The organism is Microbacterium sp. PM5 (assembly GCF_003293595.1).
GTDB lineage: Bacteria > Actinomycetota > Actinomycetes > Actinomycetales > Microbacteriaceae > Microbacterium.
Map to the genome: position 1 here is coordinate 1,639,380 of NZ_CP022162.1, position 115,343 is coordinate 1,754,722.

The window sequence follows — 115,343 nt, forward strand, 5'->3', positions numbered from 1 at the left end:
CGGTGCGCCAGGACTTCGGAACCGCCGGCTCGCTGGCCGTCTCTCTCGTCGTCGACCAGATCGAGGGCCGCCCGGTCGCGGGCGGCGTGCACCATGTGTCGACGGCGCTCGTGACGCGCGCCTCCACCGCACCGCACCCCCGCTGCCCGACGAAGGACGACCGCTCGTGACCTCTGCCTCCACCGCCGTCCCCCCTCATGCCCACCTTCGCGCCGGCGGCACGAGCGTCGTGCTGGATCTCGTGTCGGCCGACCAGCCGATCATCGTGCACTGGGGGCCCGATCTCGGCGAGCTCGCGGCATCCGATCTCGCCGACCTCGCCCGGGCCGCCGTCCCGCAGCGTGTCTCGGGCGGCCTGGACACGACGGCGAGACTGACCCTGCTGCCCCAGCAGTCCGGAGGATGGCTGACGGCCCCCGGGCTGAGCGGCGATCGCGCGGGCGCGGATTTCTCGACGCGTCTCACCCTCGTCGACGCCGACGTGACCCCGGACGCCGCGACCTTCACGCTCCGCGACGGTGCCGCCGCACTCGAGGTGCGGATCGCTCTCGCCGTCGGCGTGAGCGGCCTTCTGCACCAGCGCCTGCGGGTGACCAACCTCGGCGCCGCGCCCTACCGCGTGGATGCGCTCACCGCCGGATTCCCCCTGCCCCCCGGCGCCGCCGAGCTGTTGAGCACGACCGGTCACCACCTGCGCGAGCGCGCGCCGCAGCGTCAGCCGTTCACGATCGGCGGATTCGTCCGCGAGAGCCGTCGCGGCCGCCCGGGTGCGGACGCGACCCTGCTGCTCGCGGCGGGGGTCCCCGGCTTCGGCTTCGAGCGCGGACTCGTGCACGGGGTGCACGTGGCGTGGTCGGGCGATCACCGCCTTCTCGCGGAGCGCACGCCCACCGGAGACGCGGTGCTGCGCGCCGGCGAGCTCCTGCAGCCCGGCGAGGTTCTCCTCGCCACGGGCGAGAGCTACGAGACTCCCGAGGCGATCGGCTCGTGGGGCGATGGCCTCGATGAGCTCGCGGCCCGCTTCCACGACGAGCTGCGGGCACGCGAGGCGCATCCGAGACGGCCAAGACCGGTCACCCTCAACACGTGGGAGGCGGTGTACTTCCGCCAGGACCTCGACACCCTCCGCGCCCTCGCCGACCGCGGTGCGCGTGTCGGCGTGGAACGCTTCGTCCTGGACGACGGATGGTTCCACGGACGCCGGGACGACACGGCCGCACTCGGGGACTGGTGGGTGGATGCCGAGGTCTGGCCCGACGGGCTGGGCCCGCTGATCGAGCACGTGCGCGGGCTGGGGATGGAATTCGGGCTCTGGGTCGAGCCGGAGATGATCAGCCCCGACAGCGAGCTCGCGCGGCGGCATCCCGACTGGATCCTGCGCGCGCGAGATGAGCTGCCCCCGCCGGGACGTCAGCAGCAGGTGCTCGATCTGTCCCACCCCGAGGCCTACGCCTACATCGCGCACCGGTTGCACGCCCTCCTGGACGAGTACCCGATCGCCTATCTGAAATGGGATCACAACCGGGATCTCGCCGAGGCGGGATCGGGTGCGCACGGCACCCCCCGGACGCACGAGAACGTCCTCGCGCTGTACCGTCTGCTGGACGAGCTGCTCGAGCGGCACCCCGGGCTCGAGATCGAGTCGTGCGCGTCGGGCGGGGCGCGGGTGGACCTCGGCATCCTGCGGCGCACCCATCGCATCTGGACCAGCGACTGCCTCGATCCCGTCGAGCGCCTCGACACCCAGCGTTACACCGGCCTGATCGTCCCGCCCGAGATGATGGGCGCCCACCTGACGAGCCCGGTCGTGCACTCGACGGGACGGAGCGTCTCGCTGCCGTTCAGCGCGCTGACCGCGCTGTTCGGTCACCTCGGAATCGAGTGGAACCTCACCGCCGAGGACGAGACGACCCTCGCGCAGATCGCCGCGTGGGTGGAGCTCTACCGCGAGCACCGCGACCTGATCGCCACCGGCCGACGCGTGCACGCCGACCTCGCCGACCCCGCCCTCGACCTGCGCGGCACCGTGGCCCGCGACCGCTCGCGCGCCGTCTACGTCCACACACAGGTGCGGACGAGCGCACTGCATCCGCCGGCGCCGATCACCCTGCCGGGGCTCGACCCCGACCGCCGGTACCGGGTGTCGATCGCCATCCCGGACGGGGCCGGTGGCTACCTCGGGCAGTCACCCTTGGCCTGGGAGGCCGCGCCGGTCACGATGACGGGCCGCGCGGCGGCATCGGTAGGGCTCCGGCCGCCGGTGCTGCAGCCGCAGGCCGCGGCGCTGATCGACGCCGTCGCCGTCGACTGACCTCGCGAACGTCGTCCCGCGATCAGACCGGCGCGGGGCCCGTGCTGTCGCGCACGATGAGGGGAGCCGGCATGACGGCGCGGGTCGCCCCGGTCGCCGACGTGGACTCGAGGTCGTCGCCCTCGTCGAGAAGAGCGGCGACGGCCTGCGCACCGAGCCGGTCGAAGAGCTGGCGCACGGTCGTGAGCGGGGGCCGGTAGTTCGCCGCGTCGTCGACGTCGTCGAAGCCGACGACGCTGACGTCTTCGGGCACCCGGGCACCGTGCTCGGCGAGGGCGCGCAGCGCCCCGAGGGCCATCTGGTCGTTGGCGACGAACAGGGCGGTGCCGACGGCGCCGTCGTCGATGAGTGTCTGGGCTGCCTCGTAGCCGGATGCCGAGGTCCAGGAACCGCGCACGAGCGCGCCGACCGGCCGCCCCGCTGCCTCGAGGGTGTCGCGCCAGCCCCGCTCGCGCTCGGCCGCCGCGTAGGAGGTCGCCGGGCCGGCGATGTGCGCGACCGACGCGTGGCCGAGCGCGAGCAGATGCGCGGTCGCCTCGGCGGCTCCCCCGGCATGATCGGTCTCCACACCGGCGAACCGGTCGTCGGGCGCCGAGTCGACGACGACCAGTCGAAGAGCGGTCGGCAGATCGGCAGAGCGGACGAGCGCGGAGGCCTCGTTGATGACGACCACACCGTCCACGCCCTGCTCGTTGAGTCGCTGGAGCGCTTCGGCCGCGTCTCCGGAACCCAGAGTGACGACGGCCACGTCGTGCTCGCGTTCGGCGGCGGCATCGGTCACGGCTTCGAGCATGAGCGAGTTGCCGACGGTCGCGAGCGTCGAGACGACGACGCCGATCGTGCCGGATCTCCCGGTCCGCAGCGCCCGGGCGGCGCGGTGGATGCGGTAGCCGCTGCGGGCCATCGCCTCCTCGACGCGGGCGCGGGTGGCGGGATCGACCCGGGGACTGGCGTTCACGACCCGGGAGACGGTCTGCGCCGACACCCCCGCGATTCGTGCGACATCCGCCATCGACGCGCGCTTGTGTGCCATCCCGACCTCCGTGTTGACGATAGCACGCACATAGCCCTATCGTGTTATCGTGAACATGCCGGAGCCGCCTCCTCACCTCGCTGCCGCGACCCCTCAGCCGCTGCCCCTGCCCGCGGTGTCCCTGGGCGCGGGCGTGGTGAAGCGCCCCACACGGCTGGCCGACGGGCGCGACCTCATCTACTTCGACGACCCCGACACGGCGCTCGGAGCCGACCGAGCCGTCGATGCGCGCAGCCTCGACCCTCGTCCGGCGACGGCGACGATGCGTCAGGACATCCTCACCGGAGACTGGATCTCCGTCGCCGCAGCTCGGCAGAACCGCGCCTTCCTGCCCCCGGCGGAACTCGACCCGCTCGCGCCGCAGACGCCGACCAACCCCTCCGAGATCCCCTCTCAGTACGACGTCGCCGTCTTCGAGAACCGCTCCCCCTCCTTCGGCCCGGCTCTGGCGGAGGCCACCGGAGACGCCCCCGCGGCATCCGACCCTCCGCGCGGACTCGACGACCTCGCACACCTGGGCCTCGGGCGCACCCGCACGAGCGTCGGCCGCTGCGAAGTCGTCTGCTTCTCACCGGAGCGCAGCGGCTCGTTCGGCACGCAGACACCGACACGCGCACGCACGGTGATCGAGGCCTGGGCCGACCGCACGGCGGCGCTGTCGGCGCTGCCCGGCGTGCAGCAGGTGTTCCCGTTCGAGAACCGAGGCGAGGCGATCGGCGTCACGCTGCAGCACCCACACGGTCAGATCTACTCGTATCCGTACATCACCCCGCGCACGACCCGACTCCTCGACGCGATCGACCGGACGGCACCGGACCTCTTCGCTCGTATCCTCGCGTTCGAGCAGGCAGGCCCCCGCGTGCTGCTGCGGGGCGAGCACTGGACCGCGTTCGTGCCGTTCGCCGCCCGCTGGCCGCTCGAGGTGCACCTGCTTCCCCACCGCCACGTGCCCGACTTCGCCGCCCTCGACGACGCCGAACGCGACGAGCTCGCGCCGATCTATCTGCGCCTGCTGCGCGGCATCGATGCCCTCTACGGCGACCCCACGCCCTACATCGCCGCGTGGCATCAGGCCCCGGTGCACGTGGGCCGCGACACGGTGCGCCTGAACCTGCAGATCACGAGCCCGCGCCGCGCGGCCGACAAGCTCAAGTTCCTCGCCGGATCCGAAGCCGCCATGGGCGCCTGGATCGGCGACGTCCCCCCCGAGACCGCGGCCGACCGGCTGCGATCCGCCATCGAAGGAGTCCAGCTGTGACGACCACGGCCACACCGCGCACCGATGCGCACGACCTGTTCGGCGAGCTCACCGGCGCAGCGCCCGTGGGCTACTGGTCGGCTCCGGGACGGGTGAACCTCATCGGGGAGCACACCGATTACAACGACGGCTTCGTGTTCCCCTTCGCGATCGACGGCCGCACGATCGCGGCGCTGGGTACCCGCGACGACGGCCGCATCCGCGTCGTATCGACCTTCGATCCGGTGCCGGTTGAGGTCGCGCTGGCCGACCTCGACGCCCTCTTCCCCGACCGACGCGATGAGATCGTCGAGTGGGCGCGCTACCCGCTCGGGGTGGCGTGGGCGCTGCGGGATGCCGCACGCGCCGCCGGCCGCGACGCCGACGCGCTGACGGGCGTCGACATCGCTCTGGCCTCCGACGTGCCCGTCGGCGCGGGGCTGTCGTCGTCGGCGGCGATCGAAGGTGCCACGGCATCGGCCCTCAACGACGTGTGGCAGCTCTCCCTCTCGCCGGTGGATCTCGCTCAGGCCGGTCGCCGCGCCGAGAACCTGGCCGTGGGCGCGCCCACCGGGATCATGGACCAGATGGCCTCGATGCTCGGACGCGCCGATGCCGGCATCTTCCTCGACTGCCGCTCGCTGGAAGTCGATGTCGTGCCGCTCGGATTCGCCGACGCAGGGCTGGAGGTGCTCGTCATCGACACCCGCGTGAGCCACGCGCACTCCACCGGTGGCTACGGCGAGCGGCGCGAAGCCTGTGAACGCGGCGCGCAGATCATGGGGGTCGCCGCCCTGCGCGATCTCGTGCCGGCCGACCTCGACCGCGCTCGCGCGCTGATGGATGACGTCACCTTCCGGCGTGTGCGCCACGTCGTCACGGAGGACCAGCGGGTCCTCGACGCCGTGCGTCTGCTGCGCGCGGAGGGACCTCGGGCCATCGGCGCGCTGCTCGACGCGTCGCACGTGTCGATGCGCGACGACTTCGAGATCTCGACACCCGAACTCGATCTCGCCGTGGAGACCGCACGGGCGGCAGGAGCCGTCGGCGCCCGCATGACCGGCGGCGGCTTCGGCGGCGCCGCGATCGCACTCATCGATCGTGATCTCGTCGAGGAGGCGACCGCCCGCGTCGTCGCGGCATTCGAAGCCGCGGACTTCGGCGCTCCGCACGTGTTCACCGTGCACCCCTCGGACGGCGCACGCCGCGACGGGTAGCGTCGAGGGCGGGAGGTCGATCCGCGGCATCCCGGAAGGAGCAGTCGTGGCCTACATCACCGTCGGGACCGAGAACTCGACCGACATCGACATCTTCTACACCGATCACGGTCCGTCCGAGGCTCAGCCGGTCGTGCTGATCCACGGCTTCCCGCTGAACGGCGAGTCATGGGACCTGCAGCAGCGCGCCCTGCGCGATGCCGGATACCGCGTGATCTCCTACGACCGCCGAGGCTTCGGACTCTCGAGCAAGACGGCCTCGGGCTCCGACTACGACACCTTCGCCGCCGACCTGCACGCGCTCATCGAAGACCTCGATCTCGATGACGTCGTCCTCGTGGGCTTCTCGATGGGAACCGGCGAGATCGCCCGCTACCTCTCCCGCTACGGCACGGAGCGCGTCGCGAAGGCGGCGTTCCTGGGGTCGCTCGAGCCGTTCCTCCTGATCACGAACGACAATCCCGATGGCGCCGGCGACCAGGCCTTCTTCGACGACACCGCGGCGGCGGTCGCCGCCGATCGCGCCGCGTTCCTCACGGGCTTCTTCCGCGACTTCTACAACCTCGACGACCTGCTCGGCCGGCGGATCTCGCAGGAGGCCGTCGATGCCTCCGTCCAGGTCGCGAACCAGGCCGGCAACGCCGCGATCGCCGCCGCTCCCCTGACATGGCCGACGGACTTCCGGGGCGATATCCCCGCGATCACCGTCCCCACGCTGATCCTGCACGGCACCGCAGACAACATCCTCCCGATCGACAAGACGGCGCGGCGCTTCAAGGATCTGATCCCGGAGGGCACGGATCTCACCTACGTCGAGATCGACGGCGCGCCGCACGGCCTGCTGCGCACCCACGGCGCCGAGGTGAACGAGGCGCTGCTCGCCTTCCTCCGCGTGTGAGGCTCCTCGGGTGGATGCCGTGGGTCGCCGCGGCGGGTGGGGCGATCATCGCGTTCGGTGAGGTGCAGGCGTGGCGTACCTCGCGCGCGGACTACCCCGCGGCCCCCACCGCCGGCCCCGCCGGCGGGCGCGACGTCGTGCTCGTGCTCGGCTTCCGCTCGCGGGCGGACGGTCGACTGAACGCCCTGCAGGCATGGCGGACGCGCATCGCGGTGCGCTCGGCACCGCCCGACGCACTCTTCGTCTTCTCCGGCGGCACCGTACGCGGAACCGAACCGGAGGCGGTGGTGATGGCGCGTCACGCGACTGTTCGTCTGGGCGTGCCGTCGGATGCCGTCGCCATCGAGTCGGCGGCCGAGAGCACACGGGAGAACCTGTCGTTCAGCCTGCCGTGGCTGCGGGAGGCCCGCACCATCCGCATCGCCTCGAACACGGCGCACGCCCACCGCGCCCGCGGCTACCTGCACGAGCTCGATCCGCACCTGTGGGCGCGTCTTCGCCGCACCCGCGACTTCCGCCCGCTCGAGCTCGGCCCCCTGCGACTCGCGCTCACCTTCTACGATTTCGTCGCGGCGCGCTCGGCCGGACGCGCCGCCGCCATGGCCGCCGCGAACCGAGCGGTCATCGGCGTGCGCGCCGGGGAGGACGCCGTCTCGGGTGCTCAGCGCAGCGGCGCCACCGAGGCGTAGGCGCCGACCCGCTCCGAGACCGGTACGTCGTAGATCCGCGCCGCCTGCGCCGCACTCCACCGGGTCCATCCGGGATCGCCGCCGGCGACGAACGCGACCGCGTCGGCGTGCACCGCGTCGGCGAGCTGCGGGGGCGGCGCATCGCCCGCCAGCGGCGCGATGCCCTCGGCATCCAGACAGTCGAAGAAGAAGGGCACGTCGAGGCAGTGCTCCGCGAATCCGAAGCGCCCCGACGGCCACGAGAATCGGTACATCCAGGTGGGCGCCGCACCGCGCGCATCCGCGAGCTGCACGTTCTTCTCTCGGAACATGCGGTCGGTGAGATAGCGACCGGCGACGCGGGCCGTCCCGTGCGCGGCGACGTCGCGGTTGGCCGCGAGGTAGGCGCGGCGCCGTCGTCGTTCCAGCCCGAGACGACCGAGGACGATGCTTCTGGGCACCCAGCGCATCGCCCGGGCCGCGCGCGCGAAGATCATCGTGAACTCGTCGTCGGTCGTGCCCAGCACGAGCGGCTTGTCCGCTCCCACGCCGGCCGCGAACGACGCGCCGGTCGCGCGCGGCAGCAGCTCGCCGTCGATCTCGGGACCGAGGGCGAGCCCGGCAGCGAGCATCTGCGCCGCCGCCTTCGGATCGATCGCGGTCGCCTGCTTCTGCAGCGCGAGCAGGCGTTCCTCGGGGATCGACGCGAACCCGTCGCGGTCGGCGGAGACCCCGGCTGCGGCGGCGATCGCGGCGGTGAGAGCCCGAGCGCGCTCGGGCTCCACGTCGCCGAGAGCGGCAGACAGCGACCACACCCGGTGGAACAGGTGTTGTGCCGACGGCATCCCGAGGAGGGTCAGCACCGCACCGCCTCCGGCCGACTGGCCGGCGATCGTCACGCGGGCCGGATCGCCCCCGAAGGCGGCGATGTTCTCCTGTACCCACTCCAGCGCCGCGAGCCAGTCGCGGACGCCGCGGTTGGACGGCGCGCCGTCGATGTGGCCGAAACCGTCCACGCCGAGCCGGTACGAGACGGTGACGGTCACCGCACCGTCACGCGCGAAGGCACGGCCGTCGTACCAGGGGCTGGCGGGCGAGCCGGAGAAGAAGCCTCCCCCGTGGATCCACACGAGCACCGGAAGCCCGGCGGCTCCCGGGTCGGGGGTGAAGACGTTGACGTTCAGCGTGCCGTCCCCGGGAATGCTGGGCTCGGGGATGAGGGTGATCCCGGGGTCACCGCGTTGCGCCGTGGCGCCGAACGCGCCCGCGTCCCGCGTGCCCTCCCACGCCGCGACGCGCACCGGCGCGCCGAAGCGCCGCTCTCCCACCGGCGGCTCCGCGAACGGGATGCCGAGGAACGCGGCCGAACGGCTCCCGTCCGCCGCCGTCCGCCAGCGACCGCGCACACGTCCGGCGGTGATCAGGATCTCGGGATCGCTCTGCACGGTCCGATCATGGCACGGCCCGATCGGGGCCGGGTCGATCACGGCACGGGCGGTCGCGGCTCGGCCGTCACGATGCGCGCATGCGGCATGCGCCGGCGCATCACCGCGATGGCCTCGGGGTTGTCGTCGACGAGCACGGCGTCGCGCCCCAGTGTGCTGCACACCGCCCCCGTGGTGCCGCTGCCGGCGAACAGATCGAGCACGCGATCGCCGGGTCGGCTGGACGCCTGGACGATCCGACGAAGGATGCCTTCGGGCTTCTGCGTGGGGTAGCCCGTCTTCTCGCGGCCGCTGGTCGGCACGATCGTGTGCCACCACACGTCGGTCGGGAGTTTGCCCCGGGCCGCCTTCTCGGCCGTGACGAGCCCGGGGGCCATGTAAGGCTCTCGGTCGACGGCATCCGAGTCGAACCAGTACCCGCGTGGGTCCTTCACGTAGACCAGTATCGTGTCGTGCTTCGTGGGCCACCGGCGGCGGCTCTTGGCGCCGTAGTCGTAGGCCCAGATCAGCTCGTTGAGGAAGCACTCCCGCCCGAAGAGCGCGTCCAGCAGCACCTTCGCATAATGGGCTTCGCGATAGTCGAGATGCACGTAGAGCGTGCCGTCGTCGGCGAGCAGTCGCCACGCCTCGCGCAGGCGCGGTTCGAGGAACTCCCAATAGTCGTCGAAGCGGTCGTCGTAGCGGCGGAGATCACCACGCAGGCGTGCATAGCTCGTGCCCCGAAAGCCGGTCTTGACCTCGCCGCGCACGCCGCTGCGGTCCGCGGACTCGATCGCCTTGCCTTGCAGCCGCCCCGTGTTGAACGGTGGGTCGAGATAGATCAGGGTGAACGCGGCATCCGGCAGCGCATGCGCGATCGCGAGGTTGTCGCCGTGATGGATTTCGACGGCGCCGGAGGGATCGACGGCGCCGGATGCCGATGCGTCCGTCACGGAACGCGGTGCAGCCACGCGTCGGTGGAGAACTTCTCCTCGACGAGGGTCGCGGCCTCGGCGTATTCCTCCTCGGTGATATGACCGGGTTCGGCACCATAGAGCGTGGAGAACGTCTGCACGAATCGTTCGATGATCGCCTCGCGGGGCAGTCCCGTCTGACTCCGCAGCGGGTCGACGCGTTTGGCCGCAGACACGGTGCCCTTGTCGCTCAGCTTCTCGCGCCCGATGCGCAGCACCTCGGTCATCACCTGACCGTCCATGTCGTAGGAGAGCGTCGCGTGATGCAGCACACCGCCGTTGGCGAGCCGCTTCTGCGCGGCACCGCCGATCTTGCCGGTCGGCGAGGCGATGTCGTTGAGCGGCTGGTACACGGCATCCACTCCGAGCGAGCGCAGGGCCTGCAGGGCCCAGTCGTCGAGGAACGCATAGGAGTCGGCGAAGGTGAGACCGGCGACGAGCGATGCGGGCACATAGAGCGAGTAGGTGACGATCGAACCGGCGGCCATCAGCATGGCGCCGCCGCCCGAGATGCGCCGGACGACGTCGAACCCGTGCCGCGCCGCGCCCTCGGGGTCGACCTCGTTGCGGTACGACTGGAACGAGCCGATGACGACCGCCGACTCGTTCCACTCCCAGATGCGCAGGGTCGGCTTGCGACGCCCGTCGCCCACGCGCGTCGTGAGCACTTCGTCCAGCGCGAGGTTCATGGCGGGCGAGACCGCCTTCTCGTGCACGACTTCCCACTCGAAGTCGCGCCATCCGGGCGCCGTGACCAGCGCACGACGGACGGCCGTGCCCACGGATTCGGGCGTGAACCCGAGAAGCTGAGCGCCGTCGGGCAGCGCCCCGCGGACGGCGGCCGCGATCCCCGCGGCATCCGTCTCCACGGGAAGCCCGGTGACGGCGGCGTCGATGTCGGCCAGCGCGTCGTCGGGCTCGAGGAAGAAGTCCCCTGCGAGGTGGAAATCGGCGATGCGTCCGTTGTCGACCTCGAGGTCGACGACCACGAGCTTGCCGCCCGGAACCTTGTACTCCCCGTGCATGACTCCAGCGTACGAGGTCGGGACAGCCCTCCGGCGCACGCCGGAATCACTCCGTCCACCCATATACGCGCCGCACGCTCCACCCGATGATGACGGGGTGCCCCCTCTCTCGGTCCGCCCCGCCCTCTCTCCCGTCACGCACCCGACCCGGCGCGCCGTCGCGCCGCTCGCCGTCGTGAGCGCGGCCCTGTTCTCGATGGGTGTGGCCGCGACCCTCGGCGGGGCCCCGGCGGCGGCGAGCTCGTCCGCGGTGCACGTCGTCGCGTCCGTGAGCGGCGCCGCGGGAGGGGTGACGGCGATGACGCTGTCGACATCGGGCGGCGTGGCGTTCGTCGTCGACGGGTCGGATGCCGTCGGCCTGATCGACACCGCGACCAACGCGATGACGGGAGCGACCTCGTCGCCGCCGGCATGGCTCGGCGTGCCGACGGATCTCGCCACAGCTCCCAACGACACCGGCGCCTACGTGGTCACCGACGACGGTTGGGTTTCGCTCGTTCACGGCGACGGCAGCGTCGACGCGGTCAGCGCACTTCCCGGCACCGGTTTCGGGGCGCTGGCGGCGGTTGCGAACGGGCCGAGCATCGTGGTCGTGCCGAGCGCGGTGAGCCCGAGCGTGATCTACCGCGTCAACGTCGGGGCGGGCACCATCAGCCCGATCCCCCTCGGGACCGCGACGCCATCGACGCTCGGCCGCGTCGCCGTCGGAGCGGGAAACGGCAACGACAACCCGATCCTGCTCGCAGGCACGGCCGGCGCAGTGGGCGTTCTGTACCTGTTCGACGGCCCGTTCGCCCTCACCGGGCCGACGACGGCGATCACCCTGCCGTCAAGCTCCGGCGCGTACGACGTCGCGCTGTCTCCTGACGGCGCGCAGGCCGCGGTCACCTCCCCCATCGACGGGCTGGTCTTCCTCGTGGACGTCGATCCCACCTCGCCCGGCTTCGGCAGCGTCAGCGCAACGGTGTCCGCCGTGCCCGCGACGCGGGTCGCGTACAGCCCCGACGGATCCGCGCTCTACGTGGTCGGCGCGAACACCGTCACCGTCGTCGACCCGGTCACCGGCACCGCAGAGACGTCGTTCGCCATCGACGAGACGAGCGCAGCGGCGATCGCCGTCTCGCCGTCCGGCGCGCGCGTGTGGGTCGCCGACGCGCACGTGCCGGGAGGCATCGCCATGCTCGCGGACCCCGCGGTGACGGCTCCCGCGGCGAATGCGACCGTCGGCGCGATGTTCTCCGCGATGCTCACGGCATCCGGGTTCGACCTGCCGGTGACCTACGCCGCGACGCCGGCCCTGCCGGCCGGTCTGACGCTCGATCCGGCAACCGGCTCGGTCTCGGGCACACCGAGCCTCGAGAGCCCCGCGACGGCCTACACGATCACGGCGTCATCGTCCGACGGGGCGGCGGCGACGACCACGTGGACCATCGCCGTCGGCGCCGCACCGGCCGCGGCCGCGCCCGCGCCCGCGAACGGTGAGAGCGACTCACACCGGCTCGCCGACAGCGGCGGTGCGGTGAACGGCCCCGTCCTCGGCGTCGGAGTGATGCTGCTCGCCGGAGGCGGCGTCCTTCTCACGCGACGCCGCCTCGTGCGGCACACGCGCCGCGACGGCGGCGCGTGAGGTCACATCCAGACGGTCCAGCACGGCGGACACGTGCTTCTCGACGGTACGCTCGCTGAGCCCGAGCCGGCTGGCGATCTCGGCATTGCGCAATCCGGCCGCGATCAGCCGTGCGACCTGCGCCTGGCGCGGGCTGAGATGCGCCGCGGCATCCTCGTCGCCGACCGGCGCGAGCAGGGCGGCGAGGTGGACCCGCGAGCGCAACCCCAGGACGGCCAGCACCTCGGCGGCGTGGGACTTCACGGTGCCCAGCGACAGAAATCGCAACCTCGCGATCGCGGGGTTGCTGTGCCCTTCCGCCATCAGCGCCGCGATCTCGCGCTCCCGTGAGCTGAGAACGCTGATGTCCCCGACGATCGAGGGATCGTTCGCCGACAGGCGCCGCCAGTCGCGGGCCGCGAGCGCCCTCACCGACTCGATCCCCAACCGATCGGCCTCGGACGCGATGCGGCGCAAGGCTGCGGCAGCGCGGCGGGTGTCGGGATCGAGACTCGCGTGCAGGTGCCGCCCGCGCAGAGCCTCGATGTCGGAACCCACCGCTTCGTCGAGATGGACCGACGCGATGGCGTGAGCTCTCGCCTCCTCGAGCCGTCCGCGCATCGCCGCGATCGCTCCGCGCGCACGGATGACCGCGGAGGCTGCGACGAGGTGCGAACTGAGGGCTGTCGCCTCGGCGAGCAACTCCTCTGCGCGCAAGAGATCACCGCGCTGAGCAGCGGCGGTGATGATGATCTCGGACGCGAAGGCACGATCCCACAGCTTGCAGCGCGCGAGGCCGGGACCGCCGATCGCGGTGAGCAGCGCGGCGGAGGCCTGGAGCTGGCCGAGCGTGCGCATGCCCCAACCGACGTAGAGGCAGGAGCCGACGCTCAGATAGTTCGCGTCGTCGCGCGCACGGGCGAGCACCTCCGCGGCGGCGCGCTCGAAAGCGCGCCGATCGCCGGCCTGGGCGTGACCGTACGCGGCAATCGCGTCGATTACCAGGAAGGCGCGCTCCGGTACCGCGACGCCCGCCGCGGCGAAACCCTCGCCGATGACCCGAGCCTGGGCAGCGCGCCCCCGGAACGCGCTGAGCCGCGCTCGCAGAAGCTGGAGGGTCAGCGCGGCGCCGTCGATGCGCGCCGGCGGCGCGCCCGCCGCATCGGGTTCGCCGTCGCCTGTAGGGGCGCTCACCTGCCCCGGCGCGAGCCCGGCACCCTCGATCAGCTGCTCGGCGACGTCGAATTCGGCGACGCTGAGCGCGGCTTCGGCGAGGAGATAACGCGTCAGCAGGTCATCGCGGCGGGCACGCACGCTCGTGCGGCGCGGACCGGAGTCGCCGGGAAGGAGTGCGGGCAGCGTGATCCCCCGTCGAGACGCATTCGCCGTCCCCGCCATCGCGTCGGTCATCAGCACGACGGCGCCCACCATGCGCGTCAGCTCCGCCGACAGGCCGACGGCCGCATCGGCCGCGCGCGCGGCATAGTCCGCGGCGACATCGAACCGACAGGCGATGACCGCGGCCATCGCGGCAGCGACGGCGAGCCGGGTTCGCGACTCGGCCGCATCGGGGTCGGCGCCCACGGTGTCGAGCATGCCCTGCAGGCGGGACAGATGATCCGCGGCGTCGCCGGAGAAGACGCTCACGAGCGTCGCATCCAGAGCGACCCGAGCCTGCTCACGGTCGCGGTCCGTGCTCCTCGCCATCGCGCGCATTCCTCCGCACTGACCGGCGCTCACGCCGGATTCTGCCGGAATCTTGACACGGGAGCGCGCGCCGCGAAACGGGGAGACCCCACGCGATGCGGAAATCATCCGTTTCCCCCACGCGTCGCCGCGCACGAAGATCGCTGCGCGGCGTTATCCCGAGGGCGGGAGGTGCCGGTCGATCCATGCGATCAGGTCGGCGATCACCTCGTCGCGTGTCACGTCGTTGAACACCTCGTGCCGGATGTCGGGGTAGATGAGCGTCGTGACGTCGGTGAGGCCGGAGCGCCGCCGGTACGCCGCGGCGAGACGGTGGATGCTGCGAGGACCGCCGACGGTGTCGTCGCGGCCGATGATCAGCAGCACGGGAACGTCGCGGGGAAGGTTCTTCGCGGGCTTGCCGATCAGCCGCAGCGTGTCCAGCGGCCCGAAAAGCTTCGACAGCGGTTCCGAGGTGGTCAGCGGGTCGTCGAGGAATGCGCGGCCGACCGAGAGGTCGGAGGACAGCCACTCCGATCCCATCGCTTCGGGCCCCGCCCACGGCGCGTTGAGGTCACCCGAGTTCAGGGATCCCGGCCAGCGCAGCGCCGAGCCGGTGAGGACAAGCGCGTCGTAGTCCCGCGGATGCCGGTCGAGCAGCATCTGCGCGAGGAACGAGCCCCACGAATGCCCGATGAGGATGAGGGGCAGCTCGGGGTGGTCGGCGCGGATGATGCCGCTCAGCTGTGCGCAGGCCGCGACGGCAGCCCTCAGCCCACCGGGGCCGAGTCGACCGAGCCGGCTCGCATCACCGCCGTGCTGCTCCAGGCCGGTGCGCCCGTGTCCGCGGTGATCGTCGGCGTAGACGAGGAATCCGGCGGCTGTGAGGGCCTCGGCGACGTGCGTGTAGCGGCCGGCGTGCTCCCCGACGCCGTGGAGGATCTGCACGGCGCCGCGCACGGGCGGGGCGTCGCCGTCGGGCTCGTAGAGGTCGTAGACGATGCGGATGCCGTGAGGATCGATGAAGGAACGTTCCTCGCGCCGCGCTGCTGCCATGGCCCGAGTCTAGGACCGGTGGTTGGCATTCTGGATATTGCTAGATAAGCTAGCCATTCATGAAGGACGTCACGTCACGCCGCTGGATCGGTCTGGTCTTCATCAGCCTCGCGGTCGCGCTCATCATCGTCGACTCGACCATCGTCAACGTCGCGATTCCGGCGATCGTGGACGACCTGGGCATCACCTCCACCCAGGTGCAGTGGGTGCAGGAGGCATACACCCTCGTCTTCGCCTCCCTGCTGCTGCTGTTCGGGTCGTTGGCCGACCGCATCGGACGGCGACGGCTGCTGCTGATCGGCGTCGCCCTGTTCGCGGGCGCATCGGTGCTGGCCTCGTTCGCGCCGACGGGCGACCTGCTGATCCTCGCGCGTCTCATCCAGGGCGTGGGCGGTGCCATGATGCTGCCGAGCACGCTGTCGCTGCTGAACGCGACCTTCCAGGGTCGCGAGCGCGGCATCGCCTTCGCCGTCTGGGGATCGACGATCGGCGGCATGGCGGCCGTCGGCCCCCTGCTCGGCGGCTGGCTGACCACTTCGTTCTCGTGGCGCTGGGCTTTCGGCATCAACATCCCGCTCGGTGTCATCATCGCGATCGGAGTGCTGTGGGCGGTGGGCGAGTCGCGCGCCAAGAACGCTCCCACGATCGACGCGATCGGCGCCGTCCTGTCTGTCATCCTCTTCGGCGCCCTCGTCTTCGGCCTGATCGAAGGCCGCACCCTCGGATGGTGGGAGGTCAACGACCCCTTCACCATCGGCGGCTGGAGCTGGCCGTTCTCCGTCTCGCCCGTGCCGGTGGCCTTTGCGATGGCGCTGCTCGCGGCCGTGGGCTTCGTGACGTGGTCGCGGCGCCAGGCACATCGAGGACGTCCGACCCTGCTCGATCCCCGCCTCTTCTCCATCGCGACCTTCCGCAGCGGCAACATCGCCGCCCTCGTCGTCGCACTCGGCGAATTCGGAATCATCCTGTCCCTGCCGCTCTGGCTGCAGTTCGTGCTCGGCTTCGACGCCCTGCAGACCGGCCTCATCCTCATCGCGCTGGCCGCGGGCTCGTTCGTGGCCAGCGGGTTCGCGGGCGCATCCAGCGGCAAGATCAGCGCCGTGCTCATCGTCCGCGCCGGCCTCGTCGCCGAGATCGTGGGCGTGGTCGCAGCGGGGCTGGTCGTCGGCTGGGATGCCGGGACGCAGTCGGCCTGGCTCTGGCTGCTGCCCGCCCTGTTCGTCTACGGCTTCGGCGTGGGCCTCGCGACGGCGCAGCTGACGGGGGTCATCCTGCAGGACGTGCCGGTCGAGCTGTCCGGACAGGGGTCGGGGACGCAGTCGACGGCCCGTCAGGTCGGATCGGCGCTGGGCATCGCGATCCTCGGAACCGTGCTGTTCACCGGCACCGCCGGCATCCTGTCGTCGTCCCTCGACGATCGCGGACTGCCGGCACAGGAGCGCGATCAGATCGTGTCGGCGGTGGTCGACAGCTCGGGCGGGGCCATCGCCGGCCTCGCTGCGAACCCGGCGACCGCGCCGATCGCCGCCGACGCGAAGGCGGCGTTCTCCGACGCGACACGGCTGTCGGCGTTCACCGCCGGAGGCTTCCTCGTGGTGGGACTGCTCGCGACGATTCCGCTGGGCCGCGAGCGGCGGCGCGACGAGACCGACGCGGCGCAGCCGTCCGTGCAGAGCTGAGGACCGGCGGCGACAGCCGCATCCCCGATACTTAGCATGACTAATGAGCTATGCTAAGTATCAGCATGAGCACCGAGACGCCCGCGCCCGCCGCACCCGACCTGTCCACACCCGCCGCCGAACTGCGCATGGCGACCTTTCGCCTGGCACGACGACTTCGCTCCCAGCGGGCCGTCGACACCATGAGCGACGCACAGTTCGCGGTGCTCGCCGCGCTGTCGGTGCACGGGCAGCACACCCTCGGCGAACTCGCCGACCGGGAGCGCGTGTCGGCGCCGTCGATGAACCGTACGGTGAACTGCCTCGAAGAGTCCGGGTATCTCACCCGCACGACCGACACCGACGACCGCCGCAAGGTCAACATCGCGCTGACGGACTCGGGCCGCGCGGTGGTCGACGAGACCGTCCGCCGGCGCGACTCCTGGCTCGAAGACGCCCTGGCCGCATTGACGCCGGCGCAGCGCGAGCTGCTGCGCTCGGCGGCTGAGCTGATGCGGGAGGTGGCCGCCCGATGAGCTCGCCCGCCCGCGCGTCGAATGCGATGTTCCGCTCGTTCTCCGTCTTCAACTACCGCGTCTGGTTCATCGGCGCCCTGGTGTCCAACATCGGCGCGTGGATGCAGGCCACGGCTCTCAGCTGGGTCGTCCTCACGCAGCTCACGCACAACGACGCGGGTGCGATGGGCGTCACCATGGCGTTGCAGTTCGCTCCTCCCCTGCTGCTGGTGAGCGTGACCGGCTGGGTCGCCGACAAGTTCGAGCGGCGACGGCTGCTGATGGTGACCCAGAGCTCGCTGCTGGTGCTCGGCGCTACCATCGGCATCCTGATCCTCACCGGCGTCATGACGCTTCCCCTCATGTACGTCTTCGCCTTCGCGCTGGGTCTCGTGGCGGCGTTCGACAACCCGACGCGCCAGGCGTTCGTGTCCGACCTCGTCGACCGCGAGAACGCCTCGAACGCGGTGGCGCTGAACGCGGCATCCTTCAACGGCGCTCGGATGATCGGGCCCGCCGCCGCCGGCGTCGTGATCGTCGCGGTCGGCACCGGCTGGGTGTTCCTGGTCAACGCGGTGACGTTCCTCGCGATGATCGTGGCTCTGCGGCTGATCCGCTCCGAGGAACTCGTGCCGCGCATCACGGCGCCCGGAGCATCGCGTCTGGCCGACGGCTTCCGCTATGTCGGCAGTCGCCCCGACCTCATGGTGACGTTCGTGATGGTGTTCCTGCTCGGCGCGTTCGGCATGAACTTCCCGATCTTCGCCTCCACGATGGCCCTGGAGTTCGGACGGGATGCCGACGGCTACGGGCTGCTGAGCTCGATCCTCGCCATCGGCTCGCTCGCCGGGGCCCTGCTCGCCGCTCGGCGCGATCGCGCACGGATGCGTCTCGTGATCGTGGGCACCGGCATGTTCGCGGTCGTCGGAACGGTCTCGGCATTCATGCCGGACTACTGGTTGTACGCCATCACCCTGATGTTCACCGGATTCTCGGTCGTCACGACGCTCACGACGGCGAACGGCTACGTGCAGACGACGACCGATCCCGCGCTGCGCGGGCGCGTGCTCGCCCTGTACATGGCGATCCTCATGGGCGGAACGCCGATCGGCGCGCCCATCGTGGGCTGGGTGGCCGCGGAGTACGGTGCCCGCGCCGCCATTCTGCTCGGAGCCGCCGCGGCGTTCGTCGCCTTCGCCGTCGGCTTCGGATGGCTGCTGTGGTCAGGCCGGCTGCATCGCCACGAGTCGCGCCGCTTCGCGCTGTCGCTGGACGAGACACGGCCCCTGTCCATCGTGACGCCGGAGGAGTTCAGCGACGAGGTGGCGGGAACCACGCCCATCTCCCTCCCGGACCCGACGCGGCGGTAGCACGGCGGCTCGTTGCGGCAGCGCTGTCAGGACGTCCGAGCAGCCGGCGCTTGCGCAACGACCCGCACCGCGGCGGGGCTGTACCCCGGCGCATCGACGGTGACGATGATCTCCCCGCCGCCGGTGGCACGCACCACGGCGAGCGCACGCCCGTCGTGGGTCAGACGCGAGGGTCCCGCGAACGACTCGGTCGTCCGGCCTCGGCTCGAACCGAGCGCGGCGAGTTCGCCGGCGCCGGCCACCGTGACCGTGACCTCCGTGTCGCCATCGCACGCGACGATGCCGTCCGCGTCCGCCAGCTCGATGACGACGTGCGCAAGGCCCCCGTCGGCCGCGATGGTGAGGTCTTCGGCGCGGACACGCAGCGCCGGCGAGCCCGCGCTCGCCAGCTCGGCCCGCCCGATCTCCGCCCCGCCCCGGCGTGCGATCGCGAGAAGCCGGCCCGGCCGATACCGCGTTTCGAATCGGGCGATGAGCGGCCGCGGGTGGCCCACCGGCGCGCGACCGACCACGACCTCGCCGGTCGCGTCGATGAGGCGCAGCTCGACCTCCTCGGCATCCGCGTACACGTCCACCGTCACCGGCGAGCCCGGCTCGACACCCCACGACCACGACGAGACCACGTCGTCCCACGACCACGGCGTCTTCTCGACCGGCCGCCCGTGATGTGCGGGGCGATGCACGGCGATCGCCGGATCGCTGCGAAGACCGAACGCGATCTGACGGTAGTACGAGGCGGGCGTTCGCCGACCCGTGAGGTCGATGTCGCCGCACCGCGCCAGCAACCACGGGAAGGGGCCTGCGGTCCCGGTCGATCGGTAGTCGTCGACGTCCGTGTACTCGACGCGACCGATGCCGGCCTCGCCGACGTAGTCCCATCCCGTCCAGGTGAAGTCCCCGATGACGTGCGGAAGCCTGCGCACCTGATCCCACAGGTCGGCGATCCGATCGGGGAACGTCTCCGACCCCACGATGACCCGCCCCGGGAACAGCTCCGCATCCATCTCGTATCGGGCATCGCCGTAGTTGAAGCCCACCACGTCGAGCACCGCCGCCGACTCCTCCGTCGAACGCGTGATGAGCTCCGACGCGTTCGCGGCGGCCATCTGGGCGCCGAGCCCGGCCATCATCGTGTTCGGGTCGGTCGCTGCGATCTCGCCGAGGATCTCGGGCAGTCGCTGCATGTTGGCGATGACCCCGTTGATGCCGTTCGTGATGTAGCGCGTCGGGTCGAGCCGCCGGAACTCCTCCGCGGTGCGCCGGCTCCAGGTGGCCCCGTGCGGCGTCGCCAGCTCGAGGATCTCGTTGCCGATCGAGTACAAGATCACGCTCGGACGGTTGCGGTCCTTCGCCACGAGGGCCGCCACTGCTGCCTGCCAGCGCGACGCGAACCCGACGGACGCGTCGAACCCGGTCTTGGCATGAGTCCACACGTCGCTGAGCTCATCCATGACGAGCATCCCGTGTCGATCGCACGCGTCGAGCAGGGCGCGCGAGGCCGGGTTGTGTGCACTGCGGATCGCATTGAATCCGGCGTCCTTCAGCAGCCGCACCCGCCGATCCTCGGCATCGGGATGGGTGATCGCACCGAGAGCGCCGTTGTCGTGGTGCACGCACGCTCCGCGCAGATCCACCCCCACACCGTTGATGCGAAGCCCGTGGCGCGCGTCCACCTGCAGGCGGCGGATGCCGAATCTCACCGCATCCGTGTCGACGACCGTGCCGTCGGCGTCTTCCAGGCTGATGCGCACCTCGTGCTGGGCGGGATGATCGGGCGACCACAGCTCGGGACGCGCGACGAACAGGCGCGCCCGTGCCACCGCCTGCTCACGGGGCAGCACGGTCACCGGCGCGTTCGCCTGCACGATGACGGCTCCCGACGGATCGGCGAGATGCCAGTGCACCCGCAGCGTGCGCGTGTGACGCGTGAGGTTCTCCACGATGGTCGTGACCTCGACCATCGTTCGTTCGTCGTCGATGTCGGGGGTCGTCACCGTCGTGCCGTCGAGAGCCAGGTGCACCGGATCGGCCACGATGAGATGCACGGGCCGGTAGATGCCGGCGCCCGTGTACCACCGGCTGTCGCGGTGGGCGCGCGCCTCGACGGTGACCGTGTTGGTCTCGCCGAAGCGCAGGAACGCGTCCGCGGCGACGACGAAGGCCGCGTAGCCGTCGGGCTGATGCGCGGCGAAGTCTCCGTTGATGAACACGACGGCGTCGCGGTACACGCCCTCGAACTCGATCAGCACACTCCGCTCGCGCCAGTCGTCCGGCACCTCGAAGGAGCGTTCGTAGACGAAGACCCCACCCGGGATGTAGCCGGAATGCACACCGCCGTCGTTGTCGGCGGAACGCGGCAGGTCGCGCAGCGCGTCGTGCGGGATGGTGACCGGCACGGCAGCAGCGACGCCCTCACGACTCTCGAAGGCGCCGAGCTTCGGTCCGACCGTCCAGCCGACGTGGAAGGGAACCCGCTTCACGACGTGGGCACCGAGCCGGCGCCCTCGCCGCTCGGGAATGATCCGGCGGCGCGCGCGTCGAGCAACTGCTCGAGTGCGTCGAGGTCGTACCCGCGCACGTAGCCCCGGAAGAACTCTGCCAGGGCATCGGCCATGTCGGTGGAGGTCGGATCCAGCAGCCACTGCACCTGGAGACCGTCCATCATCGCCGTGGTCGCGACGGCCGCGCGATACGGATCGATCTCGCGGATCAGTCGCCCCTCTGCCGCGATCCTCCGGAACGCCGCCGTGATGCTCTCGCGCACGTACTCGTAACGGCGCAGGAAGTACTCGTGCGCCGGGTGGGACGGCGACGTCGCCTCGGCCGACAGCGTGCAGAACAGCTCGATGACACCCGGGATCGACGCGTTGTAGCGCGCGAGCTTCACGAGCGCGCGCAACGTCTCGACGCCGTCGGCGTCGTCGAAGTTCACGATCTGACGCGACTGCTCGTCGCGGTGGTCGAGCACGGCCAGCAGCAGGGTGCTCTTGCTCTTGAAGTGATGCAGCAGTCCCGCTTCGCTCATCCCGACGCGCTGAGCGATCTCTCGCAGCGATCCGGCGCGGTACCCGCCTTGAGCGAAGACCTCCAGCGCGGCGTCGAGAATCGCTCCGCGCGTCACCTCGCTCTTCGCGTACTCGCCGCGCTGGCTGCGCCGCGGTGTGTTCGTGTCGGTCATCGTGACCATCGTGCCCTATCCCGGTCGCCGCGAGTCGGCGCCGATGCCCCCAGTGTGCACGCTCTCATAACAAAAACCTAGCGATCACTCGATATTTGATCCAAAAACCTAGTGCGCACTCGGATTTCCTGCTAGCGTCCCCCGACAGAGCGATCCGCAGGGGTATCGCCCACCCGAGAAAGGGACCAAAGATGTTCCGTTGGAAGGCCACAGCAGCCCTCGCGGTCGTCGCGGCACTCGCACTCACCGGCTGCGCCGGTGGCGGCGAGTCCGGAGGCGAGAGCGGCTCAGGCGGCGCACACGCAGACCGCCTCACACTCATCTCCATCGCCGCACCCACGAGCTACGACATCGGCGCGGGCGCCGAGTGGGGCAACCGCAGCGAGTACTTCGAGGCAGTGTTCGACACCCTCCTGCGACAGGACTCCAAGGGTGAGCTCCAGCCCAACCTGGCGACCGAGTGGTCGTACAACGACGACAAGACCGTCCTCACCCTGACGCTGCGCACCGACGCGAAGTTCACCGACGGCACCCCCGTCGACGCGAAGGCCGTCGTCGCCAGCATGGAGCGCTTCCGCGACGGCACGTCACCGCAGGCGGGCACGATGAAGGGCAACCAGTACGCGGCCACCGACGACCACACCGTCACCATCACGCTGCCGGCGCCGAACCCGGCTCTGCTCAACTCGCTCTCGCTCGCCCAGGGCCTCGTCGCCGCGCCGTCGTCGTTCTCCGACTCCGACGTCGCCACGCGCCCCGTCGGCTCCGGCCCGTACATCCTGGACACCTCGGCGACCGTGACCGGCACGACCTACGTGTACAAGGCGAACCCCGACTACTGGAACAAGGATGCCGTCAAGTACGACAACCTGACCGTCAACGTCATCGACGACACGACCGCCATCCTCAACGCCATCAAGGCCGGCGAGGCGAACGGCGCGAAGATCGCGGACAACACCACGATCAGCGAGGTCGAGGGCTCGGGCTGGTCGATCGCGTCCAACGAACTCGACTTCCAGGGCCTGCTGCTGCTCGACCGCGCCGGCACGATGAACCCGGCGCTCGGCGACGTTCGCGTCCGCCAGGCGATCAACATGGCCTTCGACCGCGAGGCGCTGCTGAAGTCCCTCCAGAGCGGATTCGGCACCGTCACCGAGCAGGTCTTCCCGAAGTCCTCGGTCGCCTACGACCCGGCCCTGGACAGCACCTACGCGTACGACCCGGCCGGCGCCAAGAAGCTCCTCGCCGACGCGGGCTACGCGAGCGGCCTGACCATCAACATGCCGTCGGTGCCCGCCTTCCAGACGTCGTTCGACCTGATCAAGCAGCAGCTGCAGGACATCGGCATCACGGTGCAGTACACGGAAAGCGGCACGGGCAACTTCATCAGCGACATGCTGACCCCGAAGTTCCCCGCCACCTGGATGGCGCTGCAGCAGGACCCCGACTGGCAGCTGATCAACTTCATGATCGCTCCGGGCGCGACCTTCAACCCGTTCAAGGCCGAAGACCCCAAGATCGACGCCTTCATCAAGACGATCCAGTTCGGCAGCACGGACGAGGCCACCCAGGCGCTCAAGGACCTGAACAAGTACCTGGTCGACCAGGCCTGGTTCGCTCCGTTCTTCCGCGTTCAGGGCTCGTTCGCCACCGACGCCAACACGACCGTCGACTTCTGGCCGACGAACGCCTACCCGTCGATCTTCAGCTTCGCGCCGAAGAACTGACCCGCTGCGCTGTCCGCCTGCGCACCCGCAGGCGGACAGCGCCGCTCGAACCCGGAGAGAGCCATGCTCAGCTTCATCCTCAGGCGGATCGCCTCGGGCGTCGTCCTCGTCGCCGTCATCTCCTTCCTCGCCTACGTGCTGCTCTACGCCGCCGGCGGCGACATCGCCCGCCGTATCCTGGGCGAGACCGCGACCGCCGAGACGGTCGCCAAGAAGACCGAGGAGCTCGGGCTGAACCGCCCGCTCCTCGTGCAGTACTGGGACTGGCTGACATCGGCGCTGACGGGAAACCTCGGCCGCAGCTGGTTCAGCGGAGAGCTCGTCAGCGTCAGCGTCTCCGGACGCGTCGGAGTGACCCTCTCGATCGTGATCGGCGCGACGCTGGTCTCGGCCATCCTGTCGGTCGTCCTGGGCGTGCTGGCCGCGCGCCGCGGGGGCTGGATCGACGGACTCGTGCAGTTCCTCTCTCTCATCGGCTTCGCCATTCCCGGCTTCCTCATCGCCCTGGGCCTCGTGCTCGTGTTCGCGATCGAACTGCACTGGTTCAAGGCCACCGGCTTCGTGCCGCTCACGACCTCGTTCGGCGGGTGGGTCGCCTCGGTGACCCTGCCGATCGTCGCGCTCTCCCTCGGCGCGATCGCCACGGTCGCCCAGCAGGTGCGAGGCTCCGTCATCGACGCGATGTCGCGCGACTACGTCCGCACGCTCCGCTCGCGCGGCCTGTCCAGTGCCTCCGTCGTCTACAAGCACGTGCTGCGAAACGCCGGCGGCCCGGCACTGGCCGTGCTCGCCGTGCAGTTCATCGGCCTGCTGGGCGGCGCCGTCATCGTCGAGCAGGTCTTCGCCATCCCCGGCATGGGTCAGCTCACCGTCAAGGCGACGACGCAGGGCGACATCCCCGCTGTCATGGGCCTGGTGATCGTCTTCGCGATCATCGTGGTCATCGTCAACCTCCTGATCGATCTGGCTCAGGCCGCTCTCAACCCGAAGGTGCGTCTGTCATGACCGCTGTCGACGTTCCCAACTCCGTCCCCGTCGCGCCGGTGCGCGTCTCGCTGATGCGCCGGCTCGTGCGCCACCCCCTCGGCCTGGTCTCGCTGGGCTTTCTCGCGCTGGTCATCCTGATCGCGATCATCGGCCCCTTCATCGCTCCGCAGGATCCGAACTACGCCGACATCCGCGCGATCCTCGCCCCTCCCGGCGCCGACCACCTGCTGGGCACCGACAGCGCCGGGCGCGACGTCTTCTCGCGTCTGCTGCTGGCCACCCAGACGAGCATCGCCGCCGCTCTCGTGGCGCTGGTGACCGCGCTGGTGCTCGGCGTCGTGTCGGGTCTGATCGCCGGCTACTACCAGGGCTGGTTCAACACGGTCGCCACGTGGGTGACAGAGCTGAACATGGCCCTGCCGGCGATGGTGGTGCTGCTCGCGGCACGTGCCGCCCTGGGTCCGTCCGTCTGGCTGTCGATGTTCATCTTCGGCATCCTGCTCTCCCCCGGCTCCTTCCGGCTCGTCTTCGCCTCGGTCACCGCCGTACGCGCGGAACTCTACGTGGATGCCGCGCGGGTCTCGGGCCTCAGCGACGCCCGCATCATCGGTCGGCACGTGCTGTCGGTCGTGCGCGCGCCCATCATCATCCAGTCGGCGATCATCGCCGGCATCGCGATCGCGATCCAGTCGGGCCTCGAGTTCCTGGGTCTCGGCGACTCGTCGGTGCCCACGTGGGGCGCCATGCTCAACGACGGTTTCAAGAGCATCTACAAGCAGCCGATGCTCATGCTGTGGCCCTCGCTGGCCATCGCACTCACCTGCATCGCCCTGACCCTGCTCGCCAACGTCATGCGCGACGAACTGGAGCGCACCGTCACCGTGCGCCGCAAGCGCCGGCGCGCGGTGACGACCGCGACCGGATCGATCGCGGCGGTCACCACATCGGTGCGCACCGGCGGCGGCGACCTGGTCGACCTCGACGAGCCGCCCGTGATCGAGAACATCGAGGTGATCGTCCACCCCGAAGACACGCGCAGCAAGGCGAGCGACGCCATCCTGCAGGTGCGCGACCTGCACGTGGGCTACGACCAGCCCGACGGCTCGCACATCGAGGTCGTCCACGGCGTCTCGCTCGACATCCGCCGCGGCGAGGTGCACGGCCTGATCGGAGAGTCGGGTTCGGGCAAGACCCAGACCGCCTTCGCCGTGCTCGGGCTGCTCCCGCGCGGCGGCAGCGTCACCTCCGGCTCGATCGTCTACGAAGGCACCGAGCTGGCCGATGCGTCGGAGCGCGTCTACGCGGGTGTCCGCGGCAAGCGCATCGGCTACATCCCTCAGGAGCCGATGAGCAACCTCGATCCGTCCTTCACGATCGGCAGCCAGCTGGTCGAGCCCCTGCGCAAGAACCTGGGCCTGTCCAAGGCGGAGGCGCGTGAGCGCGCGCTCGGGCTGCTCGAGCGCGTGGGCATCCCGCAGCCGAAGCGCACGTTCGACGCGTACCCGTTCGAGGTCTCCGGTGGCATGGCGCAGCGGGTGCTCATCGCCGGCGCCGTCTCGACCGACCCCGACCTGATCATCGCGGACGAGCCGACCACGGCTCTGGACGTGACGGTGCAGGCCGAGGTGCTGGATCTGCTGCGCGATCTGCAGGCGGAACGCAACATGGCGATGCTGCTCGTGACGCACAACTTCGGCGTCGTCGCCGACCTGTGCGACCGCGTGACGGTCATGCAGAACGGGCTCTTCGTCGAGCAGGGCCCCGTGCGCGCCATCTTCAACGATGCGCGACACCCCTACACGAAGACGCTGCTCGACGCGATCCTCGACGAGGGTCCGGCCCGCGGGCCCCTCACCCCTGCCACGAACGGAGCCGGAGCATGAGCGCGTCACTGCTGGAGGTCACCGACCTCGTCGTCGAGTATCCGGGCAAGGGGTTCCGGGCCGAGCCCTTCCGCGCACTGAAGGGCGTCTCACTCGACATCAAGCCGGGCGAGACGGTGGGCCTGGTCGGCGAGTCCGGCTCGGGAAAGACGACACTCGGGCGCGCCGCACTGGGCCTGGCTCCCGTCACCGCCGGAACGATCCGCTTCGACGGCCAGGACATCTCGCACCTGAGCCGGCGCGAGCGCCGTGCGCTCAGCTCGCAGATCCAGGTGGTGTTCCAGGACCCGTACTCGTCGCTGAACCCGTCGATGACCGTCGAGCAGATCCTCACCGAGCCCCTCACCGTCGCCGGTGTCGGATCTGCCGAGGCGAAGACGCGCGTACGCGATCTGCTCGACCAGGTGGGCCTTCCCGCCGATGCGCGCAGTCGCCTTCCCCGCGAGTTCTCCGGCGGCCAGCGCCAGCGCGTCGCCATCGCCCGCGCCCTCGCGCTGAGCCCGCGGCTGATCGTGTGCGATGAGCCGGTCTCCGCACTGGACCTGTCCACGCAGGCGCGCGTCCTGGATCTGTTCATCGAGATCCAGGAGCGGACGGGCGTCGCCTACCTGTTCGTGACGCACGACCTGGCCGTGGTCCGCCACGTCAGCCACCGGGTGGCCGTCATGTACCGCGGCGAGATCGTGGAGTCCGGCGACGGCGACCAGGTCACCTCGCGTCCGCAGCATCCGTACACGCAGCGTCTGTTCATGGCCGCGCCCGTCCCCGATCCCGACAAGCAGGAGGAGCGCCGCGCCGCCCGCCGCGCGATCCTCACCGCGGAGGCTGCCGCACGATGAGTCGCCCGAACATCGTCTTCGTGATGTCGGACGACCACGCCGCCCATGCGATCTCGGCCTACGGCAGCACGGTCAACGCGACGCCGCACCTGGACCGACTGGCACAGGAGGGGGTGCGCATGGATGCCGTGTACTGCACGAACTCCATCTGCAGCCCGTCGCGGGCCACGATCCTGACCGGGACCTACAGCCACATCAACGGCGTCTCCTCGATCTGGACCGAGATGGACTACCGGGTGCCGACGTTCATCGATGTGCTCCACGGCGCCGGATACCGCACCGCGATGTTCGGCAAGTGGCATCTCGGCGAGCACGGCAACGCGCTGCCACGCGGGTTCGACGCATGGAAGATCTTCCCCGGCCAGGGCGACTACGTCGACCCGGAGATGATCGACGAGAACGGCAGCGGGCCGGTCCCCGGCTACGCGACGGACATCGTCACGGACCTCGCGATCGACTGGATCGACGAGGTCACCACGAGTGGTGATGAACCGTTCTGCATGATGGTCCACCACAAGGCGCCGCACCGGCCGTGGGTTCCGGACGAGAAGCACCGCCACCTCTACGCGGACGGCACGATCCCCGAGCCCGACACGTTCTTCGACGACCACGCGACGCGCAGCAAGGCCGTGCAGGGCGTGCGTATGACGATCGCCGACGACATGGGGGCGGACGACCTGAAGGAAGAGGTGCCGGCGCACCTTCGCGGCCCCGAGAACCGCGAAGCGCGCATGCGCTGGAAGTACCAGATCTACATGCGCGATTATCTGCAGTGCGTGCAGTCCATCGACGACAACGTGGGCAGGCTGCTCGACCACCTCGCCGAGCGCGGGCTCGCCGAGAACACGATGGTCGTCTACACGTCCGACCAGGGGTTCTTCCTCGGCGATCACGGCTGGTTCGACAAGCGCCTCATGTTCGACGAGTCGCTGCAGATGCCCATGCTCATCCGCTGGCCGGCCGAGATCCCGGCCGCGAGCCGCTGCGCGGGCATCGTCACCAACGTCGATTTCGCCGCGACCTTCCTGGACGTGTGCGGGATCGACGCGGCATCCGCTCTGCCCACCTCGCAGGGTCGCAGCTTCCGCCCGCTGCTGCGCGGCGAAGAGGTGGAGGACTGGCCGGAGGCCGCCTACTACCGCTATTGGGAGCACGACGACCCCATCCACGCCGCTCCCGCGCACTACGGCATCCGCACCGCGACGCACAAGCTCATCCACTACTACGGGGTCGGCATGGGCGTGCCCGGTGCCTCGGAGGCCGAGTTCGAGCCCGAATGGGAGCTGTACGACCTCGTCGCCGATCCGGCCGAGCTGCGCAACGTGGCCGACGATCCCGCGTACGCGGAGGTGCGCGCCCAGCTCGAGCAGACCCTTCGCGAGTACCAGGACCACTATCGCGACCTGCCCTACACCGGCCCCGACACCCCCCGACCGGACTGGGGGCCGTACGACCACGAGCTGCTGGCGCGCGTCGAGCAGTACGTCACCCAGATCCGCGCATCCTCCTGATGACCGCGACCACCCCCACCCCCGGAAGGACCTCCATGACCGCCGCCGCCGACCACCTGCGCCCCCTGCTCGAGAAGCTGACGCTCGAGCAGAAGGCCGCTCTCGTCCAGGGCGCCGACTTCTGGACGACGGTGCCGCTGCCGGAGATCGGTCTGCGCGCGATGACGCTCTCGGATGGGCCCGCCGGCGTGCGCGGTCCCCGCTGGGATGAGCGCGAGCCGTCGCTGAACCTCCCGTCCGGCTCGGCGCTGGCCGCCTCGTGGGATGCCGGACTGGCGTACCGTTACGGCGCCGCGGCGGCCGCCGAAGCACGGGCCAAGAACGTCGACGTCGTGCTCGGTCCGACCATCAACCTGCACCGCAGCCCCCTCGGCGGACGCCACTTCGAGTGCTTCAGCGAAGATCCCCAGCTGTCGGGCGAGCTGGCTGCGGCGTACGTCGCGGGCATGCAGGAGCGCGGCGTCGCGGCGTGCCCCAAGCACTACGTCGCGAACGATTCCGAGACCGACCGCTTCACGGTGGATGTCCGCGTCGACGACCGCGCGCTGCGCGAGCTGTATCTCGCGCCGTTCGAGCGGGCCGTCACCGACGCGCACGCGTGGACCATCATGAGCTCGTACAACTCCGTCGACGGCGTGACCATGACCGAGAACGACCTGCTCGAGACGCCCCTGAACACCGACTGGGGCTTCGACGGCGTCGTGATCAGCGACTGGACCGCCGTGCGTTCGCTCGACGCGGTCGCCGCCGCGCAGGACCTCGCCATGCCCGGCCCGGCTCCCGCCTGGGCCGAACTCACCGAGGCCGTCCGCGACGGGCGTGTCCAGGAGGCCGACCTCGACCGCAAGGTGCTGCGTCTGCTGCTGCTGGCCGAGCGCGTCGGCGCCCTGGGCGACAGCGCTCCGGCGGCGACCGATGAGATCGACGGCCCGGCCTTCGCACGCGAGGCGGCCGTGGCGGGGACCGTGCTGCTGCGCAACGACGGCACCCTGCCGCTGAACCCGGCGTCCCTCCGGTCGGTGGCCGTCATCGGCCAGAATGCCCGTGATGCCCGCACACAGGGAGGCGGCAGCGCGACCGTCGTCCCCGCGCACGTCGTCTCGCCGCTGGACGGGCTGCGCGCCGCCCTGCCCGGCGTGGAGGTCTCCTACGAGCTCGGCGCGCTCGTGCAGGAAGGCGTCGCCGAGATTCCTCTCGCCCAGCTGCAGAACCCCGTCACCGGAGAGCCGGGACTGCGGGTGCGCTTCTTGGATGCCGAGGGCACCGAGCTCTTCGCCGAAGATCGCCGGTCGACGGCGCTCGTCTGGTTCGGCGGGGACGCCCCCATCGAGGCGAGCCGCACCGTCATCTTCGAGACGCGGTTCACGCCCGACGAATCCGGCACGATCGAGCTGGGCTTCGCCGGTGCCAACCACGGGCGCCTCTACGTCGACGACGAGCTGGTGCTCGACGACAGCCCCGTCATCGAGGGCACCGACCTCGGCGCCGCGTTCCTGAACCCGCCGTCGCTGACGACCGCTGTCGCCGTGGAGGCGAGCGTGGCGCGCACGGTCCGCGTCGAGTTCTCGCGCGAAGCGGCGGGCGCCCTCGCCGGTGCGCTCAGCGCCACGGTCGGCATCGCCCCCGAGCGCACGCCCGATGCCGAGTTGATCGCCCGGGCGGCGCATGCCGCGGCATCCGCCGATGTCGCCGTCGTGGTCGTCGGGACGAACTCTCGCGTCGAGTCCGAGGGCTACGACCGCACGAGCCTGGACCTCCCCGGCGCGCAGGACGAGCTCGTGCGGGCCGTCGCGGCGACCGGCACCCCGACCGTCGTCGTGGTCAACGCGGGCTCGCCCGTCGTCCTGCCCTGGGCCGACGAGGTCGCCGCCGTCGTGCAGGGCTACTTCGGCGGCCAGGAGTTCGGCCACGCGATCGCCGACATCCTCACGGGCGCCCAGGAGCCCGGGGGGCGCCTGCCCACCACCTGGCCGGCCGCACTGGCCGACGTCCCCGTCACGGATGTGACCCCGCAGGACGGAGTGCTGCGCTACACCGAGGGCATCCACATCGGCTACCGCGCGTGGTTGAAGGACGACGCGACTCCCGCCTTCCCGTTCGGCCACGGACTCGGCTACACGACGTGGTCGTGGGACGATGCGCGCCGCGAGGGCGGCGAGGTCGCGGTGACGGTCACCAACACCGGCGCGCGCTCCGGCAAGCAGGTGGTGCAGGTGTACGCCGAACGGCCGGGCTCGGCGATCGAGCGCCCCGAGCGCTGGCTCGTCGGATTCGCGACCGTCCGCGTAGACGCCGGCGCATCCGCGACCGTCTCGATCGGCCTTCCCGAGCGACGCCTGGCCCACTGGAGCGGTGAGCACTGGAGCGTCGAGGCCGGCACGTATGCGCTGCGCATCGGCTCCTCCGTCGCAGAGCTGCCGCTCTCGCTCGCCTGGGAGGTGTCGGAGTGATGACGACGATGTCGCCGGTGAACGCGATCCACCTGCAGGGCGCGGCCGACGCGCGCCTGGCCGCGGTGGTCGACCGTCTCGACGGATTCCTGCGCGAAGACGACGACCTCTCCTTCCAGGTCGCGGCCTTCCACCGCGGCGTGCCGGTGCTCGACGCGTGGGGCGGCCCGCACCTGACGGGCACGTCCGTGCTGATCCCGTTCTCGGTCACCAAGAACACGATCGGACTGTCGGTGGGCCTGCTCCTGGAACGCGGTCTCATCGATCTCGATGAGCGCGTCGCGCACTACTGGCCCGAATTCGCCGCGAAGGGGAAGGATGCCGTCACGGTGCGCCAGCTGCTCTCGCACCAGGCGGGGCTTCCGCAGGCGACCACAGCGCTGACGTGGGACGAGCTCTGGGACCACCACGCGGCGGCCGCGCGCCTCGCCGACACCCGGCCGTACTGGTACCCGGGCAGCGCGTTCGGCTACCACGCGATCACGATCGGCAGCCTGGGCGACGAGCTGGTGTACCGCGTGACGGGGCGAACCCTGCACGAGTTCTACGAGGATGAGATCCGCGCCCCGCACGACGTCGACTTCTACCTCGGTCTGCCGGAGGACCAGGAGCACCGGTTCGCGCCGCTGCGCCCGATGATCCGTCCCGTATCGGCGACGGGCACTCCGCAGTTCTCGGCGCTGGGCCCGGTGGTCTTCGGCGCCCTCAGCCGCGACATCGACCACACCAACTCGCCCCGCAACTACCGGTACGGCCATGCCGCCACCGCGGGCACGGGCACCGCGCGGGGGCTCGCACGCCTCTTCGCCGCCGCGGTCACGGGCGTCGACGGTCGCGCCCCGTTCCTGTCGGCCGACACCGTCGAGCAGATCGGCCAGCAGCAGATCCGTGGCTACGACGAGGTGCTCCACCAGCACGACCGGGCCCACGCGATCGTCTTCCAGAAGCCGTCGCAGCAACTCTCCTTCGGCGGTCCCCGCGCGTTCGGTCACGACGGCGCGGCCGGTGCGCTCGCCTGCGCCGACCCCGACACCGGGATCACTTTCGCCTGGACGATCGTCCGCGGACCGTGGCCCGGCGGGGCCGACCCGCGCGCCGTCGCCCTGGCGCGCGAGCTCGGCGTGCTTCTGGAAGCGACAGCATGACCGCGGTCATCACGAGCCTGCGCGCGGAGCTGCGCCACGACAGCGCCGTGGTCGCCACGGCGACCCCTCGCCTGAGCTGGGTGGTCGGCGGCGACATCACCGGCTGGCACCAGGCGAGCGCGGAGCTCAGCGACGGGGAGATCACGCTCACCCTGGACGACGGCGAGAGTGCCCTCGCTCCCTGGCCGTTTCGCCCTCTGGCACCCGGTGAGAGCCGATCGGTGCGGGTGCGAGCGCACAGCACCGATGGACGATCGACGAGGTGGAGCGATGCGCTCGTCGTCGAGGCGGGCTTCCTCGCCGACGACGAGTGGGTCGCCCTCCCGGTCGGCCTGGCCGACCCGTCGCGCGCAGCGCAGCCCGCCGCGGTGCGCACCCGTTTCATGATCGAGCGCGAAGTCACGCGCGCCGTCCTCTTCTGGACCGCGCTGGGCGTGGCCGAACCGACCGTCAACGGCGCCCCGGTGAGCGACGATGTGCTCTCGCCCGGATGGACCGCCTACCGCGACCGGCTCGTGCACGAGAGCGTCGACGTCACCGCCCTCCTGCGTGACGGCGAGAACGAGCTCGCGGCGACGATCGCGGGCGCCTGGTACACGGAGAAGTACGGCTTCTTCACCTTCACCGACCGCGTCTACGGTGATCAGCCCTCGTGGCTGGCCCAGCTGCGCGTGACGTACGCAGACGGCACGAGCGCGACCCTCGCGGCCACCGGCCCCGGCTGGGAGGCGACGGGCGACGGGCCCGTCGTCGACAGCGGCATCTACGCGGGCGAACACCAAGACCTGCGCCGGAGCCTCGACGACGCGGTGTGGACGTCGGCGCGCGTCGGCGCGGCGGCGCGGCCCGGCTACGAGAACGTCCCCGTCCCCGAGGCGCGGATCGCTCCGCCCGTACGCCGCATCGAGACGCTGCCGGTCGCGGAGGTTCTCGCCTCGCCCTCCGGCGCCACGATCCTCGACTTCGGCCAGAATCTGGTCGGGCGCCTGCGCATCCGCGCGCGAGGAGCGGCCGGCACCCGCATCGTCATCCGTCATGCCGAAGTGCTCGATGCGGGTGAGCTGGCTCTTCGCCCCCTGCGCAACGCCGCGGCGACGGCGACGTTCGATCTCTCGGGCGGCGACGACGTGCTGGAGTCGCGTTTCAGCTTCTACGGCTTCCGCTACGCGCAGATCACCGGACTCGACGTCGACCCCGCGGACATCGAGGCCGTGGTGCTGCACTCCGACCTCGCCCGGACCGGATGGTTCTCGGCATCCGACCCGCTCGTGGAGAAGCTGCACGAGAACGTGCGCTGGGGCATGCGCGGCAACTTCCTGTCGATTCCCACCGACTGTCCGCAGCGCGACGAGCGCCTGGGCTGGACGGGCGACATCCAGGTGTTCGCGCCGACCGCGACGTTCCTCTACGACTGCGACGGTTTCCTGACCTCGTGGCTGCGCGACCTGGCGCACGAGCAGAACCGCGACGGCGGGATCGTTCCGGTCGTCGTCCCCGCAGCGCTGCCGTCGTTCGCGGGCGGCGGACCGGTCGCCGCGTGGGGTGACGCCGCAACGGTCGTGCCGAGCGTGCTGTGGGAGCGCTTCGGCGACCGTGACGTGCTCGCCGCGCAGTATCCGAGCATGCGTGCGTGGGTAGAGGCGGTGCGCCGCGATGCGGGCGACTCAGGCCTGTGGGCCGGCCGTATGCAGCTCGGCGACTGGCTCGACCCCGCCGCCCCGCCGGACAAGCCCGGCAAGGCGAAGGTCGACGCCGACATCGTCGCCAGCGCCTACTTCGCCCGGTCGCTGCGCCAGGTCGCTGATGCCGCAGCGCTGCTCGGACACGACGAGGATGCCGAGACCTACGGAACCCTCGCCGAGGCCGCGCGCCGCGCGTTCACCGCGGAGTACGTCACCCCGGCAGGACGCATGATGAGCGATGCTCCGACCGCCTACGCCCTCGCGCTGCAGTTCGACCTCGTCGTCGACGCCGACACCCGCGCCGCCCTCGGTCGCCGCCTGGCGGCACTGGTCCGCGAGGGCGGATACCGCATCGGCACCGGCTTCGTCGGCACACCGCTGGTCGCCGACGCACTGACCGCCACCGGTCACGTGGATGCCGCCGAGCGCCTGCTGCTGCAGACGCAGTGCCCGTCGTGGCTGTATCCGATCACGCAGGGCGCGACGACGGTGTGGGAGCGGTGGGACTCGCTGCTGCCGGACGGGTCGGTCAATCCCGGCGAGATGACCTCGTTCAACCACTACGCGCTCGGCGCGGTCGCCGACTGGCTGCACCGCTCGGTCGCAGGGCTCGCGCCGGCCGCGCCCGGCTATCGACGCCTGCGCATCGCGCCGCGCCCCCTCTCGGCGCTCACGCGCGCGTCGGCGCGGCACCTGACCCCCTACGGCGAGGCTGCCGTCTCCTGGCGCCGCGACGGCGACAGCATCGTCGTGACCGCGACCGTACCGGCGAACACCACTGCCGACGTGGATCTGCCCGGCATCGCCGCGACCGTCGGGCCCGGTTCGCACGAGTGGCGCGTCGCTGCGGCGGCCGGTGCGCAGCGACCCGAACTGCCCGGACTCGACGCCGATCTCGCCGCCGTCATCGACGATCCGCGCGCCTACCGCGCGCTGCTCGACACGCTGGCCGACGTCGCGCCCGAGCGCGTCGACGCTGTCCGCGAGGAGACGACGTGGGCGGCGGGTCGTCCGCTCGTGTCCGCCCTGATGTTCACGCCGCCGCCGGTGCTCGCCGCCGTCGACCACGCGATCCGTGCGGCGACGACCGCCTGATACCGAGGAGTTCTATGTTCGACCGCGCCAGTACGTTCGGCGAGACGCTCGACAGCCCCGCCGGCCGGGCGGTGCTCGAGAAGCACTTGCCCGGCATCGCCGCCTCTCCCATGGCGCAGCAATTCCGCAGCGCCCGCCTCGGCCAGCTCGTCGCGCTCGTTCCGGAGTTGGAGGAGCCGGCCGCCCGCGACGCGCTCTGGGCTGCGCTCGCCCAGGTCGGTGACGGCACCGCCCGCGCCCCCTACCCCACGGCGATCGCTCCCGACCCGGCTTACGAGGCCGACGAGGTCGCCCCCGCCTCGGCGACGTTCGCCCCCGCCCCGACGGCGCGGCAGTGGGACCCCCTCGAGGTGCGCCTCGTCGGCCCGTCGCACGGCAACCCCTTCGTCGACGTGGAACTGGACGCCCTGTTCACCCGACCGGACGGCAGCGTCGTGCGCGTCGGCGGGTTCTACGACGGCGACGGTGTGTACGTCGTCCGGGCTCTCGCGGATGCCGAGGGCACCTGGCGCTTCCGCACCCGCTCCACGGCCCGGTCGCTCGACGGCATCGCCGGCACCGTGGACGTCGCTCCCGCTCCCGTCGACGCGCACGGCCCGGTGCGCGTCGACGGGTTCCACTTCCGCCATGCGGACGGCACCCGCCATCGGCCGCTGGGAACGACCGCGTACGCGTGGACGCACCAGAGCGAGGCGCGTCAGCAGCAGACTCTCGCCACCCTCGCCGCGTCGCCGTTCACCAAGCTGCGGATGTGCGTGTTCCCCAAGTCGTACCTCTACAACGCGAACGAACCGATCGACTTCCCCTTCGTCGGCTCGCTGGAGACCGGTTTCGACCTCACCCGGTTCGACCCCGCGCACTTCCGCCGTCTCGAGCAGCGCATCCGCGATCTGGCGGAGCTCGGCATCCAAGCCGATCTCATCCTCTTCCACGCCTACGACCGGTGGGGCTTCTCGGACCTCGGCCCCGCGGTCGACGAACGCTACCTGCGTTACGTCGTGCGCCGCCTGTCCGGCTACGCGAACGTCTGGTGGTCGATGGCGAACGAGTACGACCTCATGTGGTCGAAGGATCTCGACGACTGGGAGCGCCTCGCGGCGATCGTCGGCGAGGAGGATCCGTTCGGACACCTCAACTCCATCCACAACTGTCGTCCGTTCTACGACTACGACCGCCCGTGGATCACGCACGTCTCGATCCAGCGAGTGGACGTCTACCGCACGGCCGAGAACACCGATCAGTGGCGGGAGCGCTGGGGCAAGCCGGTCGTCATCGACGAGTGCGCCTACGAGGGCGACATCGACCAGGGTTGGGGCAACATCACCGGCGAGGAGATGACCCGACGCTTCTGGGAGGGCGCCGTGCGCGGCGGCTACGTCGGACACGGCGAGACCTACTATCCGCCTGCTCTGGACGCCCCCGGGGATGCCGACGACGACGAGGTCCTGTGGTGGTCGAAGGGCGGCGCGCTGCACGGCACCTCGCCCGCCCGGATCGCCTTCCTCGAGCGGCTGCTCGCCGAGGCGCCCGACGGCGTCTGGGACCCGCTGCCCGGCGACTGGGACGTTCCGTGGGGCGGAACCGGCGACGTACGGGTGGCCTACTTCGGCTTCAACCGTCCGCGCTTTCGCAACGTCCTCCTGGGCGACGGCCGCTGGCGCGTCGAGGTGATCGACACGTGGAACATGACCGTCGAAGAGGTGTCCGGAACGCACACGGGGCAGGTGCGCGTCGATCTTCCGGGCCGCCAGTACATGGCCGTGCGTCTGACGAGGGTCGCGGCATGAGCGCACCGCGCTGGATCGTCAGCACCGCGGATGCCGTGTGGCAGACGCGGGAGGCGGCGGCGCTGACGGGCCCGTCGGCCATGCCTGACGTGGTCGTCGCCGTGGACGATCCGCAGCAGGAGATCGAGGGCTTCGGCGCCTGCTTCAACGAGCTGGGCTGGCAGGCTCTCGACCTGCTCACCGAGACCGAACGCACCGGCATCCTCCGCGAGCTGTTCGCCCCCGGCGTGGGCGCCTCGTTCGGCATCTGCCGCATGCCGATCGGCGCGAACGACTTCTCCCGCGACTGGTACTCCTACGACGAGACCCCGGGCGACCTGGGTCTCGCCCACTTCGATCTGTCGCACGACGACGACACCCTCGTGCCGTTCATCCGCGCCGCGCGCACGCATCGCCCCGACCTCGTCCTGTGGGCCTCTCCGTGGAGTCCGCCCACGTGGATGAAGCGCAACGGGCACTACGCCGGGGCCCTTCCGCACCCCTTCTTCGGCGACGTCGACAACGGGCTGCGACCCGACCAGGTCGGCGCCGAGGGCACGGACATGTTCCGCGTCGACGAGGAGCACCTCGCGGCCTACGCGGCATACTTCGGCAGGTTCGTCGACGGCTACGCCGAGCGCGGCATCCGGGTGTCGATGGTCATGCCGCAGAACGAGTTCAACTCGGCACAGGTCTTTCCGAGCTGCACGTGGACGCCGTCAGGGCTGTCGGCGTTCCTGCGTCACCTCGGCCCAGAGATGGCCGCGCGCGGCGTCGAGGTCTTCCTGGGAACGCTCGAGCGCGCGGACGACCGACTCATCGAGGGCGTCCTCGCCGACCCGGAGGCCGCCGCCGTCGTGTCCGGTGTCGGCCTGCAGTGGGCGGGCAAAGGGGCGGTCGCCGCCGTGCACCGCCTGCACCCGGAGCTGCGGATCTATCAGAGCGAGCAGGAGTGCGGCGACGGACGCAACGACTGGCGTCACGCGCGCTACGCGTGGCGGCTCATGAAGCACTTCCTCGGCAACGGCACCAACGCCTACCAGTACTGGAACATCGCCCTGCAGGAGGGCGGCCGCAGTCGCTGGGGCTGGACGCAGAACTCGCTCGTCGTGGTCGATCCCGACACCCGCACCTTCCGCTACACGCCCGACTACCTGGTGCTCAAGCACGTCAGCGCCTTCGTCGCCCCCGGCGCCCGTGTGCTGCCGACCTGGTGCGTCGCCGGTCACGACAATCAGCTGGTGTTCCGAAACCCCGACGGCTCGCTCGTCGTCGTGCTGCACAACGAGCTCGACGAGGTCATGCCGATCAGCCTGCTGCTCGGTGCTGAGGTGCTGTCGCTGGAGCTTCCGGCGGCGTCGTTCAGCACCGTCGTCATCGCGCCCTGAGGCGACCGGAGTCCTCCGACAGCCGGCGCGACGCCGTGGCCATGTGCGCCGCCATCGCCGAGGCGGCGAGGTCGGCGTCACCGGCGTCGACGGCGGCACGCACCGCCGCATGCTCCTCGATCGCGAGTTCCGCCGCGGCGGCATCGTGCACCGCACGATCCGCGTAGACCTGCAGCAGCGAGCGGACGACGTGCAGCAGATCGACGAGCGTGTCGTTGCCGGCGGCCGCGGCGAGCGTCTCGTGGAACTCGGCATCAGCCCGGGCGAAGGCCGTCAGCTCGGCGGTGGTCTCGCGCATGCGAGCGACGGATGCCGCGAGCGCCGCGCGCTGGTCGGCACTCGCGCGACCGGCGGCCAGGCGCGCGACATAGATCTCGAGCCCCGAGCGCAGCTCGAGCATCTCATCGGTGTTCTTCTGCCCGATCAGCAGTCCCCACCGGAGCGTCTGCGGCAGCAGGTCGCTCGCGGTGCCGCGAAGGTACGTGCCGGAGCCGGCGCGCACGTCCACGATGCCGAGGATCTCGAGCGCGGCGAGCGCTTCGCGAACCGCGGAGCGCCCGACATTCAGCGTCGTCGCCAGCTGACGCTCCGGAGGAAGCCGTGTGCCGGGCTCGAGCGAGCCGCCGGTGAAGAGATCCATCAGACGACGGGCGACCTGCGACACCGGCGAGCCGGTGGGCAGCACCTCCAACGCCGCCGCGATCTCGGCGGAGCGGTCGTCGGGGTAAGCGGGCACGGGTCCAACATACGGCAGCACCGCCGTCCCCTCCCACGATTGGTCAACCGGTTCTTGCAATTGGTCAACCGGTTTGTCAGAATGTCCGAGTGCCGGTGCGCTCTCTCCGGCTCTGATCTTCAGGAGAACCCCGCGATGACGCGCCTCTGGAACGACCCGGCAGACTTCGCCGAGGAGATGATCGACGGCTTCGTGGCCGCCCATGCCGCCTACGTGCAACGCGTGGCCGGGGGCGTCGTCCGCCGGGAGGGCGCGCGACCGGGTCAGGTCGCCGTCGTCATCGGCGGCGGCTCGGGCCACTACCCCGCCTTCGGCGGCCTCGTCGGTCGGGGGCTCGCCCACGGTGCGGCGATGGGCAACCTCTTCGCCTCGCCGTCGACGCAGCAGGTGCACGCCGTGGCGAGCGCCGCACACCGCGGCGGCGGGGTGTTCTTCTCGTACGGCAACTACGCGGGCGACGTCCTGAACTTCGACGCGGCCCAGGAGCGCCTGCGGGCGGACGGCATCGCCTGCGCGACCGTGACCGTCACCGACGACATCTCGAGCGCCGGGCCCGACGAGCGTCACCGCCGTCGCGGGATCGCGGGCGATCTGACCGTCTTCCGCATCGCCGGGGCCGCCGCCGAGGCCGGCTACGACCTCGACGGCGTGACCCGGATCGCCACGCACGCGAACGAGCGCACCCGCTCCTTCGGCGTCGCGTTCTCGGGCTGCACGCTCCCCGGCGCCCCGGCACCCCTGTTCTCGGTGCCGATCGGTCGCATGGCGGTGGGACTCGGCATCCACGGCGAGCCCGGCATCGGCGAGACCGACGTGCCGACCGCCGACGAGCTGGCCGACCTCCTCGTGGATCACCTGCTGGCCGAGGTGCCCGATGGCGTCGAGGTGAGCGGATGCCGGGTCGTTCCCATCCTCAACGGACTCGGCTCGCTCGCCGCGGAGGAGCTCTTCGTGCTCTACCGCCGCGTCGCCGCGCGGCTCACCGAGGCCGGCGCGGTCATCGTCGATCCGCACGTGGGCGACTACTGCACGAGCTTCGACATGGCGGGAACCTCGCTGACGCTGTTCTGGCTCGATGACGAGCTGGCGACGCTCTGGGACACCCCCGTCGACACGCCCGCCTACCGCCGTGCACCGCAGGAGGTCGACCGGGCCCGCGTCGGCGGAGGCCGCCCCGCCACCGACGAGGCGCTCGACGCATCGACGCCCCCAACGCCCGCCGCGCCCGTGACCTCCGGCGACGACCAGTCGCGCCGCTGCGCGACCACGGTGCTGCATCTTCTCGACACCTCCGCGACCACCATCGACAGGAACGCCGACGAGCTCGGGCGCATGGACGCCGTCGCCGGCGACGGGGACCACGGCATCGGCATGCAGCGCGGGGCACGCGCTGCCCGCGCGGCCGCCGCGGAGGCGGTCGCGGCCGGCGCCGGAGCCGAGAGCGTCCTGCGCCGCGCCGCCGACGCATGGTCGGATCGGGCCGGCGGAACCTCGGGGGCGCTGTGGGGTCTGATCCTCACCGCGATCGCCGCGCACCTGGGCGATGCGGGCACCCCCGCGCCCGCTCAGGTCGCGGCGGGCGTCGCGGACGCGGCCCGCACCGTGCAGGCTCACGGGGGCGCCGCCGTCGGCGACAAGACCCTCGTCGACGCCCTCGTGCCCTTCAGCGACGCGCTCTCCCGAGCGGTCGCGGCGGGCACCCCTCTGGCCGAAGCCTGGACCGCGGCGGCATCCGCCGCGCGAACGGCGGCGGCCTCCACCGCCGACCTGCTCCCCCGGCGCGGGCGCGCCCGCACGCACGGGACCGCCAGCGTCGGCACCCCCGACCCCGGCGCGCACTCGCTCGCTCTCATCGCCGACGCCACCGCCGGCGCACTCGCCGACTCCGAGAGGACTCACGCATGACCACGCCCCTCCGCCTCGTGATCGGCAGTGACGACGCCGGATTCGACTACAAGGAGATCCTGAAGCAGGATCTGCTCGCCCACCCCGGCGTCATCGACGTCGTCGACGTGGGAGTCGATGCCGACGGGCACACCGCGTACCCCCGCGTGGCCATCGAAGCCGCCGAGCGTGTGGCGCGGGGCGAGGCCGATCGGGCCCTGCTCATCTGCGGCACGGGGCTCGGCGTCGCGATCGCGGCCAACAAGGTTCCCGGCATCCGGGCCGTCACCGCCCATGACTCGTTCTCCGTCGAGCGCGGCGTGCTTTCGAACAACGCCCAGGTGCTCACGATGGGCCAGCGCGTCGTGGGAGTGGAGCTGGCGCGCCGACTCGTCCGGGAGTGGCTCACCTACCGTTTCGACGACGCGTCCGCATCGGCGGAGAAAGTCGCCGTCATCGCACAGTACGAGAGCACCGGTTCCTGCTGATGGCGGCGCTCACCGTCGGAGTGAGCCTGAAGGCGTACTTCGGTCGCCAGCAGGCGCGCGAGTGGTTCGAGGAGGTCGCGTTCCGCGTCGGCACCCTGCCCGCCGTCCGCTCCGGAGCCGTGGAGGTGTTCATCGTGCCCACCTATCTCCAGATCGCGGATGCCGTGGCCACCTGCGCCCCCACGCGCATACGCGTCGGGGCCCAGGACGTCTCCGCCTTTCCCCCGGGCGCCTTCACCGGCGAGACCACCGCCTCCGAACTGTCCGCTTCCGGAGTCACGCTCGTCGAGATCGGGCACGCCGAGCGCCGGCGGCTGCGGGGCGAGACCGACGCGGACGTGGCGGCGAAAGCGTCCTCGGCACTCAGCGAGGGCCTCACTCCCCTTCTCTGCGTGGGTGAGACGAGCCGGCAAGACCCGGATGCCGCGGCATCCGCGACGCTCGCACAGCTGCGCACGGCCCTCGCCGATGCTCCGACGGCGCCCGTGATGGTCGCCTACGAGCCCGTTTGGGCGATCGGCGCTCCCGAGCCGGCACCGACCGATCACATCCGCGTCGTCACCCGCGCCCTGCGCGCTGCGCTCGACGCCGATCCCGCCCGCGGAGGCTCCCGTGTCATCTACGGCGGCTCCGCCGGTCCCGGCCTGCTCACGCGACTGGACGGCGACGTCGACGGCGTGTTCCTCGGCCGCTTCGCGCACGACCCCGCGGCGCTCGCCGCCGTGGTCGACGAGGCGGCGGCCCTCACACGGACGTCGACACCGTGATCGGGCTCGGCACCTACGCGTTCTTCTGGCAGCACTCCGATCGCGCCCCGAAGCCACTCAGCCTCATCGACGCCTTCCACGCGACGCGCGCGCTCGATGTGGGACTGTTCCAGATCTGCGACTACGCGCCGTTGGAGGCCATGACGGATGCCGAGCTGCGCACCGCGGCCGGCGTCGCCCGCGAGCTGGGCCTGCGGATCCAGCTCGGAACCAAGGGCATCTCCCCCGCACACCTCGAGCACTACCTCCGCCTCGCCGCGGTCTTCGACGCGGACCTCGTGCGCACCATGGTCGGCGCACCCCACCCGCAGCCGTCGCCGTCCGAGGCTCGGGCGTGGCTGACGGCGACCGCGTCCTCGTACGAACAGGCGGGGGTCACGTTGGCGCTCGAGACGTACGAGCAGGTCGCGACCGACGATCTGGTGCGCCTCGTCGACGATGTCGGCAGCGCGCACCTCGGCATCTGCCTCGATCCCGCCAACGTGGTCGCCCGGCTCGAGGATCCCCGCGCCTGCGTGGAGGCCGCGGCATCCGCCACGCGCAATGTGCACGTCAAGGACTTCGCGTTCAGCCGGCGCGACGGATGGGTGGGCTTCACCTACGCCGGCGCCCCGATGGGGACAGGACTGCACGACTACGCGCACCTGCGCGCCACCGTCCGCCCGGTCGAGCGCGGCATCGACGAGATCGTCGAGCATTGGCTGCCGTGGCAGGGCGACGCCGAGACCACCATCCGCACCGAGCGGGACTGGACCCGCACCACCCTGGAATACCTGAGGAGAACCCCGTGAGCCACACCATCGCCGTCTTCGGCGCCGGCGGCAAGATGGGCACGCGCGTGTCCGACAACCTCGTGCGCACCGCCCACACGGTCCACTACGTCGAGACCTCGCCGGCCGGTCGCGAGCGCGTCCTCGCCGCGGGTCGCACGCTGTCCGACGCCGCCACTGCCGTCGTCGACGCCGACATCGTCGTGCTCGCCGTGCCCGATCTCGCTCTGGCGCCGGTGACCGCGGAGCTCGTGCCCCAGCTGCGACCGGGCACGATCGTCCTGACCCTCGACCCCGCCGCCGCCTATGCCGGGCTCCTGACGACGCGCGACGACATCGTGCAGGCGGTCGCGCACCCCTGTCATCCGTCGGTGTTCCTCCAGCGGCAGAGCGCCGAGGAATGGGCCGACACCTTCGGCGGCGTCGCCGCACCGCAGGACGCGATCGCCGCGATCGAGAGCGACGACCCGCAGAAGAGGGCGATCGTCGAGGACACGGTGCGGGCGATCTACGCACCCGTCGTGGACGTGCACTGGGTGAGCGTCAAGCAGCTCGCCCAGCTCGAGCCGACGCTTGTCGAGACGGTCGCCTGCATGATCGGCGCGCTCCTGAACGAGGCCCTGCACGAGGCGATCCACACGATGGGAGTTCCCGAGGCGGCGGCGCGCAGCATCCTGTACGGGCACACGCAGGTGGCGCTGGCCAATGGGCTCCGCGGCGACAACCCCTTCAGCGACGCCTGCCTCATCGCGATGGACTACGGTCGCGAGAGCATCATCAAAGATGACTGGAAGAAGATCTTCCGCGATGACGAGCTCGACAAGAACCTCGCGCGGATGCTCCACCTCGACCGCATCGAGCGCCCGCTCGCGCCGAAGAACTGAGGACCCCATGGGACAGCTGAACGACAAGACGGCCCTCATCACGGGTGGCGCGTTGGGTATCGGCCTGGCGGTCGCCACACGGTTCGCCCGGGAGGGAGCCCGCGTCATCCTCGCCGATCGCAACGGCGACGGGGCCGCCGAGGCAGCCGCGCGCATCGGCGCAGCTGCGCGAGCGCTGACGATGGACATCTCCGACGAGGCGTCGGTGGCCGCGGGGTTCGCGGAGGTGCACGCGGCCGGCTGGGCGCCCGATGTGGTCGTCGCCAACGCCGGCGTGCAACTCTTCGGCCACGACGCGCCCATCGCGGACCTCGACCTCGACGTCTGGCGCCGCACGATCGACGTCAACCTCACCGGCACCTTCCTGACGGTCAAGTACGCGGTCCGCTCGCTCCTGGCCCGCGGCGGCGGTTCGATCATCCTCACCGGCAGCCCGACGGCGGTCAACGGAGAGGGGAAGGACTTCACCGCGTACAGCGCGTCGAAGGCCGGCGTGCACGGCCTCGCGCGCACGGTGGCTGCGGCGTACGCCGGCACCGGCATCCGTGTGAACACCGTGCAGCCTGCGTACACCGAGACGCCGCTGGTGGCGGCCATCACCGACGATCCCGAGGCACGGGCCGCGATCGTCGAGCGCATCCCGATCGGACGGGCGGGCACCCCCGACGACGTCGCCGGCATCATGGTCTACCTCGCGTCCGACGATGGCGCTTTCGCGACGGGTGCGACGTTCCAGGTCGACGGGGGCATGACGTCGCTGTGACGGAGCAGTGGTGGGGTGAGGATCCGCGGCGCTGGAGCGCGGGGCGCTGGTCGCTCGACCTGCGCGGCGACGAGCTCGCCGCCATCTCGGTCGACGGCGTGCCGGTCCTCCGGTCGGTGCGCGCCGTGGTCCGCGACCGCGACTGGAACACCGTTGCACTGGTCGTCGAACGCGTCCAGGAGCACGACGCGTCGCTCACGCTGCACGTGCGCTCGCGCGGTCACGGGTCCTCCTTCGTCGGCACGGTCCGCGTGCACGCGGCGGATTCCACGCTGACCGTCGCGTGCGATCTCCAGACGACGCGGCCCTTCGAGACGAATCGCACCGGACTCGTGGTCCTCCACCCGCCGACAGTGGCGGGTACCACGCTGTCGGTGACCCACACCGACGGCAGCGAGCAGTCGACGACGTTCCCCCGCGCGATCAGCCCCCACCAACCCGTTCTCGACATCGGCGCGCTGCGATGGACGCACGCCGGCCTCGCGGTCGAGGTCGTGTTCTCTGGCGACGTCTTCGAGATGGAAGACCAGCGCAACTGGACCGACGCCTCGTTCAAGACCTACAGCCGGCCGCTCGCTCTCCCGTTCCCGGTGCAGCTGGCCGCCGGCGCACGGATCACGCAGGCGGTGAGGGTGACGGCCCGGCGGGCGACGCCTGCACCCGCCGCGGAGGGCCCCGCCCCACAGACGGACGCGGTCGCTCTGATCACCGCCGGCCGCTTTCCGGAGATCGCCGTCGGGGCGGCCACGGGAGCCGATCCTGCACCCGAGCCACGCGCGGATGACGCGGTCGGATCACTCCCCGTGCTCGTCGAGCTCGATCTCGGATGGGCCGGCTGGCCGGCCGCGCTCGAGCGCGCGGCACGGTCGGGCGGACGCCTGGATGTGCGGCTGCTGCTGCCGTCCGCCTCGAAAGCGCGAGAAGCGACCGTGGACGCGCTGGATCGCGCCGTCGCCGCGCTCGCACACCACGATGTCTCCCGCCTCGGCGCCTTCTGGCTCGACGGCGATGCTGCCCAGCTCGCGGATCGGGAGGCGACGGCGCTGCTGCGCGCCGCACTCGCGCACCGCGGTCACCACGTCGCGGCGGCGACGGTGATCGGGGGCGTGCGGACGCACTTCACCCAGCTCAATCGCGAGCACCATCGCCTGGACGACACGGTCGACGGTCTCGCCTTCAGCCTCACACCCCTCTTCCACAGCACCGGAACCGCCCAGCTGATCGAGTCGCTCGGCATCCAGCGCCTCGTCGCCTCACAAGCCGTCGTTCTGGCGGCCGGAGTGCCCGTGCACATCGGCCCGGTCACGTTGCATCCGCGGGTGAACGACGTCGCGACGACGCCCGCGCCGTCTCCGGCGACGAGCGAGCTCACCCGCGGGTACGGAGCGGCTCTGGTCGCGCCGGACGACGCGCGCCAGCGCAGCGCGCCGATGGCCGCGTGGACGATCGCCTCCGCTGCGGCGCTGGCGGTGCCCGGTGTCGCAAGCCTGGCCTTCTTCGAGGAGTGGGGTCCGCGCGGCATCCGCGACGAGCGCGGCATCCCCTATCCCGTCGCCGCCGCCGTGCGCGCGCTCTCGGAGCTGTCCGGGCAGAGGCTGCTGTACGGCGGCAGTCGCGACGGGCTGCTGTGGGTGGTGGGAGCGGTCGACGACAGGGGTGCGGCCACGCTGCTTGCTGCGAATCTCGGCGACACCGACCGCACGATCACGGTGCTCGGCGCGCGAGAGCGCACCCTGGCGGTGCCGGCGCAGAGGTGGGTGCGCAGCGTCGAGTGAGTCGCGCCCGCGCTCACGAGCCGGTCGAGGCCCGCACCACCAACTCCGGACGGAAGCGGACGGCGCGCGTCGCCGCGGGATCGTCGAGCGTCTCGAGCAGCAGCTCCACTGCGGTCGCCCCGATGCTCCGCGCGGGTTGGCGGATGGAGGAGAGGGGCACGACGGCCGTCGCCGCGAAATCGATGTCGTCGTAGCCGATGAGGGCGAGCTGCTCGGGGACGCGGATGCCGCCGAGGATCGCTGCCCCCTGCAGCAGCCCCACGGCGAGCAGATCGTTGGCGCAGAACACGGCCTCGGGCCGATCCGCGGGCGCTCGGGCGGCGAGCGCGTCGCCGACACGGCGTCCGGCGAGCACCGTGAGCGCGTCGACGTCGACGACCTCGAGCGTCGCATCCGAGACGGCGTCGAGCGCACGGCGTGCGCCGGCGAGTCGGTCGGCGACCTGCCGCACGTGGGCGGGCCCGCCGACGAAGGCCAGTCGACGCCGGCCGAGGGCCAGCAGATGTGCCGCGGCGAGGAATCCGCCCTCGACGTCGTCGACGGCGACGGAAGGCACCCGTCGTTCGTGGTCTTCCGCATCGACGAGCACCACGGGGATTCCCGCGGCGCGCAGCCGCTCGATCGGCCACGCATCACGCGCGGTCGGCGTGAGGAGCACACCGTTGACGCGCTGCTCCCGGAACAGGTCGAGGTAGGCGTCCTCGCGGTCACGCAGATGATCACTGTTGCCCAACAGCACCGCGAGATCCTCGGCCGCGGCGCGCTCCTCGGCCCCGCGGGCGACCTCGGCGAAGAAGGGGTTCGCGGTGTCGAGCACGACGAGCCCGATCGCGCGGCTGCGCCCCACGCGCAGCTGGCGCGCCGCGTCGTTGCGCACGAATCCGAGACGCTCGATGGCGCTCTGCACCCGGGTGACGGTCTCGGCGGCGACCTTCTCGGGTCGGTTGAGCACGTTGGAGACTGTGCCCACCGAGACGCCCGCGGCGGCAGCGACGTCCTTCACACTGACGCCCATCTCCGCCCCTTGTCGATCTTGACGAATCGTTTCAACGACACTACCGTTTGAAACGATTCAATGCGCGTTCGAGAATCAGACGCCTGTCGAGAGAAGCCCGAGAATGACGACGCTGTCACCAGAGAACCTGTCCACCCTCGCCGCCCAGGCGATCGAGCTGCCCTCGTGGGCTTTCGGCAACTCGGGAACCCGCTTCCGGGTCTTCCCCACCCTCGGCACGCCCCGCGATCCGTTCGAGAAGATCGCGGATGCCGCGCAGGTGCACCGTCACACGGCGCTCGCACCGAGCGTCGCGCTGCACATCCCCTGGGACGCGGTCGAGGACTACGCTGCCCTGCGCCGCCACGCCGAAGACCACGGCGTGCGCCTGGGCACCGTCAACTCGAACACCTTCCAGGACGAGGACTACAAGTTCGGCGCGCTGACGCACCACGACGAACGCATCCGCCGCAAGGCGATCGACCATCACCTCGCGTGCATCGACATCATGGATGCCACGGGCTCGCGCGACCTGAAGATCTGGCTGGCCGAAGGATCCAACTACCCCGGCCAGAACGACATGCGGGACCGACAGGATCGCCTCCACGACTCGCTGCAGCAGATCTACGCACGCCTGGGCGACGAGCAGCGCCTCGTGTTGGAGTACAAGTTCTTCGAGCCGGCGTTCTACCACACCGACGTTCCCGACTGGGGCACCTCCTACGTGCAGGTGGCGGCCCTGGGCGAGAGGGCGATGGTCTGCCTCGACACCGGCCACCATGCCCCCGGCACCAACATCGAGTTCATCGTCATGCAGTTGCTGCGACTCGGACGACTCGGCTCCTTCGACTTCAACAGCCGCTTCTACGCAGACGACGACCTCATCGTCGGGGCAGCCGACCCTTTCCAGCTGTTCCGCATCCTCGTGGAGGTCATCCGCGGCGGCGGTCTGAACAATCCGGATGTCGCGTTCATGCTCGATCAGTGTCACAACATCGAGGACAAGATCCCGGGCCAGATCCGCTCGGTGCTCAACGTGCAGGAGATGACGGCGCGCGCACTCCTGCTCGACCGCGAGGCGCTGAGCGCCGCTCAGCAGAGCAACGACGTGCTCGCTGCGAACGCGATCCTCATGGACGCGTTCCAGACGGATGTCCGGCCTCAGCTGGCCGCCTGGCGCGTGGAGCGGGGACTTCCCGCCGACCCGATGGCCGCCTATGCGGCATCCGGCTACGCGGAACGCAGTGCGGCCGAGCGCGTCGGCGGCGTGCAGGCAGGATGGGGTGCCTGAGATGACGAACCCCACCGTCGCCGAACTCCTCGCCCGGAGCAACCGTCTGGGCGCCGACCCCGCGAACACGAACTACGCCGGCGGCAACACGTCCGCCAAGGGCACGGACATCGACCCGGTCACCGGAGCCCCCGTCGAGCTGCTCTGGGTCAAGGGCTCCGGCGGCGACCTGGGCACGCTCACCGAGCCGGGACTGGCCGTGCTCCGCCTCGACCGCGTGCGCGCGCTCGTCGACGTGTACCCCGGCGTCGACCGCGAGGACGAGATGGTCGCCGCGTTCGACTACTGCCTCCACGGCAAGGGCGGCGCCGCTCCCTCGATCGACACCGCGATGCACGCGCTCGTGGATGCCGCCCACGTCGACCACCTGCACCCCGATGCGGGCATCGCGATCGCCACCGCCGCCGACGGCCCCGCGCTCACCCGCGCGATCTTCGGCGACACGGTCGTCTGGGTGCCCTGGCGCCGTCCGGGCTTCCAGCTCGGGCTGGACATCGCGGCGATCAGGGCCGAGAACCCCCGGGCGATCGGCACGATCCTCGGCGGCCACGGCATCACCGCATGGGGCGAGACCAGCGCCGAGGCCGAGCGAAACTCCTCCACTATCATCGCGATGGCCGCCGCCTACCTCGCCGAACACGGCGATCCGGCTCCGTTCGGAGGAGTTCGGGACGGCTACCAGGCCCTTCCCCTCGCGCAGCGGCGTGCCCGCGCGGCGGCGCTCGCGCCCACCATCCGCGGCCTCGTCTCCAGCGATCGTCCGATGCTCGGTCACTTCACCGACAGCGACACCGTGCTGGAATTCCTCGCGTCCGAGGCGTCGCCGCGCCTCGCGGCGTTGGGCACGAGCTGCCCCGACCACTTCCTGCGCACCAAGGTGAAGCCGCTGCTGCTGGACCTGCCCGCGACGGCCTCCCTCGACGACCAGCTCGGCCGCCTGCACGAGCTGGTCGAGGACTACCGTGTCGACTACCGGGCGTACTACGACGCGCACGCCGACGCCGACAGTCCCGCGATGCGCGGCGCCGACCCGCTCATCGTGCTCGTGCCGGGGGTGGGGATGTTCTCCTACGGCGCGACGAAGCAGACGGCGCGAGTGGCGGGCGAGTTCTACGTCAACGCCATCAACGTCATGCGCGGCGCCGAGGCGGTCTCCACGTACACCCCGATCTCGGACGCCGAGAAGTTCCGCATCGAATACTGGGCCCTGGAGGAGGCCAAGCTCCAGCGGATGCCGAAGCCGAAGAGCCACCAGGGGCGCATCGCGTTCGTCACGGGCGCGGCCTCCGGCATCGGCAAAGCGATCGCCGCACGCCTGGCCGCCGAGGGTGCGTGCGTCGTGGTCGCCGACCTCGACCTCGAGAAGGCCCGGGCCGCCGCCGCGGAGCTGGGCGGGCCGGACGTGGCGATCGGCGTCGCGGCGAACGTGGCGGATGCCGAGGCCGTCCAGGCCGCGATCGACGAGACGATCCTCGCCTTCGGCGGCGTCGACCTCGTCGTCAACAATGCCGGTCTCTCGCTGTCGAAGCCGCTGCTGGAGACGACGGAGAAGGACTGGGACCTGCAGCACGACGTCATGGCCAAGGGCTCGTTCCTGGTGTCGAAGGCCGCCGCAGCGGCGCTCATCGCGCAGAGGATGGGCGGCGACGTCATCTACATCTCCTCGAAGAACTCCGTCTTCGCCGGACCGAACAACATCGCCTACTCGGCGACGAAAGCCGACCAGGCGCACCAGGTGCGTCTGCTCGCGGTCGAGCTGGGTGAACACGGGGTGCGGGTGAACGGCGTCAACCCCGACGGCGTGGTGCGCGGCTCCGGGATCTTCGCCGCGGGCTGGGGCGCGAACCGCGCGGCGACCTACGGGGTCAAGGAGGAGGATCTCGGCCAGTTCTACGCCAACCGCACGATCCTCAAGCGCGAGGTGGTGCCCGAGAACGTCGCCGACGCGGTCTTCGTGCTCACCGGACCCGAGCTGTCGCGCACCACGGGCCTGCACGTCCCGGTGGACTCCGGCGTCGCGGCCGCGTTCCTGCGATGATCCACACGCCACGCGCGGTCGCCGCGATCGATCTGGGCGCGACCAGCGGGCGCGTCGTGCTCGGGCGGGTCGGGCGCGGCATCCTCGACACCGAGACGGTGGCGCGATTTCCCAACGATCCGATCCGCCTGGGCACGGGCCTGCACTGGGATGCCGCAGGGCTCTATGCCGCATCCGTGCACGGCCTGCGGGACGCCTTCCGCCGCGAACCGCAGATCGCGAGCATCGGCGTGGACTCGTGGGCCGTCGACTACGCGCTGCTGCGCGACGGGCGGCTGCTCGGCATCCCGTTCCACTATCGCGACGAGCGCACCGCCCGCGGCGTCGCGGCGGTGGAGACCGCCATCGCACGCGACGACCTGTTCGCGCGCAACGGCCTGCAGTTCCTGCCGTTCACCACGGCGTACCAACTGGCCGCCGAGCCGCCCGAGCTGATGGCGACCGCCGACACGCTGCTGCTGATCCCCGACCTCATCGCCTTCTGGCTCACCGGCGCTCGCCGCGCCGAGCTCACCAACGCATCGACGACGGGGCTGCTCGACGCGCGCAGGCGAACATGGGACGACGAGCTCGTGTCCGCTCTCAGACTGCCGCGCACCGTGCTCCCGCCGCTCATCGCTCCGGGCGAGCGGATCGGAGAGCTCCTCCCCCACGTCCATGCGAGTGTGGGCGGCACCGCGCCGGTCATCGCCGTGGGCTCGCACGACACGGCATCCGCCGTCGTCGCCGTGCCCATGCGGGCCGAGGCCGCCGCCTACATCTCGTGCGGGACCTGGGGGCTGGTCGGCGTCGAGGTCGCCCATCCGGTGCTGACTCCCGCGGTGCGCGCCGCGAACGTCACCAACGAGGGCGGCGTCGACGGGCGCGTGCGCCTGCTGCACAACGTCATGGGGCTGTGGATCCTCAGCGAGGCCGTCCGCGGCTGGTCGCGCGATGGCGGGGACGTCGAGCTGGCGACGCTGCTGGCCGCGGCGGCGCAGGTGCCGGCATCCGCCGCGCCCGTGTTCGACGTCGACGACCCCCGCTTCCTCGCCCCCGGCGACATGCCCGCGCGCATCGACGCGTGGTGCGACGAGAACGGTGTCGCCCCGCCGCGGACGCGCGCCGCGTACGTCCGCGCGATCGTCGAGTCGCTCTCGCAGGCCTTCGCGGATGCCGTCGCCACCACGTCCCGGCTGGGCGGCGTGGACGTGCGCACCGTCCACCTCGTCGGCGGCGGTGCACTCAATGAACTGCTGTGTCAGCGCACGGCCGACCGGTGCGGCGTTCCCGTCGTGGCGGGACCGGTCGAGGCGACCGCGCTCGGCAACGTCCTGATCCAGGCACGCGCGGCGGGCGTGATCGACGGAGAGCTCGAACAGCTGCGAGACCTCGTCGCGCGCACACAGGAGCTGCGCCGGTACGAGCCGCGGGCGTGATCAGTGCAGGGACGCGTCGGCGTCGGTGTGCAGCCACTCGGTGAACACGACCTCGAGGCCGGCGCGCGTCGGCGCGCACACCATCGGTCCCGCCTGCGCGTCGAGATCGCCGCGGAACGGCGCGACCCGCACCAGACGCAACGGCTCGCCGTCGACGCCGGCGCGCACGGTGAGGGCATCCTCGCCGCGGCTCACGCGCACGCGCAACGGCCGCCCGGCCCACTCCGGCACCGCCCCGACCGACCAGTCCGACATGATGTCGGTGACGACGGCGCCGACGCCGAGCACACCGTCGGCGTTCTCGACTCCGGCCTTCATCCAGCGCTCATCGTCGGCGCGCACGAACAGTCCCGCCTGATCGAACTGCGCTGTGAAGTCGGCCTCGAAGACGACCTCCATGGCCGTCCCGACCGGCAGCGGTGCGATCAGCGCGTGCTCGGTGTCGTGGACGAAGCCGTACGCCGTGCGGCGCCATGCGTCACTGCCTTCGACGGCGGTGACCACCAGCGCGCCGTCCCGCTCACTCACCGCGGCCGGCGGACTCGTCCACGTTCCGGCATCCCAGGCGACACGTTCTCTCATGAGCCCATCCTGCCGTGCGCAGCCGCGACGGCCGCCTCGTCGGACGCACCGACGGGAAGAGTCAGCACCTCCACGCCGCGCGGGGCGACGCGCAGACCGTCTCCGGCGTCGACGACGACCTCCTCGTCGGTGCGGTTGACGAGGAACACATACCGGTTCGTCGCGTCCTCGCGGACGATCACCTCGAGCCGACCTCCGGCCGCGAGCGGGTCGGCCGCGAGTGCGTCGATGTCACCGGCGAGACGCTCGAGCAGGGCGCGGGCGCCCTCCCGACCGAGGTCGGCGGAGACGTAGGTCGCCGACCCGTCGCCGGCCCGGCGACGGGTGACGGCGGGCATCCCGGCGAGGTCGCCGGCCGCATAGGTGTCCAGCACCTCGACGTCGGCGCCGACGCGGGCGATCCGCTCGCTCCAGTGCGGCGCCCGTGCCCCGGAGGCGAGCACGGCCTCCTCCTCGGGCAGAAGCGGCACGAACTCTTCGACCGTCACGCCGAGCACCTCGCGAAGCGCGCCGGGGTAGCCGCCCAGCCAGACCCGGTCGTGCTCGTCGACGATTCCGGAGAAGTACGTCGTCACGAGATGGCGGCCGCTGCGCACGACGGTCTCCAGCCGGGTGCGCAACGCGTCGGGCACGACGTGCAGCATCGGCGCGATGACGACCTCGTAGTCGTCGAGGGATGCCGAGACGGGAACGACGTCGGTGCGCACGCCGAGGTCCAGCAGCGCGCGATACCAGGCCAGCGTCTCGTCGTCGTAGCGGATCGCGTCGGTGGGGTGCGAGTCGCGCCCGCTGACCCACCAGGACTCGTAGTCGAAGACGACCGCGACGCGTGCACGCTCCCGGTGCGAGCCGGTGACCTCCGACAGTTCCTGCAGCCGTGCACCGAGCGCCACGATGTCACGGAACACACGGCTGTGCTCGCCGGCGTGCGGCACCATGCCCGAGTGGTACCGCTCGCCGCCGGCGCGGGACTGGCGCCACTGGAAGAAGCACACCGCATCCGCCCCGTGCCCGACGTGGGTCAGCGCGTCGCGCAGCAGCACGCCCGGCCGCTTGGGCGGGTTCACCTCGCGCCAGTTGATCGCACTCGGCGCGTGCTCCATCAGGAACCAGGGCCGCCCCTCGGCGATGTTGCCGGTGAGATTCGCCCAGAAGGAGAGGTCATCACGGCCGACCTCGCCAGGCCGCAGGTAGTGGTCGTTGGAGACGAAGTCGACATCCCCGGCCCACGAGGGGTAGTCGATGTCCCGAACGTTCTGCGCGACCATGAAGTTCGTCGTGAACGGGATGTCGGGCGTCACCTCGGCGAGCACGGCGGCCTCGGCGCGCAGGTGATCGCGCACCGCGTCCGACGAGAACCGCTCGAAGTCGAGCCGCTGGCCGGGGTTGCGGTGCGTGGGCGCGGTGCGCGGCGGCAGGATCTGATCCCACTCGGTGTAGTGCTGCGACCAGAAGGCCGTTCCCCAGGCATCGTTGAGCGCGTCGAGCGTGCCGTAACGCTGCCGCAGCCACGCACGGAAGGCCCGGGCGGCGTCGTCGGAGTAGTCGTAGATGTTGTGGCAGCCCAGTTCGTTCGAGATGTGCCAGGCGATGATCGCAGGGTGATCGCCGTAGCGCTCTGCGAGGGCGCGCACCAGTCGCAGCGCGTGCTCGCGGAACACGGGCGAGGTGGGCCGCCAGTGCTGACGCGCACCCGGCCACAGCACGGTGCCGTCCTCGGTCTGCGGGAGGATCTCGGGATGCCGCTGCGACAGCCAGGCAGGAGGCGACGCCGTCGCCGTGGCAAGGTCGACGTCGATGCCGTTCTCGTGCAGCAGATCGATGACCTCGTCGAGCCAGGCGAAGTCGTACTCGCCCGGACGCGGCTCCAGGAGCGCCCACGAGAAGATCGCGAGTGACACGACGTTCACTCCGGCCTCGCGCATCAGACGCATGTCCTCTGCCCAGACGTCGCGCGACCACTGCTCGGGGTTGTAGTCGGCGCCGTAGCGTATGCGCCGCGCCCCCGTCGCGCCGTCTCGGACCCAGCGATACTCCCGTGCCTGCGTTGCCATGACGGCATCCTATATCGAATATCGTGCACATGCACGGTTTTTTCGGCGCGCGCCACGGTACGCTGTCATGCCATGACGACCCCGACTCCGGCTCGCCGCGGTCCGTACGCGAAGTCGGCCGAACGGCGCGCGGAGATCATCGCGTCGGCGACGGCGATCTTCAGCGCCCACGGCTACCGCGGAGGTTCCCTGCGTCAGATCGCCGCTGAACTGGGGCTCGGCCTGACGACGGTCATGCATCACTTCCCGACGAAGGTGTCGCTGCTGGCAGCGGTCTTGGAGCAGGAGGATGCCGCAGATGCCGACTTCCTCGGACGCACCCGTCGCGACGGACTCATCCCGACCGTGCTGGGCATCGTCGAACGCAATCTCGACCGTCGCGAGCTGGTGCGCATGTTCTCCATCGTCTCGGCGGAGGCCACCTACCCCGGACACGAGGCGCACGACTGGCTGCGCCAGCGGTACGCGCGCGTCATCGCCGACTACGCCGGCGCGATCGCCGCCGATCGCGCCGCCGGAAGGATCGACCCGCCCGTCGGCGACGACACCGCTCTGGCCGCCCTGGTCATCACGGGGTGGGAGGGCGTTCAGATCCGCTGGCTCGCCGATGATTCGGACCCCGTGGCGGCCATGTCCCTGCTTCTGTCGAGTGCACTGCGACCACGGGCGGCATAATGGGTTTGTGCCTTCCGGCACGCTGAAGCCGAGAATCGAGGCCCCATGCCCTATCGCAACCAGGAAACGGTCGCCTCATGGGTGCGCGATTACCTCGAGGACCGCAACGTCGAGGCCTCCTCCGTATCGGTTCTCGAGAAGGACTTCACTCCGGGACCGGACTCCGGCCTCGTCGTCGTCGCCTTGAGCAACGCGTCCACGGTCACCTACATCCAGCCGGTCATCGCCGACGGCCACCCGCGGTGGATGGTGACGTTCGAGCCCCGGACCGAGAGTTTCGACCTCGATGCCACGGGCGTTGCGCGACTGTCAGCAGATCTGTCCGACCTCGCCGAGCTGTGCGGCTACCTGCAGGGACGCACCGAGCAGGCCATCGCCGAGGCAACCGCCGCCGGAGTCTGAGCATCGCGAGGCCCCTGGGATCTCGCGGTCTAGATCACGCGGTCTAGATCAGAGGAGTCGTGAGGACGGCGGTCGCCAAGGCTCCCAGCGCGACGACACCGCTCACCGTTGCCGCTGTCTGCCACAGCACCTGCGCCCGCGGCGAGGACTCGACACCGGATTCGGGCCGCACCGCGTGCGCGGTGAACACAGCGCGCTGGGCCTCCGCAAGGCTCACGTAGCGGCCCACCGGGGTCGATCGCGAGTCGAAGCCGACGAAGTGACCGTCGGGCGTGGCCTCCACACAGCCCACGTAGTCGCCGGCACGCGAGGCGACGAAGAAGCCCTCGCTGACGCGAGCCCAGGTGACGCGCCCCGGCGACGCGGGAGCGATGATGCTCATGCGACGGCCGCCAGCTCCGCGCGCGACGGCGCGGTGGTCAGCGCACGCTCCATCACCACTCCAGCCGCCGAAGCCGCCGCCTGGGCGATCTCGTTCACCCGCGCGGGGTCGAGGCGAATCGGCTCCGCGTCGTCGAACTCGAAGCGCAGGGGAATCGCACTGTGCACCCACAGGGCGGTCCGTCCGTAGGCGGGCGAGGAGAACGTCAGGCTGAAGCCCTCCGACCGGCGCAGCTTCGTCATCGTCACCATCCGAAGGTGGGCGAGGTCGACATCGTCGATCTCGATGGCGTCGGCGCTGTTGCCGTAGTACATGCGTCCCATCGTGACTCCCTCCGTGTGGCGCGGTACGCCAGGTCTGTTACGAGAAAGGTTATTCCGTGGATAAGTAGTTAGTCAAGCGAGATAATTCATGAGCTATATTGGTGACACCGGACTTTTTCGGCGACGACTTCTTCTGGGAGGTGAGTGAGGTGACGACCGCACACACATCCGACACGGCCCCCGTGCTGGAAGCGCTCGCACGCTTTCGAGCGGCCGACGCGCAGATGCATCAGCGCGTGCGCACCCATGCCGCCCTGGGTGAGAACGAACTCCGCATTCTCCAGTACGTGCTGGCCTGCGACCGCGCGGGCACCGATGTCAAGCCGAGCGAGATCTCGCGCCACCTGGGCATCAGCTCGGCATCGACGACGGCGCTGCTCGATCGCTTGGAGCGGCTCGGCAGCGTTCAGCGCGTGAGCCACCCCACCGACCGTCGCAGCATCCTCATCGCACCGACCGAGCGCGCGGCAGCCGAGGTCGCCGCCCTCGTCGACGCGTTCGAGGACCGTGTCGCGCGCGCCATCGATCAGCTCTCCGACGACGGTCGCGCAGCGGTGCTGGCCTTCCTGGATGCGGCGACCGGGGCCGCCGACGATATCGCCGACCCCGCGGGCGCTCGCGACTACGCGTCGATGTGATCGACCGCGACGCGCATCGCGTCGAGGAAGTGGATGACGGTGTCGCGCTGGTCCTGATCCATCTCCCGCACGACCGCCATCATGCGCTCGTGCATGGCCGACAGGGTGTGACGCACCTCGTCGTCGGACTTCTCGCTCGATCGGATGAGGACGCTGCGCCGGTCGTCCGGATTGGGCGTGCGCGTGATGTGGCCCGATTTCTCGAGCCGATCCAGCAGCGCGGTCGTCGACGCTGACGTGATCCCGAGATAGCGGCTCAGGGTGACGGGCGTCACGTTCTCGCCGCGCATATGCGCGCGTGCGAGAAAGCGCAGCACGAGGAGCTCGTTCTCCCCCATGTCCATCGACTGCTGGGTCCTCCGCCGCATCGCGACCTCGGCAGCCCGGTAGGAGCGCATGGCCTCCATGACCGATGTCGAGCGCGCATCCTCGTCCACGTACCAGTAGGACGGCGGCTGCTCGGCGGACGTGCTCATCGCAATATTGTGCCGCACCATCGTGCTCCAGCCCCAGATCGATGATGACGGTGGACAATCCTCGCCTCAGGCGCTATGTTCCTGATTGGGTTACTGATTGATAACCGAAATGAGGATGCCGTGTCGACGACGACGAACGGGTACCGCGAGCTCGTGGCGACGCTGCGCGAGGTGCGCGAGGAGGCCGCGCGGGGCGGCCCCGACAGCGCGCGCCAGCGGCACACCGCCCGCGGCAAACTCCTGGCTCGCGACAGGATCGACCTGCTGCTGGACCGCGGAAGCCCGTTCCTCGAACTCGCCCCCCTCGCCGCGCACGGTCTCTACGGCGGCGACGCTCCCGTCGCCGGCGTCATCGCCGGCATCGGCCTCGTCCACGGGCGGCACGTGATGGTCGTCGCCAACGACGCCACCGTCAAAGGCGGCACGTACTATCCGATGACGGTGAAGAAGCACCTGCGCGCGCAGGAGGTCGCGGCCGAGAATCGCCTCCCGTGCATCTACCTCGTCGACTCCGGCGGCGCGTTCCTGCCCCTCCAGGACGAGGTGTTCCCCGATCGCGAGCACTTCGGCCGCATCTTCTACAACCAGGCGCGGATGTCGCGCGACGGCATCGCGCAGATCTCCGCGGTGATGGGCTCCTCGACCGCCGGCGGCGCCTACGTCCCGGCGATGAGCGACGAGACCGTGATCGTGCGCGACCAGGGCACGATCTTCCTCGGCGGTCCGCCTCTGGTCAAGGCCGCGACCGGCGAGGTCGTCACGGCGGAGGAACTCGGGGGCGGGGTGACGCACTCGCGCATCTCGGGTGTCACCGATCATCTCGCCGAGAACGATCATCACGCCCTTCAGATCGTTCGCGACATCGTCGCGACGCTGCCGCGCTGGGCCGCGCTGCCGTACGAGCTCGGGCCGGCCGATCCGCCCGCGCACGACGCCGACACCCTCTACGACGTCGTCCCGGTCGAGCTGACGACTCCCTACGACGCGCGCGAGATCATCACACGGCTCGTCGACGGCAGCCGGTTCGCGGAGTTCAAGCAGGAGTACGGCGAGACCCTCGTCACCGGCTTCGCACACATCCACGGCCACCCGGTCGGCATCGTCGCCAACAACGGCGTCCTGTTCGCCGAGTCGGCGATGAAGGGGGCGCACTTCATCGAACTGTGCGACCAACGCGGCATCCCGCTGCTGTTCCTCCAGAACATCACCGGTTTCATGGTGGGGCGCGAATACGAGCACGGCGGCATCGCCAAGCACGGCGCGAAGATGGTCAACGCCGTCGCCTGCGCCCGCGTACCCAAGCTCACGGTCGTCGTCGGCGGGTCGTTCGGTGCCGGGACCTACTCCATGTGCGGTCGCGCCTACTCGCCGCGCTTCCTCTGGTTGTGGCCGGGAGCACGGGTGTCGGTCATGGGCGGCGCACAGGCGGCATCCGTGCTGTCCACCGTGCGGGGCGAGCAGCTCAGCGCCGCCGGCAACGCCTGGACCGAGGAGGAGAAGGCGGCGTTCGAAGCGCCCATCCGCGACCAGTACGAACGCCAGGGCAGCCCCTACTACTCCACCGCGCGGCTCTGGGACGACGGCGTGATCGAGCCCGCGCAGACCCGCGACGTGCTCGGACTCGCCCTCGACGTCGTCTCCCGTGTCCCGATGACCGACGCCGGGTACGGCGTCTTCCGGATGTGATCGCATGACCACCATCACGAAGGTGCTCGTCGCCAACCGCGGCGAGATCGCCGTGCGCATCATCCGTACGCTCCGGAGCCTCGGCATCCGCTCGGTCGCCGTCTTCAGCGACGCCGACGCGGATGCCGTGCACGTCCGCCTCGCCGACGAGGCGGTGCGCCTCGGGCCCGCCCCCGCCGCCCAGAGCTACCTGTCCATCGAGCGCGTGCTGGATGCCGCGCGGCAGACGGGCGCGCAGGCCGTCCACCCCGGTTTCGGCTTCCTTGCGGAGAACGCCGCCTTCGCGAGCGCCTGCGCCGAGGCCGGCGTCATCTTCATCGGCCCGAGCCCCGAGGCGATCGAGATCATGGGCGACAAGATCTCGGCCAAGCGGACGGTGGAAGCCCGGGGTGTGCCCACCGTTCCGGGGCTTGCGCGCGCCGGCCTCACCGACGCGGAACTGATCGACGGCGCTGGGGGAGTCGGCTTCCCCGTCCTCATCAAGCCCTCCGCGGGCGGAGGCGGCAAAGGGATGCACGTCGTCGAGGAGGAGGCGCAGCTTCCGGCCGCCGTCGCCGCCGCTCGGCGCGAGGCGGCGGCGTCCTTCGGTGACGACACCCTGTTTCTGGAGCGCTACGTCACGACGCCACGGCACATCGAAGTGCAGGTGATCGCCGACTCCCACGGCAACGTCGTGCACCTCGGCGAACGCGAGTGCTCGCTGCAGCGACGGCATCAGAAGGTCGTCGAGGAGGCTCCCTCTCCCCTGCTGGATGCCGCGACGCGTGCCCGCATCGGGGCCGCCGCATGCGAGACGGCGCGCAGCGTCGGGTACGTGGGCGCCGGCACCGTGGAGTTCATCGTCCCCGGGGACCGTCCGGACGAGTTCTTCTTCATGGAGATGAACACGCGCCTGCAGGTGGAACATCCCGTCACCGAACTCGTCACCAGCCTCGACCTGGTGGAGTTGCAGCTGCGTATCGCGGCGGGCGAGGCGCTGCCGTTCCGGCAACAGGACGTGCGCCTGAACGGCCACGCCATCGAGGTGCGCGTCTACGCCGAGGATCCGCAAGCGGGGTTCCTGCCCACCGGCGGCCGGGTCGAACGGGTCGTGCACCCGTCGGGACCCGGCATCCGCGTGGACACCTCGCTCGAGGACGGCCTCGACGTTTCCACCGACTACGACCCGATGCTCGCGAAGCTCATCGCGTGGGCTCCGAACCGCGAAGAGGCGCGGCGTCGTCTTGTGGATGCCATCGCCGAGACCGCGATCTTCGGGTTCGAGACCAACCTCACCTTCCTGAAGCTGTTGCTCGAGCGGCCCGAAGTCATCGCCGGTGAGCTCGACACCGGGCTCATCGCCCGCGTCTTCGAGCACCTGCCCTTTCCGGAGACCTCGGAGCGCACCTTCGCGGAAGCCGCGCTCGTCATGCACGCACAGCCGACCGGCACCACCGCGACGGGTCCGACAGGACCCTGGGCGCGCGCCGACGGATGGCGCCTGGGCGCGGCGGCGGCGACCGTCTTCGATCTGGAGACACCGGCGCGCCGCGCTCGCGTCCGCGTGTGGGCGTCGCCGCTGCGCGTCGCGGTCGACGACGGCGACCCGCAAGCGGCCACCGTCGCTCTCGACGACGGCCGGGCGAGCGTCGGCATCGGCGGTCACGGGCGTTCCTTCCCGTTCGCGGCGGGATCGGGCGGGGTCTGGCTCCGTACTGACGCAGACGCGGTTCTCGTGCGCGAGCACCGCGCGACATATGGAGCGGACCGCACCGCCGACGCCTCCCCCACACTCACCTCCCCTCTCCCGGGCACGGTCGTCATGGTGGCGGTCGACGAGGGCGCCCATGTCGAGGTGGGCGACGCGATCGTCGCGGTGGAGGCGATGAAGATGGAGCATGTGCTGCGCGCAACGGTGGGCGGCACCGTGCGGCTGACCGTCGCCGCCGGCGATCAGGTCGCCCGCGGCGGCGTCGTGGCCACGATCGAGAAGGAAGACGCATGAGCGACGGCATCGCCGCGGCACGGATCGAGCAGCGGGGGCTCTATTTCGAGGAGTTCATCGAGGGGGCGCTCTACGTGCATGCCCCCGGGCGTACCGTCACGGAAGCCGACAACGTGCTGTTCACGACGCTCACCATGAACACGCAGTCGCTCCACCTCGACGCGGCGTGGGCTGCGGGCACCGAGTTCGGGGAGCGCCTCGTCAACAGCATGTTCACCCTGTCGACGCTGGTCGGCCTGTCGGTCGCCCAGCTCACGCAGGGAACGATCGTGGCGAACCTGGGCTTCGGCCAGGTGACGTTCCCGGCGCCGGTACGCGTCGGCGACACCCTCTACGCCGAGACGGTCGTCGTCGGCACCCGCCTCTCGTCGTCCCGACCGGGGCAGGGCATCGTGGAGTTCGCGCACACGATGCGCAACCAGCGCAGCGAAGTGGTGGCCACCGCAACGCGCACCACCCTCATGCGATGCCTGCCCGCCGCGGCGACGGGTGCGTGATCACCCCTCGACCAGAGCCCGGCGCGCCATCGCGGCGAGGATGCCGGCGGCCTCCTCGCCACCGGCGGGCGCGCTGTGGGGCGTGGAGTTGAGCAGCCCGAAGACCCCGAGCAGCCGCGTCTCGCGTTCGGGCGCGCTCAGGCCGGGAACGGCGGATGCGAGCACGGTGTCCCAGTCCTGCACGTATTCGCGCTGCAGCCGCCGTACGCGCTGGTTCGTCTCGGCATCGAGTCCGGCGAGCTCCCGGTCTTGGATGCGGATGATGTCGGGGGCGGCGGTCGCGAAGCCGATGTGGAACGCGATCAGCTCGTCCAGCGCGGCACGCGCCGCGGCGGCATCCGTCACCGGGCCGGCACCGAGGATCTCCCGAGCGCCCTGGAGCAGACGCTCGCTCGCGTCGAGAAGCAGCTCCGCCAGCAGCGCATCCTTGCTCCGGAAGTGCTTGTACAGGGCCGGGCCGCTCATCCCGACGGCTTCCCCGATCTCGACGGTGGTCACCGCCGCGAATCCGCGCCGGGCGAAGAGCGCGGCGGCCTCCGTGAGCAGGCGTGCTCGACGATCAGCCTTCTGCGAGCTGCGCCACGTCGTCACCGGTTCAGCCTACCGAGCCGCTGCGCAGTCCCCGCGGAGGCGTCACGCTTCCCGGGTGATGGTGACCTTCACGTGCAGGTTGCTCTTGAACGGGCCGGCGTAGACGCCCCGCAGCGGCGGGATGTCGTTGTAGTCACGGCCGCGGCCGACCAGCACATGCCGGTCACCGATCTCGGCGTTGTTCGTCGGGTCGAAGCCCTGCCAGCCGCCCGAGAACCACTCCACCCAGGCGTGCGACTCACCCGTCACGGGCACGCCGACCTCGGCATCCGGCTGCGGATGCAGGTACCCCGACACATAGCGCGCGGGGATGCCGACTTCGCGCAGCGCCCCGAGGGTGATGTGGGTGATGTCCTGGCAGACCCCCTTGCGCTCCGCCCACGCCTCCGCACCGGTCGAATGCACCCCGGTGATGCCGTGCATGTACTCCATCGCGTCGCCCACGGCGGTCGCGATCTCCAGCGCCGCGCGGGCCGGTTCGTCGTGGCGGCCGGCGATGGTGCGCGCGAGCTCGGCGACCTCGGGGTGCGGACTGGTGCGGGTCGACTGCCCCAGCATCTCGACCGTGCCGATCGAGCGCACGCTCTCGGCAGCGAGCCGTTCCCAGCTCAGTTCGGGGAATTCGAGCGGACGCGGGCGCACCTCGACGAGAGAGCGTGCCGTGATCTCCAGCGCCCGGTGGCCGGCGAGCACGTCGAACGCGGCGACCCGGGTGCCGAAGTAGTCGAGGTAGTAGTTGACGCTCGTCGAGGGGTCGATGTCCAACTGCGAGCTCAGCACGAACTGACTGTCGGTCGAGATCGGCAGCATCCGCGCCTCGTTGTACGACGCCCCTACGTCTCCTTGATAGGCGAAGCCGGTGGTGTGCTCGATCCGCAGCCGCATCATGATGTCTCTCCGATCCAGCTCGGCTCGGCGTGCGTGGGGAAGAAGCGCCCGCGGATGGCTTCCGAGGCCTCCCGCGTGACCTTCTGCACACGCTCCATGTGATCGGGCAGCTCGCTGAGGATCTCGCCGATCGGCCGGTACTCGAGGTCGTTGCGGATGCGTCCCAGCGCCCGCAGCACGGTGTTGGAATGGCCGACGCGGTCGGCGACCGGATCGATCTCCCGCATGCACGCTTCGGCCTGGGCGATCGAGTAGATGATCGAGCGCGGGAACAGCCGGTCCAGCAGCAGGAACTCAGCTGCGTTGGACGCGCTCGGCATCCCGCGGTAGGTGCGTAGATACGCCTCGTAGGCGCCGCAGGAGCGCAGGATCGTCGTCCACGACGGACCGGATGCCTCGGTCAGCGCGCGCGTCGCGAGAAGCCGTGCGGTCATGTCGGTGCGTTCGATCGCCCGCCCCAGCGTCAGGAACTGCCACGCCTCGTCCCGGCTCGTGGAGGAGTCGGTGATGCCGACGGCGAGCGCGGAGCGCTCCCGCACCCACTGGAAGAACTCGTGCACCTTCTCGTTGTGCAGGCGGCGCGGCATCCGAGAATTGGTCGTGTTCAGGGTCTCCCACAGCTCCGTCGAGACGATCTCGCGCGCCCGGCGGGCGTTCTCTCGCGACGCCTGCACGGCGTAGGCGATGCTCGACGGATTGGCGCGGTCGACGGCGAGGCTGGTCAGCACGTCGGAGCGGGTGACCTCGACCGTCGGCGGTGGCGGCACCGAGCCCATGACACCCATGAGCGAGCGGCACGCCGTGTCCTCATCGATCCACGGGTCCTCCAGCAGCAGCTGGAGGTGCACGTCGAGGATGCGCGCGGTGCCGTCGCTGCGCTCGATGTAGCGCCCGATCCAGAACAGGCTCTCGGCGATGCGGCTCAGCATGGCGTCACCTCCACATCCGCACCCGCGGCACGCACCGCACCCGCAGCATCCGCGCGTCCCCCTTGCAGCCCACCGTGTCCCACTTGTTGCACACCGTGTCCCACTTCTGGTCGCCCCAGACCCTTGCAGACGACAGATTCTGGGACATGCTGGCGGGTGGATGCCGTGGCATCCCGCACCGGCGGCTGTCGCCGCACCGGCGACTGTCGCCGCACCGCCGGCTGTCGCTTCACCTCCTGGGTGTCGCGGCCCTGCTGCTGCTGCTCCTGCTGCTCCTGCGTGCTCAGAGGACGATCCTGCGGGGAATGCGACTGCTCCCCCTGCGCGTCGTAGATGATCGGGATCGCCTCGGTGACCGAGGCCTGATCGGCGACCAGACCCGCCAGGCCGCCCGCGGTCTGCACGACGCGGTCACCGCGGTGGGGGGCGTCGCCGCCGACGATCCAGGTGTCCTTCGAGCCGCCACCCTGTGAGGAGTTGACGACGAGCTGCCCCTCCGGCAGGGCCACGCGCGTCAGGCCCCCGGGCAGCACCCAGACCTCGTCGCCGTTGTTGACCGCGAACGGACGGAGGTCCGCATGGCGCGGGCGCATCCCGTCCTCGACGAGGGTCGGGATGGTCGAGAGCATCACGACCGGTTGAGCGATCCACCCACGCGGGTCGCGGATGAGCTTCTTGCGCAGCTTCTCGAGCTCGGCGGGCGACGCGTCGGGGCCCACCACGAGGCCCTTTCCGCCCGAGCCGTCGACCGGCTTCACGACGAGCTCGTCCAGCCGGTCGAGCACCTCTTCGAGGGCGGCCGGCTCCTCCAGCCGCCACGTGTCCACGTTCTTGAGGATCGGCTCCTCCGCGAGGTAGTAGCGGATGAGGTCGGGCACGTACGTGTAGAGCAGCTTGTCGTCGGCCACCCCATTGCCCACGGCATTGGCGATCGTCACGTTGCCCAGCCGCGCGGCGAGCATGAGGCCGGGCGCTCCCAGCATCGAATCGGCGCGGAACTGCAGCGGGTCGAGGAAGTCGTCGTCCACACGGCGGTAGATGACGTCGACGCGGCGCGGCCCGCGAGTGGTGCGCATGAAGACCTTGCCTCCGACGCACTGCAGGTCGCGCCCTTCGACCAGCTCGACGCCCATGAGGCGTGCGAGCAGCGTGTGCTCGAAGTAGGCCGAGTTGTACACACCCGGCGTCAGCACGACGACGTTCGGGTCGTCGATGCCGGGCGGGGCCGAGGCGCGAAGGGCCTGCAGCAGCTTGTTGGGGTAGTCGCCGACCGGGCGCACCCGCATCGAGACGAACAATTCGGGCAGCGTCTGGGCCATGACCCGGCGGTTGGAGATGACGTAGCTGACGCCGGACGGCACCCGCACGTTGTCTTCGAGAACCCGCATCTCGCCGTTCTCGTCGCGGATGAGGTCGATGCCGGCCACCTGGATGCGCACCCCGTTGGCCGAGTGGATGCCGGCGGCCTGGCGGTAGAAGTACTGGCTGGAGGCGATCAGCGCGGCCGGCAGCACGCCGTCGCGCACGCAGTGCTGGTGGCCGTAGGCGTCGTCGAGGAACGCCTCGAGGGCGCGCACGCGCTGCTGCACGCCCTTCTCGATGTTCGACCACTCGTCGTACTGGATCACACGGGGCACGGCGTCCAGCGGAAACGGACGCTCCTCTCCGGCGAAGTCGAAGGTCACGCCCTGCGCGAGGTACGAGCTGGCGAGCGACTCGGTGCGTCCGCGCAGCTCCTCCTGAGTCATCTTGGCGAGCGCCTGATACAACTCTCGGTAGGCCGGACGAGAGGTCGCCGCGGCGCCGGCGGAGGCGGGCGCGGCGAACATCTCGTCGAAGGCCGGAACGCCGGAGACGGTCTTGCGCGGAGCCAGCGTCGAGCCGTATCCGTCGAACAGGTCACCCATGCCATGAGCCTAGTCCGGGCCGTGTTTCCTGAGTGTGACGACGGATGCCGCGGCATCCGCCCGCGCGCCGTCCGCGGCGACTTAGGATCAGCGCATGCGTACGCGAGCACGGGCAGCCGCCGCCGGCGCGGCCTCCGCCGCCTTCGGTGCCGGGCTCGGCGAGCTTGCCGGCGCCCTCGTGGGGGCGAGTCCCATCGCCGCCGTCGGCGGGGCACTGATCGACCTCGCCCCGCCGTGGGGAAAGGACCTCGCGATCGCCTTGTTCGGCACCGGCGACAAGGCGGCGCTCGTCACCGCGGTCGCCATCGCGCTGCTGCTGATCGGAGCCGGCGCCGGTCTGCTCGCCCGCCGCTCGATGGGCGCCGCGCAGGCTCTCGTCGTCGTGCTGGGGCTGGTGGGCGCGGTGGCCGCCGTGTCACGGGCCGATGCCGCCGCGCTGGCCGTCGTGGCCCCCGCCGTGGGCGCCGGCGCCACGCTCCTCGCCCTGAGCCTGCTCGCGCCGCCCGCCGTGACCGCGCCCTCCGCCGACGATGCCGCGGGCACCTCCCGCCGCACCTTTCTCCTGTGGACCGCCGGCGCGGCGGCGACGGGCGCTCTGGCCGCCCTCGGCGGGTGGGCGCTGCAGACGGGGGCCCGTGCCGCGACCGCGGTTCGCGCGGCGATCACGCTTCCGCGCGCCACGAAGACGGTGAGCGTGCCGGCCGGCGCCGACCTCGGCATCCCGCAGCTCGCGCCGGTCATCACGCCCACGGGCGATTTCTACCGGATCGACACGGCGCTCGCGGTGCCGCAGATCGACCCGGCGACCTGGCGACTGCGTATCCACGGCAAGGTCGACACCGAGGTGGAGATCGGCTGGGACGAGTTGCTCGCCCTTCCCCTGGAAGAGAGCGTGACCACCCTCACGTGCGTCTCGAACGAGGTGGGCGGCGATCTGATCGGCACTGCGCGCTGGCTCGGCTACCCGATCCGACACCTGCTGTCGCGGGCCGGCGTGCAGGCGGATGCCGACATGGTGCTCTCGACGTCGATCGACGGCTTCACGGCCGGCACCCCGCTGGAGGCGCTCACCGACGAGCGCAATGCGATCCTCGCCGTCGGGATGAACGGTGAGCCGCTTCCGCTCGCCCACGGCTTCCCCGTGCGGATGGTCGTGCCGGGCTTGTACGGCTATGTGTCGGCGACGAAGTGGGTGACCGACCTGGAGGTCACCCGTTTCTCCGATGCGCAGGGGTACTGGACGCCGCGCGGGTGGTCGGAGCGGGGCCCGATCAAGCTCGCCAGCCGCATCGACGTGCCCCGGCGCGGCGACACGGTCGCGGCCGGCGACACGGTGATCGCCGGCGTCGCCTGGCAGCAGCACGTGGGCGTTCGCGGTGTGCAGGTGCAGATCGACGGCGGCGAGTGGCAGGACGCGACGCTCGCGACCGCCATCTCGGCCGACACCTGGGTGCAGTGGTCGCTCCCGTGGCGGGCGACGGCGGGACAGCACACGATCGTGGCCCGCGCGATCGGCATCGACGGGCAGCCGCAGACGCAGACGGTCGCCCCACCGGCGCCGGACGGCGCGACCGGGTGGCCGCGGGTCTCGGTCTCCGTGACCTGAGGCCGGGCGGGGCTCAGCCCTCCAGGACGAGCCGTAGCTGCTCGATCGCCCAGTCCAGCTCGGTGGCCCGGACCACGAGCGGCGGAGCGATGCGGATCGTCTGGCCGTGCGTGTCTTTCACGAGAACCCCCCGCGCGAGCAGCCGCGCGGCGATCTCGCGTCCCGTCCCCCGTGTCGGATCGATGTCGACGCCCGCCCAGAGCCCCGCGACGCGGATCGCGGTGACGCCATTGCCGACAAGGGGCTCGAGGGTGGCCTCCAGGTGCGCACCGAGCGCGGTGGCGCGCGCCTGGAACTCGCCCGATGCCAGCATCTGCACCACCTGAGCACCGATGGCCGCCGCGAGCGGGTTGCCCCCGAACGTGGACCCGTGCTCGCCGGGACGGATGACCCCGAGGACGTCGCGGTCGGCGACCACCGCCGACAGAGGCACGATCCCGCCGCCGAGCGCCTTGCCCAGCAGGTACACGTCGGGCACGACCTGTTCGCGGTCGCACGCGAACGTCGTGCCGACCCGCGCGAGCCCGGACTGGATCTCGTCCGCGATGAAGAGCACGCCCTCCCGGTCGCACAGCGCGCGGATGGCGCGCAGATACCCGTCGGGCGGAATGACGACACCGGCCTCGCCCTGGATCGGCTCCACGAGCACAGCGGCGGTGTTCTCGTCGATCGCGGCGGCGATGGCGTCGGCATCCCCGTAGGGCACGCGGACGAATCCGGGCGTGAAGGGGCCGAAGCCGGCGCGAGCCTGCTCGTCGTCGCTGAAGCCGACGATCGTCGTGGTGCGCCCGTGGAAGTTGCCGTCGGCGACGATGATGGTCGCGGCATCCGCGGCCACCCCCTTCGTGCGGTACGCCCATGCGCGGGCGACCTTGATACCCGTCTCGACGGCTTCCGCACCGGTGTTCATCGGCAGCACGAGGTCCTTGCCGGACAGCTCCGCGAGCGCCGCGGCGAAGGTGCCGAGCTGATCGTTGTGGAACGCTCGACTCGTCAGCGTGACCCGGCCCAGCTGCGCGGTGGCCGCGGCCACCAGGGCGGGGTGGCGGTGACCGAAGTTGAGGGCGGAGTAGGCGGCCAGCAGATCGAGGTAGCGCTTGCCCTCGACGTCGGTCACCCAGGCCCCCTCACCGCGGGCGATGACGACCGGCAGCGGGTGGTAGTTGTGCGCGACGTGCTCGTCCTCGGCCGCGATGAGGGCGGCGGAGGATTCGTCGATGGAGATGGCGGAGCTCATTTCATTCCTCGCAGTTCGAGCGTGCAGCATTTGATGCCCCCGCCGCCGAGCAGCAGCTCTGACAGGTCGACGGGAACGGGAACGTAGCCCCGATCGCGCAGCTGGGCATCGAACCCGGTGGCGCGCGGGGAGAGGAAGACGTGACGGCCATCGGATGCCGCGTTCAGGCCGAACACGGCGCCGTCCTCGTCCGACACGAGGATCGCGTCGGGGTAACGCTCTTCCAGCAGCCGCAGCGACGCCTCGTCGAACGCCGAGGGCAGGTAGGCGATGTTCGCGGCATCCACCCCGCCCTCACCTTCGACCGGGTCGAGCACGCAGATCGCGGTGTCGAGGTGGTAGAACCGAGGATCGATCAGGCGGAGGGAGACGACCTCGCGGCCGAAGACATCGGCGACCTCGCGATGACTGTCACCGGTGGAGCGGAATCCGGTGCCGGCGAGGATCGTGTCGCCGACGAGAAGGAAGTCCCCCTCGCCCTCCTGCACCTCGACCGGTTCGATCACCTCGAAGCCGGCGGCGGCGAACCAGTCCATGAACGCACGCTCTTCCCCTCGCCGTTCCGGAACACGAAAGCGGACTCCGAGCGCTCGGCCGTCGACGACGAAACCGCCGTTGGCCGTGTAGACCATGTCGGGAAGTCCCGGCAGCGGGTCGATCAGTTCGACCTCGTGCCCGAGGGCGAGATACGTGTCGTACAGCGTCTGCCACTGACGCACGGCCTTGGCCGTGTCGGTCGGTCGCGCCGGCTCCATCCACGGATTGATCGAATAGCGCACCGTGAAGTACTCCGGTCGGCACATCAGGTAGCGGCGGTGGTGGGCGATACGGTCGGGCATTCGAGATCCTCGTTCCTCGCCATCCCCATTCTGCCAGAGCACCCTCGGCATCCGCCGCGACTGTCAAGACCGTTGCGGGTTTCATTCCCCTGAGTAGATTCGTCCCATGGCCCGCCGCACGGGAGAGGAAACGCGCGCACTGTTGTTGCGCGTCGGCATGCAGATGCTGCTGGAGCGCGGCGTGGCGGCCGGTGTGCAGCACATCCGTCTGCAGGAAGTACTGCGACGGGCGGGGCTGACCACCGGCGCGGCGTATCGGTTGTGGGCCGATCAGAGCGACTATCAGCGTGACCTCGCAGTGGCGATGGTGCGGCTGCGCATCCGCAGCGACCCCGCCGAGTACCCGCGCGCCGCGATCGAGGATCTCGTCGCGGCGGGTGCCGACGGTGACGAGGTGATCCGCACGGCGACTGCCGCGCATGTGCAGAGCATCACACTCGACACCGACGATCCGACCCACGATCTGGACGCGCAGCAGTTCCTCGTGACTCTGGCCCTGCGGGCGACAGCCGAGACCTGGCCCGAGCTGCAGGAGGCGACCCGAGAGCGCCATCAGGGATCCATCGCGGCGTTCGCGCAGTTCTACGTCTACCTCATGGAGGCGTACGGGCTGCGTCTGCGCTCTCCGCTCACCATCGAAGACTTCACCGAGCTGCTGGCCGCGATGTCGGAGGGGTTCGCGTTGCGGGCGATCGAGGGCATTGCCCACCCGATCGTCGCGGCGAGCGCATCGGACGAATTCCCCGAAGGCGCATGGACCCTTCTCGGTCTCGGAGTGCGCGCACTGGTGTATGGGCTGATGGTTCCGGTCGAGACGGACGAGCGCGACTGCGAATCGGGCGGGAGCTCTGGGGTCGAGTGAATCCCCCGGCCCCAGAGCGACACTCCCCCCGGCGTGTCACAAGACGGTCCGATCGGACGCGCAACCGCGCGTGAGCCGATCCCCGTCTGGCGCTCCCCAGATGCGCCAGAATCATGCTCGCTCGCGCGACCTTCCATCGCCAGAAAGATAAGTTGTTTCTCTCGCTGGGGCGTCGGCGACGGTTGCGTTCCACACCTTCACGAGGCGCTCGTCGGTCTCGGTCGCCGTGCGCGCCAGGCCCTCGGCATCCACATAGTCATAGGTGACCGTGGACATCTCACCCGTTGCGACGTAGCCCAGGCGCTCGTACAGGCGCCGCGCAGCGGGGTTGTCCACGGCGACGCCCAGGCTCAACCGGGTATGGCCGTGTGCACACATCCACGCTTCGGCGGCGACGACGAGCGCCGTGCCGACGCCCTGACCCCGGCGGTCCGGCCGGACGTTCAGGTTCTTCAGCTCGATCGGCGCCGCGCCGAGATCGAGCTGTCCCGACCCGACCGGGACGTCGCCGACCCACGCGACCAGCAGCATGCTGCGGCCGAGCACCTGAAGCCGCCACATCTCGCGGACGAAGCCCTTGCCGGCTGGCTCATCCGCCTCGATCCGATCGACGTCGGATGCCGCGAGTTCGCGGATCCGGACAAGGGGCTCCCCCGTCATATGACGTCTGCGCTCCAGTCGTCGGGGTTGCCGAAGCGGTGCGCGGTGATCGACACGGCCTGCTCGCGCAGGAATGGCAGCAGTTCGATGCGGCCGGCGGTGGTGACCTCTCCGGCGTAGACGGCGATGTCGACGTCACCGTCGGTCGCACTGACGAGGGCGTCGTGGATGCGGGCGACGGATGCCGCCGGCCCGACCAGCCGCACGCGCGGTGCGTCACCGTCTTCGCGTGCCGCCTGCAGGCGCTCGATCCACTGCTCGTCGGTCTCGACGAACACCGCGATGTCGAGATCACCGAGTGCGCGACGCACGCCGGCCGGAAGCCCCACCGGTGCACTGATCGTCATCCCGCCACCCGCGCGAACGCCTGCCACCACGACGCGCAGCAGGGCCTGCCACGCGGCATCCTTCGTCGCGCGCACCGCCACCTCGACGGGCCGATACCGGAAGAGGTTCCGCTCCACACCGAGCCGTGACACGTCCTTGACGCGGCCGAACTCCCGATCCCAGGCGACCGCGTCCGACAGCGCACCCCGGCGCAGCCATTCGAAGGCCTCGTAGTCCAGCGAGGGCTGGGCCGACTCGATGAGCGTGGTGATGCGCCCGTCGAGCCCGCGCAGGTGCAGCGTCGACGAGGGCGCGCCCCCGGCGGATGCGCGCCACGAGCCGAGTCCGACGAGATAGTTGGGGCCGCCGGCTTTCGTCCCCGCCCCCACCGACGAGCGCTTCCAGCCGCCGAACGGCTGGCGCTGCACGATCGCACCGGTGATGCCGCGGTTGACGTAGAGGTTGCCCGCCTCGACCTGATCGAGCCACAGCTCGAGGTCGGCCGGGTCCTGCGTGTACAGCCCCGCCGTCAGGCCGTACGCGACGGCGTTCTGCAGCTCGACCGCCTCCGACAGCGAGGAGGCGTGCATGATGCCGAGCATCGGGCCGAAGAACTCCTCGAGGTGCGTGCGCGAGCCCGGCCGCACCCCGACGCGGATGCCGGGCCGCCACAGGCGCCCGGCCAGAGCAGCATCGGCGTCGGCCGAACCCTCGATGAGTTCGGGAGCGACCAGCCAGCTCTCACCTTCCTCGAGGGTCGTGAGGGCCCACTCGAGCTTGCCGCGCGGCGTCTCGATCACCGGCCCGACCTCGCTCAACGGGTCGGAGGGCGCTCCCACGCGCAGTGAGCGGACGGCATCGACGAGCTGGCGCGCGAACCGCTCCGAGCGCGCCACCGGTCCCACCAGGATCGCGAGCGAGGCGGCGGAGCACTTCTGCCCGGCGTGACCGAAGGCGCTCTTCACCAGATCGGATGCCGCGAGATCCAGGTCGGCGGACGGCATGACGATCATGGCGTTCTTGCCGCTCGTCTCGGCGAGCAGCGGCAGGTCGCGCCGCCAGGAGCGGAACAGCTGCGCGGTCTCCCACGAGCCGGTGAGAATCACGCGATCCACATCGGGGTGCGCGATCAGCTGCTGGCCGTGCTCCTCCTCGTCGACGTCGACCAGCGCGAGGATGTCGCGGTCGACGCCCTCGAGGTCCAACGCCGCCCAGACGGCCTCGGCGACCACGGCCGCGCAGCGGCGCGCCTGAGGAGCCGGCTTGAACACGACACCCGAGCCCGCCGCGAGCGCAGCGAGCACTCCGCCCGCGGGGATCGCGACGGGGAAGTTCCAGGGCGGCGCGACCACCGTGAGCGCCGCAGGCACGAAGACCGCGCCGCTCACCCGATCGAGCTCGCGCGCCGTCGCCGCGTAATAGTTGGCGAAGTCGACGGCTTCGCTGACTTCGACATCGGCTTCGGCGAACACCTTGCCGGTCTCGCTCGCGGCCACCTCGATGAGCTCGCCGCGCCGAGCCTCGAGCGCACGCGCGACCGCACGCAGAACCTTCGCTCGATCGTCCGCGGGCACGGCGCCCCACCGTGTGCCGGCGGCCCGAACGCGCGCGACCGTCTCTTCGAGGGACGCCGAATCGTCGATGCGCGCAGCGGCGATGGTCGACTCTCCGGCGCTCGACCCGGCGATCCGCGCCAGAATCTCGTCGGCCCAGGCACGGTTGGCCGGCAGCGCGGGGTCCGTGTCGGGCGCGTTCGCGAACCCCGGCGCACCCTCGGCGCGGACGGATTCACGGAGGTCGAAGACCGCGGTGTCGACGAACGACCCGCCGTCACCCCGACCGTCGGCGATGCCGAGAACCACCTGCGTCAGATCGCCGTCGGCGGCTCCCTCCGCCGTTTCGACTGCGGGCTCCGGACGGGTGAGGGCGGGGGTCGCTCCGCGGCGCGCCGCGTCGTCCCGCCGCGTCTGCGTGCGCTGTGGCCCGACGGGAAGCGCGGGGTCGGCCGCCCGCTGCAGCGAGGCGAGGAAGCGGTCGCGCTCCCGCGCGAACATCGCCGGATCCTCGGCAAGGTCGAAAGCGGCCGAGAGGAAGTTGTCGCTCGACGCGTTCTCCTCCAATCGGCGCACGAGGTAGCTGATGGCCACATCGAACTCGTCGGGCCGCACGACCGGCACGTACAGCAGCACGTGGCCGACCTCGCGCGAGACCGCCGCCACCTGTCCCTGTGCCATGCCGAGGAGCATCTCGAACTCGACGTCGTCCCGGACGCCACGTTCCCCCGCGAGCAACCACGCGTACGCGATGTCGAAGAGGTTGTGGCCGGCGACGCCGAGGCGCACCGCGCGCGAGTTCTCCGGTCGCAGCGCCTCGTCGAGGCACCGGAGGTAGCTGGCGTCGGCGTCGAGCTTGCTCGCATGGGTGGCCAGCGGCCAGCCGTGCATGACGGCATCCACCCGTTCCATCGCGAGGTTCGCGCCCTTGACGAGTCGCACCTTGATGCGGGCGCCCCCGCCGTCGACCCGCTGCTGAGCCCAGGCGGTGAGCTGCCGCAGGGCCGGCAACGCATCGGGAAGGTAGGCCTGCAGGACGACGCCCGCCTCCAGGTCACGCAGCCGCGGATCCTTCAGCAGCCGGGTGAACACCGCGATCGTCAGATCGAGGTCGCGGTACTCCTCCATGTCCAGATTGATGAACGTCTGAGCGGACTCGGGCCCCGCCGAGGAGGCGGCCGTCAGGTACAGCGGGAGCAGGCGGTCGATCACCCGGTCGACGACCTGGTCGAAGGCCCACATCGAGATGTGGCTCGCGATGGCCGACACCTTCACCGAGACGTAGTCGACGTCGTCGCGACGGATGAGATCGTGGATGCCCTCCAGGCGGCGCAGCGCTTCGGCTTCGCCCAGCACGGCTTCGCCCAGGAGGTTCAGATTGAGGCGCGCACCGGATTCCCGGATGGCCGTCAGGGCGGGGCCCAGCTTGTCGGGCCGGGCATCGACGATGAGGTGCCCGACCATCTCGCGCAGCGCTTTGCGCGCGATCGGCACCGTCGGAGCCGGAAGAATCGGCCCGACGGCACCCGCGGTGCGCACCGCCGCCCGCAGGTACCAGGGCAAGAACTGCGGAACCAGAGGCGCCACGCGCTGCAGGTTCGCCGCGGCGGCGCTCAACGACTCGGGACGCATGACACCGTCGACGAAGCCGATCGTGAACGGCAGACCGTGCGGATCCTTGAGCACGCCCGCCAGCCGTTCGGCGGCGGGATCGACGTGGGCAGCCGCAGACTCGTCCACCCAGCGTCGCGCCAGCGAGATGGCGCTGTCGGCGAGCGCGGATGCCGAAGGAGGCGTGGTGGTGTCGTCGGTCACGTCTCCAGAGTGCACTGTGTCCATGCGTCCAGCGTGAGGCACGCATATGATTCGGCAAAAGCGATGATCTTTGACGGATATCGTTCGATGACGGCGATGTTTTCTCCGGCGCGACCACGACGCAGCCGAGACGACGGCGACGGGTGACGGAAGGAGCGCGCGTGTTCGAGTTGAGACGCCTCCGACTGCTGCACGAACTCGCCCAGCGCGGCACGATCGCCGCCGTCGCACAGGCGTTGGCGTACAGCCCGTCCACGATCTCGCAGCAGTTGTCGCAGTTGGAGCGCGAGGCGGGAGTGGCGCTGCTCGCTCCGGATGGACGCCGCGTGCGGCTGACCGCGCACGGCGAGGCGCTGGCCGCCTACGCGGCGCGCGCCCTCGATGCCGACGAGGAGATCCGCGGTGAACTGGAAGACACCCGCCTCGGTATCGCGCCGGTGCGTCTCGCCGTGCTGCAGACGGCCGCCCGCGCTCTCGTGCCCGCAGCCCTGACCCTGCTCGCCGAGCGGACGCCGGGCCTGCGCGTGGAGATCTCCGAGCTGCCGCCCGAAGAGGGGCTCTTCGAGCTCGGAGCGCGCGGCTTCGACCTCGCGATCGCCGAGCAGTACCCGGGGCTCACTCGCCCGCACCGATCGGCGCTCGATCGGGATCTGCTCGGTGTCGATCCGATCCGGCTGGCGACGGCGCGCGCCATCGGGCCGCTGGCCGACCTGGCCGAACACGCCTGGGTGATGGAGCCGCGCGGCACGGCGGCGCGCGAGTGGGCGATGCAGCAGTGCCGCGCCGCCGGGTTCGAGCCGGATGTCCGCTTCGAGCTCGCCGACCTCAGCGGGCATGCCGAGCTGATCGCCGCCGGTCACGCCGTCGGGCTGCTGCCCGATCTGCTGTGGGCCGGCGGTGCGCCCCCGGTGCACCTCAGCGCGCTTCCGGGCGACCCGTCGCGTGAGATCTTCACGGCCGGTCGCCGATCCAGCCGCAACCGTCCCGGCATCCGCAGCGTCCGCGAGGCTCTCGCCGACGCGTTCGTCGCGCGTCGGGTCTGACGCCGGCATCCCTGCGGGGTCAGTCCCACTCGCTCGGCGCGGGGGCCTTCGTCGAGGGCAGCGCGCTGTCGCGAGCCCAGTCGGCCACCCACTGCGGCAGCGGTGGGAGATCATCCGGCCGCTCGAGCGCCTCGAAGAGCTCCTCGGTGTTCACCACGCCGCCGGTGCGGCGCAGGAAGCGCGCGCGGACGATCATCTCGGCGTAGACCTCGCCGTCCACGACCGCGCGGTGCATCTGGTAGACGGCCTTGTCATCGTGGGCGTACAGGCGGGATTCGACCGTGAAGCGCTGCCAGAGCTGCAGCGACTTGCGGAAGGTCACCGTCTCGCTGGCGACCACCGCGTACCAGCCCTGCGCGTTCATCGCATCCCAGATGCCGGTGCGGATCAGCAGGTCGAAGCGGCCGAGGTCGAACAGCGAGGCGTATCGACCGTTGTTCATATGGCCGAGCAGATCGATGTCGGTGGGCAGCGTCCGAAGCCGCAGCCGACCGACACTGCGTGGCGGCATGGGGCCGCGCCGATGCAGCAGCACCTTCGCGCGCCAGATCGTCAGGAGGGTCCGCCACCATACATTCACGAAGCGCGATGCTAGCGGATTCCCCGATGGGCTCCCGGCATCTCTTGTGGGGTTCCCACAGTCCTCGTGGTGTCGCCACGACGAGGGTGGAGCGCGGCATCCATCGATTTCGTGAATCGGAAGGGCCGCCGTAGAGTCTGGCCATGGAAGCCCCCACCGACATCACCGCGCAGACCGACACCGTCGTCCGTCCCGTTCGTGACGTGGATGCCGAGGCCCTCGGACGGGTCCACGCGACGTGCTGGCACGAGACCTACGACCACCTCATCAGCAAGGCCGCTCTCGAGAACGTCTCTCCCAAGCGCCTCGCCGAGCTGTGGACGCACTGGGCCCAGCAGGGCCCCGAGTTCAAGATGTTCGCCGCCCTCGTCGGCGGCGAGATCGTCGGATTCGCCGGCTCGGGCCCGGCGCGCGACCGCGACGCTCCGCGCACGCGTGAGCTCTACTTCATCTACCTGCTCGACCAGTTCCACGGCACCGGCATCGGGCAGCAGCTGTTCGACGCGACGGTCGACGCCGACGAGGAGCTCTACCTCTGGGTCGCCGCGGACAACCCGCGTGCTCACCGCTTCTACGCGCGCAACGGTTTCACGCTCGACGGCGCCACGCACACCGAGCCGTTCCTCGGCGAGACGCTCACCGAGGTCCGCTTCGTGCGCTGATCGCGCCTGCCGCGTCGCGGGTTCTGCCGGCCCCACCGCGCTGACGAACTCCGCAGATTCTGACGAACTCCGCATCCAGATCGCCGATCGGATGCGGAGTTCGTCGCATTCTGCGGAGATGCTCCGCTGAGCGCCGGCCACTGTCGGGACGCTGATCGCGCGCGTCAGCGCCCGCTGACCGTGCCGAACAGGCGGGCGATCGGGGCGAGCACGAGCGGGCGGGCGGCAACCCACGCGGCGGCGATGACCACGAGCGAGACCACGAACAGCCAGAAGCCGGTCCAGTTGTCGGCATAGGCCGTCGGGTCGACCGAGCCCTGCGCGGCGTACATATGGTTGAGGTTGCGCAGCGCCCCGGTCGCGAGCACGAGAACGACGTGGATGACGATGAACACGACGAAGAACAGCATCACCGGGAAGTGCACCTTGCGCGCCCACTCGATCGGGTAGGCGGCGCTGAGCTTCAGGTTCTTCTTCGGCCACATCCCGCTCATCCGGAAGCCGGTGATCGCGGCGAGCGGGGCGGCGATGAAGACGGTCGAGAAGTAGGCGAGCTGCTGCAGCGCGTTGTAGTTGACCCAGCCGTTCTCGGTCGGCCAGTCCAGCGAGACGTACTGCAGCGCGGCGCTGAGGGCGTTGGGGACGACTTCCCAGCTCGTGGGGACGATCCGCATCCACTGGCCGGTGACGAACAGCAGCACGATGAAGACGGCGCCGTTGATGAGCCACAGGATGTCGAGCGCCTGATGGAACCAGATCGTCAGGCTCGTCTTGCCCTTGGGGTTGTTCTTCGGCGCCCAGAAGACGCTCGGCCGCTTCTCGCGGCGGATCGTGAGCCCGGAGCGGATGATCAGCACCATCAAGAAGACGTTGAAGAAGTGCTGCCAGCCGAGCCACGCGGGGATGCCGACGGGCGCACCGGCAGGCAGGTGGTACTCCCCGGGGTAGGTCGCGAGGAAGTCGCGCATGCCGTCCAGGCTCAGCAGGAATCGCACCGCGAGCACGGCCATGCCCGCCGCGAACAGCAGGCCGACTCCGCCGACCACGACGGCGCCCGCCCACTGCGTCTTCGTGAAAGGCCCGATCCGTCGCGGCTCGGGCTTCGGCTGCGGCCGACGCGACGCGGCGCGACCGGCCCACGCGGTCTGCGGAACGCTCAACGGGGCGCGCGGCCCCTCGGTGGCGGTGCCGATGAGCGGGAGGTCGGCCGCGGGGGCGGCCTCCTCGGCAGCAGCACCCGCGCCGTCCGCTGCAGCATCGGCGGCGGCCGGGGAGGAGACGGCGGCGATCGGGGAAGACACGGCGGCGGCTGTGCCGGCGGGTGGCCACGCGTCGCCACCCGCGATGCGCGGCAGCCCGCGGCACACGGAGGTGTCACCGTCGGCGGCGGCGAGCGGGGGCGCCGGCGCGGCGGAGGCGACCTCAGCGGGTGTCGGCCCCGGGCCCGCGGCAGCCACGACGACCGCGGACGGCCACGGCTCGCCGCCGGCGACGCGGGGCAGGCCGCGGCGCACGACCGTCGTCCCGCTGCGCTCGGGCACGGACGCCGTCGCCAGCGCCGGTGGCTCACCCGAGCCCGCCGACGGCCCGGCGGGTCGCTCCACGGCCGCCTCGACGACCGCTGCCGGGGGCGCAGAGGCGTCCACGACGGCCTCGGCGGGCGCGCTCGCGGCCGGCGGCCACGGTTCTCCACCGGCGACGCGCGGCAAGCCGCGGCGCATGGACGATCCGCCGGTCGCCATCAGGCCTTCCTGGCGTCGAGGGCGGCGATCAGCTGCGGGACGACCGTGAACACGTCCCCCACGATGCCGAAGTCGGCGATGTCGAAGATCGGGGCGTCGCCGTCTTTATTGATCGCGACGATCGTCTTCGCGGTCTGCATGCCGGCCTTGTGCTGGATGGCCCCCGAGATGCCGAGAGCCACGTACAGCTGGGGCGACACCGATACCCCGGTCTGCCCGACCTGGTGCGAGTAGGGGATGTACCCGGCATCCACGGCCGCGCGCGACGCGCCCACGGCGGCGCCAAGGGCGTCCGCGAGCTGCTCGACGAGCGCGAACTTCTCGGCCGAGCCGAGTCCGCGCCCTCCGGAGACGACCTTCGCCGCGCCGCGCAGCTCCGGCCGCGACGATGCCGCGATCTCGGCCTCGAACCCGATGATGCGCGCCGCCGGTGCGCCCGAGGCGGCGACCTCCAGCGGCACCACTCGCGGCTCGGCGACGGCCGCGGCACGGGCGTCGACCGCCCCCTGGCGCACCGTGACCACGAGAGGACCGAAGGTGGCTGCGCTCGTGACGTTGTACGCCCCGCCGTAGACGGAATGCTGCGCGAGCACGCCCTCGTCGTCGCGGGAAACGCCGACCGCATCCACGGCCAGAGCCGCGCGCGAGCGTGCCGCGTAGCGTCCGGCGATGTCGCGGCCCCCGATGGAGTTCGACACGAGCACGGCGTCGGGCTTCACGAGCGCGGATGCCGCGTCCACGGCATCGACCAGAGGAACCGTCAGCGATCCGTCCGCACCTCCCAGCCCTGCGGTGAGCACGACCGCAGCCCCCAGCGCACCCGCCGCCTCGGCGAGTGCGGCATGCGCCTCGTCACCGGCGACGACCAGCGCGACCGGCGTGCCGATGCCGGCGGCGGCGCCGAGCAGTCCGGCGGCCGAGCCGGCCAGCTCACCGGCCGGCGTGACATCCAGCAGCACGAGAATCGCGTCCGAGGCGACATCCACCATCACGTTCTCCATCGTCATCGTTCCCAGCACCGTTCTCAGGCCAGTCGGTTCTCGACGAGGAAGGCGGCGAGCTTGTCGCCCGCGTCGCCCTCATCGACGATCTTGATTCCCGCACCGCGCGGAGGCTTCTCGGCGACCGCCGTCATGATCGACTGCGCGGCCGCGGACGGGTCCACGTCGACGCCGAGGTCGGCCAGCGACACGGTCTCGAACGGCTTCTTCTTCGCCGCCATGATGCCCTTGAAGTTCGGGAACCGGGCATCCGGGAGGGCTTCGGTGATCGAGATGACGGCCGGCAGCGTCGCACTGACCTGCGCGGTGCCGAAGTCGGTGGCACGCGTGCCGGTGATCTCCCCCTCGCCGATCGTGACCGACGACAGCGCGGTCGCCTGCGGCACCTGCAGGTGCTCGGCGATCATCGCGGGAAGGACGCCGCCGGTGCCGTCGGTGGAGAGATTGCCGGTGATGACCAGGTCGAACCCGGCTCGCCGCACCGCAGCGGCGAGCACGGCCGCGGTCACGCCCAGATCTGCGCCGGCCAGCGCCGGGTCGACGACCTGCAGAGCGGATGCCGCGCCCATCGCGAGCCCCTTGCGGATGGTGGCCGCAGCCTCCTCCGATGCCATCGAGACGACAGCGACCTCCGTGCCGGGGTGGGCGTCGGCATACGACAGAGCCACCTCCAGTGCGCGCTCCCCGATCTCATCGAGCACGCGCTCGGAGGCCGAGCGCTCGGCGAGACCGGTCTCGAGGTCGAGCTTGCGGTCGCCGTAGGTGTCGGGGACTTCTTTGACCAGCACCACGATCTTCATCGGTTCTCCTTGCGACGCATTCATTCTAGAAGGTGCGACTCAGTATCGCATCCGTTGAGACTCAGGATCATCCGTGGGGACGGATCGAGGTCCGCGCTAGCGTGAGACCAGCGCGCACGGCACTCCCGGCGCCGAGCCGTTCGAGGAGATGCCCGTGAGCCGCACGCCGTCGTCGCCACGCGATCCGATCGCGGAGGCCCGCCGCCAGTGGGTGGCGCACGGCTGGGTCGACGCCGCGGCAGGGATGACGGCGGTGACGAGCATCATGCGGGCGCACCAGATTCTGCTCGCGCGCGTCGACGAGGCCCTGAAGCCGTTCTCGCTCACGTTCGCCCGCTACGAACTGCTGACGCTGCTGAGTTTCACCCGTGACGGACGGATGCCGCTGTCGTCGGCGGCGAGCCGCTTGCAAGTGCACCCGACGAGCGTGACGAACACCGTCGACCGCCTTGAAGCGGCCGGGCTCGTCGCGCGCGAGCCGCACCCCGGCGATCGTCGGGCGACGCTGGTCGCCCTGACGAGGGCGGGGCGTGACCTCGCGGCTCAGGCCACCGCGGCGCTCAACGACGCCGTGTTCGCCGCGCCCGGCCTGACAGCCGACGACGTGGAAGACCTCGTCGCGATCCTCGCCCGACTGCGCCGGTCGGCGGGCGATGTCGTCAGCGATTCGTGAATCGCGGTGCACGCTTCTCCCGGAAGGCGGCCATGCCCTCCTTCTGGTCGTCCAGCGCGAACAGTGATGTGAAGACCTGCTTCTCGAAGCGCAGCCCCTCGGCGGCGCCGGTCTCCAGCGAGGCGCGCAGCGACTCCTTGGCGGCGTACAGCACGGGAAGCGATTTCGCGGCGATCTGCTCGGCCATCGCTTCTGCCTCGGCGAGCAGGTCGGCGGCGGGCACGACGCGGGAGACCAGGCCGGCCCGCTCGGCTTCGGCGGCATCCATCATCCGTCCGGTGAGCACGAGCTCTGCCGCCTTGTAGTAGCCGATCGCACGCGGCAGACGCTGCGTGCCGCCGAGGCCGGGGATGACGCCGAGAGTGATCTCGGGCTGACCGAAGCGGGCGGTGTCGGCAGCCAGGATGATGTCGCACGCCATCGCCAGCTCGCAGCCGCCTCCGAGCGCGTACCCGGCGACGGCCGCGATGACGGGCGTGCGTACGCGCGAGAAGGCCTCGAGGCCCACGAAGGGGTTGCGCAGCGACATCTCGACGGCAGAGCGGTCCTCCATCTGCTTGATGTCGGCGCCGGCGGCGAAGGCGCGCTCCGAGCCGGTGACGACGATGCAGCCGATCTCCTCGTCGGCATCGAACGCGGCCGCCGCGGCGGCGAGTTCTTCGACCAGGGTCGAGTTCAGCGCGTTGAGCGCCTCGGGCCGGTTCAGGGTGATCCATCCGACGCGGCCGCGGGTGGAGACGAGGATCGTGGAGTAGTCGCTCATGTGCTCATGCTCCCAGAACGTCGCGACCGATGATGACCCGCATGATCTCGTTCGTACCCTCCAGGATCTGATGCACACGAAGGTCGCGCACCACCTTCTCGATCCCGTACTCCTGCAGATACCCGTAGCCGCCGTGCAGCTGCAGCGCCCGGTTGGCCACCTCGAAGCCGGCGTCGGTGGCGAAGCGCTTGGCCATGGCGCACTGCACGGCGACGTCGTCGGCACGGGCGTCGATCGCGCGAGCCGCGTCGCGCACCATCGCCCGGGCCGCCTGCAGCTGCGTGGCCATGTCGGCGAGGGCGAACACGACGCTCTGCCGTTCGGCGAGGGCCTCGCCGAACGTGAACCGCTCGTGCACGTAGCGCACGGCACGATCGAGCGCCCACTGGGCGCCGCCGACGGAGCAGGCCGCGATGTTGACCCGCCCCCCGTTGAGCCCGCTCATCGCGATGCGGAACCCCTCGCCCACGCCGCCCAGCAGAGCGGATGCCGGCACCCGCACCTCGTCGAGGATCACCTGACGGGTGGGCTGCGCGTTCCACCCCATCTTGCGCTCGTGGGGTCCGAAGCTCAGACCCTCGGCATCCGCCGGCACCAGGAAGGCGCTGATGCCCCGCGCACCGGGCTCGCCGGTGCGGGCCATGACGACATAGACCGCCGCCTCCCCCGCCCCGGAGATGAACTGCTTGACCCCGGTGAGCACATAGCCGTCGCCGTCGCCGATCGCGCTGGTCGTGATGGCCGCGGCATCCGAGCCCGCGCCGGGCTCCGTGAGGCAGTAGGCGCCGAGGTCGCGAAGCGTGATCAGACGCGGCAGCCACTGCTCGCGCTGCGCCGGAGTGCCGTAGCTGTCGATCATCCAGGCGACCATGTTGTGGATGCTGATGTACGCGGCGATCGTGGGATCGCCCATCGACAGCTGCTCGAAGACGAGTGCGGCGTCCTCGCGCGTCAGCGCGGTGCCACCGACGTCCTCACGCACATACAGCCCTCCGAGGCCGAGTTCGCCGGCGTCGGCGAGCACGTCCCGCGGAAAGTGCTTGTCGCGATCCCATTCCAGCGCATGCGGCTCCAGCCGCGTTCGGGCGAAGTCACGGACGGCTTCGAGGATGGCGCCCCGCTCATCGGCGGAGAGGGAAGGAGACACAGTCATGCTCATCGCGTCACGTCCTTGTGAAACAGATCGACAGCCGGAAGCGCGCCCGGTAAGGCACAGCGATCATTTTACATGGACGTCCTAGTAAATGGGCGCGTCGTTCTACAGCCGTTCGATGATGGTGGCGTTGGCCATGCCGCCGCCCTCGCACATGGTCTGCAGCCCGTAGCGTCCGCCGGTGGCTTCGAGATGGGCGAGCAGGGTGCCCATCAGTCGCGTGCCGCTGGAGCCGAGCGCATGCCCGAGGGCGATCGCGCCGCCCCAGGGGTTGAGCTTGGCGGCATCCGCGCCGAGTTCGGCAGCCCACGCGAGCGGCACCGGGGCGAACGCCTCGTTGACCTCGTACGCGTCGAGATCGTCGATCGTCAGTCCACCGCGCTCCAGCACGCGACGTGTCGCGGGAATCGGCCCCGTGAGCATCATCAGGGGGTCGTCGCCGACGACGGAGAAGGCGTGGAAGCGCGCTCGCGGCGTGAGCCCGAGCTCGCGCGCCTTCTGCTCGCTCATGATCAGGACGGCGGAGGCGCCGTCGGTCAGCGGAGAAGAGTTGCCGGGTGTGATCAGCCAGTCGATCTCGGGAAAGCGCTCCGCCATGGCATCGGTGCGGAAGGCCGGCGCGAGGCCGGAAAGACCCGCGACGGTGGTGCCCGGGCGCACCGTCTCGTCGATCTCGACACCGTCGACGGCCAGCAGCTGCGAGGCGAATCTGCCCTGGACCTGCGCCTCGGCAGCGCGTTCGTGCGACTCGGCCGCGTACGCGTCGAGCTCGTCGCGCGAGAAGCCCCAGCGCGCCGCGATCAGCTCGGCCGACACGCCCTGGTTCACGAGTCCGTCGGGATAGCGCGCGTGCAACCCCGGTGAGAAGGGTGAACCGGCGACGGATGCCGCGACCCCGAGAGGCACGCGGCTCATCGATTCGACGCCGCCGGCGATGACGATGTCGTACTGTCCGGCCATGACGCCCTGCGCCGCGAACTGCGCGGCCTGCTGGCTCGATCCGCACTGCCGATCGATCGTCGTCGCCGGAACGCGCTCGTCGAATCCGGCCGCGAGCACCGCCTGACGCGCGATGTTCATCGTCTGTTCGCCGACCTGGCTGACGCAGCCGAGCAGCACGTCGTCGATCTGCGCCGATTCCAGGCCGTTGCGCTCGAGCGTCGCCCGCAGCACCAGCGCGGCGAGGTCGACGGGATGGATGCCGCTGAGCGCGCCCCCCGGCTTGCCACGGCCGGACGGGGTGCGGACGGCGTCGACGATGACTGCGGTACGCACGAGCGCTCAGCCCTCGGCTTCGGCGGCGCGCAGCGAGATCGTCGAGGTGCCGGCCTCGTCGACGAACCCCTCGATGTGGCGCTCGTCCACGCCGCTGTAGGCCGACAGCGGACGGATGAGCGCGTTGGATGCCGCCTGTTCCATGATGTGCGCCGTCCACCCCACGACCCGCGCCGCAACGAACAGCGGAGTGAAGGTCAGGGTGTCGAAGCCCATCAGGTTGTACGCCGGCCCCGACGGGTAGTCGAGGTTCGGGTAGATGCCCTTGCGGGCGACGAACTCGCGCTCCAGCGTCGCGTAGAGGGCCTCGACATCGGGACGGTCGTAGTACGTGATGAGCGTGTCGAGCGCAGCTTTCATCGTGGGCACGCGCGAGTCGCCGTGCTTGTAGACGCGGTGACCGAAGCCCATGATCTTGCGCTTCTCGGCGAGGGCCCGCTCGAGCCAGGGCGCCACGTTGTCGGCGTCCCCGATCTCGTCGAAGATGTGCAGCACGGCCTCGTTGGCCCCGCCGTGCAGCGGTCCCTTGAGTGCTCCGATCGCACCGACCACGGCCGAGTACAGGTCGCTGAGGGTGGAGGTGATCACTCGCGCCGTGAAAGTGGACGCGTTGAACGAGTGCTCCGCGTACAGGATCATCGAGCGGTTGAACGCGTCGACCACGACCGGGTCGAACTCTTCGCCGAAGGTCATCCAGAGGAAGTTCGCTGCGTAATCGAGATCGTCGCGCGGGGCGATGAGCTCCTCACCGCGGCGGCGACGCTGCCCGTAGGCGACGATCGCCGGCAGGGCGGCGAACAGGCGCATGCTGCGCTCGAGGTTCTCGTCGCGAGACCCGCTCGCATCGAGCACGGACCCGGTGCCGGCGAGGTCGCGCGCGCCCAGCACGCTCACAGCCGAGCGCACCTCATCCATCGGGTGGGCATCGGTCGGGGTCAGATCGATCACGGCCTTGACGTCGTCGGCGAGCGTCCGGTGCTGCCGCTCGGTGGCTCGGAACGCGGCGAGCTGATCGTCGGTCGGCAGTTCGCCGTTCCACAGCAGGTACGCGACCGCTTCGGCCGACTGCGTGGCGGCCAGCTCGTGCACCGGATAGCCGCGGTAGAGCAGCGAGTTGGTCTCCGGGTTGACCTTGCTGATGGCGGTCGCATCGGCGACGACGCCCGCGAGCCCCTTGTGGATCTGGGGTGGGGTCTGCTGGTCGCTCATGACTGCTCCTTTGCACGTGCGGGCCGGTTGCGGCTGCAACCATGTCCCAGTTTCTGTCCTGTGGATGCCCCGATTGCGACCTCTTGTGGGACATGGTCGGTCGCAAGTGGGACGAGGGTCAAGGGGAGGGGAGGGGAGGGGTGATCAGCGGGAGATCTGAAAGTTGAAGACGTTCGCGTCGAACTGGTTGTACGACGGGTAGTCGATGAGGTCGTACAGGTCGGCGCGGTGCTGCATCTCACCCAGGCGCGAGGTCAGATGTCCCTCGTCGTTCAGGGTATCCAGCGCACGGGATGCCGCACCCATCGCGATCCGCAGCAGCGAGACGGGCCAGATGACGATCTGCACGCCCGCATCGCGGAGCTGGTCGACGCTGAACAGATCGCTCTTACCGAACTCGGTCATGTTCGCCAGCACGGGCACGTCGACGGCGGCGCACACGGCGGCGAACTCCGCGAGGTCGCGCATCGCCTCGGGGAAGATCGCGTCGGCCCCGGCATCCACGAGCGCCTTGGCCCGATCGATGGCGGCGTCCAGCCCCTCGACCGCGCGGATGTCGGTGCGCGCCATGATGAGGAAGTTCGGGTCGCGGCGGGCGTCGACGGCGGCGCGGATGCGCTGGAGGGCGGTGTCGGTGTCGACGACCTGTTTGCCGTCGAGGTGACCGCAGCGCTTGGGGTTCACCTGGTCTTCGATGTGCGTGCCCGACAGCCCCGCGTCTTCTAGCGTCTGGATGGTCCGCGCGACGTTCATGGGCTCGCCGAAGCCGGTGTCGGCGTCGATGATGGCGGGAAGCTCGGTCATGCGGGCGATCTGCTGACCGCGACCGGCGACCTCAGTCAGCGTCGTCAGACCGATGTCCGGAAGCCCCAGATCGGCACTCAGCACCGCCCCCGAGATGTAGACGCCCTCGAAGCCCTTCTGCTCGATCATCCGGGCCGACAGCGGGTTGAACGCTCCGGGAAAACGGACGAGCTCACCCGCCCGCAGGCGCTCGCGCAGCAGGCGCCGCTTCTCGGATGCCGGGGTCTGGCTGTACAGCATCAGAACAGCCCCTTCGGGCTCGCCACCGCGGCCAGCACGCCGGCGCGGGCGACGATGTTGAGCTCGCGCACCTCGTCGACGGTCAGCTCGGGAAGCCGCTCGGCCAGGGCCAGGAACCGCTCGATCTCGGCGGGCTCGAGCACCGGCTCGGCGAGCAGACGGAACTTGCGCACGTAGTCGGCGCGAGCGAACGGGCGCGCGCCGAGCGGGTGGGCGTCGGCGACCGCGATCTCGTCCACGATCGTCGAACCGTCCGAGAGGCGGATCTCCACGCGGCCCCCGAACGCCTTCTCGTCGGGGTCCTCGGAGTGGTAGCGGCGCGTCCACTCGGCATCCTCCGCCGTGGTGATCTTGTGCCACAGCGCAACCGTGTCCTCGCGGGCGGCGCGAGCGGGCAGGTACGAGTCGACGTGATGCCACCCGCCGTCCTGCAGTGCGACGGCGAAGATGTAGGGAATCGAGTGGTCGAGGGTCTCGCGAGAGGCGGTCGGGTCGTACTTCTGCGGATCGTTCGCGCCGGAGCCGATCACGTAGTGGGTGTGATGGCTGGTGTGCAGGACGATGCTCTCGACGGTGGCGGGATCGGCGAGCTCGGGGTGGGAGCCGTGGAGCTTGCGCGCGAGGTCGATCCACGCCTGCGCCTGATACTCGGCGGAGTGCTCCTTCGTATAGGAGTCGAGGATCGCGCGCTTGGGCTCGCCGGGCGCGGGAAGCGGCACGTCGTACGCGGCGTCCTTGCCGTCGAGCATCCAGGCGATCACGCCGTCTTCGCCCTCGTAGATCGGGGACGGCGAGGTCTGTCCGCGCATCGCGCGGTCGACGGCTTCGACCGCCATCTTGCCGGCAAAGGCGGGGGCGTGCGCCTTCCAGGTGGAGATCTCACCCTTGCGCGACTGCCGCGTCGCGGTGGTCGTGTGCAGGGCCTGCGCGACGGCCTGGGCGATCGTGTCGGCGTCGAGACCCAGCAGCGTGCCGATGCCGGCCGCCGCCGACGGGCCCAGGTGCGCGACGTGATCGATCTTGTGCTTGTGCAGGCTGATGGCGCGTACGAGATCCATCTGGATCTCGTATCCGGTCGCGATGGCGCGCACCAGCGCCGCGCCGTCGGCGCCGACGTGCTGGGCGACGGCGGCGATCGGCGGGATGTTGTCGCCGGGGTGCGAATACTCCGCAGCGAGGAACGTGTCGTGATAGTCGAGTTCGCGCACCGCCACACCGTTCGCCCACGCCGCCCACTCGGGGCTCGTGTGCACCGTGTTCGGCTCGCCGAACACCGTGGCGCCCGCCCCTCCCCGCGAGACCGGGTGATCGAGCGCCTGGGCGCGCGCCGCGGTGACGGGGCCGCGGGTGAGGGATGCCGCGGCCACCGCCGCGTTGTCGATGACGCGGTTGATGATCATCTCGACGACGTCGGACTCGACGGCCACCGGGTCGGCGGCGACCTCGGCGATCCTGTGCGCGAGCTGGTCCTCGCGGGCGAGGTTCTCTTCGCTCCGGTGCACACGGACGTGGTGGATGACGGTCATGGGTTTCCTTCCAGCGAGGCGAGGATCGCGACGAGCGCGTTGTGCAGGTGGACATGGGTGGCGTGCGCGGCGAGGTCGGCGTCGCCGGCGGCGACGGCGGACGCGATCAGTCGGTGCTCGGCGACGGATGCCGCCAGGCGTGCGGGGTTGTCGCGCGCGAGCCGGCGGACCCGGACGAGGTGGGTCCGCACCGTCTTGAGGGCCGCGGTCAGGTAGTCGTTGGCGACGGCCGCGTCGAGGGCGTCGTCGAAGCGGGCGATGAGGGCGTAGTAGGCGTCGGGGTCGGCGGCGGCATCCGTCCGCGCGAACTCACCGGCCAGCGCAGCGAACAGATCGGCATCGGCCCCGCGTGCGGCGAGGCGTGCAGCCGTCTCCTCCAGGGCGCGACGCACCTCGAAGAGCTCTCGGATGTCGCCGGCATCGATGTCGCTGACCACGGTGAGCCGCGGCGACGGTTGCACGACGAGGCCGTCGGCGAGCAGGCGCCCCAGCGCTTCGCGCAGCGGCGTGCGGCTCACCCCCAGGCGCACCGACTGCTCGACTTCGGCCAGCACCGCTCCGGGCGCCAGCACGCCGGACTGGATCTCGTCGAGCAGCGCCCGGTAGGCACGGTCACTGGCACGCACGCGGTCTCCTCTCGACCCTCCGATTGTATACACGGAGGATCAACAACGAAAGGAGGCAGCCTCTTTCGGCCACTAATGCATACAGAGCGTCAGGCCTGCCCGGCTCACCCGCCCGCGTGGAGCCGGTGGGTCAACACGGCGACATGGAGAGCGGCGACCTGCTCGCCATCGTCGAAGTCGACGCCGAGAAGGTCTTCGAGCAGGGCGATGCGCTGATAGAACACCGAGCGCGAGAGGTGCGCCGCTTCGGCGGCCGCCGTGCGGTTGGACGGGTGCGCGAGCAGCGCCGTCAGCACGTCGAGAAGGTCGCCGCCCCGAGCGCGGGTCTCGGCCAGCAACGGATCGAGCATCCGCTCCGCATGAGCGACGAGGCGGTGATCGTCGCGCAACGCCGCGACCACCCGGGTGAGGGGACGCTCCGCCACACGCCGCCCGTCCGCGCCTCGACGGGAGGACCCGCGCACCCCTTCGTCGACGCCGACGAGGTCGATGGTTTCGCGCAGGCCCGCGATGAGCGCTCCCATCGCACGCTCGTATTCGGCCGTGGGCTCGAGCGCGGGAATGACCGTGCCCGGGGCGAGCACGACGCGCGCCCGCACCGACGTCGACCCCGCCCGCAGGGCGTCTTCCAGTGCGGCGGCGAAGGCGTCGGCGCGGTTGTCGGCGGCACTCGTCGCGCGGCCCGCCACGGCGAGGATCAGAGGCGTACGCACGAGCGCCGACCCGTCGTCGACGGGCGCGCTCGTGCCGCACACGACGCGCGCGCCGATCGCCGCAGCGGCGATGTCGGCGGCCGCCGCGACCTCGACCGCGTCGCCGCCCCGGCCCGAGGACACGAGCGCGACCGCCGCGAAGGCCACCGTGCCGACGAGCGGCATGCCCGCGGCATCCAGCCGCGCCGCCACCGCGGACAGACCGGTGAACCGTCCGTCGATCAGCGCGTCGACCACCCGGCGCCGTCCCAGCCGCGACCACTCCTCACCGCCGGGATCGGCGAGCCTGCCGAGGGCGAGCGCGGTGGCAGCCTGCTCGAGCACGGCGTCGCGTCCGGCGAGGTGGGCAGCGCCCGGCAGCGCCACGAGCCATCCCCAGCGGATGCCGCGCGCCTCCACCGGCACGATCGTGCGCCCCTCCCGATCAGGCGCCGCGGCGGCCGCGCGGGATCGGCGGGCCCAGTCGCGCAGCGTGCGGGTCTCGGTGGCTCCGCCGACGTGGGCGACGACGACCTCGTGACCGACGGTCTCCAAGACGACGGGAGCGGCCAGCGTGAGACCGACCTGTTCGACGATGAACTCCGTCGGCGCACCGCGAAGCGCAAGCCCCGTGAACAGTGTGCGCACCGCGTCGCGGGCTTCCAGCGCCGCCGTCTGGTCGGCGATGATCCGGCGGTGTACGGCCTCGGTGATGGTGACGAACTTCACCTCGCGGTGCAGCACGATCAGGGCGATGTCAGCGCTGCGCGCGGCGTCGGCCAGAACCGCCGGTACGTAGCGGTAGTGGGCGCCCAGCTCGAGCACGATGCCCGCGGCGCCCACCTCGGCCAGCTGCGCGACGAACAGCGTCAGCCGCCGGGGATCGTCGGGCCATCCCGATCCGGTGGACAGCAGCAGCTCGCCGCCTTCGAGCAGTCGCGCGACGTCCGCACTGTCGGAGACATGCACCCAGCGCACAGACGCCTCCAGCGCGGCCCCACCCACCACCACCACCGGCGCGCCGGGGGCGAAGGCGTCGAGCGTCAGGACCTCGGAGACGGTGGGGAGCACGGCGGGAAGATCCGCGGTCGGACGTTCTGTCCGAGAAGACTCCACATCGCGACGATCAGACACCTGCGTCTCCCCCCTGCGCTCCGTCAGCATAAGCATGTCACGACCCGGTCGAACTGTCCGAACAGGAGCACTCATGGACCTCATCCGTCATCACGTCGCCGGCCAGTCCGTCGGATCGGCCGACCGCACGGGCCCGGTGTACGACCCGGCGACCGGCGCGGTGCAAGCCGAGGTCGCGTTCGCCTCGACCGCCGAGACGGATGCCGCGATCGCGGCGGCCGCGGCGGCGCTGCCGGCCTGGCGCGCCACGAGCCTCATCAAGCGGGCCGACGTCTTCTTTCGCCTCCGCCACCTGCTGGTCGAACGCGCCGACGAGCTGGCCGCGATCATCACTGCCGAGCACGGCAAGGTGCTCTCCGACGCGAAGGGCGAGATCAGCCGCGGCATCGAGAACGTCGAGTTCGCGGCGGGACTGGTCCACCTGCTGAAGGGCGAGCACGCCGAACAGGTCTCGCGCGGCGTCGACGTGCACTCGGTGAAGCAGCCGGTGGGCGTGGTGGGCGCGATCACGCCGTTCAACTTCCCCGTCATGGTGCCGCTGTGGATGACGGCATCCGCCATCGCCTGCGGCAACACGGTCGTTCTCAAGCCCAGCGAGAAGGACCCCTCCGCCGCCCTCTTCCTGGCGCGTCTGTACGAGGAGGCGGGCCTTCCCGCCGGCGTGCTGAACGTCGTGCACGGCGACAAGGCGGCCGTCGACGCGATCCTCGAGTCCCCGACGGTGCGTGCCGTCAGCTTCGTCGGCTCGACCCCGATCGCCCGCTCGATCTACGAGCGCGCCGCCGCCGCGGGCAAGCGCGTGCAGGCTCTCGGCGGTGCGAAGAACCACATGGTCGTCATGCCCGACGCCGACCTGGATGCCGCGGCTGACGCCGCTGTCTCGGCCGCCTACGGCTCGGCCGGCGAGCGCTGCATGGCCGTGTCGGTACTCGTCGCGGTGGGTGACGACGTCGCCGATGCGCTCGTAGAGAAGGTCGCCGAGCGCATCACGGGGCTGAACATCGGCCCCGGCACGGATGCCGCGAGTGAGATGGGACCGCTCATCACCCGCGAGCACCGCGACAAGGTCGCCTCGTACGTCACCGGCGCCGCCGCCGAGGGCGCGACGGTCGTCCTCGACGGCACGACGCAGCACTTCGAGGGCGACGGCTTCTTCATCGGGGTCTCGCTCGTCGACCGGGTCACCCCCGGCATGAAGGTCTACGACGAGGAGATCTTCGGCCCCGTGCTCTGCGTCGCCCGCGTGGCCACGTACGACGAGGCGGTCGACCTCATCAATGCGAGCCCGTTCGCCAACGGCACCGCGGTGTTCACGCGCGACGGCGGCACCGCCCGCCAGTTCGAGTTCGACATCGAAGTCGGTATGGTCGGCATCAACGTGCCGATCCCGGTGCCGGTGGGCGCATTCTCGTTCGGCGGATGGCGCAACTCGCTGTTCGGTGATTCGCACATCTACGGCCCCGAGTCGATCCACTTCTACACGCGGAGCAAGGTCGTGACGACCCGCTGGCCCGACCCCAGCGAGAGCCAGATCAGCCTCGGCTTCCCCAGCAACCACTGATCCCGCGGCATCCGAAGGAGACATCATGAGCACCATCGACCCGGTCGCCGACCCCGCGGCCGATGCCGCCGTCCGCGGCGACGACCGCAGCCACGTCTTCCACTCGTGGAGCGCGCAGGCGCTCATCGACCCGCTGCCGGTTGCGGGAGGTGCGGGCGCGACGTTCTGGGACTATGCCGGAAACAGCTACCTCGACTTCTCGTCACAGCTGGTGAACCTCAACCTCGGCCACCAGCACCCCGATCTGGTCGCGGCGATCCAGCAGCAAGCGGGGCGCCTCGCCACGATCCAGCCGTCGATGGCCAACGACACGCGTGGCGAGCTGGCGCGCCGCATCAGCGAGATCGCTCCCGACGGCTTCTCGAAGGTCTTCTTCACCAACGGCGGGGCCGATGCCAACGAGAACGCGGTGCGCATGGCGCGCCTGGTCACCGGCAAGCGCAAGGTGCTGGCGATGTACCGCAGCTATCACGGCAACACCTCGACCGCCATCACGCTGACCGGCGACCCGCGCCGGTGGGCCAACGAGCCGGCCGATGCGTCTGTCGTGCACTTCTTCGGGCCGTACGCCTACCGCTCGCCGTTCCACGCGGCTTCCCCCGAGCAGGAGACGGAGCGTGCGCTCGCGCACCTCGAGCAGACGATCATCCTGGAAGGCGCTTCGACGATCGGCGCGATCATCATCGAGTCGGTCGTGGGCACCAACGGCGTGCTGATCCCGCCGCCCGGCTACCTGCCCGGCGTGCGCGAGCTCTGCGATCGCTACGGCATCGTCTACATCGCCGACGAGGTCATGGTCGGTTTCGGACGCCTCGGCACCTGGTGGGGCTTCGAGAACTTCGACGTCGTGCCCGACCTCATCACGTTCGCGAAGGGCGTCAACTCCGGCTACGTGCCGTTGGGCGGCGTCGTCATCTCCGACCGCATCGCCGCCCATTTCGACACGGTTTCCTTCCCGGGCGGACTGACGTACTCCGGGCATCCTCTCGCCTGTGCCCCGGGCGTCGCCACCTTCGAGGTCTTCCGGCGCGACGGCATCCTGGAGCGGGTCCGCGAGCTCGGCGAGCGCGTCGTGCGTCCACGACTGGAGCAGATGGCCGCGCGGCATCCGTCCGTCGGAGAGGTGCGCGGCCTCGGTCTGTTCTGGGCGATCGAGCTCGTGCGCGACCGCGAGAGCCGCGAGCCGCTGGTGCCGTTCAATGCGGCGGGAGCAGACGCCGCGCCGATGGCCGCGTTCGCGGCGGCGTGCAAGAAGGCGGGCCTGTGGCCGTTCACGCACTTCAACCGCGTGCACGTGGCACCCCCGCTGATCGTCTCGGAGGACGACCTGGTGCGCGGCCTCGACATCATCGACCGCGCCCTGGAGGTCACCGACGCCGAGGCGGCGTCGTGACCGGGGCGCAGGCCGTGCTCCGCAACGTCATCGACGGGGCACTGGTCGCCTCTGCCGGCGCGTCGCTGCCGCTCGTGAGCCCCGTGACCGGCGAGGTGTACGGCCACGCTCCGGTATCGACGGCGGAGGAGGTGGATGCCGCGTTCGCGGCGGCATCCCGCGCCTTCGAGACGTGGAAGCGCACGACGCCCGCGCAGCGCCAGCTGCTGCTGTTCCGGCTCGCGGATGCGCTGGAGGCGCGGGCCGACGAGTTCGCCGATCTGGAGTCGCAGGACACGGGCAAGCCCCGCGCGAACCTGGTCGCCGACGAGATCGTCCAATCCGTCGATCAGCTCCGCTTCTTCGCGGGTGCCGCCCGCGACCTGGACGGGCGGGCGGCGGCCGAGTACGCGGAGGGGTTCACGTCGTACGTGCGCCGCGAGCCGATCGGCGTCGTCGCCCAGGTGACGCCGTGGAACTACCCGCTGAACATGGCGGTGTGGAAGATCGGGCCGGCTCTCGCGGCCGGCAACACCGTCGTGCTGAAGCCGAGCGAGACGACGCCTCAGACCACCGTGCGCCTCGCTGAGATCGCCGCCGAGATCGTGCCCGCCGGGGTTTTCAACGTCGTCCTCGGCGACCGGGAGACCGGCCGGATGCTGGTGGAGCACCCGACCCCGCAGCTGGTCGCGATCACCGGTTCGGTGCGCGCGGGCATGCAGGTGGCCGCTTCGGCCGCGCAGGGCCTCAAGCGTGTGCACCTGGAGCTCGGCGGCAAGGCGCCGGCCCTCGTCTTCGCCGACGCCGACCTCGACCGCGCCGCCCGCGGCATCGTGAAGGCCGCGTTCTTCAACGCCGGACAGGATTGCACCGCCGCGACGCGCGTACTCGTGGATGCCGCCGTGCACGATGAGCTGGTCGCCACGCTCGTCACCCACACCCGCGATCACGCGAAGACGGGTGCGCCGGACGACCCGGATGCCTTCTTCGGGCCGGTGAACAACGCCGACCAGCTCGCGCGCGTGGAGGGTTTCGTCGATCGCCTCCCCGCGCACGCGACGATCGCCATCGGCGGCCGCCGCCAGGGCGATGCCGGCTGCTTCTTCGAGGCGACGATCGTCACGGGCGTCCGCCAGGACGACGAGGTCGTACAGCAGGAGATCTTCGGCCCCGTGCTCACGGTGCAGCCGTTCGCGTCGGAAGAGGAAGCGCTCGCGCTGGCGAACGGCGTGCCGTACGCCCTCGCGGCATCCGTCTGGACGCGCGAGCACGCGCGGGCGCTGCGGTTCTCGCGCGACCTCGACTTCGGCTGCGTCTGGATCAACGCGCACATCCCGTTCGTCTCGGATATGCCCCACGGCGGCTTCAAGCACTCCGGGTACGGCAAGGACCTCTCGGTCTACGGCTTCGAGGACTACACCCGCCTCAAGCACGTCATGGCGAGCCTGGACTGACGCGAGGGCACGTCGGCGTCGGCGTTCGTCAGCCGGCGACAGCGCGCCGCAGCTCGGCGGCGAGCCACTCCCGGTAACGCTCTGCGCTCCAGCCGGCCTCGCGGAAGTGCAGGTACGTGTCGGTGGAGACGAGCATCGTGACCAACGCCGTCGCGTCGTCGCTTCGGTCCGCCGGCACGACGCCGCGCGCGGCCAGCAGGGCGACACCCTCGCGGATGCTGCGAAGACGACGTTCGTCGATCGCCGCGTACACGTCGCGGACGGCCGGGTCGGCGTCCGCGGCGGCGCGCAGCGTCCGCAGCAGCGCGGCGATGCGCGCGTTCGCGGCGGTCATGAACGCCGCGTACATCGCGATGAGCCGCTCCGGATCGGGCTCCGCGATGATCTGCTGCATCGGGTCGGTGTCGTTCAGCGACGCCCAGCCCTCACGATCCGCAAGGGCGCGCTCGTACGCCGCGGCCAGGAGCGCATGCTTGGGCCCGTGCAGATTGACCGTCTGCACCGACACGCCCGCCGCAGCAGCGATCGCCTTCAGCGACGTGGCGGCGTAGCCGTCGCGGACGAACAGCTTCGCGGCGGCATCCACGATCCGCGCCCGCGTCGCCGCCGCTTCGGCCTCGCGCAACGGCGACGCGTACGGCTTTCTCCCGCTCATCGTGCCCCCTTCGACGTCCACTGTAGTCGGTATTGACTAGATTGACGATCTAATGAATAGTGTGACGCACAACCCATTTCCCGAGAGGAATCCTCGTGCCGTCTCTCCTTGCCGCCCCTGCCGCGGCCCGCATACAGGTCCGGCGCCGTGGCTGCTGAACGCCTTCCGGCGACCGGATCACCCACCGAGCCCGACGCCGACCCCCGGTCGGGCTCGTGGGGATGCGACACCGCCGACGTCGTGATGTTCCACCGTTTCCTGCGCATGGTCTTCCGCGATGCGGGGAGCGTCGTCGACGCCGTGGCCGACGGCGACCGCCGCCGCACGACGCTCGCCGTGCGGCATCTGCGCCAGATCGCCCACGCACTGGAGAGCCACCACCGCGGCGAGGACATGTTCCTCTGGGACGACCTCGAACGGCGCTCACCGGCGTGCGCCCTCCACGTCGAGCAGATGCGCGCCCAGCACGCAGAGATCGAGAAGCACCTGACCGCTCTCGGCGCGAGCGTCGACGCCTGGCGTGCCAGCGCGCGACGCCGCGAGGCCATCGCGGTGCGGGAGCAGCTCGACCGTCTCGCTGCGGCGCTCGACGATCATCTCGGCCAGGAAGAGATCGACATTCTGCCGGTCGCCGCCACGTCCTTCACGCCGGCGGAGTGGGGGCGCCTGGAGCGGCACGGACGGCGCACGGTGCCGCCGCGGTGGCTGTTCATCCAGCTGGGATTCATGCTCGAATCCATGCCCGCCGCCGAGCAGGAGGCGTTCCTGCGCGGCCTGCCTGCGCCGGCCCGAGCCGCCTGGAGGCTGGTCGGACGGTCGTCGTTCCGCAGACACCGCGCCCGCTTGTTCCCGGCGAGGAGAACCACGACATGAAGAGTCTCACCTGGTGGTATCGCGTGACGGGCGTGGTCTACGTTCTTCTCGGTCTCAGCTGGCTCCCCGTCGTCGCCATGGCCACGGTGAGCCAGAAGATCCCCGACTTCGACGGTGCCCCCGGGGGCACCGCAGTGACGGGGTTCGCCGACTGGATGCTGGTGTTCAGCCTCGACCTGTTGGTTCTCGGCGCGTTCCTCCTGGTCGGCTCACGCCGTCCGATGGCCTGGCTGCCGCTGCTCTGGCTGACGATCGCGCTGGGTGTCGTCCGCGGCATCGCCGACGACGTCTACATGATCGCGCGCGGGTACCCGCCCCTGCCGTTCCTCGGGTTCATCATCCTGCACGCGGCGATCATCGCGTGGGGAGTGCTCGCCTGGCGCGGCGTACCGCGCCGGACCGGCGCCCGACTCAGTCCGCGCTGAGAGCACCGACCTCGACGCGCAGCAGTCCCGCGACGGCTCGTCGCAGCGGCGAGACGGGATCGATGTCCGACCCCCACCCCACGAGCCCGTGGGCACCGAGCCCGTCGATCATCGCCAGCAGATGCCAGGCGAGCGGCTCCGGATCGGCCATCGGAATCACCCCGGCATCCATTCCCCGCGCGATCTCGGCGGCGATCACGGCACGCCAGGCATCCATCGCCGTGCGCACCCGCTCGGCGAGCGGGGCGTTGCGCGTGCCGAGCGCCCACGCCTGCACCCAGACGAGCGTGACGTCCCGGCGGTGCGGGTCGAGCGTCTCGCGCAGCATCGCCCCCAGTCGTGCCGGCGCGGGCGCGTCGGGAAGCAGCGCGCGCACCTCGTCGAGCTCGGCCGAGACGATGTCGAAGAACGTGTCGGCGACCAGGTCGTCCATGCTCGGGATGTAGTGGGCGACCAACCCGGAGGCCACACCCACCCGCGCGGCGACGGCGCGCAGCGTGACCGCGTCCAGTCCCTCGGCGAGGGCGATCTCGCGCGCGGCGCCCGCGATCTGATCGCGCCTCTGATCGGCGCTCATCCGCGCCCGTCCGGCAGTTGACGTCGACGGCATCCGCTCGCTACCCTCCGATGAGTTGATCATGTGATCAATAAGCTACTCCAGGACCGGACGAGAGTCGAGGATGCCGATGAGCTGGCGGATGCCGAGCGAGACCGCGCCGCACGCGCGCACATGGATGGCCTTCCCCGTGGAGGGACCTACGCTCGGCGACACCGCCGCCGAGCGCGAGGAGGGCTACGCCGCGTGGACGGAGGTCGCCGCCGCCATCGCCCGGTTCGAGCCGGTGACGATGATCGTCGATCCCGCCGAGACGGCGCGCGCACGGCGGATGCTGCCCGGCGAGGTCACGATCCTCGAGGCGCCGGTCGACGAGTTCTGGATGCGCGATCACGGCCCGACCTTCGTCGTGGACGACGAGCGCCCCGGCATCCTGGGCGCCGTCGACTGGATCTTCAACGGCTGGGGCGCACACGACTGGGCGCGCTGGGAACGCTCTGCCGAGCACGCCCGCATCGTCGCGGCCGAGGTCGGCGCAGAACTCATCTCCTCGACGCTGGTCGCCGAAGGCGGAGGCTTCCACGTCGACGGCGAGGGCACCGTGCTGCTCACCGACACGGTGCAGCTCGACCCGCGCCGCAACCCCTACGCCGATCGCGCGCGCGTCGAGGCGGAGTTCGCCCGCACCCTCGGCACGACGACGGCGATCTGGCTTCCGCGCGGCCTCACCCGCGACTACGACGATTTCGGCACGAACGGCCACGTCGACATCGTGGCGACCTTCCCCTCTCCGGGCCGCGTGCTGCTGCACACCCAGCGCGATGCGGCACACCCCGACCACGCCGTCAGCGCGGCGCTGCGCGAGCTGCTCGCCGGCCAGACCGATGCCGCCGGACGCCGCCTCGAGATCGTCGAGCTGCCCGCGCCGGCGACCCTGCGCGACGACGAGGGCTTCGTCGACTGGAGCTACGTCAACCACCTCGTCGTCAATGGCGGCGTCATCGCCTGCGGCTTCGGTGAGGACAGAGCGGATGCCGAGGCCCGCGCGATCCTGGCCGATGCGTACCCGGGGCGCGAGATCGTCACGGTCGACGCCCGCCCGATCTTCGCGCGCGGCGGCGGCATCCACTGCATCACTCAGCAGCAGCCGGCGCTCGGCGGGCAGGAGGTCCGGCGATGATCGACGTCGTCGAAGCCTCGATCGCCGAGCTGCGCACCGCCCTCGAGACGGGGCGCACGACCGCCGTCGAGCTCGTCGAGGCCTACCTCGCGCGCATCGACGCCTACGACGGACCCGACACCGCGACCGCGCTCAACGCGGTCGTCGTGCGCAACCCCGACGCGCACGCGGAAGCAGCCGCCTCCGACGCCCGCCGCGCCCGCGGCGAGGTGCTCTCGCCGTTGGACGGCATCCCGTACACCGCGAAGGACAGCTACCTCGTCCGCGGGCTGACCGCGGCATCCGGCTCGCCCGCCTTCGCCACGCTCGTCGCGCAGCGCGACGCCTTCACGATCGAGCGGCTGCGCGCCGGGGGCGCCATCTGCCTGGGGCTGACCAACATGCCGCCGATGGCCGGCGGCGGCATGCAGCGCGGACTCTACGGCCGCGCCGAGAGCCCCTACGCCGCCGATTGGCTCACCGCCCCGTTCGCCTCGGGCTCCTCGAACGGCTCCGGAACGGCGACGGCGGCCTCGTTCGCCGCGTTCGGCCTCGGCGAAGAGACCTGGTCGAGCGGACGCGGGCCGGCCTCGAACAACGCGCTGTGCGCCTACACACCCTCGCGCGGCGTCATCTCCACCCGCGGCAACTGGCCGCTGGTGCCCACGCAAGACGTCGTCGTGCCGCACGCGCGCACGATGGCCGATCTGCTGGAGATCCTCGACGTCATCGTCGCGGACGACCCCGACACGCGCGGCGACTTCTGGCGGACACAGCCGTGGGTGCCGTTGCCGCCCCCGTCCGCGGTGCGCCCCGCGTCGTACCCCGCCCTGGCCGACGGCGCGACGCCTGCGGGACGGCGGATCGGCGTGCCCCGTATGTACATCAACGCCGACCCGGATGCCGGGACCGCTCCGACACCCGGCATCGGCGGGCCGACCGGACAGCGCATCGAGACGCGCGCGTCGATCATCGCGCTGTGGGAGAAGACCCGTGCGGCGCTGACCGCCGCCGGGGCGGAGGTCGTCGAGGTCGACTTCCCGGCCGTGTCGAACTACGAAGGCGACCGGCCCGGAGCGCCGACGATCTTCACCCGGGGGCTCGTGACCCGCGCCTACCTGGATCGCGAGATCCTCGACCTGTCGGCGTGGTCGTGGGACGACTTCCTCGCCGCCAACGGCGACCCGAAGCTGCACACGCTCGCCGACGTCGACGGCGCGCTGATCTTCCCGCACCCCGCCGGCGCCCTCCCCGACCGCTACGACGGCTTCGACGACGACCTGCCGAGCTATCCCGACTGGGTGCGAGCGCACCCGAGCGTCACCTGGCGCGACATGCCCGAGCTCGAAGACGGCCTTCGCGGCCTGGAGCGCACGCGAGAGGTCGACCTGGAGGAGTGGATGGACGGCCTCGGCCTCGACGCCGTCGTCTTCCCCGCCGTCGCCGATGTCGGCCCCGCCGACATGGACGTGAACCCCGCCTCCGCCGACCTCGGTTGGCGCAACGGCGTCTGGGTCGCCAACGGCAACCTCGCGATCCGCCACCTCGGCATCCCGACGGTGACCGTTCCGCTCGGGCTGATGGACGACATCCGGATGCCGGTGGGACTCACGATCGCCGGGCGCTCCGGCGACGATGCCGCCCTGCTGCGGCTCGGGTGCGCGATCGAGACACTGACCGACGAGCGGCCGGTGCCGCCGCGGACTCCCGCCCTCCCGGCATCCACCCCCGCCCCTTCTTCCCCCGAGGATCATTCATGACCGATGCCGCCCGCATGCACGACGTCACCACCGAGACCCGGCGCATCGTCGACCTGGTGCTCGACTACTCGCGCGAGCGCCTGCTCGCCCAGGACACCCCGCTGGACAAGCCGCTGCCCGCCGCGGAACTCAGCCGACTGGCAGGGCGGACGATCTCCGAAGAGGGGGTCGGCGCCGAGCGTGCGCTCGGCGTGTTCACGCACGTCCTGGCCCCCGCCTGCATCACGACCGACGACCCGCGGTACCTCTCGTTCATCCCGACCGCGCCCACGAAGGCGGCCGCGGCCTTCGACCTCGTCGTGTCGGCGAGCGCCCTCTACGGCGGGTCCTGGCTGGAGGGCGCCGGCGCCGTGCACGCCGAGAACGAGGTGCTGCGCTGGCTGTCCGACGAGTTCGGCCTGCCGGCATCCGCGGGAGGCGTCTTCGTGCAGGGCGGCACGCTCGGCAACCTGTCCGCCCTCGTCGCCGCGCGCGAGGCGGCGCGCGCGCACCGGACCGACACCGGTGCCGCCGCGCCGACCCGCTGGGCGGTCGCCTGCAGCTCGCAGGCGCACTCCTCCATCGCGTCGGCGGCGCGCGTCATGGACGTCGACGTCATCACGGTGCCGACGGATGCCGACGGCGTGCTGCGCGGCGAGGCCGTCGCGGCGGTGCTCGCCGACGTGCAGGAGCGGGTCTTCGCCGTCGTCGCGACGGCCGGCTCGACCAACTTCGGCATCGTCGACGACATCGCCGGTGTCGCGGCGGCAGCCCACGCCCACGGGATCTGGCTGCACGTCGACGGCGCCTACGGCCTCGCCGGCATGCTCTCGCCCCTCGCCCGCCACCTGTACGCCGGAGTCGCGCAGGCCGACTCGGTGATCGTCGATCCGCACAAGTGGCTGTTCGCCCCGTTCGATGCGTGCGCGCTCATCTACCGCGACCCCGAGCAGGGCCGACGCGCGCACACCCAGCACGCGGAGTACCTCGACACCCTGACCGACCGCTCCGACTACAGCCCCTCCGACTACGCCGCACACCTCACCCGTCGCGCCCGCGGCCTGCCGCTGTGGTTCTCGCTGGCCACGCACGGTGCGGCCGCGTACCGCGAGGCCGTCAGCGCCTCGATCGTGCTGGCCCGGCGGATCGCGAATGAGATCGAGGCGCGCTCCGGCTTCTCGCTGGTGCGCCGGCCGCAGCTGGGCGTGGTCGTGTTCGAGCGCGACGGCTGGACGCGCGCCGACTACGAGGCCTGGTCGCAGCGCCTCCTCGACGTGCAGCACGCGTTCGTGACGCCGTCCAGCCACGATGGCCGCCCCAACGCCCGGTTCGCGATCCTGAACCCCCGCACCACGTTCGACGACCTCACCGGCATCCTCGACACCATGCGCTGAGCGCCGCACGTCGCACGGGAGCCCGCCCGGTGACTTCTGAATCAGTCTTGATTATTCACTGCCGCGATTGATATCGTCGCCGATCATGCCTCAAACGACGGAAACCGCACCTTCGGGCCGACAGCCGCTGGATGCCGCATCCAAAGCGATCATCGAGCAGCTGCAGGAGGACGGGCGCCGACCCTACGCCGAGATCGCGAAGGCCGTCGGCCTCAGCGAGGCCGCCACGCGCCAGCGCGTACAGAAGCTCGTCGACCAGGGCGTGATGCAGATCGTGGCCGTCACCGACCCGCTCCAGCTCGGCTTCGCCCGTCAGGCGATGATCGGCATCCGGGTCGCCGGCGACACCCGCGGCATCGCCGCGCGGCTGTCGACCCTGCCCGGCATCAGCTATGTGGTGTCGACGGCGGGCTCGTTCGATCTGCTCGTCGAGGTCGTCTGCGAGAACGACGACGACCTCATGGACCTGCTCAACGAGCAGATCCGCGCCCTTCCCGAGGTGGTCTCGACCGAGACCTTCGTCTACCTCAAACTCCACCGTCAGCTCTACAACTGGGGGACACGATGACCATCGACGACGCCGACCTGCAGGCCAAGGCCCGCGACCACCTCTGGATGCACTTCGCACGCCAGTCGGTGATGACCGAGGGCGCCGGCGTGCCCATCATCGTCAAGGGCGAGGGCCACCACATCTGGGACTCGCGCGGCAAGCGCTACATCGACGGGCTCGCGGGCCTGTTCGTCGTCAACGCCGGCCACGGACGCTCCCGCATCGCCCAGGCCGCGGCGAAACAGGCGGAGGAGCTCGCGTTCTTCCCGCTCTGGTCGTACGCACACCCCTCGGGCATCGAAGCCGCCGACCGCATCGCGAACCTCGCGCCCGGCGACCTCAACCACGTCTTCTTCTCCACGGGCGGCGGCGAGGCGGTCGAGACCGCGTTCAAGCTCGCCAAGCACTACTGGAAGCTGCAGGGAAAGCCCACCAAGCACAAGGTCATCTCCCGTGCCATCGCGTACCACGGCACCACGCAGGGCGCCCTCGCGATCACCGGCCTGCCCGTCATGAAGCACATGTTCGAGCCCGTCACCCCGGGCGGCTTCCGCGTGCCCAACACCAACTATTATCGAGCCGCGGAGTCCGGCTTCGGCGGCGGAACCCCCGAGGAGTTCGGCCTGTGGGCGGCCGACCGCATCGAGCAGATGATCCAGTTCGAGGGTCCCGAGACGGTCGCCGCTGTCTTCCTCGAGCCCGTGCAGAACGCCGGCGGGTGCTTCCCGGCACCGGCGGGCTACTTCCAGCGCGTGCGTGAGATCTGCGACCGCTACGACGTGCTGCTCGTCTCCGACGAGGTCATCTGCGCCTTCGGGCGCCTGGGCCACTATTTCGGCGCGCAGGCCTACGACTACCAGCCCGACATGATCACGTTCGCGAAGGCCGTCACCAGCGGCTACGCGCCGCTGGGCGGCACGATCGTGAGCGACCGCGTCTATGAGCCCTTCGCGCACGGCGATCTGTCGTTCCCGCACGGCTACACCTTCGGCGGCCACCCCGTGTCGGCTGCCGTCGCCCTGGAGAACCTCGACGTGTTCGAGGAGGAGAAGCTGCTGGAGAACGTCCGCGAGAACTCGCCCGTCTTCCGCGCCACGCTGGAGAAGCTCCTCGACCTGCCGATCGTCGGCGACGTGCGCGGCGACGGCTACTTCTTCGGCATCGAGCTGGTCAAGGACAAGGCCACGAAGGAGACCTTCGACGACGACGAGTCGGAGCGGCTGCTGCGCGGCTTCCTCTCCAAGGCGCTGTTCGACGCGGGCCTGTACTGCCGCGCCGACGATCGCGGCGACCCGGTGATCCAGCTCGCCCCGCCGCTGACCATCGGCCCGGCCGAATTCACCGAAATCGAGCAGATCCTGCGCTCCGTGCTCACAGAAGCCTGGTCCCGCCTCTGACCCCCCTCTCCCACCCCGCCGAGCCGCCATCTTCTCGCCGAGCCGCCATGTTTCGACACGCGAAAACATGGCGGCTCGGCAGAAACGTCGCGGCTCGCGAGCCTGGTGGGCGAGGTCAGGCGAGGATGCGGGTGTCGATGACCTCGCCGCCGCGGATCGACAGACCCGCACGCAGCGAGGCGTCGCCCTCGAGGGCCGCATCGGTGCCGCGATCGGCGAGCGCGAGCGTGTACCGCAGCGTCGCGTTGGTGAGAGCGAGGGTCGAGGTCAACGGCACCGCTCCCGGCATGTTGGCGACGGCGTAGTAGATGGCGTCGTGCACCCGGTAGGTCGGATCGGTGTGCGTGGTCGCATGCGTGCCCTCGAAGCAGCCACCCTGGTCGACCGCGATGTCCACGAGCACCGAGCCCGGGCGCATGCGCTCGACCATGTCGAGCGTCACGAGCTTGGGCGCCGCCGCGCCGGGCACCAGCACCGAGCCGATGACGAGGTCGGCGTCGGCGACGAGGTCGGCGATCGTCGAACGGGTGGACACGCGCGTGTCGACGCGGCCGTCGAAACGCTCGTCGAGGCGGCGCAGCTGCGGGATCGACAGGTCGACGATGGTCACGTGCGCGCCGAGTCCCACGGCCATCTGTGCGGCGTGGGTGCCGGCGACGCCGCCACCGATCACGACGACACGGCCGCGCGGTGTGCCGGGCACGCCGCCGAGCAGGATGCCGCGTCCCCCGGCCGGACCGAGCAGCTGCTGCGCGCCCACCTGCACCGACAGTCGGCCGGCGATCTCGCTCATCGGGGCCAGCAGCGGCAGCGACCGGTCGGGCAGCTGCACCGTCTCGTAGGCGATGGCGGTGGTACCGGCATCCAGGAGAGCGGTCGTCAGCGCCGGCGCGGCGGCCAGATGCAGGTAGGTGAACAGCGTGAGGTCCGAGCGCAGGAAGCCGTACTCGGGCGCGATCGGCTCCTTGACCTTCACGAGAAGGTCCGCGCCGCCCCAGACTTCGGCGGCCTCGGCCACGATCTCGGCTCCGGCGGCGCGATAGGCGTCGTCGCTGAAACCCGACCCGACGCCGGCTCCGCTCTGGATGAGCACCCGGTGGCCGTGTGCAGAGAGCTCGTCGACCCCCGTGGGCGTCATGCCGACGCGGCGCTCACTGTCTTTGATCTCTGTGGGAACACCGATGATCATGGGCGGGACTCCTTCGACATGGTCCGCGGGAAAGGGAGTGGAGCGGTGCAGCGCGATCACGATGTCAGCCCTCCGGACGCTCGACAAGAGCATCCGAAAATTCGGTGAAATTGCCTCAGCGCTGAGAACTATGCTCGGGAAATGGCCGTCTCTTCCGCTGATCCTTCACTGGATGCCGCCGATCTCCGACTCATCGACGAGTTGCGCGACGATGCCCGCCAGCCACTGAGTCGTCTTGCGGCGACCCTGGGCGTCGCGGCGTCGACCGTGCACGCACGCATCTCGCGCCTCGTATCGCGCGGGGTGATCCGTCGCTTCACGATCGACGTCGATCCGGGAGCACTGGGGTACCGCACCGAGGCTCTGGTCTCGGTGCGGATCCGCCCGGGGGCACGCGCGCAGCTGACCCGCTTCGCCGAGGAGCTGCGCACCCACCCCGACGTCGCCCAGTACTTCTATGTCGCCGGCGCGGAGGACTTCGTGATCCACTTCCGCGGGCGCGACAGCGCCGACCTGCGCTCTTTCGTCACCGACCACCTCTCCACGCACTCCATCGTCGCGGCGACCAACACGAGCCTCATCTTCGAGCGCACCGACGGGCTGCGCGGGGTCTGAGCCCACACCCTTCGTCCGCGAACGGGCGATCCCCGGTCGAATCGTCCGAACATGGTGCCCACGCGTCATCGGAGGTGACGGCGACGCTACACAAACGAAACAGGGCGACCCTAGTATTCGAGCACCCGAAACACCTCACCATCAGGAGGAATCACGAACGAGTCACTGGCCGCCACGTCGGCATCCTCTCGCTCCGCCACCCTTGCGCGCTCTCTGGGAGTCTGGTCCATCGTCGGTCTCGGCCTCGGCTACATGACCCCGACGGTCGTGTTCGACACGTTCGGCAATGTCGCCGTCGAGACCAACAACGTCGTCCCCGCCGCCTACGCGCTCGCCCTCGTCGTCATGGGCTTCACCGCGATCAGCTACGGCAAGATGGTCGGCGTCATCCCGAGCGCCGGCTCCGCGTACACCTACGTCCGCGAGTCGATGCACCCGAGCCTCGGCTTCCTCGTCGGCTGGACGTCGCTCATCGACTACCTGCTGCTGCCGATGGTCAACGCCCTGATCCTGCGCAGCTACATGGAGGCACTCTTCCCCGACATCCCGGGATGGGTGTGGGTCGTGGCCTTCACCGCGGGCGTCACCGGGATCATCTACCTGACGATGCGCGGCACCTCCAACGTCAACATGATCCTGCTGATCTTCTCGATCGTGGTCATGGCGGTGTTCGTCGTCATGGTCATCGTGCAGTTGGTGCAGGGCGCTGGCGCCGGCACGGTCGCCTCCGTGCAGCCGTTCTTCCACCCCGAGGTCGAGTTCGGCGCGGTGCTGGCCGGTGCGACCATCGTCTGCTTCTCGTTCATCGGCTTCGACGCGGTGACGATGTACGCGGAGGAGGCGAAGAACCCGAAAACCATGCCGCGCGCGATCCTGCTGACCGTGCTGGTGGGCGGCGCGATTTTCCTCGTCGCGGCCTACTTCACGCAGCTGCGCTTCCCGGCCCACGAGGCGTTCCCGCCCGAGGCGATCGCCGACTCGACGCTGCCGGAGATCGGCTCGCAGGTCGGCGGCATCGTGCTGCAGTCGGTGCTGACGGCGGCGGGCTTCGCAGCCACGCTGGCGTCGTGGCTCGCCTCGCACGCGTCGGTCGCGCGCATGCTGCTGGTCATGGGCCGCAACGGCGTGCTGCCCAAGCGCTTCTTCGGCTACATCAGTCCGCGCACCCACACACCCGCCTTCACGGTGGTGCTGGTCGGCATCGTGAGCCTGGCGGCCATCGCCTTCACCCTCGATCAGATCGTCGACTACATCAACTACGGCGCCCTCATCGCGTTCACCTTCGTGAACATCTCGGTGATCGCCTGGTTCGCGGTTCGCCAGGGACGTCGACGGACGCCGCGCGACATCATCAACTACATCGTGATGCCCGCGATCGGCATGGCGCTGACCGGACTGCTGTGGGTGAACCTGGACGACCACGCGCTCATCGTCGGCCTCATCTGGACCGGGCTCGGGCTCGTGTATCTCGTCTTCCTCACCCGAGGGTTCCGTCGCCCCGTGGTGTCGTTCGATGAGAACCAGCCGGTCACCGGTTTCAACAAGATCGTCGAACCCGGGCCGCGCTCGCAGATCTGAGCGCAGTCCTCGACGCACCGGGGGTAAAGGGCGGGTGTCGCATCTACCGCGGCACCCGCCCTCGGCGTAGCATCCGGCGCATGACCGCCGTCATCCGCACGGACGCCCTCACGAAGCACTACGGCCGCGTGCACGCCCTCGACGGGCTCGACCTCGTCGTCGAGGCGGGCCAGGTGCACGGCTTCCTCGGCCCCAACGGCGCGGGCAAGTCGACCACCATCCGCATCCTCCTCGGCCTCGCACGTCCCACCTCGGGCACGGCGACCGTACTCGACGCCGACCCGTGGGGCGATGCCGCACGCCTGCATCGACGGGTGGCATCGGTTCCCGGCGACGTCAGTCTCTGGCCGAACATCTCCGGCGGCGAGGCCATCGATCTGCTCAGTCGCCTCCGCGGCGGGGGCACCGGCCCGCGCTACGCCGCCGCACGGCGGCGACTGTGCGACGCCTTCCAGCTCGACACCCGCACGAAGGGACGCGCCTACTCGAAGGGCAATCGGCAGAAGGTCGCGCTCATCGCCGCCTTCGCCGTCCCTGCCGAGCTCTACATCTTCGACGAGCCCACGAGCGGTCTGGATCCGCTGATGGAGGTGGTGTTCCGCCAGGAGGTGGCGCGAGTACGGGATGCCGGCGCCACGGTACTGCTGTCGAGCCACATCCTCTCGGAGGTCGAGCTGCTCTGCGACCGGGTGTCGATCGTACGGGCCGGGCGCATCGTCGACACGGGCTCTCTCGCCGAGATGCGCCATCTCACGCGCACCGAGGTGTCGTTCGCGGCATCCGCGCGCGCGACCCCGGTCACCGCCGCGACCGTGCCCGGCGCCGAGGACGTGCGGGAGGAGGGCGGGCGGATCTCGCTGACGCTCGCCAGCGATGCCGTCGCCCTCGCTCTGCCCCGCCTCGCCGAGCTCGGCGCCGAAGGACTGCGCATCGCGCCGCCGTCCGTGGAGGAGCTGTTCCTGCGCCACTACGGCGCGGGCGCAGAGCCGAGCGAAGGCGCCCGGCGGTGAGACCGTTCGGGCTGCTGCTGCGCCAGCGCCTGCGGCGCGACGCCGTATCGCTCACCGTCTGGATCCTCGGACTCGCCGCCCTGGCCGCGGCCGGATATCCGGGCGTGCGGGGGTCGTACGGCGACGAGCAGGAACGCCTGGCTCTGCTGGCCACGGTCATGACGAACCCCGTCGTGCTCCTGTTCCGTGGGCTTCCTTCCGGCGCGTCGGAGTCGCAGCTGGTCTCCTTCCTCCTGCTGCCCTGGCTGCTGCTCGTCGTCGCCCTCATGTGCTCGTTTCTGGCGGTGCGCCATACCCGCGGGGATGAGGAGGACGGCCGTCTCGAGTTGGTGTCGGCCACCCCGGCCGGGCGCACCGCGCCGCTCGCCTCGACCGCCGTGCACGGCATCGGCGTCGCCGTCCTCTCAGGCGCGGTGGTCGCTCTCCTCTTCATCGGCAATGGCGCGCCACTGGCGGGAGCAACACTGACGGGAGCATGCTGCACACTCGTCGGCACGGTCTTCCTCGGCGTCGGGCTCGTGGCCGGCGAACTCATGCCCTCCTCGCGCGCCGCCAACGCGCTGGCGGTGTGGATCCTGGTCGGCACGTTCGCCCTTGCCGGCACCGGGAATGCGCTCGGGACGCCGAACGCCGACCTCACCCGGATGACGAGCTCCGCCCTGACGTGGTTCTCGCCGTTCGGCTGGGCCGAAAACACCCGCCCGTTCGATGCCGACGACCCCCTTCCTTTGGCGGCCGCGGCACTCACGACGTTCCTCCTCCTCGGCGGGTGCGCCCTGCTGCACGCGCGCCGCGACCTGGGATCCTCCTTCGTCCCGCCACGCGTCGGTCGCGCCGAGGCTCGACCGGGCTTCGCGACACATCTGGCGCTGGTGGTGCGCCAGAGCCGTGCTGCGGCTGTCGGCTGGATCGTGGCAGGGATGCTCGTCGGTATTCTGTCGACGTCGCTCGCCGGTCTTGCCGGGCGGATCGGCCAGGGGAACGCGGCCGTCACCGCGCTGCTGGAGGCGTTGAGCGGAACGTCCGAGGACCTCTCACGCGGTCTGGTCGTGATCTTCTTCGTCATGCTCGGAGTCATCGCGGCGTGCGCCGCAACACAGACCGCTCTGCGCGCGCGCCAGGACGAGACCCGCGGCACGGCGGAGCTGATCCTCGGTACCGCGCTCACACGCACGCGGTGGCTCGCCGACCACATCTCGGTCGCCGCGACCGCCGCGGCCCTCACGATCGTGGCGGGAATCGTCGGCGCCGCTGTCGGAGCACTTACCGGGGGCGTCGGTGGCGGGCTCCTGCGCGATGCGGCGGTGGCCGGTGCGGGGCAGATCGTCCCGGCCTGCCTGTTCGCCGCGGTGACCGCCGCCCTGGTGGTCGCGCTTCCGCGTGCGGCGGTCGTGCTCGCGTGGGCGCTGCTGGCCGTCGCCGCCGTCGTCGCGCTGTTCGGCCCGCTCTTCGGTCTGAGTGCGTCACTCGTGGACGCCTCGCCCTTCGCCGCCGCTCCCGTACCGAGCGGAAACGGCGTCGATCCGCGCGGCGTCGCCGTGCTCGTGGTGGTCGCGGCATCCGCGGCGCTCATCGCGCTCGCGGGCATGCGCCGCCGCGAGCTCCGGTCCTGACGCCGGGCGAATCCTCCCCGAGCGACAAGAAGCGGCATTCTTTCGCTTGAAAGCGAGCGGAGAGATACGTCATCTTTCGTAGCCTCGAAGCAATCGGTCGTAAGACCGCCGCCCGAACTGCCGTCGGGATCCGCCGAGACGACGAGGAGCGCACGTGACCACCACGCCCCGTGCCGCCTACTTCGTCTCCGACTCGACGGGCATCACCGCGGAGACGCTGGGGCGGGCTCTGCTCGTCAACTTCCCGGGTGTGTCGTTTCGTCACCACACCGTGCCGTTCGTCGACTCGGCCGAGGGCGCCGCCGCGGTCGCCCGAGAGATCGACCGAGCGGCGGATGCCGGGCTGCAGCCCCTCGTGTTCCACACCGTACGCTCCCCCGCCGTGGCGCGCGTGCTCGGCGGCGCGCGGGCGACGCACATCGATCTGCTGAGCGGCCATCTCACCGAGCTGGAGGCGGCGCTTGGAACGACCGCGTCCGAGCAGCTCGGCTCCTTCCACACGGTCGGCGACACCGAGCAGTACTTTGCCCGGATGCGCGCGGTCGAATACGCCATCGAGCACGACGACGGCCAGAGCATGCGCGCTCTCGATCAGGCCGACGTCCTGATCGTCGCGCCATCGCGCTGTGGCAAGACGCCGACGACCATGTACCTGGCCCTGCAGTACGGGCTTCTCGTGGCGAACTACCCGCTGACCGACGACGACTTTCCCACCGAGGGTCTACCGCGAGCGATCGCCCCGTTCGCGGCGCGCTGCTTCGGGCTGACGACGACACCGCTGCGACTCAGCCAGGTGCGTCACGAGCGCAGGCCCGACTCGACCTACGCGAGCCTCGCGCAGTGCACCCTCGAGCTGCGGCGCGCCGAGGACCTCTACCGGCGTACCCATATCCCGTTCGTGAACTCGTCGACCAAGAGCGTCGAGGAGATGTCCGCCGTGATCATGCAGTCCCTCAAGCTGCGTGCCTGACTCTCCCGCTTCCCCTTCCCCGTACCCATCGAAAGGCCCGACACATGAGCAGCATCCTCTGGTTCGACCAGCTCGGCATGGCCGACCTCCCCGCCGTGGGCGGAAAGAACGCGTCGCTCGGCGAGATGGTGTCCCACCTCGCCGCCGCCGGGGTGAGCGTTCCCGGCGGCTTCGCCACGACCGCCGACGCCTATCGCGAGTTCCTGGCCGAAGGCGGGCTGCGCGAACGCATCGCGGCGGCGATCGCCGAGGTCGATGTCGAGGATGTCGCGGCCCTCACCCACGCCGGTACCCAGATCCGCGCGTGGGTGGAGGAGCAGCCCTTGCCCGCAGATCTCGAGTCGTCGATCCGCACCGCGTACGAGCGGCTGACGGCGGAGCACCCCGGTGCCTCGTTCGCGGTGCGCTCCTCGGCGACCGCTGAGGACCTGCCCGACGCCTCTTTCGCCGGGCAGCAGGAGACCTTCCTCAACGTCGCCGGCATCGACAACGTCCTGGCTGCGATCCGCTCGGTGTTCGCGTCGCTGTACAACGACCGTGCCATCGCGTACCGCGCTCACCACGGGTTCGACCACGACGAGGTCGCCCTGTCGGCCGGCATCCAGAAGATGGTGCGTTCCGACGTGGGCGCTGCCGGTGTCATGTTCACCGTCGACACCGAATCGGGCTTCGAGAACGCCGTCTTCATCACCAGTTCGTACGGACTCGGCGAGGCCGTCGTGCAGGGAGCGGTCAACCCCGACGAGTTCTACGTCTCGAAGGTGGCACTGCGCGCGGGCCGTCCGGCGGTGCTCAAGCGCTCGGTCGGCGAGAAGGCCATCGCGATGCGCTACACCGATGCGCGCGAAGCGGGAGCCTCGACGCGGTTCGAAGACGTTCCGACGGCAGAGCGTCGACGGTTCTCGATCGATGACGCCGACCTGGTCGAGCTCGCGCGCCAGGCGCTGATCATCGAGGAGCACTACGGCCGGCCGATGGACATCGAGTGGGGCAAGGACGGCGTCGATGGTCGGCTCTACATCCTGCAGGCTCGACCCGAGACGGTCGTCTCGCGCGTCGAAGCCGGGGTCATCCGCCGCTTCGTGCTGGACGCGCGCGGTAAGGTCGTGACGGCCGGGCGGGCGATCGGTCAGCGCATCGGCGCGGGACCGGTGCGAGTGCTGCGCAGTCTCGACCAGATGGCCGACTTCCAGCCGGGTGAGGTGCTCATCGCCGACATGACCGATCCCGACTGGGAGCCCATCATGAAGCGCGCGAGTGCCATCGTGACCAATCGCGGCGGTCGCACGTGCCACGCCGCGATCATCGCGCGCGAGCTCGGCATTCCCGCCGTCGTCGGCACGGGCGATGCCACCGCCGCGCTCGTGGACGGAGAGGAGGTCACCGTCTCGTGCGCGGAGGGCGACACCGGGTTCGTGTACCGCGGCATCCTTCCGTTCGAGGAGGAGGTGACCCGGCTGGATTCCATGCCGGAGGCGCCGGTGAAGATCATGATGAACGTCGGCACGCCCGACCAGGCCTTCTCGTTCTCACGACTGCCGCACCGTGGTGTCGGGCTGGCGCGGCTGGAGTTCATCATCAATCGACAGATCGGCATCCATCCGCGAGCGCTGCTGGAGTTCGACGCGCTGGACGGCGAGCTGCGCGCCCGCGTGGCCGACGCGACCGCCGCCTACGACGCGCCGCGCGACTACTTCGTGCGGCGGGTCGCGGAGGGCGTGTCGATGATCGCGGCGGCGTTCTGGCCCGAGCCGGTGATCGTGCGTCTCAGCGACTTCAAGTCGAACGAGTACGCCAACCTCGTCGGTGGCGAGCTGTACGAGCCGCACGAGGAGAACCCGATGCTCGGCTACCGCGGCGCCTCGCGCTACATCTCGCCCGACTTCCGCGCGTGCTTCGACATGGAGTGCGAGGCGCTCCGGTTCGTGCGCGAGGAGATGGGCTTCACCAACGTGCAGGTGATGGTGCCGTTCGTGCGCACCGTCGGCGAAGGGCACGCGGTGGTCGAGTTGCTCGCCGAGAACGGGCTGCGTCGCGGCGAGAACGACCTCAAGGTCATCATGATGTGCGAGCTGCCCTCGAACGCGCTGCTCGCGGATCAGTTCCTGGAGTTCTTCGACGGATTCTCGATCGGGTCGAACGACATGACCCAGCTGACGCTGGGGCTCGATCGCGATTCGGCGCTCGTGGCCTCCACGTTCGATGAGCGCGATCCGGCCGTGCTGCGCCTGCTGTCGATGGCGATCAGCGCGTGCCGTGCGGCAGGGAAGTACGTCGGCATCTGCGGACAGGGCCCGTCGGATCATCCGGACCTCGCCGAATGGCTCGTCGCGGAGGGGATCGAGTCCGTCTCGCTCAACCCCGACACGGTCGTCGAGACGTGGCTGCAACTGTCGAAGACCGTGGAGGCGACAGCTCCGCAGGCCGGGTGATCACTCCGCGCGCCACACCCGCCCGAGCCGCTCGATCGCGGCGTGGAGCAGCTCGTCGGGAGAGGTGAACGGGATGCGGAGGTGGTCGTCGGCGGGTGCGGATGCCGAGAACTCCGACCCGCCGGCGACCGCGACGCCCGCCAGAGCCGCACGCCGCGCAAATGCGGTCGCCGAACCCGAGGGCAGGCGCGCCCAGAGCGAGAGGCCGCCGCGCGGCACGTCGAAGGTCCAGCCCGGAAGGTGCTCGTGCATCATCGGGACCAACCGCTCCAGCGCCGCGGCGTGGGTGGCGCTCGCGTCGCGGCGCAGGGCGGGCGCGTTGTCGAGAAGACCCAACGCCATGTGCTGCGCCGGGAGGCTGGCGGCCTGGTCGACGAGCTGCCGCGATGCGCGCAGCCGCCGGATGAGCACGGGATCAGCGCGCGCCCACCCGATGCGCAGTCCCAGCCACGCCCATTTCGACAACGAGTCGACGACGATCACGGGCGCATCCGGCCGCAGCGCCGCGAGCGATACGGGAACGACGCCGTCGAAGGAGATGTTCGCGAGTACGCGGTCTTCGATGACACGCACGCCGTAGCGGGCGGAGAGTTCAGCGACAGCCAGACGCGATGCCGGAGGCATGCGTGATCCGGTCGGGTTGTGGTGGTGGGGGTTGAGGGCGATGAGGACAGGGCGCAGGGCCACGATCGCGGTCTCCAGGGCATCCACGTCGACGCCGTCCGGCGTCATCGGCACCCCGTGCACGCGCGCTCCTCGCCGCCGGACTGGGTCGACGAGACCCGGCCAACTGAGCTCCTCGCTCAGCACGATGTCACCCGGAGAGACGAGCTCGTCGATCACGAGGCTCAGCGCCTGCTGGGCGCCGCTGGTGACGATCACCTGCTCGGGCGTCGTCGGCGTGCCGTCGTCGGACAGCAGTCGCGCGATACGCTCGCGCACCTCGGGCAGGCCCGCGGGGTCGGAATCGGTGGCCGTCGCGGCGACGAGGGCGGCATCGAACCCGCGCACGATCTCGATCGTGCGCGCAGGGATGCGCGGCACCGCGCGCAGGAGGTCGATGGCGGCGGGCGCGGCCTGGAAGAGGCTCTCGCCCTGCGAGCGCCGGGCCGGCAGCGCGATCGCGGCGCCCGCGACGCGCGTGCCGCTGCCCTGGCGCCGTTCCAGCACGCCGCTGTCGGCGAGCGCGGCGTAGGCCGCGACCACGGTGCCGCGCGATACCGCGACGGCCGCGGCGAGCGCGCGCTCCGAGGGCAGTCTGTCACCCGGGCGCAGTTCTCCCGAGCTCACGAGCGCCCGCAGAGCAGCGGCCAGACTCGCAGTCAGAGACCCATCGGAGTCGGCCCAGCGACCCAGCCGTGCCGCCAGCGCCGTGGGAGACACCGCTGCGGCACGGTCCGTATCGGCCAATCGTGTGACCACTCGCGGCGAAGTGGCCCTGTCGTGAGCGTTCATCGAAACCGATTCTGGTCCAATGACCCGCCGCCCTGTGACCCCCCTTCCTCAGAATCAGCCAGCCACCATGCCACTTGAGTCGGAGTGGATAATCGCACGCGTCATCGATTGGCTCGCGGACGACGACCGCGGCGGCGACACGGACGGTCACGACGCCCTCGATGCCCACCGCGACACGCTCGGCGCGATCGACGCGGGCATCGCGCGACGACTCCGTCAGCCCGCATGCCCGCCCGGTGCGCGAACGGCGATGCTGGTCCGGTCCATCACGACCGCGACGCGGCGGCATCCGGCGCTCTGCACGCTCACGGTCGCCGACCTCGTCTCCGGGACACCGGTCGAACCGCGTCAGAGCGCGAACGGCACGCCGGCG

General features: G+C 70.7%; 97 protein-coding genes and 1 pseudogene (3 of these 98 running past the window's edge). 58 read left to right on the plus strand and 40 right to left on the minus strand.

What is annotated here, in order from left to right:
• Together CEP17_RS08020 and CEP17_RS08025 are read left to right on the plus strand one after the other, a co-directional pair.
• Positions 1-170, plus strand: the 3' end of a protein-coding gene (locus CEP17_RS08020; protein ID WP_036316116.1) for a LacI family DNA-binding transcriptional regulator. Its footprint begins 883 nt before the window's first position; only the last 170 of its 1,053 coding nucleotides appear in the window; the start codon falls outside the window, past its left edge; it ends in the stop codon at positions 168-170.
• Positions 167-2,311, plus strand: coding sequence for an alpha-galactosidase (locus CEP17_RS08025; RefSeq protein WP_112931880.1), 2,145 nt, complete (start codon positions 167-169; stop codon positions 2,309-2,311). Before CEP17_RS08020 ends, CEP17_RS08025 begins: the two co-directional genes overlap by 4 nt.
• Before the next feature lie 22 nt (positions 2,312-2,333).
• Here CEP17_RS08025 and CEP17_RS08030 read toward each other — a convergent pair whose 3' ends face one another.
• Entirely contained in the window at positions 2,334-3,344 is a 1,011-nt protein-coding gene (locus CEP17_RS08030; RefSeq protein WP_112932904.1) for a LacI family DNA-binding transcriptional regulator, read from the minus strand.
• Positions 3,345-3,399: 55 nt separating this feature from the next.
• On the opposite strand from CEP17_RS08030, the gene galT reads away from it, so the two are divergent.
• Genes galT through CEP17_RS08050 form a run of 4 tightly spaced genes read left to right on the plus strand, consistent with a single transcriptional unit; the run spans position 3,400 to position 7,385 of the window.
• Positions 3,400-4,602 (plus strand): galactose-1-phosphate uridylyltransferase, encoded by a 1,203-nt coding sequence (gene galT / locus CEP17_RS08035; RefSeq protein ID WP_112932905.1) that lies wholly within the window; start codon positions 3,400-3,402, stop codon positions 4,600-4,602.
• Positions 4,599-5,798 carry a galactokinase gene (gene galK, locus CEP17_RS08040; protein ID WP_036316112.1) on the plus strand — a complete coding sequence of 400 codons (1,200 nt, stop codon included), beginning with the start codon at positions 4,599-4,601 and terminating at the stop codon, positions 5,796-5,798. Before galT ends, galK begins: the two co-directional genes overlap by 4 nt.
• 46 nt (positions 5,799-5,844) lie before the next feature.
• Complete coding sequence (locus CEP17_RS08045) at positions 5,845-6,696, plus strand: alpha/beta hydrolase (RefSeq protein WP_112931881.1); 852 nt, start codon at positions 5,845-5,847, stop codon at positions 6,694-6,696.
• Positions 6,693-7,385 carry a YdcF family protein gene (locus CEP17_RS08050; protein WP_239498472.1) on the plus strand — a complete coding sequence of 231 codons (693 nt, stop codon included), beginning with the start codon at positions 6,693-6,695 and terminating at the stop codon, positions 7,383-7,385. The genes CEP17_RS08045 and CEP17_RS08050 overlap by 4 nt, the downstream gene beginning before the upstream one ends.
• Here the strand turns inward: CEP17_RS08050 and CEP17_RS08055 are convergent.
• From CEP17_RS08055 to CEP17_RS08065, 3 genes are read right to left on the minus strand one after another with little or no spacing between them, the layout of a single operon-like run.
• A complete protein-coding gene (locus tag CEP17_RS08055; protein WP_239498473.1) occupies positions 7,358-8,809 on the minus strand; it encodes a carboxylesterase family protein in 1,452 nt (483 codons plus the stop codon). The two genes, CEP17_RS08050 and CEP17_RS08055, sit on opposite strands and share 28 nt — an antisense overlap.
• Positions 8,810-8,847: 38 nt before the next feature.
• Entirely contained in the window at positions 8,848-9,741 is an 894-nt protein-coding gene (locus tag CEP17_RS08060; protein ID WP_112931883.1) for a site-specific DNA-methyltransferase, read from the minus strand.
• A complete protein-coding gene (locus CEP17_RS08065; protein ID WP_112931884.1) occupies positions 9,738-10,787 on the minus strand; it encodes a biotin/lipoate A/B protein ligase family protein in 1,050 nt (349 codons plus the stop codon). Before CEP17_RS08065 ends, CEP17_RS08060 begins: the two co-directional genes overlap by 4 nt.
• A gap of 1,177 nt (positions 10,788-11,964) precedes the next feature.
• Between CEP17_RS08065 and CEP17_RS15325 the strand changes: the two are divergent.
• A pseudogene (locus CEP17_RS15325) lies at positions 11,965-12,213 on the plus strand (putative Ig domain-containing protein); the annotation flags it as partial.
• A 63-nt stretch (positions 12,214-12,276) separates the two neighbouring features.
• Here the strand turns inward: CEP17_RS15325 and CEP17_RS08075 are convergent.
• Both CEP17_RS08075 and CEP17_RS08080 read right to left on the minus strand, forming a co-directional pair.
• Entirely contained in the window at positions 12,277-14,100 is a 1,824-nt protein-coding gene (locus CEP17_RS08075) for a helix-turn-helix transcriptional regulator (RefSeq protein WP_112931886.1), read from the minus strand.
• A 153-nt stretch (positions 14,101-14,253) separates the two neighbouring features.
• Positions 14,254-15,135 (minus strand): alpha/beta hydrolase, encoded by an 882-nt coding sequence (locus CEP17_RS08080; RefSeq protein ID WP_112931887.1) that lies wholly within the window; start codon positions 15,133-15,135, stop codon positions 14,254-14,256.
• A 59-nt stretch (positions 15,136-15,194) separates the two neighbouring features.
• Between CEP17_RS08080 and CEP17_RS08085 the strand changes: the two genes are divergently transcribed.
• The 3 genes from CEP17_RS08085 to CEP17_RS08095 all read left to right on the plus strand — a co-directional run bounded on the left by CEP17_RS08085 (position 15,195) and on the right by CEP17_RS08095 (position 18,678).
• Positions 15,195-16,814: a DHA2 family efflux MFS transporter permease subunit gene (locus CEP17_RS08085; RefSeq protein ID WP_112931888.1), complete on the plus strand. Its 1,620-nt coding sequence runs from the start codon at positions 15,195-15,197 to the stop codon at positions 16,812-16,814.
• A gap of 65 nt (positions 16,815-16,879) precedes the next feature.
• Entirely contained in the window at positions 16,880-17,329 is a 450-nt protein-coding gene (locus tag CEP17_RS08090) for a MarR family transcriptional regulator (RefSeq protein ID WP_112931889.1), read from the plus strand.
• Positions 17,326-18,678: an MFS transporter gene (locus tag CEP17_RS08095; protein ID WP_112931890.1), complete on the plus strand. Its 1,353-nt coding sequence runs from the start codon at positions 17,326-17,328 to the stop codon at positions 18,676-18,678. Before CEP17_RS08090 ends, CEP17_RS08095 begins: the two co-directional genes overlap by 4 nt.
• Before the next feature lie 26 nt (positions 18,679-18,704).
• Here the strand turns inward: CEP17_RS08095 and CEP17_RS08100 are convergent, their stop codons facing one another.
• Both CEP17_RS08100 and CEP17_RS08105 read right to left on the minus strand, forming a co-directional pair.
• Positions 18,705-21,158 carry a glycoside hydrolase family 2 TIM barrel-domain containing protein gene (locus CEP17_RS08100; RefSeq protein ID WP_112931891.1) on the minus strand — a complete coding sequence of 818 codons (2,454 nt, stop codon included), beginning with the start codon at positions 21,156-21,158 and terminating at the stop codon, positions 18,705-18,707.
• A complete protein-coding gene (locus CEP17_RS08105) occupies positions 21,155-21,856 on the minus strand; it encodes a TetR/AcrR family transcriptional regulator (protein ID WP_051039444.1) in 702 nt (233 codons plus the stop codon). Before CEP17_RS08105 ends, CEP17_RS08100 begins: the two co-directional genes overlap by 4 nt.
• 191 nt (positions 21,857-22,047) lie before the next feature.
• Here CEP17_RS08105 and CEP17_RS08110 point away from each other — a divergent pair, with 191 nt between their 5' ends.
• The 10 genes from CEP17_RS08110 to CEP17_RS08155 all read left to right on the plus strand — a co-directional run bounded on the left by CEP17_RS08110 (position 22,048) and on the right by CEP17_RS08155 (position 38,329).
• Positions 22,048-23,583, plus strand: a complete 1,536-nt coding sequence (locus CEP17_RS08110) for an ABC transporter substrate-binding protein (protein ID WP_036316088.1) — start codon at positions 22,048-22,050, stop codon at positions 23,581-23,583.
• Between the two features lie 63 nt (positions 23,584-23,646).
• Complete coding sequence (locus CEP17_RS08115) at positions 23,647-24,588, plus strand: ABC transporter permease (protein WP_036316087.1); 942 nt, start codon at positions 23,647-23,649, stop codon at positions 24,586-24,588.
• Entirely contained in the window at positions 24,585-26,453 is a 1,869-nt protein-coding gene (locus tag CEP17_RS08120; RefSeq protein ID WP_112931892.1) for a dipeptide/oligopeptide/nickel ABC transporter permease/ATP-binding protein, read from the plus strand. The genes CEP17_RS08115 and CEP17_RS08120 overlap by 4 nt, the downstream gene beginning before the upstream one ends.
• A complete protein-coding gene (locus CEP17_RS08125) occupies positions 26,450-27,292 on the plus strand; it encodes an ATP-binding cassette domain-containing protein (protein WP_112931893.1) in 843 nt (280 codons plus the stop codon). The genes CEP17_RS08120 and CEP17_RS08125 overlap by 4 nt, the downstream gene beginning before the upstream one ends.
• Positions 27,289-28,803 carry a sulfatase gene (locus CEP17_RS08130; protein ID WP_112931894.1) on the plus strand — a complete coding sequence of 505 codons (1,515 nt, stop codon included), beginning with the start codon at positions 27,289-27,291 and terminating at the stop codon, positions 28,801-28,803. The genes CEP17_RS08125 and CEP17_RS08130 overlap by 4 nt, the downstream gene beginning before the upstream one ends.
• A 35-nt stretch (positions 28,804-28,838) precedes the next feature.
• Positions 28,839-31,253, plus strand: a complete 2,415-nt coding sequence (locus CEP17_RS08135; RefSeq protein ID WP_239498474.1) for a glycoside hydrolase family 3 C-terminal domain-containing protein — start codon at positions 28,839-28,841, stop codon at positions 31,251-31,253.
• 8 nt (positions 31,254-31,261) lie between these two features.
• Entirely contained in the window at positions 31,262-32,398 is a 1,137-nt protein-coding gene (locus CEP17_RS08140) for a serine hydrolase domain-containing protein (protein ID WP_112932907.1), read from the plus strand.
• A complete protein-coding gene (locus tag CEP17_RS08145; protein ID WP_112931896.1) occupies positions 32,395-35,175 on the plus strand; it encodes a family 78 glycoside hydrolase catalytic domain in 2,781 nt (926 codons plus the stop codon). The genes CEP17_RS08140 and CEP17_RS08145 overlap by 4 nt, the downstream gene beginning before the upstream one ends.
• A gap of 14 nt (positions 35,176-35,189) precedes the next feature.
• Positions 35,190-36,962: a DUF5605 domain-containing protein gene (locus CEP17_RS08150; protein ID WP_112931897.1), complete on the plus strand. Its 1,773-nt coding sequence runs from the start codon at positions 35,190-35,192 to the stop codon at positions 36,960-36,962.
• Positions 36,959-38,329, plus strand: a complete 1,371-nt coding sequence (locus CEP17_RS08155) for a glycoside hydrolase family 30 protein (protein WP_112931898.1) — start codon at positions 36,959-36,961, stop codon at positions 38,327-38,329. Before CEP17_RS08150 ends, CEP17_RS08155 begins: the two co-directional genes overlap by 4 nt.
• On the opposite strand, the gene CEP17_RS08160 is transcribed toward CEP17_RS08155, so the two are convergent.
• Positions 38,316-39,065, minus strand: a complete 750-nt coding sequence (locus CEP17_RS08160; RefSeq protein WP_112932908.1) for an FCD domain-containing protein — start codon at positions 39,063-39,065, stop codon at positions 38,316-38,318. The two genes, CEP17_RS08155 and CEP17_RS08160, sit on opposite strands and share 14 nt — an antisense overlap.
• A gap of 135 nt (positions 39,066-39,200) precedes the next feature.
• Between CEP17_RS08160 and CEP17_RS08165 the strand changes: the two genes are divergently transcribed.
• The 7 genes from CEP17_RS08165 to CEP17_RS08195 are packed head-to-tail and all read left to right on the plus strand — an operon-like array spanning position 39,201 to position 46,396.
• A complete protein-coding gene (locus tag CEP17_RS08165; RefSeq protein ID WP_112931899.1) occupies positions 39,201-40,970 on the plus strand; it encodes a dihydroxyacetone kinase family protein in 1,770 nt (589 codons plus the stop codon).
• Positions 40,967-41,437 (plus strand): ribose-5-phosphate isomerase, encoded by a 471-nt coding sequence (locus CEP17_RS08170; RefSeq protein ID WP_112931900.1) that lies wholly within the window; start codon positions 40,967-40,969, stop codon positions 41,435-41,437. Before CEP17_RS08165 ends, CEP17_RS08170 begins: the two co-directional genes overlap by 4 nt.
• The gene (locus tag CEP17_RS08175) at positions 41,437-42,204 is read left to right on the plus strand and encodes a triose-phosphate isomerase family protein (RefSeq protein ID WP_112931901.1); all 768 of its coding nucleotides are present in this window, start codon (positions 41,437-41,439) and stop codon (positions 42,202-42,204) included. Before CEP17_RS08170 ends, CEP17_RS08175 begins: the two co-directional genes overlap by 1 nt.
• Positions 42,201-42,995 (plus strand): TIM barrel protein, encoded by a 795-nt coding sequence (locus tag CEP17_RS08180; protein ID WP_112931902.1) that lies wholly within the window; start codon positions 42,201-42,203, stop codon positions 42,993-42,995. Before CEP17_RS08175 ends, CEP17_RS08180 begins: the two co-directional genes overlap by 4 nt.
• Positions 42,992-43,858, plus strand: coding sequence for a phosphogluconate dehydrogenase C-terminal domain-containing protein (locus tag CEP17_RS08185; protein WP_083867956.1), 867 nt, complete (start codon positions 42,992-42,994; stop codon positions 43,856-43,858). The genes CEP17_RS08180 and CEP17_RS08185 overlap by 4 nt, the downstream gene beginning before the upstream one ends.
• 7 nt (positions 43,859-43,865) lie before the next feature.
• Positions 43,866-44,621, plus strand: a complete 756-nt coding sequence (locus CEP17_RS08190) for an SDR family NAD(P)-dependent oxidoreductase (RefSeq protein WP_112931903.1) — start codon at positions 43,866-43,868, stop codon at positions 44,619-44,621.
• A complete protein-coding gene (locus CEP17_RS08195) occupies positions 44,618-46,396 on the plus strand; it encodes a hypothetical protein (RefSeq protein ID WP_112931904.1) in 1,779 nt (592 codons plus the stop codon). Before CEP17_RS08190 ends, CEP17_RS08195 begins: the two co-directional genes overlap by 4 nt.
• A 13-nt stretch (positions 46,397-46,409) precedes the next feature.
• Here CEP17_RS08195 and CEP17_RS08200 read toward each other — a convergent pair whose 3' ends face one another.
• Positions 46,410-47,411 (minus strand): LacI family DNA-binding transcriptional regulator, encoded by a 1,002-nt coding sequence (locus CEP17_RS08200; RefSeq protein ID WP_112931905.1) that lies wholly within the window; start codon positions 47,409-47,411, stop codon positions 46,410-46,412.
• Between the two features lie 103 nt (positions 47,412-47,514).
• Between CEP17_RS08200 and rhaI the strand changes: the two genes are divergently transcribed.
• Genes rhaI through CEP17_RS08215 form a run of 3 tightly spaced genes read left to right on the plus strand, consistent with a single transcriptional unit; the run spans position 47,515 to position 52,137 of the window.
• Positions 47,515-48,681, plus strand: coding sequence for an L-rhamnose isomerase (gene rhaI, locus CEP17_RS08205; RefSeq protein ID WP_112931906.1), 1,167 nt, complete (start codon positions 47,515-47,517; stop codon positions 48,679-48,681).
• 1 nt (position 48,682) lies between these two features.
• Positions 48,683-50,719 (plus strand): bifunctional aldolase/short-chain dehydrogenase, encoded by a 2,037-nt coding sequence (locus CEP17_RS08210; protein WP_112931907.1) that lies wholly within the window; start codon positions 48,683-48,685, stop codon positions 50,717-50,719.
• Positions 50,716-52,137 carry a rhamnulokinase family protein gene (locus CEP17_RS08215; RefSeq protein WP_112931908.1) on the plus strand — a complete coding sequence of 474 codons (1,422 nt, stop codon included), beginning with the start codon at positions 50,716-50,718 and terminating at the stop codon, positions 52,135-52,137. Before CEP17_RS08210 ends, CEP17_RS08215 begins: the two co-directional genes overlap by 4 nt.
• On the opposite strand, the gene CEP17_RS08220 is transcribed toward CEP17_RS08215, so the two are convergent.
• Entirely contained in the window at positions 52,138-52,719 is a 582-nt protein-coding gene (locus CEP17_RS08220; RefSeq protein WP_112931909.1) for a DUF1349 domain-containing protein, read from the minus strand.
• On the minus strand, positions 52,716-54,773 hold the full coding sequence (locus CEP17_RS08225) for a beta-galactosidase (RefSeq protein WP_112931910.1): 2,058 nt from the start codon (positions 54,771-54,773) through the stop codon (positions 52,716-52,718). Before CEP17_RS08225 ends, CEP17_RS08220 begins: the two co-directional genes overlap by 4 nt.
• 72 nt (positions 54,774-54,845) lie before the next feature.
• On the opposite strand from CEP17_RS08225, the gene CEP17_RS08230 reads away from it, so the two are divergent.
• On the plus strand, positions 54,846-55,448 hold the full coding sequence (locus tag CEP17_RS08230) for a TetR/AcrR family transcriptional regulator (protein ID WP_112931911.1): 603 nt from the start codon (positions 54,846-54,848) through the stop codon (positions 55,446-55,448).
• A gap of 45 nt (positions 55,449-55,493) precedes the next feature.
• Entirely contained in the window at positions 55,494-55,850 is a 357-nt protein-coding gene (locus CEP17_RS08235) for a hypothetical protein (protein WP_005047703.1), read from the plus strand.
• A gap of 43 nt (positions 55,851-55,893) precedes the next feature.
• On the opposite strand, the gene CEP17_RS08240 is transcribed toward CEP17_RS08235, so the two are convergent.
• Positions 55,894-56,232 carry a hypothetical protein gene (locus tag CEP17_RS08240; RefSeq protein ID WP_005047706.1) on the minus strand — a complete coding sequence of 113 codons (339 nt, stop codon included), beginning with the start codon at positions 56,230-56,232 and terminating at the stop codon, positions 55,894-55,896.
• Positions 56,229-56,555, minus strand: a complete 327-nt coding sequence (locus tag CEP17_RS08245) for a hypothetical protein (RefSeq protein WP_036317578.1) — start codon at positions 56,553-56,555, stop codon at positions 56,229-56,231. Before CEP17_RS08245 ends, CEP17_RS08240 begins: the two co-directional genes overlap by 4 nt.
• Positions 56,556-56,656: 101 nt before the next feature.
• Here CEP17_RS08245 and CEP17_RS08250 point away from each other — a divergent pair, with 101 nt between their 5' ends.
• Positions 56,657-57,193, plus strand: coding sequence for a MarR family transcriptional regulator (locus CEP17_RS08250; RefSeq protein WP_036317577.1), 537 nt, complete (start codon positions 56,657-56,659; stop codon positions 57,191-57,193).
• Here CEP17_RS08250 and CEP17_RS08255 read toward each other — a convergent pair.
• Entirely contained in the window at positions 57,178-57,669 is a 492-nt protein-coding gene (locus CEP17_RS08255; protein ID WP_036317576.1) for a MarR family transcriptional regulator, read from the minus strand. The two genes, CEP17_RS08250 and CEP17_RS08255, sit on opposite strands and share 16 nt — an antisense overlap.
• A 75-nt stretch (positions 57,670-57,744) precedes the next feature.
• Here CEP17_RS08255 and CEP17_RS08260 point away from each other — a divergent pair, with 75 nt between their 5' ends.
• Genes CEP17_RS08260 through CEP17_RS08270 form a run of 3 tightly spaced genes read left to right on the plus strand, consistent with a single transcriptional unit; the run spans position 57,745 to position 61,836 of the window.
• Entirely contained in the window at positions 57,745-59,355 is a 1,611-nt protein-coding gene (locus CEP17_RS08260) for a carboxyl transferase domain-containing protein (RefSeq protein ID WP_112931912.1), read from the plus strand.
• A 4-nt stretch (positions 59,356-59,359) separates the two neighbouring features.
• Positions 59,360-61,339 (plus strand): biotin carboxylase N-terminal domain-containing protein, encoded by a 1,980-nt coding sequence (locus tag CEP17_RS08265; RefSeq protein WP_112931913.1) that lies wholly within the window; start codon positions 59,360-59,362, stop codon positions 61,337-61,339.
• The gene (locus CEP17_RS08270) at positions 61,336-61,836 is read left to right on the plus strand and encodes a MaoC family dehydratase (RefSeq protein WP_036317571.1); all 501 of its coding nucleotides are present in this window, start codon (positions 61,336-61,338) and stop codon (positions 61,834-61,836) included. Before CEP17_RS08265 ends, CEP17_RS08270 begins: the two co-directional genes overlap by 4 nt.
• Here CEP17_RS08270 and CEP17_RS08275 read toward each other — a convergent pair whose 3' ends face one another.
• The 4 genes from CEP17_RS08275 to CEP17_RS08290 are packed head-to-tail and all read right to left on the minus strand — an operon-like array spanning position 61,837 to position 66,151.
• A complete protein-coding gene (locus tag CEP17_RS08275; RefSeq protein ID WP_112931914.1) occupies positions 61,837-62,427 on the minus strand; it encodes a TetR/AcrR family transcriptional regulator in 591 nt (196 codons plus the stop codon).
• A gap of 42 nt (positions 62,428-62,469) precedes the next feature.
• Positions 62,470-63,315: a transglutaminase family protein gene (locus CEP17_RS08280; RefSeq protein WP_036317569.1), complete on the minus strand. Its 846-nt coding sequence runs from the start codon at positions 63,313-63,315 to the stop codon at positions 62,470-62,472.
• Entirely contained in the window at positions 63,312-64,244 is a 933-nt protein-coding gene (locus tag CEP17_RS08285) for an alpha-E domain-containing protein (protein ID WP_005047726.1), read from the minus strand. Before CEP17_RS08285 ends, CEP17_RS08280 begins: the two co-directional genes overlap by 4 nt.
• Positions 64,238-66,151: a circularly permuted type 2 ATP-grasp protein gene (locus tag CEP17_RS08290; protein WP_239498475.1), complete on the minus strand. Its 1,914-nt coding sequence runs from the start codon at positions 66,149-66,151 to the stop codon at positions 64,238-64,240. Before CEP17_RS08290 ends, CEP17_RS08285 begins: the two co-directional genes overlap by 7 nt.
• A 94-nt stretch (positions 66,152-66,245) precedes the next feature.
• On the opposite strand from CEP17_RS08290, the gene CEP17_RS08295 reads away from it, so the two are divergent.
• Positions 66,246-67,757: a molybdopterin-dependent oxidoreductase gene (locus CEP17_RS08295; protein WP_112931915.1), complete on the plus strand. Its 1,512-nt coding sequence runs from the start codon at positions 66,246-66,248 to the stop codon at positions 67,755-67,757.
• A gap of 13 nt (positions 67,758-67,770) precedes the next feature.
• Here CEP17_RS08295 and rocD read toward each other — a convergent pair whose 3' ends face one another.
• Together rocD and ddaH are read right to left on the minus strand one after the other, a co-directional pair.
• Positions 67,771-68,994 carry an ornithine--oxo-acid transaminase gene (gene rocD, locus CEP17_RS08300; protein WP_112931916.1) on the minus strand — a complete coding sequence of 408 codons (1,224 nt, stop codon included), beginning with the start codon at positions 68,992-68,994 and terminating at the stop codon, positions 67,771-67,773.
• A complete protein-coding gene (gene ddaH, locus CEP17_RS08305; protein WP_036317551.1) occupies positions 68,991-69,833 on the minus strand; it encodes a dimethylargininase in 843 nt (280 codons plus the stop codon). Before ddaH ends, rocD begins: the two co-directional genes overlap by 4 nt.
• Positions 69,834-69,939: 106 nt before the next feature.
• Between ddaH and CEP17_RS08310 the strand changes: the two genes are divergently transcribed.
• Positions 69,940-70,695, plus strand: coding sequence for a hypothetical protein (locus CEP17_RS08310; protein ID WP_112931917.1), 756 nt, complete (start codon positions 69,940-69,942; stop codon positions 70,693-70,695).
• Between the two features lie 111 nt (positions 70,696-70,806).
• Here the strand turns inward: CEP17_RS08310 and CEP17_RS08315 are convergent, their stop codons facing one another.
• Positions 70,807-71,355 (minus strand): GNAT family N-acetyltransferase, encoded by a 549-nt coding sequence (locus tag CEP17_RS08315; protein ID WP_204359816.1) that lies wholly within the window; start codon positions 71,353-71,355, stop codon positions 70,807-70,809.
• A complete protein-coding gene (locus CEP17_RS08320; protein ID WP_112931918.1) occupies positions 71,352-75,074 on the minus strand; it encodes a bifunctional proline dehydrogenase/L-glutamate gamma-semialdehyde dehydrogenase in 3,723 nt (1,240 codons plus the stop codon). The genes CEP17_RS08315 and CEP17_RS08320 overlap by 4 nt, the downstream gene beginning before the upstream one ends.
• 137 nt (positions 75,075-75,211) lie before the next feature.
• Here CEP17_RS08320 and CEP17_RS08325 point away from each other — a divergent pair, with 137 nt between their 5' ends.
• Positions 75,212-76,093, plus strand: a complete 882-nt coding sequence (locus tag CEP17_RS08325; protein ID WP_112931919.1) for a LysR family transcriptional regulator — start codon at positions 75,212-75,214, stop codon at positions 76,091-76,093.
• 19 nt (positions 76,094-76,112) lie between these two features.
• On the opposite strand, the gene CEP17_RS08330 is transcribed toward CEP17_RS08325, so the two are convergent.
• Positions 76,113-76,673: an acyl-CoA thioesterase gene (locus CEP17_RS08330; RefSeq protein ID WP_112931920.1), complete on the minus strand. Its 561-nt coding sequence runs from the start codon at positions 76,671-76,673 to the stop codon at positions 76,113-76,115.
• A 143-nt stretch (positions 76,674-76,816) separates the two neighbouring features.
• Here CEP17_RS08330 and CEP17_RS08335 point away from each other — a divergent pair, with 143 nt between their 5' ends.
• Entirely contained in the window at positions 76,817-77,335 is a 519-nt protein-coding gene (locus CEP17_RS08335; RefSeq protein WP_036289977.1) for a GNAT family N-acetyltransferase, read from the plus strand.
• Positions 77,336-77,499: 164 nt separating this feature from the next.
• On the opposite strand, the gene CEP17_RS08340 is transcribed toward CEP17_RS08335, so the two are convergent.
• From CEP17_RS08340 to CEP17_RS08350, 3 genes are read right to left on the minus strand one after another with little or no spacing between them, the layout of a single operon-like run.
• Positions 77,500-79,077, minus strand: coding sequence for a cytochrome b/b6 domain-containing protein (locus CEP17_RS08340; RefSeq protein ID WP_112931921.1), 1,578 nt, complete (start codon positions 79,075-79,077; stop codon positions 77,500-77,502).
• Entirely contained in the window at positions 79,077-80,066 is a 990-nt protein-coding gene (locus CEP17_RS08345; protein WP_112932910.1) for an electron transfer flavoprotein subunit alpha/FixB family protein, read from the minus strand. The genes CEP17_RS08340 and CEP17_RS08345 overlap by 1 nt, the downstream gene beginning before the upstream one ends.
• Positions 80,067-80,101: 35 nt before the next feature.
• Positions 80,102-80,878 (minus strand): electron transfer flavoprotein subunit beta/FixA family protein, encoded by a 777-nt coding sequence (locus CEP17_RS08350; RefSeq protein WP_061683826.1) that lies wholly within the window; start codon positions 80,876-80,878, stop codon positions 80,102-80,104.
• 154 nt (positions 80,879-81,032) lie between these two features.
• Here CEP17_RS08350 and CEP17_RS08355 point away from each other — a divergent pair, with 154 nt between their 5' ends.
• The gene (locus CEP17_RS08355; RefSeq protein WP_112931922.1) at positions 81,033-81,551 is read left to right on the plus strand and encodes a MarR family transcriptional regulator; all 519 of its coding nucleotides are present in this window, start codon (positions 81,033-81,035) and stop codon (positions 81,549-81,551) included.
• Here CEP17_RS08355 and CEP17_RS08360 read toward each other — a convergent pair.
• From CEP17_RS08360 to CEP17_RS08395, 8 genes are all read right to left on the minus strand, one after another.
• A complete protein-coding gene (locus CEP17_RS08360; RefSeq protein ID WP_039414797.1) occupies positions 81,538-82,314 on the minus strand; it encodes an enoyl-CoA hydratase-related protein in 777 nt (258 codons plus the stop codon). The genes CEP17_RS08355 and CEP17_RS08360 overlap by 14 nt on opposite strands.
• Positions 82,315-82,318: 4 nt before the next feature.
• A complete protein-coding gene (locus CEP17_RS08365) occupies positions 82,319-83,473 on the minus strand; it encodes an acyl-CoA dehydrogenase family protein (protein WP_112931923.1) in 1,155 nt (384 codons plus the stop codon).
• Between the two features lie 99 nt (positions 83,474-83,572).
• Positions 83,573-84,742: a thiolase family protein gene (locus CEP17_RS08370; RefSeq protein ID WP_112931924.1), complete on the minus strand. Its 1,170-nt coding sequence runs from the start codon at positions 84,740-84,742 to the stop codon at positions 83,573-83,575.
• A gap of 6 nt (positions 84,743-84,748) precedes the next feature.
• Positions 84,749-85,951 (minus strand): bifunctional 2-methylcitrate synthase/citrate synthase, encoded by a 1,203-nt coding sequence (locus tag CEP17_RS08375; protein WP_112931925.1) that lies wholly within the window; start codon positions 85,949-85,951, stop codon positions 84,749-84,751.
• 144 nt (positions 85,952-86,095) lie between these two features.
• On the minus strand, positions 86,096-86,995 hold the full coding sequence (prpB, locus tag CEP17_RS08380) for a methylisocitrate lyase (protein WP_112931926.1): 900 nt from the start codon (positions 86,993-86,995) through the stop codon (positions 86,096-86,098).
• Complete coding sequence (locus CEP17_RS08385; RefSeq protein WP_036317535.1) at positions 86,995-88,521, minus strand: MmgE/PrpD family protein; 1,527 nt, start codon at positions 88,519-88,521, stop codon at positions 86,995-86,997. The genes prpB and CEP17_RS08385 overlap by 1 nt, the downstream gene beginning before the upstream one ends.
• Entirely contained in the window at positions 88,518-89,147 is a 630-nt protein-coding gene (locus CEP17_RS08390) for a GntR family transcriptional regulator (protein WP_036317534.1), read from the minus strand. Before CEP17_RS08390 ends, CEP17_RS08385 begins: the two co-directional genes overlap by 4 nt.
• A gap of 104 nt (positions 89,148-89,251) precedes the next feature.
• Entirely contained in the window at positions 89,252-90,910 is a 1,659-nt protein-coding gene (locus CEP17_RS08395; RefSeq protein ID WP_343234070.1) for a PucR family transcriptional regulator ligand-binding domain-containing protein, read from the minus strand.
• Between the two features lie 136 nt (positions 90,911-91,046).
• Here CEP17_RS08395 and CEP17_RS08400 point away from each other — a divergent pair, with 136 nt between their 5' ends.
• From CEP17_RS08400 to CEP17_RS08410, 3 genes are read left to right on the plus strand one after another with little or no spacing between them, the layout of a single operon-like run.
• Positions 91,047-92,534, plus strand: coding sequence for a CoA-acylating methylmalonate-semialdehyde dehydrogenase (locus tag CEP17_RS08400; protein WP_112931928.1), 1,488 nt, complete (start codon positions 91,047-91,049; stop codon positions 92,532-92,534).
• A gap of 25 nt (positions 92,535-92,559) precedes the next feature.
• Positions 92,560-93,927, plus strand: coding sequence for an aspartate aminotransferase family protein (locus tag CEP17_RS08405; RefSeq protein ID WP_112931929.1), 1,368 nt, complete (start codon positions 92,560-92,562; stop codon positions 93,925-93,927).
• Positions 93,924-95,360, plus strand: a complete 1,437-nt coding sequence (locus CEP17_RS08410) for an aminobutyraldehyde dehydrogenase (protein ID WP_112931930.1) — start codon at positions 93,924-93,926, stop codon at positions 95,358-95,360. Before CEP17_RS08405 ends, CEP17_RS08410 begins: the two co-directional genes overlap by 4 nt.
• 28 nt (positions 95,361-95,388) lie before the next feature.
• On the opposite strand, the gene CEP17_RS08415 is transcribed toward CEP17_RS08410, so the two are convergent.
• Complete coding sequence (locus CEP17_RS08415; RefSeq protein WP_162722423.1) at positions 95,389-96,015, minus strand: TetR/AcrR family transcriptional regulator; 627 nt, start codon at positions 96,013-96,015, stop codon at positions 95,389-95,391.
• Positions 96,016-96,162: 147 nt separating this feature from the next.
• Between CEP17_RS08415 and CEP17_RS08420 the strand changes: the two genes are divergently transcribed.
• Both CEP17_RS08420 and CEP17_RS08425 read left to right on the plus strand, forming a co-directional pair.
• Positions 96,163-96,888, plus strand: a complete 726-nt coding sequence (locus CEP17_RS08420) for a hemerythrin domain-containing protein (RefSeq protein WP_239498476.1) — start codon at positions 96,163-96,165, stop codon at positions 96,886-96,888.
• Positions 96,885-97,313, plus strand: coding sequence for a BphX family protein (locus tag CEP17_RS08425; RefSeq protein WP_112931932.1), 429 nt, complete (start codon positions 96,885-96,887; stop codon positions 97,311-97,313). The genes CEP17_RS08420 and CEP17_RS08425 overlap by 4 nt, the downstream gene beginning before the upstream one ends.
• Here CEP17_RS08425 and CEP17_RS08430 read toward each other — a convergent pair.
• Positions 97,300-97,890, minus strand: coding sequence for a TetR family transcriptional regulator C-terminal domain-containing protein (locus CEP17_RS08430; RefSeq protein ID WP_112931933.1), 591 nt, complete (start codon positions 97,888-97,890; stop codon positions 97,300-97,302). The two genes, CEP17_RS08425 and CEP17_RS08430, sit on opposite strands and share 14 nt — an antisense overlap.
• A gap of 109 nt (positions 97,891-97,999) precedes the next feature.
• Here CEP17_RS08430 and CEP17_RS08435 point away from each other — a divergent pair, with 109 nt between their 5' ends.
• From CEP17_RS08435 to CEP17_RS08455, 5 genes are all read left to right on the plus strand, one after another.
• Positions 98,000-99,049 carry an agmatine deiminase family protein gene (locus tag CEP17_RS08435; protein ID WP_112931934.1) on the plus strand — a complete coding sequence of 350 codons (1,050 nt, stop codon included), beginning with the start codon at positions 98,000-98,002 and terminating at the stop codon, positions 99,047-99,049.
• Positions 99,046-100,788 carry an amidase gene (locus CEP17_RS08440; protein WP_112931935.1) on the plus strand — a complete coding sequence of 581 codons (1,743 nt, stop codon included), beginning with the start codon at positions 99,046-99,048 and terminating at the stop codon, positions 100,786-100,788. The genes CEP17_RS08435 and CEP17_RS08440 overlap by 4 nt, the downstream gene beginning before the upstream one ends.
• Positions 100,785-102,161: an aminotransferase class V-fold PLP-dependent enzyme gene (locus CEP17_RS08445; RefSeq protein ID WP_112931936.1), complete on the plus strand. Its 1,377-nt coding sequence runs from the start codon at positions 100,785-100,787 to the stop codon at positions 102,159-102,161. Before CEP17_RS08440 ends, CEP17_RS08445 begins: the two co-directional genes overlap by 4 nt.
• An 85-nt stretch (positions 102,162-102,246) precedes the next feature.
• On the plus strand, positions 102,247-102,729 hold the full coding sequence (locus CEP17_RS08450) for an Lrp/AsnC family transcriptional regulator (RefSeq protein WP_112931937.1): 483 nt from the start codon (positions 102,247-102,249) through the stop codon (positions 102,727-102,729).
• Complete coding sequence (locus tag CEP17_RS08455; RefSeq protein ID WP_112931938.1) at positions 102,726-104,108, plus strand: aspartate aminotransferase family protein; 1,383 nt, start codon at positions 102,726-102,728, stop codon at positions 104,106-104,108. The genes CEP17_RS08450 and CEP17_RS08455 overlap by 4 nt, the downstream gene beginning before the upstream one ends.
• A 115-nt stretch (positions 104,109-104,223) precedes the next feature.
• Here the strand turns inward: CEP17_RS08455 and ald are convergent, their stop codons facing one another.
• Positions 104,224-105,297: an alanine dehydrogenase gene (ald, locus tag CEP17_RS08460; RefSeq protein WP_112931939.1), complete on the minus strand. Its 1,074-nt coding sequence runs from the start codon at positions 105,295-105,297 to the stop codon at positions 104,224-104,226.
• Between the two features lie 141 nt (positions 105,298-105,438).
• Here ald and CEP17_RS08465 point away from each other — a divergent pair, with 141 nt between their 5' ends.
• The 6 genes from CEP17_RS08465 (at position 105,439) to ppsA (ending at position 113,515) form a co-directional block, all read left to right on the plus strand.
• Positions 105,439-105,912: an Lrp/AsnC family transcriptional regulator gene (locus CEP17_RS08465; RefSeq protein WP_231560325.1), complete on the plus strand. Its 474-nt coding sequence runs from the start codon at positions 105,439-105,441 to the stop codon at positions 105,910-105,912.
• A 213-nt stretch (positions 105,913-106,125) separates the two neighbouring features.
• Positions 106,126-107,490, plus strand: coding sequence for an APC family permease (locus CEP17_RS08470; RefSeq protein ID WP_275427330.1), 1,365 nt, complete (start codon positions 106,126-106,128; stop codon positions 107,488-107,490).
• 80 nt (positions 107,491-107,570) lie between these two features.
• On the plus strand, positions 107,571-108,500 hold the full coding sequence (locus CEP17_RS08475) for an ABC transporter ATP-binding protein (RefSeq protein ID WP_112931940.1): 930 nt from the start codon (positions 107,571-107,573) through the stop codon (positions 108,498-108,500).
• Positions 108,497-110,113, plus strand: a complete 1,617-nt coding sequence (locus tag CEP17_RS08480; protein ID WP_112931941.1) for a polyketide antibiotic transporter — start codon at positions 108,497-108,499, stop codon at positions 110,111-110,113. The genes CEP17_RS08475 and CEP17_RS08480 overlap by 4 nt, the downstream gene beginning before the upstream one ends.
• Before the next feature lie 154 nt (positions 110,114-110,267).
• Positions 110,268-111,083, plus strand: coding sequence for a pyruvate, water dikinase regulatory protein (locus CEP17_RS08485; RefSeq protein ID WP_112931942.1), 816 nt, complete (start codon positions 110,268-110,270; stop codon positions 111,081-111,083).
• A 44-nt stretch (positions 111,084-111,127) separates the two neighbouring features.
• Positions 111,128-113,515, plus strand: a complete 2,388-nt coding sequence (gene ppsA, locus CEP17_RS08490) for a phosphoenolpyruvate synthase (RefSeq protein WP_112931943.1) — start codon at positions 111,128-111,130, stop codon at positions 113,513-113,515.
• On the opposite strand, the gene CEP17_RS08495 is transcribed toward ppsA, so the two are convergent.
• On the minus strand, positions 113,516-114,970 hold the full coding sequence (locus CEP17_RS08495; protein ID WP_112931944.1) for a PLP-dependent aminotransferase family protein: 1,455 nt from the start codon (positions 114,968-114,970) through the stop codon (positions 113,516-113,518).
• Between the two features lie 67 nt (positions 114,971-115,037).
• Between CEP17_RS08495 and CEP17_RS08500 the strand changes: the two genes are divergently transcribed.
• On the plus strand, positions 115,038-115,343 hold the 5' portion of the coding sequence (locus tag CEP17_RS08500) for a hypothetical protein (protein WP_112931945.1). It continues 36 nt past the right edge of the window; only the first 306 of its 342 coding nucleotides appear in the window; it begins with the start codon at positions 115,038-115,040; the stop codon falls past the right edge of the window.
• On the minus strand, positions 115,319-115,343 hold the 3' end of the coding sequence (locus CEP17_RS08505) for an MBL fold metallo-hydrolase (RefSeq protein ID WP_112931946.1). It continues 734 nt past the right edge of the window; the window shows 25 of its 759 coding nt (coding positions 735-759); its start codon lies beyond the right edge, outside the window; its stop codon occupies positions 115,319-115,321. The genes CEP17_RS08500 and CEP17_RS08505 overlap by 61 nt on opposite strands.

Bases quoted from the DNA above. Each gene is read 5' to 3' on its own strand.
- CEP17_RS08145 (WP_112931896.1), top strand. From the start codon at position 32,395: ATGACCGCGGTCATCACGAGCCTGCGCGCGGAGCTGCGCCACGACAGC.
- rhaI (WP_112931906.1), top strand. From the start codon at position 47,515: ATGACGACGCTGTCACCAGAGAACCTGTCCACCCTCGCCGCCCAGGCG.
- CEP17_RS08450 (WP_112931937.1), top strand. From the start codon at position 102,247: ATGCCTCAAACGACGGAAACCGCACCTTCGGGCCGACAGCCGCTGGAT.
- CEP17_RS08120 (WP_112931892.1), top strand. From the start codon at position 24,585: ATGACCGCTGTCGACGTTCCCAACTCCGTCCCCGTCGCGCCGGTGCGC.
- rocD (WP_112931916.1), bottom strand. From the start codon at position 68,994: ATGAGCTCCGCCATCTCCATCGACGAATCCTCCGCCGCCCTCATCGCG.
- CEP17_RS08175 (WP_112931901.1), top strand. From the start codon at position 41,437: ATGGCGGCGCTCACCGTCGGAGTGAGCCTGAAGGCGTACTTCGGTCGC.
- CEP17_RS08090 (WP_112931889.1), top strand. From the start codon at position 16,880: ATGAGCACCGAGACGCCCGCGCCCGCCGCACCCGACCTGTCCACACCC.
- CEP17_RS08150 (WP_112931897.1), top strand. From the start codon at position 35,190: ATGTTCGACCGCGCCAGTACGTTCGGCGAGACGCTCGACAGCCCCGCC.
- CEP17_RS08235 (WP_005047703.1), top strand. From the start codon at position 55,494: ATGCCCTATCGCAACCAGGAAACGGTCGCCTCATGGGTGCGCGATTAC.
- CEP17_RS08415 (WP_162722423.1), bottom strand. From the start codon at position 96,015: ATGAGCGGGAGAAAGCCGTACGCGTCGCCGTTGCGCGAGGCCGAAGCG.
- CEP17_RS08255 (WP_036317576.1), bottom strand. From the start codon at position 57,669: ATGAGCACGTCCGCCGAGCAGCCGCCGTCCTACTGGTACGTGGACGAG.
- CEP17_RS08190 (WP_112931903.1), top strand. From the start codon at position 43,866: ATGGGACAGCTGAACGACAAGACGGCCCTCATCACGGGTGGCGCGTTG.
- CEP17_RS08030 (WP_112932904.1), bottom strand. From the start codon at position 3,344: ATGGCACACAAGCGCGCGTCGATGGCGGATGTCGCACGAATCGCGGGG.
- CEP17_RS08105 (WP_051039444.1), bottom strand. From the start codon at position 21,856: ATGACCGACACGAACACACCGCGGCGCAGCCAGCGCGGCGAGTACGCG.
- CEP17_RS08435 (WP_112931934.1), top strand. From the start codon at position 98,000: ATGAGCTGGCGGATGCCGAGCGAGACCGCGCCGCACGCGCGCACATGG.
- CEP17_RS08335 (WP_036289977.1), top strand. From the start codon at position 76,817: ATGGAAGCCCCCACCGACATCACCGCGCAGACCGACACCGTCGTCCGT.
- CEP17_RS08340 (WP_112931921.1), bottom strand. From the start codon at position 79,077: ATGGCGACCGGCGGATCGTCCATGCGCCGCGGCTTGCCGCGCGTCGCC.
- ald (WP_112931939.1), bottom strand. From the start codon at position 105,297: ATGATCATCGGTGTTCCCACAGAGATCAAAGACAGTGAGCGCCGCGTC.
- CEP17_RS08260 (WP_112931912.1), top strand. From the start codon at position 57,745: ATGTTCCTGATTGGGTTACTGATTGATAACCGAAATGAGGATGCCGTG.
- CEP17_RS08430 (WP_112931933.1), bottom strand. From the start codon at position 97,890: ATGAGCGCCGATCAGAGGCGCGATCAGATCGCGGGCGCCGCGCGCGAG.
- CEP17_RS08080 (WP_112931887.1), bottom strand. From the start codon at position 15,135: ATGGCAGCAGCGCGGCGCGAGGAACGTTCCTTCATCGATCCTCACGGC.
- CEP17_RS08215 (WP_112931908.1), top strand. From the start codon at position 50,716: ATGATCCACACGCCACGCGCGGTCGCCGCGATCGATCTGGGCGCGACC.
- CEP17_RS08320 (WP_112931918.1), bottom strand. From the start codon at position 75,074: ATGGACACAGTGCACTCTGGAGACGTGACCGACGACACCACCACGCCT.
- CEP17_RS08285 (WP_005047726.1), bottom strand. From the start codon at position 64,244: ATGCTGAGCCGCATCGCCGAGAGCCTGTTCTGGATCGGGCGCTACATC.
- CEP17_RS08200 (WP_112931905.1), bottom strand. From the start codon at position 47,411: ATGGGCGTCAGTGTGAAGGACGTCGCTGCCGCCGCGGGCGTCTCGGTG.
- ppsA (WP_112931943.1), top strand. From the start codon at position 111,128: ATGAGCAGCATCCTCTGGTTCGACCAGCTCGGCATGGCCGACCTCCCC.
- CEP17_RS08440 (WP_112931935.1), top strand. From the start codon at position 99,046: ATGATCGACGTCGTCGAAGCCTCGATCGCCGAGCTGCGCACCGCCCTC.
- CEP17_RS08140 (WP_112932907.1), top strand. From the start codon at position 31,262: ATGTCGCCGGTGAACGCGATCCACCTGCAGGGCGCGGCCGACGCGCGC.
- CEP17_RS08295 (WP_112931915.1), top strand. From the start codon at position 66,246: ATGCGTACGCGAGCACGGGCAGCCGCCGCCGGCGCGGCCTCCGCCGCC.
- CEP17_RS08445 (WP_112931936.1), top strand. From the start codon at position 100,785: ATGACCGATGCCGCCCGCATGCACGACGTCACCACCGAGACCCGGCGC.
- CEP17_RS08385 (WP_036317535.1), bottom strand. From the start codon at position 88,521: ATGACCGTCATCCACCACGTCCGTGTGCACCGGAGCGAAGAGAACCTC.
- CEP17_RS08455 (WP_112931938.1), top strand. From the start codon at position 102,726: ATGACCATCGACGACGCCGACCTGCAGGCCAAGGCCCGCGACCACCTC.
- CEP17_RS08315 (WP_204359816.1), bottom strand. From the start codon at position 71,355: ATGACGGGGGAGCCCCTTGTCCGGATCCGCGAACTCGCGGCATCCGAC.
- CEP17_RS08065 (WP_112931884.1), bottom strand. From the start codon at position 10,787: ATGCACGGGGAGTACAAGGTTCCGGGCGGCAAGCTCGTGGTCGTCGAC.
- CEP17_RS08110 (WP_036316088.1), top strand. From the start codon at position 22,048: ATGTTCCGTTGGAAGGCCACAGCAGCCCTCGCGGTCGTCGCGGCACTC.
- CEP17_RS08220 (WP_112931909.1), bottom strand. From the start codon at position 52,719: ATGAGAGAACGTGTCGCCTGGGATGCCGGAACGTGGACGAGTCCGCCG.
- CEP17_RS08475 (WP_112931940.1), top strand. From the start codon at position 107,571: ATGACCGCCGTCATCCGCACGGACGCCCTCACGAAGCACTACGGCCGC.
- CEP17_RS08265 (WP_112931913.1), top strand. From the start codon at position 59,360: ATGACCACCATCACGAAGGTGCTCGTCGCCAACCGCGGCGAGATCGCC.
- CEP17_RS08165 (WP_112931899.1), top strand. From the start codon at position 39,201: ATGACGCGCCTCTGGAACGACCCGGCAGACTTCGCCGAGGAGATGATC.
- CEP17_RS08210 (WP_112931907.1), top strand. From the start codon at position 48,683: ATGACGAACCCCACCGTCGCCGAACTCCTCGCCCGGAGCAACCGTCTG.
- CEP17_RS08130 (WP_112931894.1), top strand. From the start codon at position 27,289: ATGAGTCGCCCGAACATCGTCTTCGTGATGTCGGACGACCACGCCGCC.
- CEP17_RS08290 (WP_239498475.1), bottom strand. From the start codon at position 66,151: ATGGGTGACCTGTTCGACGGATACGGCTCGACGCTGGCTCCGCGCAAG.
- CEP17_RS08155 (WP_112931898.1), top strand. From the start codon at position 36,959: ATGAGCGCACCGCGCTGGATCGTCAGCACCGCGGATGCCGTGTGGCAG.
- prpB (WP_112931926.1), bottom strand. From the start codon at position 86,995: ATGCTGTACAGCCAGACCCCGGCATCCGAGAAGCGGCGCCTGCTGCGC.
- ddaH (WP_036317551.1), bottom strand. From the start codon at position 69,833: ATGCCCGACCGTATCGCCCACCACCGCCGCTACCTGATGTGCCGACCG.
- CEP17_RS08345 (WP_112932910.1), bottom strand. From the start codon at position 80,066: ATGGTGGATGTCGCCTCGGACGCGATTCTCGTGCTGCTGGATGTCACG.
- CEP17_RS08280 (WP_036317569.1), bottom strand. From the start codon at position 63,315: ATGATGCGGCTGCGGATCGAGCACACCACCGGCTTCGCCTATCAAGGA.
- CEP17_RS08310 (WP_112931917.1), top strand. From the start codon at position 69,940: ATGGCCCGCCGCACGGGAGAGGAAACGCGCGCACTGTTGTTGCGCGTC.
- CEP17_RS08360 (WP_039414797.1), bottom strand. From the start codon at position 82,314: ATGAGCGACTACTCCACGATCCTCGTCTCCACCCGCGGCCGCGTCGGA.
- CEP17_RS08365 (WP_112931923.1), bottom strand. From the start codon at position 83,473: ATGAGCATGACTGTGTCTCCTTCCCTCTCCGCCGATGAGCGGGGCGCC.
- CEP17_RS08400 (WP_112931928.1), top strand. From the start codon at position 91,047: ATGGACCTCATCCGTCATCACGTCGCCGGCCAGTCCGTCGGATCGGCC.
- CEP17_RS08405 (WP_112931929.1), top strand. From the start codon at position 92,560: ATGAGCACCATCGACCCGGTCGCCGACCCCGCGGCCGATGCCGCCGTC.
- CEP17_RS08230 (WP_112931911.1), top strand. From the start codon at position 54,846: ATGACGACCCCGACTCCGGCTCGCCGCGGTCCGTACGCGAAGTCGGCC.
- galT (WP_112932905.1), top strand. From the start codon at position 3,400: ATGCCGGAGCCGCCTCCTCACCTCGCTGCCGCGACCCCTCAGCCGCTG.
- CEP17_RS08125 (WP_112931893.1), top strand. From the start codon at position 26,450: ATGAGCGCGTCACTGCTGGAGGTCACCGACCTCGTCGTCGAGTATCCG.
- CEP17_RS08375 (WP_112931925.1), bottom strand. From the start codon at position 85,951: ATGAGCGACCAGCAGACCCCACCCCAGATCCACAAGGGGCTCGCGGGC.
- CEP17_RS08350 (WP_061683826.1), bottom strand. From the start codon at position 80,878: ATGAAGATCGTGGTGCTGGTCAAAGAAGTCCCCGACACCTACGGCGAC.
- CEP17_RS08095 (WP_112931890.1), top strand. From the start codon at position 17,326: ATGAGCTCGCCCGCCCGCGCGTCGAATGCGATGTTCCGCTCGTTCTCC.
- CEP17_RS08170 (WP_112931900.1), top strand. From the start codon at position 40,967: ATGACCACGCCCCTCCGCCTCGTGATCGGCAGTGACGACGCCGGATTC.
- CEP17_RS08115 (WP_036316087.1), top strand. From the start codon at position 23,647: ATGCTCAGCTTCATCCTCAGGCGGATCGCCTCGGGCGTCGTCCTCGTC.
- CEP17_RS08225 (WP_112931910.1), bottom strand. From the start codon at position 54,773: ATGGCAACGCAGGCACGGGAGTATCGCTGGGTCCGAGACGGCGCGACG.
- CEP17_RS08135 (WP_239498474.1), top strand. From the start codon at position 28,839: ATGACCGCCGCCGCCGACCACCTGCGCCCCCTGCTCGAGAAGCTGACG.
- CEP17_RS08495 (WP_112931944.1), bottom strand. From the start codon at position 114,970: ATGAACGCTCACGACAGGGCCACTTCGCCGCGAGTGGTCACACGATTG.
- CEP17_RS08245 (WP_036317578.1), bottom strand. From the start codon at position 56,555: ATGGGACGCATGTACTACGGCAACAGCGCCGACGCCATCGAGATCGAC.
- CEP17_RS08425 (WP_112931932.1), top strand. From the start codon at position 96,885: ATGAAGAGTCTCACCTGGTGGTATCGCGTGACGGGCGTGGTCTACGTT.
- CEP17_RS08270 (WP_036317571.1), top strand. From the start codon at position 61,336: ATGAGCGACGGCATCGCCGCGGCACGGATCGAGCAGCGGGGGCTCTAT.
- CEP17_RS08075 (WP_112931886.1), bottom strand. From the start codon at position 14,100: ATGGCGAGGAGCACGGACCGCGACCGTGAGCAGGCTCGGGTCGCTCTG.
- CEP17_RS08240 (WP_005047706.1), bottom strand. From the start codon at position 56,232: ATGAGCATCATCGCTCCCGCGTCGCCGGGGCGCGTCACCTGGGCTCGC.
- CEP17_RS08465 (WP_231560325.1), top strand. From the start codon at position 105,439: ATGGCCGTCTCTTCCGCTGATCCTTCACTGGATGCCGCCGATCTCCGA.
- CEP17_RS08085 (WP_112931888.1), top strand. From the start codon at position 15,195: ATGAAGGACGTCACGTCACGCCGCTGGATCGGTCTGGTCTTCATCAGC.